Source organism: Butyrivibrio sp. MB2005 (genome assembly GCF_000424285.1).
Classification (GTDB): Bacteria; Bacillota; Clostridia; order Lachnospirales; family Lachnospiraceae; genus Butyrivibrio.
Genome location: NZ_KE384158.1, coordinates 132,650 through 243,652, shown reverse-complemented (window position 1 = coordinate 243,652; position 111,003 = coordinate 132,650). Strand labels below are relative to the sequence as shown.

80 protein-coding genes, 1 tRNA gene, 1 rRNA gene and 1 other RNA gene (1 of these 83 running past the window's edge) are annotated in these 111,003 nt (G+C 41.3%); 69 read left to right on the top strand and 14 right to left on the bottom strand.

The window, feature by feature from the left end:
• From G610_RS0117610 to G610_RS0117570, 9 genes are all read left to right on the top strand, one after another.
• A 23S ribosomal RNA gene (locus tag G610_RS0117610) occupies positions 1-347 on the top strand; the annotation flags it as partial.
• A gap of 151 nt (positions 348-498) precedes the next feature.
• Positions 499-1,548 carry an SGNH/GDSL hydrolase family protein gene (locus G610_RS0117605; protein WP_026525828.1) on the top strand — a complete coding sequence of 350 codons (1,050 nt, stop codon included), beginning with the start codon at positions 499-501 and terminating at the stop codon, positions 1,546-1,548.
• 226 nt (positions 1,549-1,774) lie between these two features.
• Complete coding sequence (locus G610_RS0117600; RefSeq protein ID WP_026525827.1) at positions 1,775-2,683, top strand: chemotaxis protein; 909 nt, start codon at positions 1,775-1,777, stop codon at positions 2,681-2,683.
• Between the two features lie 97 nt (positions 2,684-2,780).
• Positions 2,781-7,049, top strand: coding sequence for a hypothetical protein (locus tag G610_RS22475; RefSeq protein WP_155831061.1), 4,269 nt, complete (start codon positions 2,781-2,783; stop codon positions 7,047-7,049).
• Between the two features lie 32 nt (positions 7,050-7,081).
• Positions 7,082-7,687 carry an imidazole glycerol phosphate synthase subunit HisH gene (gene hisH / locus G610_RS0117590; RefSeq protein ID WP_026525826.1) on the top strand — a complete coding sequence of 202 codons (606 nt, stop codon included), beginning with the start codon at positions 7,082-7,084 and terminating at the stop codon, positions 7,685-7,687.
• Between the two features lie 17 nt (positions 7,688-7,704).
• Positions 7,705-8,463 (top strand): imidazole glycerol phosphate synthase subunit HisF, encoded by a 759-nt coding sequence (hisF, locus tag G610_RS0117585; protein WP_026525825.1) that lies wholly within the window; start codon positions 7,705-7,707, stop codon positions 8,461-8,463.
• 89 nt (positions 8,464-8,552) lie between these two features.
• On the top strand, positions 8,553-9,227 hold the full coding sequence (locus G610_RS0117580) for a uracil-DNA glycosylase (RefSeq protein WP_026525824.1): 675 nt from the start codon (positions 8,553-8,555) through the stop codon (positions 9,225-9,227).
• A gap of 78 nt (positions 9,228-9,305) precedes the next feature.
• Complete coding sequence (locus tag G610_RS0117575) at positions 9,306-10,598, top strand: diaminopimelate decarboxylase (protein ID WP_026525823.1); 1,293 nt, start codon at positions 9,306-9,308, stop codon at positions 10,596-10,598.
• A gap of 3 nt (positions 10,599-10,601) precedes the next feature.
• On the top strand, positions 10,602-11,474 hold the full coding sequence (locus G610_RS0117570; RefSeq protein ID WP_026525822.1) for a tyrosine-type recombinase/integrase: 873 nt from the start codon (positions 10,602-10,604) through the stop codon (positions 11,472-11,474).
• A gap of 142 nt (positions 11,475-11,616) precedes the next feature.
• Here G610_RS0117570 and G610_RS0117565 read toward each other — a convergent pair whose 3' ends face one another.
• Positions 11,617-12,645, bottom strand: coding sequence for a 3-deoxy-7-phosphoheptulonate synthase (locus tag G610_RS0117565; RefSeq protein WP_026525821.1), 1,029 nt, complete (start codon positions 12,643-12,645; stop codon positions 11,617-11,619).
• Between the two features lie 260 nt (positions 12,646-12,905).
• Here G610_RS0117565 and G610_RS0117560 point away from each other — a divergent pair, with 260 nt between their 5' ends.
• The 4 genes from G610_RS0117560 to G610_RS0117545 all read left to right on the top strand — a co-directional run bounded on the left by G610_RS0117560 (position 12,906) and on the right by G610_RS0117545 (position 18,800).
• Positions 12,906-14,972: a methyl-accepting chemotaxis protein gene (locus tag G610_RS0117560; protein WP_026525820.1), complete on the top strand. Its 2,067-nt coding sequence runs from the start codon at positions 12,906-12,908 to the stop codon at positions 14,970-14,972.
• 153 nt (positions 14,973-15,125) lie between these two features.
• Positions 15,126-16,970 (top strand): C1 family peptidase, encoded by a 1,845-nt coding sequence (locus G610_RS0117555; protein WP_026525819.1) that lies wholly within the window; start codon positions 15,126-15,128, stop codon positions 16,968-16,970.
• Between the two features lie 328 nt (positions 16,971-17,298).
• Positions 17,299-18,408: a serpin family protein gene (locus tag G610_RS0117550; protein WP_026525818.1), complete on the top strand. Its 1,110-nt coding sequence runs from the start codon at positions 17,299-17,301 to the stop codon at positions 18,406-18,408.
• Positions 18,409-18,500: 92 nt separating this feature from the next.
• Positions 18,501-18,800, top strand: coding sequence for a hypothetical protein (locus tag G610_RS0117545; protein ID WP_026525817.1), 300 nt, complete (start codon positions 18,501-18,503; stop codon positions 18,798-18,800).
• Positions 18,801-18,866: 66 nt separating this feature from the next.
• On the opposite strand, the gene G610_RS0117540 is transcribed toward G610_RS0117545, so the two are convergent.
• Positions 18,867-19,541, bottom strand: a complete 675-nt coding sequence (locus tag G610_RS0117540) for a PilZ domain-containing protein (protein ID WP_026525816.1) — start codon at positions 19,539-19,541, stop codon at positions 18,867-18,869.
• A gap of 99 nt (positions 19,542-19,640) precedes the next feature.
• On the opposite strand from G610_RS0117540, the gene G610_RS0117535 reads away from it, so the two are divergent.
• From G610_RS0117535 to G610_RS0117515, 5 genes are all read left to right on the top strand, one after another.
• Positions 19,641-20,366, top strand: coding sequence for a hypothetical protein (locus G610_RS0117535; RefSeq protein ID WP_026525815.1), 726 nt, complete (start codon positions 19,641-19,643; stop codon positions 20,364-20,366).
• A 36-nt stretch (positions 20,367-20,402) separates the two neighbouring features.
• Positions 20,403-22,256, top strand: a complete 1,854-nt coding sequence (locus tag G610_RS21520; protein WP_035797897.1) for a heparinase II/III domain-containing protein — start codon at positions 20,403-20,405, stop codon at positions 22,254-22,256.
• Positions 22,257-22,316: 60 nt separating this feature from the next.
• The gene (locus G610_RS0117525; protein WP_026525814.1) at positions 22,317-24,137 is read left to right on the top strand and encodes an ABC transporter ATP-binding protein; all 1,821 of its coding nucleotides are present in this window, start codon (positions 22,317-22,319) and stop codon (positions 24,135-24,137) included.
• Positions 24,130-25,956, top strand: coding sequence for an ABC transporter ATP-binding protein (locus G610_RS0117520; RefSeq protein WP_330368189.1), 1,827 nt, complete (start codon positions 24,130-24,132; stop codon positions 25,954-25,956). The genes G610_RS0117525 and G610_RS0117520 overlap by 8 nt, the downstream gene beginning before the upstream one ends.
• 230 nt (positions 25,957-26,186) lie before the next feature.
• Positions 26,187-26,849, top strand: a complete 663-nt coding sequence (locus G610_RS0117515) for a flagellin (RefSeq protein WP_026525812.1) — start codon at positions 26,187-26,189, stop codon at positions 26,847-26,849.
• A 194-nt stretch (positions 26,850-27,043) separates the two neighbouring features.
• Here G610_RS0117515 and G610_RS0117510 read toward each other — a convergent pair whose 3' ends face one another.
• On the bottom strand, positions 27,044-27,841 hold the full coding sequence (locus G610_RS0117510) for a hypothetical protein (protein ID WP_026525811.1): 798 nt from the start codon (positions 27,839-27,841) through the stop codon (positions 27,044-27,046).
• Between the two features lie 197 nt (positions 27,842-28,038).
• Between G610_RS0117510 and thrC the strand changes: the two genes are divergently transcribed.
• From thrC to mnmA, 12 genes are all read left to right on the top strand, one after another.
• A complete protein-coding gene (gene thrC, locus G610_RS0117505; protein ID WP_026525810.1) occupies positions 28,039-29,523 on the top strand; it encodes a threonine synthase in 1,485 nt (494 codons plus the stop codon).
• Between the two features lie 41 nt (positions 29,524-29,564).
• Positions 29,565-30,941, top strand: coding sequence for a citrate/2-methylcitrate synthase (locus G610_RS0117500; RefSeq protein WP_035792863.1), 1,377 nt, complete (start codon positions 29,565-29,567; stop codon positions 30,939-30,941).
• A gap of 42 nt (positions 30,942-30,983) precedes the next feature.
• The gene (locus G610_RS0117495) at positions 30,984-32,801 is read left to right on the top strand and encodes an aminopeptidase P family protein (RefSeq protein WP_026525808.1); all 1,818 of its coding nucleotides are present in this window, start codon (positions 30,984-30,986) and stop codon (positions 32,799-32,801) included.
• Between the two features lie 156 nt (positions 32,802-32,957).
• Positions 32,958-33,165: non-coding RNA, 6S RNA (gene ssrS / locus G610_RS22830), on the top strand.
• A gap of 85 nt (positions 33,166-33,250) precedes the next feature.
• Positions 33,251-34,480, top strand: coding sequence for an EAL and HDOD domain-containing protein (locus G610_RS0117490; RefSeq protein ID WP_026525807.1), 1,230 nt, complete (start codon positions 33,251-33,253; stop codon positions 34,478-34,480).
• A 174-nt stretch (positions 34,481-34,654) separates the two neighbouring features.
• Positions 34,655-35,986, top strand: coding sequence for an aminotransferase (locus tag G610_RS0117485; protein WP_051198099.1), 1,332 nt, complete (start codon positions 34,655-34,657; stop codon positions 35,984-35,986).
• Positions 35,987-35,989: 3 nt separating this feature from the next.
• Entirely contained in the window at positions 35,990-37,948 is a 1,959-nt protein-coding gene (locus tag G610_RS0117480; protein ID WP_026525805.1) for a YgiQ family radical SAM protein, read from the top strand.
• A gap of 392 nt (positions 37,949-38,340) precedes the next feature.
• Positions 38,341-39,345, top strand: a complete 1,005-nt coding sequence (locus tag G610_RS0117470) for an energy-coupling factor ABC transporter permease (RefSeq protein ID WP_026525804.1) — start codon at positions 38,341-38,343, stop codon at positions 39,343-39,345.
• A 36-nt stretch (positions 39,346-39,381) separates the two neighbouring features.
• Positions 39,382-40,158 (top strand): cobalt ECF transporter T component CbiQ, encoded by a 777-nt coding sequence (cbiQ, locus tag G610_RS0117465; RefSeq protein ID WP_026525803.1) that lies wholly within the window; start codon positions 39,382-39,384, stop codon positions 40,156-40,158.
• Between the two features lie 65 nt (positions 40,159-40,223).
• The gene (locus tag G610_RS0117460) at positions 40,224-40,970 is read left to right on the top strand and encodes an energy-coupling factor ABC transporter ATP-binding protein (protein WP_035797895.1); all 747 of its coding nucleotides are present in this window, start codon (positions 40,224-40,226) and stop codon (positions 40,968-40,970) included.
• A 21-nt stretch (positions 40,971-40,991) separates the two neighbouring features.
• Positions 40,992-41,402: a metal-sensing transcriptional repressor gene (locus tag G610_RS22825; RefSeq protein WP_026525801.1), complete on the top strand. Its 411-nt coding sequence runs from the start codon at positions 40,992-40,994 to the stop codon at positions 41,400-41,402.
• A gap of 75 nt (positions 41,403-41,477) precedes the next feature.
• Positions 41,478-42,569, top strand: coding sequence for a tRNA 2-thiouridine(34) synthase MnmA (gene mnmA / locus G610_RS0117450; protein ID WP_026525800.1), 1,092 nt, complete (start codon positions 41,478-41,480; stop codon positions 42,567-42,569).
• 86 nt (positions 42,570-42,655) lie between these two features.
• Here mnmA and G610_RS0117445 read toward each other — a convergent pair whose 3' ends face one another.
• Positions 42,656-43,336 (bottom strand): NUDIX hydrolase, encoded by a 681-nt coding sequence (locus G610_RS0117445; RefSeq protein ID WP_026525799.1) that lies wholly within the window; start codon positions 43,334-43,336, stop codon positions 42,656-42,658.
• A 369-nt stretch (positions 43,337-43,705) separates the two neighbouring features.
• Between G610_RS0117445 and G610_RS0117440 the strand changes: the two genes are divergently transcribed.
• The 9 genes from G610_RS0117440 to G610_RS0117400 all read left to right on the top strand — a co-directional run bounded on the left by G610_RS0117440 (position 43,706) and on the right by G610_RS0117400 (position 58,478).
• Positions 43,706-44,842, top strand: a complete 1,137-nt coding sequence (locus G610_RS0117440; RefSeq protein ID WP_242829676.1) for a cation diffusion facilitator family transporter — start codon at positions 43,706-43,708, stop codon at positions 44,840-44,842.
• A gap of 76 nt (positions 44,843-44,918) precedes the next feature.
• Positions 44,919-46,280: a sodium-dependent transporter gene (locus tag G610_RS0117435; protein WP_026525797.1), complete on the top strand. Its 1,362-nt coding sequence runs from the start codon at positions 44,919-44,921 to the stop codon at positions 46,278-46,280.
• Between the two features lie 209 nt (positions 46,281-46,489).
• Positions 46,490-48,391: an EAL domain-containing protein gene (locus G610_RS0117430; protein WP_026525796.1), complete on the top strand. Its 1,902-nt coding sequence runs from the start codon at positions 46,490-46,492 to the stop codon at positions 48,389-48,391.
• Positions 48,392-48,537: 146 nt separating this feature from the next.
• A complete protein-coding gene (locus G610_RS0117425; protein WP_026525795.1) occupies positions 48,538-49,134 on the top strand; it encodes a manganese efflux pump MntP in 597 nt (198 codons plus the stop codon).
• 34 nt (positions 49,135-49,168) lie between these two features.
• Positions 49,169-49,777 carry an NUDIX hydrolase gene (locus G610_RS0117420; protein ID WP_026525794.1) on the top strand — a complete coding sequence of 203 codons (609 nt, stop codon included), beginning with the start codon at positions 49,169-49,171 and terminating at the stop codon, positions 49,775-49,777.
• A 12-nt stretch (positions 49,778-49,789) separates the two neighbouring features.
• The gene (locus G610_RS0117415; protein ID WP_026525793.1) at positions 49,790-50,485 is read left to right on the top strand and encodes a YggS family pyridoxal phosphate-dependent enzyme; all 696 of its coding nucleotides are present in this window, start codon (positions 49,790-49,792) and stop codon (positions 50,483-50,485) included.
• Positions 50,486-50,715: 230 nt separating this feature from the next.
• Positions 50,716-50,988, top strand: coding sequence for a hypothetical protein (locus G610_RS0117410; protein WP_026525792.1), 273 nt, complete (start codon positions 50,716-50,718; stop codon positions 50,986-50,988).
• A gap of 91 nt (positions 50,989-51,079) precedes the next feature.
• On the top strand, positions 51,080-52,420 hold the full coding sequence (locus tag G610_RS0117405) for an MATE family efflux transporter (RefSeq protein WP_026525791.1): 1,341 nt from the start codon (positions 51,080-51,082) through the stop codon (positions 52,418-52,420).
• Between the two features lies 1 nt (position 52,421).
• Positions 52,422-58,478 (top strand): non-ribosomal peptide synthetase, encoded by a 6,057-nt coding sequence (locus G610_RS0117400; RefSeq protein ID WP_026525790.1) that lies wholly within the window; start codon positions 52,422-52,424, stop codon positions 58,476-58,478.
• Between the two features lie 52 nt (positions 58,479-58,530).
• Here the strand turns inward: G610_RS0117400 and G610_RS0117395 are convergent, their stop codons facing one another.
• Together G610_RS0117395 and G610_RS22465 are read right to left on the bottom strand one after the other, a co-directional pair.
• Positions 58,531-59,520 carry a fibronectin type III domain-containing protein gene (locus G610_RS0117395; protein WP_026525789.1) on the bottom strand — a complete coding sequence of 330 codons (990 nt, stop codon included), beginning with the start codon at positions 59,518-59,520 and terminating at the stop codon, positions 58,531-58,533.
• 128 nt (positions 59,521-59,648) lie between these two features.
• Positions 59,649-60,797 (bottom strand): GGDEF domain-containing protein, encoded by a 1,149-nt coding sequence (locus G610_RS22465; RefSeq protein WP_051198098.1) that lies wholly within the window; start codon positions 60,795-60,797, stop codon positions 59,649-59,651.
• A 292-nt stretch (positions 60,798-61,089) separates the two neighbouring features.
• Between G610_RS22465 and G610_RS21510 the strand changes: the two genes are divergently transcribed.
• A complete protein-coding gene (locus G610_RS21510) occupies positions 61,090-64,377 on the top strand; it encodes an alpha-L-rhamnosidase (protein WP_035797890.1) in 3,288 nt (1,095 codons plus the stop codon).
• 18 nt (positions 64,378-64,395) lie between these two features.
• Positions 64,396-67,050, top strand: coding sequence for a hypothetical protein (locus tag G610_RS0117380; protein ID WP_026525788.1), 2,655 nt, complete (start codon positions 64,396-64,398; stop codon positions 67,048-67,050).
• On the opposite strand, the gene G610_RS0117375 is transcribed toward G610_RS0117380, so the two are convergent.
• Positions 67,026-68,591 carry a response regulator transcription factor gene (locus tag G610_RS0117375; RefSeq protein ID WP_026525787.1) on the bottom strand — a complete coding sequence of 522 codons (1,566 nt, stop codon included), beginning with the start codon at positions 68,589-68,591 and terminating at the stop codon, positions 67,026-67,028. The two genes, G610_RS0117380 and G610_RS0117375, sit on opposite strands and share 25 nt — an antisense overlap.
• 18 nt (positions 68,592-68,609) lie before the next feature.
• A complete protein-coding gene (locus G610_RS0117370) occupies positions 68,610-70,424 on the bottom strand; it encodes a sensor histidine kinase (RefSeq protein WP_026525786.1) in 1,815 nt (604 codons plus the stop codon).
• A 167-nt stretch (positions 70,425-70,591) separates the two neighbouring features.
• Here G610_RS0117370 and G610_RS0117365 point away from each other — a divergent pair, with 167 nt between their 5' ends.
• The 7 genes from G610_RS0117365 to G610_RS0117335 all read left to right on the top strand — a co-directional run bounded on the left by G610_RS0117365 (position 70,592) and on the right by G610_RS0117335 (position 82,005).
• Positions 70,592-72,226 carry an ABC transporter substrate-binding protein gene (locus G610_RS0117365; protein WP_081667584.1) on the top strand — a complete coding sequence of 545 codons (1,635 nt, stop codon included), beginning with the start codon at positions 70,592-70,594 and terminating at the stop codon, positions 72,224-72,226.
• A 111-nt stretch (positions 72,227-72,337) separates the two neighbouring features.
• Positions 72,338-73,288 carry an ABC transporter permease gene (locus tag G610_RS0117360; RefSeq protein ID WP_051198097.1) on the top strand — a complete coding sequence of 317 codons (951 nt, stop codon included), beginning with the start codon at positions 72,338-72,340 and terminating at the stop codon, positions 73,286-73,288.
• A gap of 17 nt (positions 73,289-73,305) precedes the next feature.
• The gene (locus tag G610_RS0117355) at positions 73,306-74,196 is read left to right on the top strand and encodes a carbohydrate ABC transporter permease (protein ID WP_026525784.1); all 891 of its coding nucleotides are present in this window, start codon (positions 73,306-73,308) and stop codon (positions 74,194-74,196) included.
• Positions 74,197-74,604: 408 nt separating this feature from the next.
• Positions 74,605-76,461, top strand: coding sequence for a beta-glucuronidase (uidA, locus tag G610_RS0117350; RefSeq protein ID WP_026525783.1), 1,857 nt, complete (start codon positions 74,605-74,607; stop codon positions 76,459-76,461).
• A gap of 64 nt (positions 76,462-76,525) precedes the next feature.
• On the top strand, positions 76,526-79,120 hold the full coding sequence (locus tag G610_RS0117345; protein ID WP_026525782.1) for a glycoside hydrolase family 3 protein: 2,595 nt from the start codon (positions 76,526-76,528) through the stop codon (positions 79,118-79,120).
• Between the two features lie 65 nt (positions 79,121-79,185).
• Positions 79,186-80,673, top strand: coding sequence for a DUF1593 domain-containing protein (locus G610_RS21505; RefSeq protein ID WP_051198096.1), 1,488 nt, complete (start codon positions 79,186-79,188; stop codon positions 80,671-80,673).
• Between the two features lie 36 nt (positions 80,674-80,709).
• Positions 80,710-82,005, top strand: a complete 1,296-nt coding sequence (locus G610_RS0117335; RefSeq protein ID WP_026525781.1) for a leucine-rich repeat protein — start codon at positions 80,710-80,712, stop codon at positions 82,003-82,005.
• Positions 82,006-82,130: 125 nt separating this feature from the next.
• On the opposite strand, the gene G610_RS0117330 is transcribed toward G610_RS0117335, so the two are convergent.
• Complete coding sequence (locus G610_RS0117330; RefSeq protein ID WP_026525780.1) at positions 82,131-83,135, bottom strand: LacI family DNA-binding transcriptional regulator; 1,005 nt, start codon at positions 83,133-83,135, stop codon at positions 82,131-82,133.
• Between the two features lie 781 nt (positions 83,136-83,916).
• Between G610_RS0117330 and G610_RS0117325 the strand changes: the two genes are divergently transcribed.
• Genes G610_RS0117325 through G610_RS0117300 form a run of 6 tightly spaced genes read left to right on the top strand, consistent with a single transcriptional unit; the run spans position 83,917 to position 90,464 of the window.
• Positions 83,917-85,203: a prolyl oligopeptidase family serine peptidase gene (locus G610_RS0117325; RefSeq protein WP_026525779.1), complete on the top strand. Its 1,287-nt coding sequence runs from the start codon at positions 83,917-83,919 to the stop codon at positions 85,201-85,203.
• A gap of 22 nt (positions 85,204-85,225) precedes the next feature.
• A complete protein-coding gene (locus tag G610_RS0117320) occupies positions 85,226-86,656 on the top strand; it encodes an L-fucose/L-arabinose isomerase family protein (protein ID WP_026494824.1) in 1,431 nt (476 codons plus the stop codon).
• Positions 86,657-86,670: 14 nt separating this feature from the next.
• Positions 86,671-87,495, top strand: coding sequence for a transketolase (locus G610_RS0117315; RefSeq protein ID WP_026525778.1), 825 nt, complete (start codon positions 86,671-86,673; stop codon positions 87,493-87,495).
• 60 nt (positions 87,496-87,555) lie between these two features.
• Positions 87,556-88,488: a transketolase family protein gene (locus tag G610_RS0117310; RefSeq protein ID WP_026525777.1), complete on the top strand. Its 933-nt coding sequence runs from the start codon at positions 87,556-87,558 to the stop codon at positions 88,486-88,488.
• Positions 88,485-89,963 (top strand): glycerol kinase GlpK, encoded by a 1,479-nt coding sequence (gene glpK, locus G610_RS0117305; protein WP_026525776.1) that lies wholly within the window; start codon positions 88,485-88,487, stop codon positions 89,961-89,963. Before G610_RS0117310 ends, glpK begins: the two co-directional genes overlap by 4 nt.
• Before the next feature lie 27 nt (positions 89,964-89,990).
• The gene (locus G610_RS0117300; RefSeq protein ID WP_026525775.1) at positions 89,991-90,464 is read left to right on the top strand and encodes a GNAT family N-acetyltransferase; all 474 of its coding nucleotides are present in this window, start codon (positions 89,991-89,993) and stop codon (positions 90,462-90,464) included.
• 184 nt (positions 90,465-90,648) lie between these two features.
• On the opposite strand, the gene G610_RS0117295 is transcribed toward G610_RS0117300, so the two are convergent.
• The gene (locus G610_RS0117295; protein ID WP_242829675.1) at positions 90,649-91,215 is read right to left on the bottom strand and encodes a hypothetical protein; all 567 of its coding nucleotides are present in this window, start codon (positions 91,213-91,215) and stop codon (positions 90,649-90,651) included.
• A gap of 183 nt (positions 91,216-91,398) precedes the next feature.
• On the opposite strand from G610_RS0117295, the gene G610_RS21500 reads away from it, so the two are divergent.
• The 13 genes from G610_RS21500 (at position 91,399) to G610_RS0117225 (ending at position 105,946) form a co-directional block, all read left to right on the top strand.
• On the top strand, positions 91,399-91,869 hold the full coding sequence (locus tag G610_RS21500; RefSeq protein WP_242829674.1) for a DNA/RNA non-specific endonuclease: 471 nt from the start codon (positions 91,399-91,401) through the stop codon (positions 91,867-91,869).
• A gap of 14 nt (positions 91,870-91,883) precedes the next feature.
• Positions 91,884-92,846, top strand: a complete 963-nt coding sequence (locus G610_RS0117285) for a hypothetical protein (RefSeq protein WP_026525773.1) — start codon at positions 91,884-91,886, stop codon at positions 92,844-92,846.
• Between the two features lie 224 nt (positions 92,847-93,070).
• Positions 93,071-93,862 carry a response regulator gene (locus G610_RS0117280; RefSeq protein WP_026525772.1) on the top strand — a complete coding sequence of 264 codons (792 nt, stop codon included), beginning with the start codon at positions 93,071-93,073 and terminating at the stop codon, positions 93,860-93,862.
• A 216-nt stretch (positions 93,863-94,078) separates the two neighbouring features.
• On the top strand, positions 94,079-94,891 hold the full coding sequence (locus G610_RS0117275) for a response regulator (protein ID WP_026525771.1): 813 nt from the start codon (positions 94,079-94,081) through the stop codon (positions 94,889-94,891).
• A gap of 102 nt (positions 94,892-94,993) precedes the next feature.
• Positions 94,994-97,591, top strand: a complete 2,598-nt coding sequence (locus G610_RS21495) for a right-handed parallel beta-helix repeat-containing protein (RefSeq protein ID WP_081667591.1) — start codon at positions 94,994-94,996, stop codon at positions 97,589-97,591.
• A gap of 25 nt (positions 97,592-97,616) precedes the next feature.
• On the top strand, positions 97,617-98,921 hold the full coding sequence (locus tag G610_RS0117265) for a hypothetical protein (RefSeq protein WP_026525770.1): 1,305 nt from the start codon (positions 97,617-97,619) through the stop codon (positions 98,919-98,921).
• A complete protein-coding gene (locus G610_RS0117260) occupies positions 98,921-99,637 on the top strand; it encodes a DUF6320 domain-containing protein (protein ID WP_026525769.1) in 717 nt (238 codons plus the stop codon). The genes G610_RS0117265 and G610_RS0117260 overlap by 1 nt, the downstream gene beginning before the upstream one ends.
• Positions 99,638-99,687: 50 nt before the next feature.
• Complete coding sequence (locus G610_RS0117255; RefSeq protein ID WP_035797887.1) at positions 99,688-100,866, top strand: pectin acetylesterase-family hydrolase; 1,179 nt, start codon at positions 99,688-99,690, stop codon at positions 100,864-100,866.
• 68 nt (positions 100,867-100,934) lie between these two features.
• Positions 100,935-101,729, top strand: a complete 795-nt coding sequence (locus G610_RS21490; RefSeq protein WP_051198094.1) for a class B sortase — start codon at positions 100,935-100,937, stop codon at positions 101,727-101,729.
• Between the two features lie 18 nt (positions 101,730-101,747).
• Positions 101,748-102,245, top strand: coding sequence for a hypothetical protein (locus G610_RS0117245; protein WP_026525767.1), 498 nt, complete (start codon positions 101,748-101,750; stop codon positions 102,243-102,245).
• 423 nt (positions 102,246-102,668) lie between these two features.
• On the top strand, positions 102,669-103,241 hold the full coding sequence (locus G610_RS21485) for a hypothetical protein (RefSeq protein ID WP_051198093.1): 573 nt from the start codon (positions 102,669-102,671) through the stop codon (positions 103,239-103,241).
• Positions 103,242-103,275: 34 nt separating this feature from the next.
• Positions 103,276-105,015, top strand: coding sequence for a carbon starvation CstA family protein (locus tag G610_RS0117230; RefSeq protein WP_026525766.1), 1,740 nt, complete (start codon positions 103,276-103,278; stop codon positions 105,013-105,015).
• Positions 105,016-105,160: 145 nt separating this feature from the next.
• A complete protein-coding gene (locus tag G610_RS0117225; protein ID WP_026525765.1) occupies positions 105,161-105,946 on the top strand; it encodes a hypothetical protein in 786 nt (261 codons plus the stop codon).
• A 288-nt stretch (positions 105,947-106,234) separates the two neighbouring features.
• On the opposite strand, the gene G610_RS0117220 is transcribed toward G610_RS0117225, so the two are convergent.
• Complete coding sequence (locus tag G610_RS0117220) at positions 106,235-107,680, bottom strand: integrase core domain-containing protein (protein ID WP_026525764.1); 1,446 nt, start codon at positions 107,678-107,680, stop codon at positions 106,235-106,237.
• 161 nt (positions 107,681-107,841) lie between these two features.
• Here G610_RS0117220 and G610_RS0117215 point away from each other — a divergent pair, with 161 nt between their 5' ends.
• Positions 107,842-108,654, top strand: a complete 813-nt coding sequence (locus G610_RS0117215; protein ID WP_026525763.1) for a hypothetical protein — start codon at positions 107,842-107,844, stop codon at positions 108,652-108,654.
• A gap of 1,111 nt (positions 108,655-109,765) precedes the next feature.
• On the opposite strand, the gene G610_RS0117205 is transcribed toward G610_RS0117215, so the two are convergent.
• Positions 109,766-109,836: transfer RNA gene (locus G610_RS0117205), tRNA-Gly, on the bottom strand.
• 130 nt (positions 109,837-109,966) lie between these two features.
• On the opposite strand from G610_RS0117205, the gene mscL reads away from it, so the two are divergent.
• Positions 109,967-110,452, top strand: coding sequence for a large conductance mechanosensitive channel protein MscL (gene mscL, locus G610_RS0117200; RefSeq protein WP_051198092.1), 486 nt, complete (start codon positions 109,967-109,969; stop codon positions 110,450-110,452).
• 94 nt (positions 110,453-110,546) lie between these two features.
• On the opposite strand, the gene G610_RS23360 is transcribed toward mscL, so the two are convergent.
• Together G610_RS23360 and G610_RS0117190 are read right to left on the bottom strand one after the other, a co-directional pair.
• Complete coding sequence (locus tag G610_RS23360) at positions 110,547-110,723, bottom strand: DUF6472 family protein (protein WP_196808061.1); 177 nt, start codon at positions 110,721-110,723, stop codon at positions 110,547-110,549.
• A gap of 56 nt (positions 110,724-110,779) precedes the next feature.
• A protein-coding gene (locus G610_RS0117190) for a Crp/Fnr family transcriptional regulator (protein ID WP_026525762.1) crosses the window boundary here: on the bottom strand, positions 110,780-111,003 show its end. 1,888 nt of this gene lie beyond the right edge of the window; 224 of the gene's 2,112 nt are visible here — the last part of the coding sequence; its start codon lies beyond the right edge, outside the window — the gene reads right to left on this strand; the stop codon is at positions 110,780-110,782.

The window sequence follows — 111,003 nt, the reverse complement described above, 5'->3', positions numbered from 1 at the left end:
GTTCGCCCATTAAAGCGGTACGCGAGCTGGGTTCAGAACGTCGTGAGACAGTTCGGTCCCTATCCGGCGCGGGCGTAGGATATCTGAGAGGAGCTGTCCTTAGTACGAGAGGACCGGGATGGACGGACCGCTGGTGTATCAGCTGCATCGCCAGATGCATAAGGCTGGGTAGCCAAGTCCGGAAGGGATAAACGCTGAAGGCATCTAAGCGTGAAGCCCCCCTCAAGATGAGATATCCCTCCTTTGTGGAGTAAGACCCCTTAGAGACTATGAGGTAGATAGGCACAAGGTGTAAGCATGGTAACATGTTCAGCTGATGTGTACTAATAGGTCGAGGGCTTGTCCTAATAGGATATAGAACATAAGATTTGGAATAAGATGGAATAATTCAGTGTTCGGTTTTGAAGGTACAAACCGATTTTAAACACTTAAGCTTATTGCTTAGGTGTTTTTTTGTTATAATAATTCAAGCTATTGAATTACAAGTGGAGGATAATTATGAAATATAGTTTAAAAGATATCGAAAATAAAAAGATTTGGGGAAGATGTTCATTTGAAAATGATGATTTTGTAATGTTTTGGACTGGAAGCGGAGTTGAGCTCAATGTAAAAGCAAGCTATATGTTTGCCGAGATTGAAGCATCTTATGAAGCATTAGAACTCTGGTTGGATGTTTTTGTTGATGATGAGAGAATAATGAGATTTCCTCTTCAGAAGGGAAAGAATAAATATCAGATCTTAAGAGGTTTTGATCCGGGACATCAGACAAGAGTAAGGATTTCAAGAAATACTCAGTCCATGCCTGATGATAAAGTTTCATTAATCAAGGTATGTTCTATTGATACAGATGCTGAGTTTTTACCTGTGCCGAATAGAAAGTATAAGATTGAGTTTATAGGTGACAGTATTACTTCTGGAGAAGGAAGTGCTGCGCTCACAAGAGAGGAATGGATCCCGACTGTTTTTGATCCTTCAATTGGATACGCTTTTGAGACAGCGAAATTGCTGGATGCTGAGTACAATATGATAAGTCAGAGTGGTTGGGGACTTTATGCAGCATGGGATGGTAATCTTGAAGGTGCAATTCCTCCTATTTATAAATATGTATGTGGATCTCAAAAGACAGAGTTTGCACTGGCTGCAGGAGCAGGAGAAGAATGGGATTTTGAATCCAATAAGAAAGACGCTATTATAATAAATCTTGGAACAAATGATAGCGGAGCTTGTAAACTTGATAAGTTTGATTACGATCAGTTCATGAAGGATTTTACAGAAAGTGGAGTGAATTTCTTAAAGGATGTCAGAGCAAAAAATCCTGATTCTGTTATAATCTGGTGCTATGGAATGCTTGGCTCGGATATGCAAAATGGTATAGAAAATATCGTAAAAACGTACAATAATAATTTCTCAGATAATGTTAGATTCGTGCTTTTACCTGATTGCTCTGACGGATTGGTTGGAGCCAGAATGCATCCCAATCCTGAGGGACACAAACTTGCAGCAGCAGAATTATTCAGCTGTTTAAAGGAGGAATTAATAAACGAATAATCAACGATTCTAATAACAAAATAATAAATGGTAGACAACTTCTTAAATTTATAAAATACTTATAAACAGTTTCTTAAAAGACAGTCAATTCGGCTGTCTTTTTTATTTTTTCTATTTATTTTCAAAATGTATATGCTATACTAAATTAGAATATTAAATAGATATTCAATCGGTTTTTAGTTTGTTTTGAAGCAAAAGAATTTTTAATAAAGCGCGAGGTAAAAATATGGAATCTAAGATCTTGCTTGAAAACGGTACTAACGAGCTCGAGGTCCTTGAGTTCAAAATTGATGATCATTGCTACGGCATCAATGTAGCGAAGATCAAAGAAATCATCGTCTATGAGCCGGTGACGCCTGTTCCTAATGCACATCCTAGTATTGAAGGTATATTTATGCCTCGTGATACTATGATTACTGCAATTGATCTTAGGAATTGCTTGCAGAGAGGTGCGTCTAAAGCAGGTGGTCTCTTTATTATCACCAATTTCAATAAATTGGATATTGCTTTCCATGTTGATGCGGTTGTAGGTATTCACAGAGTATCCTGGGCTGACATTATTAAACCGAACGCGACTATTTCTAAGGCAGAAGAGAGTATCTCTACAGGTATTATCAAATTAGATTCCAGACTTATTATAATACTTGATTTTGAGAAGATTGTATCAGATATCAATCCTAATACAGGTCTTAACGTTTCACAGCTCACTGAAATCGGACCTAGAACAAGGAACGAGATTCCGATTGTTCTTGCCGAGGATTCACAGCTTCTTAATAAGCTTATTGTTGACTCTCTTAAGAAGGCTGGTTATGACAACGTTAGACACTTTGAGAATGGTAAGCTTGCCTATGACTACATCAAGGGTTGTAAGGACAGAGGCCAGCTCGATAAGGTTAAATGTATCATAACAGATATTGAGATGCCTATTATGGATGGTCACCGTCTTACAAAGCTTGTTAAGGAAGATGACGAGACTAAGCAGATCCCGCTCATCATTTTCTCTTCACTTGTTAACGAAGAGATGAGAAGAAAGGGCGAGTCGCTGGGTGCTGACAGACAGTTATCTAAGCCTGAGATTGGAAATTTGGTTTCTGTAATTGATGAACTTGTTCATGCTGATGGCGATGCCAAATAAAGAAAAGATGTAAAGAGAACTCCCTTTATTGCTTCAGTTATGAAGAATGACTGCTACAATGAAGGGAGTTTTATCATTTTTATGGGGAGCAGGCAACATGAAGTCTAAAAATGAAGAGTATTTGGATAGTCTTTTAAATTCATTAAAAAAAGATGCCAATTCCGGGATTGCAAAGACGACATCCGATCCGGAGTACACTTCTGATCTAAATGATGTTATAGGCAATTCCTCAGGTAGTAATGACCTGAGTGAAATCGGAGAAATGCTTGGAAAAGTAGATAGTGGACAATTACTTGATGAAGGAATGACAAAGGTCCTTGATTCTATTGTTGCGCCTGCTGTTAGTGATGCTCCGACATACACTGTTGGGGATGATGTATCTGACTCTTATGAAAAAGATGATGATGAACGTGCACTTGATGAAGAAATAGCACGTGCTGAAGCTGCAATTGAGGAGGCGGCAGAGATTCAGCCTGATGACACTGACGCTTTATTAGAAGTGGCACCTGAAATTCCTATCGATGATTTGGCTCAGAATGATGAGGCAGAACAGAATAGTACTGATGCAGCAATTGACGATATGATGAGAGCAACTCCGGAAGAAGTTCTTGGAGTTGATTTTGGTGCGTCCACAACACCAAGCGATGAAATGTTAAATATCGACGAAATGCTTGATGCAGGTACTGGAGAAGGAGAAGAAGTCGGTCTCAATGATACTTTGAGTCTCGATGGACTGGAAGATCTCGGCGGGGAAGCTATGCCCCAGGAAGATTTGTCAGTCCTTCTTGATAGTGGAGATGAGACTTCAGCTATTACCGATGAAGCTCTTTCTGTAGATGGATTATTTGATGCTGAGCCTTCAGCTGAAGCAGTTGCAGAAGAAGTTGCAGCAGAGCCTTCGGTAGATGCTGGATTTGATGATATCAATATAGATGAGATGATGGCTGCAGAGCCTGCTACAGAAGGCGCAGTAGTTGAAGCAACAGCGGAGCCTATGGTAGATGCTGGACTTGGCGATATTAACATAGATGAGATGATGGCGGCAGAGCCTGCAATAGAAGGTGAAGAAGGTGAAGTAACGGCAGAGCCTTCACTTGGAGATATCAATATTGACGAAATGATGGCAGCCGAACCTACAGCTGAGGGTGCAGTAGGTGATGTATCAGCAGAGCCTTCATTGGGTGATATCAACATCGATGAAATGATGGCGGCAGAGCCTGCTACAGAAGGCACATTAGTTGAAGCAACAGCGGAGCCTATGGTAGATGCTGGACTTGGCGATATTAACATAGATGAGATGATGGCGGCAGAGCCTGCAATAGAAGGTGAAGAAGGTGAAGTAACGGCAGAGTCTTCACTTGGAGATATCAACATCGATGAGATGATGGCTACGGAGCTTTCAACTGAGGGTGCAGTAGGTGATGTATCAGCAGAGCCTTCATTGGGTGATATCAATATTGACGAGATGATGGCAACGGAGCCGTCATTTGGTGATATTAATATAGATGAAATGATGGCGGCAGAAGTTGCAACAGAAGGCGCAGTAGCTGATGTATCGGCTGAGCCTTCAATTGAAGGTGCAGTAGGTGATGTATCAGCAGAGCCGTCACTTGGTGATATTAATATAGATGAAATGATGGCTGCAGAGCCTGCAACAGAAGGTGAAGTTGCAGCAGAACCTTCAATAGATGCAGGACTTGGTGATATCAATATCGATGAAATGATGGCTGCAGAACCTGCTACAGAAGGCGCAGTAGCCGATGTTTCAGCGGAGCCTTCAATTGAAGGTTCAGTAAGTGACGTATCAGCAGAGCCGTCACTTGGAGATATTAACATCGATGAGATGATGGCCGCAGAACCTGCAATAGAAGGTGCAATGGGTGAAGTAACGGCAGAGCCTTCACTTGGAGATATCAACATCGATGAGATGATGGCTACGGAGCCTTCAACTGAGGGTGCGGTAGGTGATGTATCAGCAGAGCCTTCATTGGGTGATATTAATATAGATGAAATGATGGCGGCAGAGCCTCCTACAGAAGGCGCAGTAGTTGAAGCAACAGCGGAGCCTACGGTAGATGCTGGACTTGGCGATATTAACATAGATGAGATGATGGCTACGGAGCCTTCAACTGAGGGTGCGGTAGGTGATGTATCAGCAGAGCCTTCATTGGGTGATATTAATATAGATGAAATGATGGCGGCAGAGCCTCCTACAGAAGGCGCAGTAGTTGAAGCAACAGCGGAGCCTACGGTAGATGCTGAACTTGGAGATATTAACATCGATGAGATGATGGCTGCGGAAGCTGCAGCAGAAGATGCAGTAGATGAAGCATCAGCAGAGCCTGTAGCTGAAGAGGCTGTAGGAGATATCAATATCGATGAAATGATGGCAGATGCTGTTACGGAAGTTATGCCGGATGAGATATCATTGGATGATATGCTGCTTGAGGAGAACGGTGTAGAGGATTCTTCTATAGAAGAAGTTATGGGTATGGACGCATCCGCAGAGGCAGGAGCAGGTGCAGAAATGCCTTCCGCAGAGGCAGAAGTTGATGCTGAGATACCTGCTGCAGAGCCTATTGAAGGAATGGCTGCTGAAGAAGCAGTAGCAGAAGATGAGCTGTCTATTGATGGATTGACAGAAGAAGTGGCAACTGAAGAACCCGTTATTGAAGAAGCAGCCGAAGAAATGTCGGCGGCTGATGCATTGGAGGGCGAAGTGGCAGTTGAAGAAATGATATTGGATGAAGAAGTATCAGGTGAAACTCCTGTAGAAGATGCTCCGGCAGAAGATTCAGCTTCTGCTGAAACTGCTTCTGATGGGGAAATTTCAGACGAAATGCTTGAACTAGATCAGTCGCAGATAGACAGGATGCTTTCAGGTGATGACTTAGATGAAGCTGCACCTGAAGCGGCTGATGGAGGCGGCGATGAGCTTAGCCTTGATGATCTTTCTTTGGATGGTCTTGATCTTTCCCTGGATAGTCCTGAGGGAGTATCAGAAGAAGCAGGAGATGACGTAAGTTTTGAATCTGTGAGCGCTGAGCTTGATGATCTGCTGAGTGATGTGGGCGAAGGCGGAGCAGAGGAGTCTCTTGATGGCGAATCTATGGGCTCTGAATCTGAGCTTGACAGTATGCTGGCAGATCTTGGAGGTGAAGGCGGAGAAGGTGGCAGCGAACCTGCGGATGTAGATATGCCTGACCTTGATGCCATAATGAACAGCCTTGCCAGTGATGATGTTGAAGATCTGGAAAACACAGCACACATCGATGAAAAGGAAGGCGCAAACGCCGGTGAAATCAGCCTCGATGATATTGGCGTAGATGCAGGAGAAGGCAGCGAGGAAGTCAATCCTGAAGATATTATGGAAGCTCTTGAAGGTGACGGACTTGATGAGATAGGTCTTTCTGATGATATTCCGGATCCCGATGAAGTTGAGGATAATGGCGGAGATTATGATGAAATCTCCTTATTTGACGGTTCCGGTGAGCCTGCTGAGGGCGAAGAGGGAGGCAAAAAGAAAAAGAAGAAGCGTCCTAATCTTCTTTTCCTTATAATAGCAGCGCTTTTCAAAGTGCTTACACAGACTGACGAGGATCTTAATCCGAAATCAGAAGAGGACGGACTTGCAAGTCTTACTGATGAAAACCAGCAGGTTCTCGATGAGCTGGCGGCAGAGGATGGCAAGAAAGCCAAGAAGGAAAAGAAAAAGAAAGAGAAGAAGGAAAAACCTAAGAAAGAACCTAAGCCCAAGAAGGAAAAGAAGCCGAAGCCACCGAAGGAACCTAAGCCCAAGAAGGAAAAGAAAAAGAAGGTTGATGATGGCGCTCCCGAGAAAGCTTTAGCTCCAAAGAAGGTTGCTATATCAATGATTTTTGCAGTAAGCCTTGGTTTACTGTGCTGCATACCTTCATTTGTTTTACCGGGTAGAATCATATTTGGTCGTGCTCAGACGGCATTTGAGCATGGTGATTACAAGGAAGCTTATAAGCTTTTGTATGGAAAACAGCTAAATGAAGAACAGGCTCTTTTGTATAACCAGGCCAGAGTTCTTGCTAACGCAAACCACTATATGGATTCCTACAACAACTATATTGCTATGAATATGAAGGATGAAGCTGTTGATAGTCTCCTTATTGGAATGCGTACCAAGAATGATGTAATTGCGCAGGCAGAGGAGTTTCAGGTTGCAGGTGAGGTCGAAAGCGTGTATTCTAATATCGAATCGATACTTACCGGTGAATATGGACTTACTCTGGCAGAAATTGACGAGATAAATAAGCTTACCGAGAAGGCAGCTTATACCAAACGAGTCATGGAAATAGCAGGAACGCTGGAGGACTTTATACATCCTAACGGTTAAGCATCGATAATCTTTTTACGGGGATGTGGATTATGCTAGCGATTATTGATTACGATGCCGGAAACATAAAAAGCGTTGAGAATGCGTTTCAATTTCTTGGACAGGATGTTTGTCTGACCAGAAACCCTGAAGAGATTTACAGGGCTGACCGAGTGGTGTTACCGGGAGTTGGTGCTTTTGGCGATGCCATGAGGAAACTAAATGAATATGGTTTGACGGATGTCATCAAAACTGTATGTGACAGTGGGACTCCGTTTATAGGTATATGCCTGGGCCAGCAGCTTCTTTTTGATTCAAGTGATGAGTCAGAGGGAGTTGCAGGTCTGGGCATTTTGCATGGAAAAATTAAGAAGATTCCGGAAAAGGAAGGCTTAAAGATTCCTCAGATTGGATGGAACAATTTGAAATTTCCCAATAAAGGAAAACTTTTTGAGGGAATCCCGGAAGATTCATATGTATATTTTGTCCATTCTTATTATCTGGATGCTGATGATAAGAGTATTGTCACAGCTACTACAGAGTATGGTGTTACTGTGGAAGCTTCCGTTGAACAGGGCAATGTTTTTGCATGCCAGTTCCATCCTGAAAAGAGTGCGGATGTTGGAATGGAGATACTGAAGAATTTCCTTAGAGTATAAAGAAAAGGACATAGATTATGCTGACTAAAAGAATTATTCCATGCCTTGATGTGCATGGCGGAAGAGTTGTTAAAGGTATAAATTTTGTACAGCTTCGTGATGCCGGTGATCCCGTGGAAGTAGGAAAAGCCTACTCACAGGCAGGAGCCGATGAGCTTGTTTTTCTTGATATTACTGCGACTTCTGATGCGAGAGAGACTGTGGTTGATCTTGTAAGAAAAGTGGCTGAGCAGATTTTTATTCCATTCACTGTTGGAGGAGGGATAAGAAGCGTCGATGATATGAGAGCTGTTTTAAGGGAAGGTGCTGATAAGGTTGCCGTCAATTCCGCGGCTATTAACAGACCTGAACTCATTTCGGAATCAGCCGATAAATTCGGCTCCCAGTGTGTGGTTGTTGCTATTGATGCAAAAAGAAGACCGGACGGAGGTTTTAACGTATTTAAGAACGGCGGAAGAATTGACACAGGTCTTGATGCCATAGAGTGGGCAAAAGAAGCTGAAAAGAGAGGCGCCGGAGAGATACTACTAACAAGTATGGACGGAGATGGGACTAAGAACGGATATGATATCGAGCTTACCAGGGCAGTGTCTGATCTAGTGAACATTCCCGTTATTGCTTCAGGCGGCGCAGGAAACTGCGAGCATTTCTATGAAGCAGTTACCAAGGGCGGCGCGGATGCAGCGCTTGCTGCTTCACTTTTCCACTACAAGGAATTGGAAATACGCGAAGTTAAGGAATACCTAAGAGACAAGAATGTGCCTGTAAGACTTTGAGATAATTTCTCAAAAACGTGAAGCAGCACAGGATAGATTTTCGCTACGAGAATTTATAAATACTAATTGAAATATAAGGAGGCGCCTTCATGGCGGCAATAGATAATGACTGGCTTGAATACCTTGGAGAGGAGTTTTCAAAGCCATACTACAGAAAATTATACGAATTCATAGTTAATGAATATAAGACCACAACTGTTTATCCGAAAAAGGATGATCTTCTTAATGCTTTTAATTACACACCTCTTTCTAATGTGAAGGTGGTAATTCTTGGACAGGATCCTTATCATGAACCTGGGCAGGCTCACGGGCTTTCTTTCTCGGTGCTTCCGGGAGAGCCGGCACCGCCATCTCTGGTAAATATATATGGCGAGCTGAAAGAGGATCTTGGCTGCTATGTTCCCAATAATGGATATCTGAAAAAGTGGGCAGATCAGGGCGTTCTGCTTCTGAACACAGTGCTTACGGTTCGGGCTCACAATGCCAATTCCCATAAGGGAAGAGGCTGGGAGCAGTTTACTGATGCAGCCATAAGGGCTGTGAACAAGCAGGACAGACCTGTGGTTTATATGCTTTGGGGAAGACCTGCGCAGATGAAGGCAGATATGATCGATAATCCCAAGCACCTTGTTCTTAAGGCGCCTCATCCAAGCCCGTTATCAGCTTACAGAGGTTTCTTTGGATGCAAGCATTTTTCCAGGTGCAATAAGTTCCTTGAGGAAAACGGATTAAGTCCAATCGATTGGCAGATAGAGAATTTGTAAGTTTTAAGAAAAAACTGTACATAGACTCTTTTTCATGATAACGTAGTAAAGTGTAAAATTTTTGGACATAGAGGTGATATTATGAAAAAGGCTTTCGTTACGAAACAGCAGGTAGAAGAGATTGTAAAGAAATATCCCACACCTTTTCATATTTATGATGAGAAAGGGATTATAGAAAATGCCAGAGCGGTTAAGAAGGCATTTGCGTGGAATAGAGGCTTTCGTGAATATTTTGCAGTAAAAGCTACGCCCAATCCGGTTATTCTGGATATCCTTAAGAAGGAGGGCTGCGGTTTTGACTGTTCATCACTTACAGAGCTTATGCTCAGTAAGGCCATAGGTGCCTCAGGCGACCTTATTATGTTTTCATCAAACGATACACCTGCAGAGGAGTTCGTATATACTGATAAGCTCGGCGGAATCATTAATTTTGACGATATTACGCTTATCGAATATGCAAAGGAAGCCCTTGGCGGAAGAATGCCTGAGACTGTAAGCTGCAGATATAATCCAGGCGGAGTGTTCCAGATGAGTAACGGAATCATGGATAACCCCGGTGATTCAAAATACGGCATGACTAAGGAACAGCTCTTTGAGAGCTTTAGAATGCTGAAGGATATGGGCGTTAAGAACTTTGGTATTCATGCTTTTCTTGCTAGTAATACAGTTACAAATGAGTATTATCCTACTCTTGCGGGACAGCTTTTTGAACTGGCAGTTGAGCTTGAGAAGGAGACAGGTGCTGACATTAAGTTCATTAACCTTTCAGGAGGTGTCGGAATTCCGTACACTCCGGATCAGAAGGGCAATGATATCGCTGAGATCGGCGTTGGTGTAAAAGAGCAGTATGAGAAGATTCTTACACCAAACGGCATGGGCGATGTTGCTATCTATACTGAAATGGGAAGATTTATGCTTGGACCATACGGAGCCCTTGTTACCCAGGCTATTCACGAGAAGCATATCTATAAGGAATACATTGGTGTTGATGCCTGTGCAGTTAATCTTATGAGACCTGCCATGTATGGCTCTTATCATCACATCACTGTTCTCGGAAAAGAGGATGCTCCCTGTGATCACGTATATGATGTTACAGGTTCGCTTTGCGAGAATAACGACAAATTTGCAATTGACAGAGAACTTCCTAAGATTGACATGGGAGATTATCTGTTCATCCATGATACCGGTGCTCACGGTTTCTCAATGGGATATAACTACAATGGAAAACTGTGGAGCTCCGAACTTCTTCTCAAGGAGGATGGAAGCGTCGAAATGATTAGACGTGCTGAGACTCCCAGAGACTATTTTGCTACATTTGATAATTTACCTGTTTATGCCGAGCTTGATTCTATCATGAAGGAATTTGAATAACCGATGGATGAAATTAGTCATTTCATAACCGAATTAAAGTTAGAAGGGCGAATGAGTGAAAATACCGTTCGCTCTTATCAGACTGACCTTAAAAAGTTTGAGTGGTATCTTCAGGATAACGATCTTGTGGATGTTCTTTTGATAAATGAAAAGCAGCTGAAGGAATATGTTGATTCGATAAGTAAACAGGGGTATTCTGCTGCAACTCTGGCAAGGAACATAGTATCTCTGAAGGCCTTTTTTAAGACCCAGGCAAAACAGGGAAGGATGCCCTATGACATTTCTGAAAATCTGACTGCTCCCAAGGTGGAACTGCCTAAAACGGTTATACTTACAAGGAAGCAGATTGAACTTTTGCTATCTATTCCGGATTCCAAGAGCCCGAAGGGGCAGAGGGATTCAGCGATGCTTGAGCTTATGTATGCCACAGGTATCAAGGTATCTGAGCTGATTAAGGCTAAGGTATCCGACCTGGATATGCAGGTTGGATCAATAGAGTGTAAATCAGACAAAAAGGACAGGATCATTCCTTTTGATAAAAGAACCAGGAAGGCGCTTGTAAGATACCTTCAGGATGGAAGGCGCCATCTTATTAAGAGTAATCTTGAAGAGCTTTTGTTTGTGAATTATCAGGGAGAGCCCATGAGCAGGCAGGGGGTATGGAAGATAGTCAAAAGATACGCTGACTATGCGGAAATCGACGCCCAGATAACTCCGGAATCCTTAAGGCACAGCTTTGCGGCTCATTTGGTTGAGAGAGGCGCTGATGTAGACGCAGTTCAGGAAATGCTTGGACATGTGACAGCAGCTTCGACCAACAGATATGTAAAAGAGAATAAGAATTATATAAGAGACGTTTATAATCAGACACATTAAGCTTTATACATCGAAATATATGTAAAATAAAACGCTATATATCCGGCTTATGCCGAATATATAGCGTATTTCTTTTTATTGGTGGCTTTACCTGATATTGCAGAACTGAGTAAAGCTTTTTTTAATTCTAAAAGCAGAAATATTAAACAAGATCTGCGATATCGAGAAGAAGTCTCTCCGTATCAGCCCATCCAAGGCAGGGATCTGTGATGGATTTACCGTAAATACCGTCACCGATCTTCTGGCAGCCTTCCTCAATGTAGCTTTCGATCATTACACCCTTAACAAGCTCGCCGATATTGGCATTGTGGCTTCTGGAGTGAAGAACTTCCTTTACTATACGAACCTGCTCTTTATACTTCTTGCCTGAGTTGTTGTGGTTGGCATCGATGATAGCAGCGGGGTTCTGAATATCTCTCTGAGCATAAAGATCGGAGAGAAGACTTAAATCCTCATAGTGGTAATTGGGCTGTGACTGACCGTGCTTGTTGCTGGAACCACGAAGAACGCAGTGCGCAAGAGGATTACCACCAGTTTTTACTTCATAGCCTCTGTATACGAAAGAGTGAGGAAGCTGTGATGCATAAACGGAATTGAGCATTACGCTTAAGGTACCGCTGGTGGGATTTTTCATACCTGCAGGTACATCAAAGCCGCTGGCAACCATTCTGTGCTCCTGATCCTCAACTGAGCGGGCACCGATTGCTACATAAGAGAGGATGTCTTCGATATATCCCCAGTTCTCTGGATAAAGCATCTCGTCAGCTGCGGTAAGACCGGATTCCTCGATGGCACGAATCTGCATGTGTCTCATGGCTATAAGGCCTGCGCGGAAATCAGTTTTTCCTTCGGGATCGGGCTGAGATGTTATACCCTTGTAGCCTTCACCTGTTGTACGAGGCTTATTGGTGTAGATTCTGGGTACAAGAATAAGCTTGTCCTTTACTTTATCATTAACACCTGCAAGTCTTGAAACGTAGTCACAAACAGCATCTTCATTATCTGCTGAACAGGGACCAACAATTACAAGAAATTTATCACTTTTTCCTGTTAAGACATCAGCAATTTCCTTATCGCGAACCTTCTTAAGCTCTGCCAGCTTCTTGGATAAAGGGAACTCCTCGCGAATCTCCTGTGGTGAAGGAAGCTGCTGTATATATTGGAAAGACATTTGTATAACCTCCGAAGCATAATTTGCAGGACTTTTGTCCCACATCGTCCACTGTACCACATTAAAGCCTGAAAGTAAACGCAAATGAATATAAATATTAAAAAACTATAAAAAAAACGGGCTTTTTCTACACTTTGGTTTCCAAAAATTTAATAATATATAATCGAATTTTTGATAATATAAAAAGGCATTTATGCTAAAATTAAATATAGATATATCTTTAAAAATACTCTTTTGAGAATCAAAAAGGGGGACCGATCATGTGGAAAAAAATGTCTATTATGGCTAAGATGCTGGTAGGAATCATCCCAATTGTTGCGATTGCAATGATTTTGATGACCTATATCAGTGTATCTCAGAGTAGGACACTTATTCAGGAGCAGACTACCGAAAGAAACGAAGCTATTACCGAGAGTAATATCAACAAAATGAATGGCTATCTTGCTGAGATAAGGGCTACTGCTATTGGTTTAGCAGAAACCGTAGGCGGAACCTATCAGAGTGCAACCATGGAAAACTATAAGGATGTTTTCTCTAATGTACAGAAGGATAGTGATATGATATCCGGATGTGGCATATGGTTCGAACCCTATGCTTATAGTGCTGAAGAACAGTATCAGGGACCATATTGGTATAAGGATGGATCAAGTATTGTCGAGACCTGGGATTACAGCAATGCTGAGTATGATTACTTTAATCAGGAGTATTATACAAATGCTAAGGCTCTTTCAAAGGGTACAGCCCAGATTACAGATCCTTATTACGATCCTACATCAGGAACAATTATGTCTACCTGTTCTTCACCCATTTACAATGCTTCAGGTGAGTACATCGGATGCGTAACAGTAGATATCGTACTTGATACTATTTCTAATATCGCAGAGAGTATTAAAGTAGGAAAAACAGGAAGTGCAATTCTCTTAACATCTTCAGGTGTATATCTTTATACAGATGATGCTTCAAAGGTATCAGATAGTGCCAATATTTTAGATGATGAGAATGCATCTCTTGTTGCTATAGCTCCCGATATACTTGCAAATGAGACAGGCGGAGCAAGATTTGAGGATGATGGAAAGTATGTCATCACTTCATACGGAACAGTTCCGGAAGTTAACTGGAAGCTGATAATCAGAATGGATCAGGATGAGCTTGAAGAGAAGGTTAATTCCCTTACATATACAATGATCGGCATTCTCATTGCTGCTCTTTTAATCAGTTCATTAGTAGTAGTACTTCTTGTCAGATCAATTGCTGTTAACCTTGCAAATGTTAAGAAGTTTGCAGGATCCCTGGCAAGCGGAGACTTTACAGTATCCAAGCTATTCTCTAAGTCAGGTGATGAGCTTGGCCAGATGAGTGCTTCACTTAACAACATGTATGAATCCAACAGAAGTGTTATCAGTCAGATTTCTGATGAATCTGAAAATATCAGTTCTGCAAGTACTTCTCTTTCTTCCATGGCTTCAGAGCTTACAAGCCAGTTTGAGAAGATTCAGAGTAATATGTCCGGCGTTAACGACGCAATGATGTCTTCCGGTGCAGCTACTGAGGAAGTTAGTGCATCTGTTGAGGAAGTAAATACCTCTGTTCAGAGCCTTGCAGATGTCAGTGAAGAGAGCCTTGCAGCTACTAAGGAAATCATGCAGAGAGCTCAGGAAATCGAGCAGAGCAGCCAGAAGGCTTATGATAACGCTATCAATATAGCTCAGGAAAGAAGCAGAGAGCTTAGCGAAGCTTCCGAAAAGGCTAAGATCGTTGAAGAAATCAGTAATATGGCACAGTCTATCGCTGAGATTGCAGATCAGATCAACCTCCTTTCACTCAATGCATCAATTGAGGCTGCAAGAGCAGGAGAGCATGGTAAAGGATTTGCGGTTGTTGCTTCTGAGATTAACAAGCTGGCAAGTGATACAGCTGAAGCAGTTCAGCAGATTCAGATCACAATCGACGGCGTACAGGATGCGTTCAAGACTCTTACAGACAGTTCACAAGAGCTTCTTGATTTCGTTAATAATACAGCAGCTCCTGACTATGAGAACTTCGTACATGTAGCTCGTCAGTATGGCGATGATGCTCAGCAGTTCGGTTCACAGTCCGATCAGATTTCTCAGATGGTTGAGAATATCAGGAACTCTATGGAAGAGGTTAACAACGCTATCCAGAATATTGCAGAATCTACACAGGAGACTGCATCCCACAGCTCAGATATCACAGATTCCATCAACACAGCAGCAGATGTTGTTGAGAATGTAAGTGATATGTCCAGCAAGCAGGAGGACATCGCAGTAACCCTTGATGGAATTGTAAAGAACTTCAAGCTTAAATAAGAAATGATTCTTTTGATCCCCTCAGGCAGATTGTTCGATTTGTCTGAGGGGATTTTTTGGTATATTATGGTGTTACGTCATTGAAATTTGGAAACGCTATATTTGTTTGTGTGCAATTAAATGCGATAAAATGTGTAATAGGGAGAAACTATTGTGAAAATCAAAGAGGCGGCAATAATTATATTATTGTCTGCCGTTCTGTGCTCATGCTCAGATGAAAAGGAGCCTGATGTCTCCGCTGAGCAGGATATACAAGAGAATAGTGATTACAGCAGCCTCTTTGAGCCAATAGAGGAACCGGGGGATAAATCTGGGGGAATTGATGAAAACGCCGGAGAAAGCGATTTAAAGGACTCTCAGGGGACTGGCAGTAGCGATGATGAGAGTGCTGGAAGTGATGGTGAAAATTCGGAGGAACCTGAACCTATAGAGGTGATTCCTGTTAATATAAAGGAACTTGTAGTTAAAGAAGCGATTGTTATTGATGACACTGAAGCGGATTTGCTTGGGAAGCTTGACGGGACGGAATCAGATGCTGAACTGTCTGCAGAAAATGTTGAGATTCCTGTATTTTACAGCTCTGATGCTACCGGTAACAATGATTATGTAACGCCTGTTCGCAATCAGGGATATACAGCCCTTTGTTGGGATTATGCAGCACTGGGGGCAGTTGAGAGCGATCTTTTGATAAAGCACAGGGAACTTGCATCTGACAGCCTTAATTTATCAGAGAAGCACAGTGCATACTACAATATGCATAAGGCAATTGGTTCCTTTGATTCCGGAATTGACGATGACTACAGGGAGTTTGTCTTTGAGGAAAATGATAACTTCCTTAAAAAATACGACACCAGTTATATATCAGTGGGTGGTGTTACAGACTATTGTCTATCTATTCTGACGTCCTGGAAGGGGCCTGTAGTGGACGAAGACAGTGATTCTCTTCATGCGATTAAGGGACAGTCGGATATTTATACACAGAACGCCGATGAGCCTTCAGATGCTTATGCAAAGCCTTTTTGCCATGTTCAGGATGTGCTTGAGGTTCCTGCGACCAAAAAGAACAGAGACATTATTAAGCGCATGATAATGGAGCATGGAAGCGTAACGGCAAGTATCTGTGCCGATGATGCATATTGGACGGGCAAAAAAGTAGCTCTTTATGACTATAAGAAATACGGGGATGGGAATTATGCCGATCACGAGGTTTTGATTGTGGGCTGGAATGATGAATATCCCGCTAAGAACTTTATTACAAAACCATCAGAAGACGGAGCATTTATATGTAAGAACAGCTGGGGTACGAAGTCAGGGGCTTCAGGATATTTTTATCTGTCCTATGAGGATGCCATTCTTATCAATAACAATGTTGCTGCCTATAGCTGCGCCATGGAGGGAGATAATGGATGGTATGATAAGAATTATCAGTACGCAGGTTTCATAACTCATATAATGGATCCAATCGTGGATCAGAGCAATGTTGTTTATATGTATGATAATAATGACATTCGTTATGGGATTTGTTTCTCACCGGAGAGTGATGAGAGATTATCAGCTGTTGGATATTTTTCCATGACCACAGATACAAACGATAAAGTGAGCGTATATGAACTGGATAAAGATAATGCTCCTTTAGAAAACACTGATGATGGCCTTGAATTTTACGATTTTAATAAACTTGGTGAACCAATAATAACGATGGATTGCAAAAGCTTAACCGGAGGATATCATACGTTCTCACTTGAGCAACCGGTTGATATTAAGGCTGATAACAGCTATCTGGTGGTAATTACTCCCGGTCAGGAAACTAAGCTTATCTACGAGAAGGCAATGGATTTCACCACGGATCCGCACAAGGATGAATGGCAGCATGACCTGGGTGCAATTCATACACTAAATACCGCCAGTGGTCACAGCTTCATGGCTGACAGTTCAGGAGATGCTTTTGTAAAGCAGACAGACAAGGATTTCTTTGTGAAGGCATATACCATAGAGTGATAAAAGATAGGATTTCGACCTCGGAATCCTATCGTGCGTTATAGGCATAAATAAAGACCTCTTTTTCAGAGGTCTGGATTTTTGGGAGGTGGTCATGCGATGGGGAGTCGCATGACCATGTTGTATGAAAAAAGTTTTTTGGGGTTCAAGAGATGTTCTTCATCTCTGATAGGTTTATGTTAAGATAAATTTGTTTCTAAAATATGGCTGTTTTATAAAAGAAAGATTCAATATTTATTAATTAAATGTGGGCACTTTGTGAACAATAAATAAATATTATCGAATTTACGGATAGAGATTTTACGAAAACAAGGAGACAGGCGCATCTATGAGAATATCAAAAAATGAATTTCCTATAAAATGCATGGATTTTGCTCTTAACATTTTGAAAAATAATGAAAAAGATAATGCTCTTGTATCACCTGTATCTGTGATAATGGCCCTTGGACTTGCTGCGGGCGGCGCAAAGGGAGATACAAAGAATGAGCTTCTTAGGGCTGTTTCAATGGATGAAGATGCCCTTAATGAGGGTATAAGAAGGCTTCTTGACAGTTCTGATACCGGGAGCGATCAGATAAAATATGCAAACGGAATTTGGGTAAACGGCGACGATAGGATAGTCAAAGCCTACAAGAAGAAAATGAAGGAAGAATTCAGAGCAAAGGTTCGCTCTGATGCGTTTTCTCAAAAGACTGCAGATAAGATCAACAAATTCGTTAATGAAAATACCGATGGGATGATAGAGAAGCTTGTGGATACGCTTTCGCCGGCTGCTTCCATGATCCTCATAAATGCACTTTCGTTTTCGGGAAAATGGGATAACCCCTTTGAGGATTATCAGGTTGATGATGAGGCCATATTTACAACTGCTTCCGGTAAAAAGAAGAGAGTATCAATGCTTTGCGGAAGCTCGAAGCAGTATTTTGAACTGAAAAACGCAAAGGGCTTTTTGTATCCCTATGAAAACAAGAAATATACCTTTGCTGCCATACTTCCGGATAAAGGAAAAAGCGTAAGTGATATTTTGAAAGCATCAAGGGGCGAAGATCTTTTGAAAGCTTTGGCGAATCCGCTGCATATTAAAGCCGAAATAGGAATTCCTGAGTATACCCTGGATTTTGAAGCGGAGTTATCTGATACCTTAAAAAGTCTTGGAGTAAATAGTGCTTTTGCTCCGGGAAAAGCTGATTTTTCAGGAATGCTTAATGGTAATTCGAATGATTTCATAAGTCAGATTCTGCATAAGACGCATATTGAACTGGATAGAGAGGGAACAAGGGCTGCAGCAATAACAGGCGTTTTGACTCTTGGTGCGGCGCCGCCTCTTCCGGGATCAAATATAGAGGTTATACTGGATAGACCTTTTATCTATTTTATCCTTGATAATGCCGATAAAACGCCAGTTTTTGTGGGAAGAGCAGATAACATCGGGCATTGATCCGACTTGCAAAATCCAACCGTCTGTGCTATATTTTGTGGTAGGTAAACATGTAAACACAAATACTGCTAATTTAGTATAGGAGGTTTGTAGTGGGGAGAGAAGATAAAACACCTGCAGAGATTCGTACCACAGATAAGCTTAAGATTCAGAAGATCTTAGCAGAAGCCGGATACTTCGTTGAGATGGGTAATGGAAGTGTCCCTACAGTTGTCTGCAAAAAGCGTGAGGATATGAGCAAGGATCTTGCCGCTATCCGTAAGATTCTTAAGGAACAGCGTTATGAAGGTAGTTTCGGTGTTCGCGCACCTCGCAGGACTGACGAGATTCAGGTAACTGAAAATGAAGAATCATCTGAGATGATGGACGATATGGTAGCTGCAGCAGGTTGATGAGATATTAAAAGAGACAAAGTTTTCGCTTTGTCTCTTTTTTCATCAATTAAATGATGCATATTTTTATTCGTCTTTACTTTCGTCATGGATAAGAACTCTTGACTGGGATTCTGCCCTTTTGGTCTCGTCCTTTTTTCTTTTGACGTCTATTATGTATCCCATAAGACCACTGTCTATTCCGCGCATCTTACATCCAACAGCGTCATATGTACCAACCTTGAAGTTGCGGATTACTGTAAGAGTAATCTCAAAATCTTTGTTGTAGCCCGGTGGTCTGAAGGTGAGTCTGATAATATCCCCGGGTTTAGCTGTGGCCATTTTTCCCAAAAGGAGAGAAAGTCCCTTTATGGAAATGTCGTAAATGATGGCACTTACAGTAGTGTTATGGTTGATAACTGCTTTTCCAAGCAGATTTATAACATATCGTTCAGCCTTTCGCTGATTCTCAAGCTCTGTAACAATTTCATGTCCCTTAAGAAGATAATAGATGTCGCTCCAGTTCTCGTAAGGAACGACGCTTTCAAGGCTGAAGCTGTGGTGGTCTCCCATGGGCATAAGTGTAGCCTCGGCAGTTGCCTGTGTCGAAGCGGGAATCGGGACACCATGGTATTTAAGCGGCTCCACCAAAAGTGCGCCGTCTATTACAGAAATGGCTTTTGTTTTGATAGCTACAGGCATATTATCCACAAGAACATGAACTGTCAGAGGTGTGCCTGCAACGACTTCAGTAATATTCATAAAATTCTCTTTCTTATTCGTTATATAACTACTAATTTATCTAAGAATAATGTTAAACTGTTATTAAGATTTTTACAATACTTTGGGGCTTTACTGACTATGAAAAAAGTGGCTTTTATTTACAAATTAATTCCTAAATATATTCCAAACAGGGTAGTGCTTTCTTTTTTTGGGATTCTTTCTGTTTTTACAGGAAAGGTCAGGAAAAGAATAGTCGCTTTAAATCGTGAAGAAAACGAGAAAATACTTGATGATAAGGGCAACGGCATCTTTGACGGACAGGGCTTTATTGAGAATCAAAACAGATGGGAGAAAGTGTGTTTTGGATCCCATAAAAAGTCCAATATGTCCTATTCAGGCTGTGAGATTATAGCCACTTGGAATGCACTTATGTCCCTTCATGGGGACATGCCCAAAATGCCTGAGCTTATCAGCTATTTTGAAAGGCATGGGGCTACTTTACGTGGCGGCTTTGGAATTGCCCCCTCAGCTCCTGCGAAATACATGAAAAAAAGGGGCTATGGTATAAAACGTCTCACATCCAGGAATAAGGACGTAATTATGACCTTTGGTGAGCGTTACGACAGCTTTCTGGTGACCTTTTACTGGGACCATGAAAATATACTGAAACAGCTTCATACAGTGAATATTTCAAAAAACGGTGACGGATATTTTGTCCATAACATTTACAGGAGTCAGGGCGGAAGGTTTGTACAGAGCGGACCATTTAAAGATCTGTCTGAAGCTATATATAGAATTGCTGATAAGGCAGCGCCCCTTGTTATATACGGAATTGAGGCATTCCCTCAGGATAGAGATAAATAAAAGTATCGGATGATATTTATGGAGGATAGGTTTCACATGCTTAAAGAGTACTTAGAATCAGTCAGCGGTAATTTAGATAAAAGAGTTAACATTCCTCAGATAACGAACAGAGAGTTTTGGGATGGACTTTCTGAGGATTTGAAAAAAGCCATAGTAAAAGAAGGCGAAAATAAGAAAAAAGAAGAATGGTCTGTGATTTTGCTGTCGGATTATCGGGATTTTTACGAGACGGGAAACAGGGTGTTTTTCGAAGATAAGTCTTTTTCAAGAAGAATTAAGCTATCCGCCATGGTTATGGCTGAGTGTGTAGAGAATAAAGGCACATATATAAAGGATATTCTTGATGGAATGTATCTTCTCATGGAGGAGAGCAGCTGGTGCCATCCTGCACATAATTCCCATATAAGGGACGCAAAGCAGGATAATATGCCGGATACGGAGAAGCCTGTTATAGATCTTTTTGCGGCTGAAACCGGGGCTGTTCTTGGAGTGGCAGAGTACATGCTAAGACCGGTTTTGGATGAGATAAACCCTATGATCACGCAGCATGTGGACAGCGAGATAAGGGAGAGATTGATTATTCCATATCTTTCAGAGCATTTCTGGTGGATGGGTGATGATGAAAACAAGGCCATAAACTGGACTGTTTGGATTACGCAGAATGTGCTTCTGGCTGCTTTTACAAGGCCTTGCCATTCCATGAATAAGGACACTGCCGCAAAGATAATAGAGCAGGCTGTAATTTCAACGGATTATTTTATAAGTGCTTATGGAGAAGATGGCTGCTGCGATGAAGGAGCTCAGTATTATTCTCATGCGGGGCTGTGCCTCTATGGAATACTGAACATATTGAATGATATTACGGGTGATGCATTTGCTGACGCATATAAAGTAAACAAAATACGCAATATCGCTAATTATATTAGAAAAGTTTATGTTGATAACGGCTATTACATCAACTATGCGGACTGCGCTGCGAGGCCCGGTAACCGCAGCGCCAGGGAATTCCTTTTTGGAAAAGCCTGCGCGGACGAGCCTTTGTGTGCCATGGCTTCAGATGATTATCGCACTGAAGACTGGAATGAAAGGCTTCTCACAGAAGAGCATAACCTTTGGTACAGGGTTTTACAGGCATCAGCTCATAAGAATATGATGCAGTACAGACATGGGAATGATAAGGGTGAAAAGGATGTTTTCTTTGAGAGCGTCGGCATGATGATAGCAAGAAACAATAGCTTTGTTCTCGCAGCAAAAGCCGGAAATAACGGCGACTCTCATAATCATAATGATGTGGGAAGCATTACTCTTTACAAGGAGGGAGAGCCATTCCTTATCGATCTTGGTGCACCTACATATACAGCCAAAACATTTTCTGACAGGCGCTATGAAATATGGACCATGCAGTCTGTGTATCATAATCTGCCTACTTTTTATGACGGACATGAGACCATAATGGAGCTTCCTGGTGAAAAATACGGAGCTAAGGATGTTGTATTTGATGAGGAAAGCCATAGATTATCCATGGATATAGCGCAGGCTTTTGGGAATAGTAAGGTTCGAAGCTATAAAAGGAGCGTTAGCCTTAAGGAAGATAAGGTACTACTTGTAGATGAATATGATGGAGATCTGGACGCAGTTCTCAGCTTTATTACCTATGAGGAGCCAACGGTTGTAAAAGAGGTGAAAAATGCCGACGGATTCAGTGATAATGCGGCTATCACTGTTGGAAAAACAGGTGATATTAACATGGCTTCTTATAATAGTGCAGGCGCCATAACAATAGAGAGATGTGAGATAAATGATGAGCGTTTGAAATTGAGCTGGAGGCACGACTGTTATCGAATCAGAATTCCTGTTAAAAAGGGCAAAATAGTAGTGGAAATTTCTTGATTTAATGTAGTATGATAACAATTACGTATCTAAAAAATTACTAGAAATGGGGAGTTTACAATGAATAATAAGAATAAGTTTCCGACACGGTCGGGGCTTGTATTTTTCTTTCTTAAGGGGAGTATAGGTCTGTTTGCTTCAGGCATTGTTTTTTCAATGCTTGTGGCTTTCTTAGACATGGTCAATCCCAAAATTATCCAATATACAGTGGATTATCTTATCGGTGATTCAGAATCGACCATGCCTTTCTATATGCAGCTTCTTATCGGTATATCCGGTGGAAAAGCCTATTTGAAGACCCATTTGTTTGTTATCGCATGTATAGTGATAACGATTGCTATTGTTTGCGGAATATGCAGATATCTCAATAAGGTCCTGAATTCCATGGCTGCGGAGAAGCTGATCAAGAGGATGAGAGATATTTTGTTTGATCATATTTCTCACCTTCCTTTTGCATGGCATGGAGAAAATCATACCGGAGATATAATTCAGAGATGTACATCCGACGTAGAGACCATCAAGGTGTTCCTGTCAGAGCAGCTGACTTCACTTTTCAGAATAGTGATAATGATTACCTTTGGACTCATTTTCATGTTCCAGATTCACGTGAAGCTGGCTCTTATTTCTCTTGCCTTTATTCCGGTACTGGTGCTTTACTCGCTGTTTTTCCATAACCGTATAGGAAATGCCTTCAGAGAAGCAGATGAGGAAGAGGGAAGACTGTCTGCAATTGCCCAGGAGAACCTGACCGGTGTCAGAGTTGTAAGAGCTTTTGGACGTGAGACCTACGAACGTCATCGCTTTGAGAAAAAGAATGATGCGTACACCAAGCTGTGGATAAAACTTATGATGCTGCTTTCAGCATTCTGGACTTCCAATGATCTGATTGCCGGAGTGCAGTGCATGGTAGTGCTTGTAATGGGCTGTGTATTTGCAGTAAGAGGTGAGATCACGGTAGGTGAGATGATTGCCTTCTATTCCTACAACGCAATGGTTTCATGGCCTGTACGTATGCTTGGACGAGTTATCTCAGAGATGAGTAAAGCCGGTGTATCCGTAGACCGTCTAAGAGAGATCATGAATGCAGAGATTGAAACTGACAGAGAAGGCGCAACAGAGCCGTCTCTGGATAAGGATATTGAATTTAATAACGTAAGCTTTTCTTATGATAACGGATCTTCCGAAATCTTGAAAAATGTAAGCTTTAAGGTTAAGGCCGGCGAAACAATTGGAGTTCTTGGAGGTACTGGTTCCGGTAAGTCCACCCTTATGTACCTTCTTGACAGACTGTATGAGCTTCCTGAGGATCAGGGTACCATTTCAATTGGCGGCGTGGATATCAGAAATATCAAGATGCATTATCTTAGAAGAAATATCGGACTTGTTTTGCAGGAGCCTTTCCTGTTCTCGAGAACACTTAAGGAAAATATAGCAATTACAAGGAAAACTCCTGAACTTAAGGATGTCACCAGAGCTGCCAAGCTTGCATCTCTTGATGAGACCATCAGGAATTTCGATGCTGGCTATGACACCTTTGTAGGAGAGAGGGGAGTTACCCTTTCAGGTGGACAGAAGCAGAGGACTGCTATTGCCCAGATGCTTATTACAGAGCCGCCGATTATGATATTTGATGATTCGCTTTCAGCTGTAGATACGGAGACCGATGCCAAGATCAGAGCTGCGCTTGATAAGCATGCAAGCGGTGCCACAACCATTCTGATCTCACATAGGATAACTACGCTTATGCATGCTGATCATATTATTGTTCTGAGTCATGGAGAGCTTATTGAAGAGGGTACCCACGATGAACTGGTAGAAAAGGGCGGCCTTTATCGTAAAATCTATGACATTCAGATGCAGGGAGGTGAGGAACGTGCCTGAGTCCAAAGAAAACAAAGAAATAGTCAAGCTCCCCTGGATGGGGATTCCGAGACTTTTACCATATTTAAAGCCCTACAGATACAGGATGATGATCATGATCTTCCTTGGGGCGATGGTAAGTCTTGTAGACAGTATTGTTCCACTTTTTAACAGATATGCAATCAACAATTATGTTGTAAAAGGAACGTTGGAAGGAATTAGCAGATTTGCGCTTTTATATGCACTTGTACTGGTGGTAAAGCTTTGTATGGATTTTACAAGTGCTTACATGTGCGGACAGATAGAGATGTCTGTTGACAGAGATCTCAGAAATGCAGCATTTAACCATTTGCAGGAGCTTTCTTTCTCATATTTCAATCAAAATAACGTTGGTTATATTCATGCAAGAGTAATGAGTGATACCGGAAAAATCGGTATGCTCGTGGCTTGGAGAATGATGGACATCATATGGAACGGAAGTTATATCCTGTTCGTTTTGATAGTAATGCTGTCCATAAATGTGCGCCTGGCCCTTTATATACTTGCGCTGGTTCCTATAGCTGTTGTGCTGGTTATTTATTTTCAAAAACATCTTATTGTGCTTAACAGACACATAAGAGAGCTTAATTCTACCATCACGAGTAACTTCAATGAAGGAATTACCGGTGCCAAGGCAATAAAAACGCTTGTTGTTGAAAAGAAGATCCAGGATGATTTTACCAGAGATACAGAGAGCTATCGCAAAAATGCAGTCCATGCAACCCATTACTCTGCGCTGTTTACCGCATCTGTAACCATGCTTTCATCATGTGCTCTGGCACTGGCTCTTTGGAGAGGCGGAAAGATAACCATGGAGGGAGTTATGGAAATTGGAACACTTTCAGTTTTCCTGTCCTACGCCCTTGGTATACTTGAGCCTATTCAGAATATCATCGTTACAATATCTGATCTTATTGCAGTGCAGGTAAACGTTGAACGACTTACCAGGCTTCTCAACACTGAGTCAGACGTGGCTGATTCTAAGGAAGTTATTGAGAAGTACGGCGATACCTTTAATCCCAAAAAGGAGAATTGGGAAGAGCTTTACGGTGATGTGGAATTCAAGGATGTGTCTTTCCATTATCCTGACGGAACAGAGTATGTTCTTGAGAACTTTGATCTTAAGGTTCCGCAGGGTACCAACGTTGCTATTGTTGGTGAGACAGGTGCAGGTAAATCCACACTTGTTAACCTTGTATGCAGATTTTTTGAGCCTACAAAGGGACAGGTGCTGATTGATGGAAGAGATGCCAGAGAAAGGTCACAGCTGTGGCTTCACAGCAATATCGGATATGTGCTTCAGACACCTCATCTTTTCTCAGGAAGCGTAAGAGAGAACCTGAAATATGGTAATCCCGACGCAACGGATGAAGAGATTTGGAATGCTCTTAAGCTGGTATCTGCTGAAGAGATCGTAAAGCGCATGGATAAAGGCCTTGACAGTGATGTTGGTGAAGGTGGAGATATGCTTTCAACAGGTGAAAAGCAGTTGTTATCATTTGCAAGAGCGATACTGGCAGATCCTAAGATTCTGGTACTTGATGAGGCTACATCATCAATTGATACCGTTACGGAAAAAGCTATTCAGGATGCGATCTCTGTTGTAATAAAGGGTAGAACATCATTTATGATTGCCCACAGATTATCAACTGTTGTTGATGCTGATGTAATCCTTGTTGTTAAGGATGGTAAGATCATAGAACGCGGAAAACACAAGGAACTCATGAAGAATAAGCAGGGATATTACTACAGCCTCTTCTCAAGACAGTATGAGGAAATGTCAATAAAAGCGATAGGATAATTTTGTTAATAATCACAAAAATGAAATTCTTTACAAATTGACGTAAAAATGTTATTGTATTAATTAACTATAGGTTATTCTGTCTTCATGACAGATGTTTGGAAGGATCCTAAGATAGATTTTCAGGGACGGAGAATCTATCCCAGTGACTACATCAAGTGGGGACTTATAGGAGTCACAGGCGCAGAACGGATTTATCCTTATTCACGGAGGAAGAAAGGAGGCGCTATATGATAGGAGGCATTAGTAACAACAGCTATAGTAACTATTCATCCTATGGCAAGATTGCTAGCGGTAACAAGTTACAGTCCGCAGCAGATGGTGCCGCCGAGCTTGCCATCTCTCAGAAGATGGAGGCAGCTCAGAGAACTCACAACGTTAATGCAAGGAATTCAAGAGATAATGTATCTCAGCTGAACATTCGTGACGGAGTTCTTGATGGTGTTACGAGTTATCTGCAGGATATTCGCGCTAACGCCGTTTATTCACAGAATGGTACCCTTACAGCAAGTGACAGAAGCGATATCGCAGGTGTCAATGCGCAGCTTATGCAGGGTATCGGTCAGCAGCTTGATTCTTCACAGATGAAGGCACTTGGACTCGATAATCTCGATGTTAATGATATCGATTCCATAGACGCTGCAATTCAGAGTGTGAGTGATGCCAGAAGCACGGTAGGAGCTACTACAAATGGTTACGAGCACAACATAAGCTACAATTCTATCGCAAGAGAGAATGTACTTAGTGCAGAGAGCAGGATTACTGATACTGATATTGCACAGGAGATCACAGAGCTCCGCAAGAATCAGACTCTTGAAGCTTATCGCAATCAGATGCAGAAAAAGCAGCTGGAAGACGAAGAGCAGAAAAGTAATATGAATCTTATGCTTTAAGAAATTGATTGGCCGCCATCACATATATCAAAACACATACTCGTTAAGCTTCGCTTATAATCGTCTGTGTTCTGATATATGTGGTGGCGGCCTTATTTTGCTTGAATGTATTTTTTAAATATGGTAAATCAGACCTTATTTGTTTAAATATATTTATTTAGGTATGGTAAATCAACATATTCAGGTATGGCAGGTCAGGCCATGTTCAGTTTCATTATCTTTGGAGATATCTTTACTGTAGTGTAGATATCCGCATATTGTGAAGCTGAAAGATCCTCTATGTAGTTTTGCATATAGTTTTTCTCGATGCCGTTTCTTTTTAGAATATCAACTGCTTTGTTATATGCAATGGCAGCTTCATTCTCGGTGTTATATTTTCCAACAACAAAATCACCCCGGACATGGATTACGGTCTTATACTTCAGATAACCCCTGTGGTTGTACTGGCGGACGCCGTGGTATCTGTTAAGTATCTCGATATTTTCATAGCGAAGATCGCTGGAGTTCCCGTTTGCAAATTTATAATCTCTTCCTTCTACAGCGTAGCTTCTTATGCCGTAGCGACTCAGTATGCTTATCTGTGAGCCGTAGTCAGCCACGAAAAGATGTGAGCCTCTCTGCATGATCTTATGTGATGAATAATAGAACAGGTCATCTATATCAAAAATAAGAGTTTGCTGCGGTGAGAGATAGTATAAAAAGAACTTCTTTTCAAGATATATAGGATTTGGAATGTAGAGACCTTTATCCCTATAGTTGATCAGAACAACACACTTTTCAAAGGGCAGTGGCTGTCCCTGCTTATAAGAATCAAGTGTCCATGAAGTGTCCTCGAGAATGCTTTGAGCCTGAGTGTAAGCCCGTCCTGCCAGGCGAGCATTACTAAAAGAACCAAGAGCTATGTGTTTGCCCTTGTAGGTGATTGATGCACGATAAGATTTAGTCCCATCCTTGAGACATGTTTCGTATACCCCCGTTACTTTGTTTGCCATTTTGGTTTACCCCCATAAACTAAAATTGACTAGTAATTGGTTATGTAAAAATATGCATTTTTGTGTTATACTTTTTACTCAAAGTATATGTTCATAAGAAAATCGTAAACGACTCATGAATGTATAGTCATTTATCTATCTTATTGTATCACAGTGTTTTATTTGCTAACAACATGAAAACGGAGGAGTGTCATATTATGGAAGTTATGTACAGGAGTACCAGAGGAGACAAAAATCAGGTTACAGCTTCACAGGCAATACTCAGAGGTCTTGCCGCTGATGGAGGACTGTTTGTACCGGATCATATACCTCATCTTGATAAGACTTTTTCAGAGCTTAAGGAGATGGATTACCGTGAGACCGCTTACCAGGTTATGAAGCTGATGCTTACGGATTATACCGAGGAAGAGCTGCGTTATTGTATAGATCATGCATACGATTCCAAGTTTGACACAGAAGAGATGGCTCCTATGACAGAGGCAGGCGGCGCTTTCTATCTTGAGCTTTATCATGGAAAGACAATAGCCTTCAAGGATATGGCCCTTTCAATACTTCCTTATCTCATGACAACAGCTGCTAAGAAAAACAATTTAAAGAATGAGATAGTTATTCTTACAGCTACAAGCGGTGACACAGGAAAGGCAGCTCTTGCAGGCTTTGCCGATGTTCCCGGAACCAGAATCGTTGTATTTTATCCCAAGGACGGTGTTTCTCCCATACAGGAGAGACAGATGGTTACTCAGGAAGGCGCGAATACTTGCGTTGTAGCAATTGAGGGTAACTTCGATGATGCTCAGACAGGCGTTAAGAAGATCTTCACAGATCCTGATTTTGCAAAAGAGCTTGACGAGAAGGGCTTCCAGTTCTCAAGTGCAAACTCCATCAATATCGGAAGACTTATGCCGCAGGTCGTTTATTATGTTTATGCATACACAAGACTTCTCAAAGAGGGAAGAATTGCTGAGGGAGACCAGATAAATGTTGTAGTTCCCACAGGTAACTTCGGTAATATCCTGGCTGCATATTATGCAGGAAAAATGGGATTACCCATCAAGACATTTATTTGTGCATCCAACTCAAACAAGGTACTTTATGACTTCTTCAAGACAGGAGAGTATGACAGGAACAGAGAATTTGTACTTACAAGCTCACCTTCAATGGATATCCTCATCTCATCCAATCTTGAGAGACTCATTTATCATATTGCCGGTGATGATGCTGTTGCAGATGCAAACTACATGAAGCAGCTATCCTCAGAAGGTAAATATGAGATAACAGACGCTATGAAAGAGAAGCTTGGCTGCTTCTACGGCGGATATGCAACAGAGGAAGAGACAGCTAAGACAATCAGTTCACTCTTTGGTGATACAGGTTATCTTATCGATACACACACAGCAGTTGCTTCCTGCGTATATGACAAATATGTGCGTGAAACAGGTGACAAAACCGTTACGGTTATCGCATCTACAGCAAGCCCTTACAAGTTCACAAGAAGCGTTATGACTGCACTTGGTAAAAACGATGACAGTCTTGATGACTTCCAGCTTGCCGATAAGCTCTCTGAGGTTTCAGGCGTAGAGATTCCTGAGGCTGTTACATCAATAAGAGATGCAAAAGTACTGCATAACAAGGTAGTTTCCAAGGATGGCCTTGCTGATGCGGTAAGAAGCTTTTTACAGTAATCGGATATACTAAAATAAAAAATAGGAAACGGGGGATATCAATGGGTAACAACAACGAGATAAACATTTATTCTGACAACACACCTGAATTAGAGGATCTTGCCAGACTGGTGGAGACAGCAGATGTCATTGATACCGATCTCTACACTAAGTACGATGTAAAAAGAGGTCTTCGTGATTTAAATGGTAAGGGTGTCCTAACCGGCCTTACTAACATTTCTACCATCAATGCTACGCAGCATATTAATGGTGAGACAATCCCCGCAGATGGTGAGCTTTTCTACAGGGGAATCAATGTTAAGGACATCGTTCACGGAACGGCATCCCATAGTAATTGTGGTTTTGAAGAGACAGCGTATTTGCTTCTTTTTGGAAAGCTCCCCACAAAGAGTGAATTGCAGGGCTTCTGTGAGCTCCTTGGCTTTTACAGATCACTGCCTACGGGTTTTGTAAGAGATATCATCATGAAGGCACCCAGCCGTGATATGATGAATACTCTTTCAAGAAGTGTGCTGACATTGTATTCCTACGATGACAGTGCAGATGATGTTTCTATGCCTAATGTACTAAGGCAGAGCCTGCAGATGATAAGTCTCTTCCCGCTCCTTGCTATTTACGGATATCAGGCATATAACCATTATCACGAGGGTAAGAGTCTTTTCATTCACCCTCCGAAGGCAGAGTTGTCAACAGCAGAGCATATACTGTATCTGCTTCGTCCTGACAGTAAATACACAGAGCTTGAAGCAAGACTTCTTGATATCTGCCTTATCCTTCACATGGAGCATGGTGGTGGTAATAACTCATCATTTACAACTCACGTTGTAAGCTCATCCATGACAGATACTTATTCTGTTATAGCTGCAGCTATCGGTTCTCTTAAGGGACCAAGACACGGTGGTGCCAACATCAAGGTTATTCACATGTTTGACCAGATGGAGAAGGAGCTTAAGGACTGGGCTGATGAGGAAGAGGTAAAGGAATACTTAAAGAAACTCCTTCATAAAGAAGCTTTTGATAAAGCAGGTCTAATCTATGGTGTAGGACATGCTATTTACTCAAAATCAGACCCGAGAGCAGTACTTCTTAAGGAGTACACAATTAAGCTCGCTAAGGAAAAAGGCATGGACAAAGAGCTTGCTCTCTATGAGATGGTGGAGAGACTTGCGCCTGAAGTGATCAGCGCTGAGCGTAAGATGTACAAGGGCGTTAGTATTAACGTGGACTTCTATTCCGGATTTGTTTACAAGATGCTTGAGCTTCCGGAGGAGCTTTTCACACCTATGTTTGCAATTGCCCGTATAGTTGGCTGGAGTGCTCACAGAATGGAAGAGCTTGCCAACAACAGTAAGATCATTCGTCCTGCATATAAGGCAGTAAGTGATGAATATCCTTATGTGCCCATGGAGGAAAGATAATATAAAAGGCCCGTAATAGGGGACTTTTGGAGGTTTTAGGAATTGGAGAATAAAGTAATTAAAGAAAGACTTTCTGCTCTCAGAGCAAAGATGGAGGAGAACGGCATTGATTATTATCTTATGCCCACATCCGATTATCATAATTCTGAGTATGCGGCAGATTTTTTCAAGGTGAGGGAGTTTTTCTGCGGCTTCACAGGATCAAACGGTACCTTGGTTGTATCTAAGAAGTGGGCCGGAATGTGGACTGATGGAAGATATTTCATCCAGGCTGAGAGAGAGATGAAGGGAACAGGAGTTACTCTTTACCGCATGGGCGAAGAGGGCGTTCCCACAATCAAAGAATATCTTAAAGACAATATGAAGGCAGGAGAGGTCCTTGGTTTTGACGGAAAGGTAGTTCCTGCTGTTGAGGGTCTTTCTTATGAAAAGGCTCTTAAGAAGATTCAGGCGAAGGTAAAATATGACAGAGATCTTGCAATGGAGGTATGGACAGACAGACCCAAGCTCCCCTGCAATCCCATCTATATCCTTCCCGATGAACTTTGCGGTAAGAGCTTTAAAGAAAAGCTTGAAGAAGTTCGTGCCACAATGACAGAGAACAAGGCAAAGGCATATCTTCTTTGCAAGTTGGATGACATCTGCTGGCTTACAAACCTTAGAGGTAATGACGTAGAGTGTAATCCTGTAATTTTGAGCTATCTTTTCATCACAGAGAAAAAGACAGTTCTTTTCGTACAGTTTGATGAGCTTAGCGATGAAGTTCGCGCTTACTGTGAGAAGAATGAAATTGAGCTTGCACCCTATAGCAAGATCATCGGATGGCTTGATGAATATGAATACGAAGGCATCACACTTTATGATGAGAGAAATGTAAGCTATCAGGTTTACAGAACTATCAGCGATAATTCTGAGAGCAGAAATGCTAAGATTAAGAACATCTTTGATCCTACAGAGATGATGAAGGCATGTAAGAATGATACGGAGCTTAAGAATATTCGCGAGGTTTACATCCGCGACAGTGCTGCTCTTACAAAATTCATCTATTGGGTAAAAAAGGAAGCTCCCAAGGGAGAACTCAACGAATATACAGCTGCCATGCATCTTGATGAGATGAGAGCTCAGCTTCCCGGATTTATCGAGCTGTCATTCCCTACAATCAGTGCTTACAAGGATAATGCTGCAATGATGCATTATGAAGCAACTGAGGATGATAATGCTGCTCTTAAGGGCGAGGGATTCCTTCTTGTTGATTCAGGCGGAACCTACATGGGTGGTACAACAGATGTTACCAGAACCATTGTCCTTGGCAAGATTTCAGCAGAAGAGAAGAAGCACTACACTCTTACAGCTGTAGGTATGCTTCAGCTGGCAAATGCAAAGTTTCTTGAGGGATGTAACGGAAGAAATCTTGATATCCTTGCAAGAGGACCCCTTTGGAATATCGGAATCGATTATAAGTGCGGAACAGGACACGGTATCGGATATATCCTCAACGTACACGAGGGACCTCACAGCATCCGCTGGAAGTCACGTTCTGTAGAGGATGAAGCACCTCTTAAGCCGGGAATGATCATGTCTGATGAGCCCGGAGTTTATATTGAGGGTAAGCATGGTATCCGTATTGAGAACATCTTAGAGGTTGTTAAGGATGTAAAGAACAGCGACGGACAGTTCCTTAGCTTTAAGCACCTTACCTACGTGCCTCTTGATCGTGATGCAATCGATAAGAAATATCTCCAGCCGAGAGAGATTGATGCCATAAATGAGTATCAGAAGATGGTATATGATACCATTGAACCGCTTATTGAAGAGAAGGAAATCAAGGATTGGCTTAAGAATGCTACAAAGCCGCTTTGATGTAACGTTTTTTCATGAGAAAACGCTCGGAATGAAGATTTTATGCGGTTTTTTCATTATTTCTTAAGAATTTTTAAGGATTATTCTATTGATTTGGGGCTCGTGTGATTTATAATATAATTAAAGAACTGCAGAAGCAGTTTATACGAGCCTCGAGCTCGCCTGGGATGCTCGACACTTCCGGTGTAATTTGAACCTACAGTTACTTTAAACGGGACACCTAGATTGCTGGATTGATGTCACGCCTCCGGCCCTGCACATGTGCAGACAAGCTATGGGAGAGGAAGACAGATATCGCTGCTGCGGTAACCCACCTGGCGTTTGCTAGGAGTCAAATAACCGGAACCGGCATTTCGGGTCTTAAAAGAACAGTAAATCTGTTCTTTTTTTTTGCAAAATGGTATAATAAATTATCAGAATTCAGAAAACAATCGAAAGGAGAAAGTTCCATGCTTGCTTCGCTTATTCCGCTGTTTGATGATGAGATGAAAGTCTGCGCATACTCTGTATTTGCACAGAGAGAGAACTACCTTATGAACCCGCAGCTTATGGGTACGGGTTATCTTGATAATGTAGTTGATATCGTTGGACTTGACATCGTAGATAGTATCGGTACCAATGTACTGTCCGGTAACAAGGAGGTCTTTGTTGAGATCAACAATATCTCTTTATTTGCCAACATCGAAGAGCAGTGCAGCGCGCCGAAGCAGAGGATAGTTCTTCTTTTAGACAATACGGTTCTTCCCCAGGAGCCTTATCTTGCAAGGCTTTGGGATCTGAGAGGACAGGGCTACAAGATTGCTGTGAGGAAGCTTGCAGGCAACATGTTCGAGACCTTCAGACCTCTGCTCGAGATGTGTGATTATGTGCTTCTTGACCATCGCAAGGTCAATATCAGAAGTGCAAAGATCTATTTCCAGAAGGCTTTTCCCAAGATTAAATTATGTGCTGTAAATGTAGACAGCAAGGATGATTATGAGAGACTATCTTCAGACGGATCCTACGATCTCTATGAGGGAAGCTTCTTCCGAGTACCTGTAGAGGATTCTGAGATTTCTGTTGCACCTCTTAAGGTTACATATATTGAACTTTTAAATGTTGTCAATGATCCTGACTTTGATCTTCAGAAGGCAGCTGATGTAATTGGGAAAGATGCAGCTCTAGTTATTTCTATGCTTGAGATGGTTAATCATATGGCCATCAATTCCGAGATTACTTCCGTAAGGCATGCGGCTGCAATGCTTGGACAGAAGGAGCTTAAGAGATGGATCAACACCGCAGTAACCAAAGAGCTTTGCGCTGATAAGCCCAGTGAGATTACAAGAATCTCAATGATTCGTGCTAAATTCGCTGAGAATCTTGCAAGTGTATTTGATATGGCAGGACTTTCTTCAGAGCTTTTCCTGGCAGGTCTTTTCTCACTTCTTGATATAATGCTTGATCAGACCATGGAGGAATCCCTTAAGCTTGTTCATGTATCAAAGAAAATAGAAGATGCACTTTTAGGCAATACAGGAGAGCTGTGGCCTGTGCTTAATCTTATTTATCAGTATGAGGATGCTTCCTGGCAGGAGGTTTCAAGACTTATGATTCTTGATAATCTTGAGATGGATAAGATTTACGAGGCCTATACAGATGCACTTAAGTGGTACAGAGATCTTATTGATCCGGTAAATTAACTTGAGTTTATGATTTGGCGGAGCGGCGAAATGCTGCTCCGTTTTTTATCTCATGGGAAATTCTTCCGAATTTTCTGTTTCATTCTGTGGATTCTTTATCACATTAAAGTATCGCATTATTAATAAGTTGTGATATAATACATTCTAGTCAATTTTGGGATAAGGAGTTTTATTATGAAAAACAATAAGCCGGATCTGAAAAACGTTGACCTTAAGGTCAAGACCTATAAGGAAATGAACAAAGAGGAGCTTCAGCGCGAAGTTGCTAACCTGAAGGCAGAGTACAAGAGATATCAGGATATGGATCTTACTCTGAATATGGCCAGAGGAAAGCCCTGCCATGAGCAGCTTGATCTTTCCATGGGACTTATGGATGCACTTAATTCTGAAGCTGATCTGTCCTGCGAAGATGGAACAGATTGCCGTAACTACGGTGTCCTCGATGGTATCCAGGAAGCAAAAGAGCTGATCGGTGCCATGATGGAGAACAGTCCGGACAACATTATCATATATGGTAACTCATCACTTAATGTTATGTATGACACAGTTTCTCGTGCTTATACACATGGTATCATGGGCAATACACCCTGGTGTAAACTTGATAAGGTTAAATTCCTTTGCCCGGTACCAGGTTATGACAGACATTTTGCCATCACTCAGTATTTTGGTATCGAGATGATTCCTGTACCCATGACTCCTACAGGTCCTGATATGGATATAGTTGAGAAGCTTGTATCTGAGGATGAATCAATAAAGGGAATATGGTGTGTGCCTAAGTATTCCAATCCGCAAGGGTACTCATATTCAGATGATACAGTAAGACGTTTTGCAAGACTTCGCCCCGCTGCAAGAGATTTCAGAATTTTCTGGGATAATGCATACGGCATTCATCATCTTTATGATGATGACCAGGATTATCTGATCGAGATCCTTGCTGAGTGTAAGAAGGCAGGAAGTCCCGATATGGTTTATAAGTTTTCATCCACTTCCAAGATCACATTCCCCGGAAGCGGAATTGCAGCTATAGCTACATCTCTTAACAATCTTGAAGAGATCAAGGCTCAGCTTACTAACCAGACTATCGGTCATGACAAGGTTAACCAGCTTCGTCACGTGCGTTTCTTTGGCGATATCAATGGTATGAAGGAACATATGAAGAAACACGCAGCTATCATCAGACCGAAGTTTGAGGCTGTTCTTGAGATCCTTGACAGAGACCTTGCTCCTTACGGGATCGGCGATTGGACAAGACCCAAGGGAGGTTACTTTATCAGCTTTGATGCTCCCGAGGGCTGCGCAAAGGCTATAGTAGACAGAGCAAAGAAAGCCGGTGTTACCATGACAGGCGCAGGTGCTACATATCCTTATAAGAAGGATCCTCATGATAGTAATATCAGAATTGCACCTACATATCCTTCGCTTGGTGATCTTCGTACAGCGATGGAGATTTTCACTGTCTGCGTAAGACTTGTTTATGCAAATAAACTTCTTAGTGAAATGGAATAAGATATGGCATTAGGATTTCCACCTATCAGCAAAAAAGATATGGAAGAAATGGGACTTTCACAGGTTGATTTTGTCTATGTGTGCGGCGATGCATATGTTGATCATTCAAGCTTTGGAAGTGCTATCATTACAAGAACATTGGAGGCTCACGGTTATAGCGTGGGCCTTATTTGTCAGCCTGATTTTAGGGATGAAAACAGCATTACGGTACTTGGTGAACCCCGTCTTGGATTTCTGGTATCAGCCGGAAACATGGACTCAATGGTTAATCATTACACTGTGGCCAAGAAAAGAAGGCAGACAGATGCATACAGTCCCGGTGGTGAGATGGGTAAGCGCCCTGACTATGCTACAATCGTATACTGTAACCTGATCCGTAAGGTATATAAGAAAAATCCCATAATCGTTGGAGGAATAGAAGCCAGCTTAAGGCGTCTTGGCCACTATGATTACTGGTCCAATAAGGTAAGACGTTCAATTCTTCTTGATTCAGGCGCAGATATCATATCCTATGGAATGGGAGAGATAAGCATAGTTGAGATCGCTGATGCTCTTGCATCCGGCATGGATGTTGCGGATATCACATTTATAAACGGAACAGTTTATAAGACAAGAGATGAGGAAAACATCTACGATGCCATAAAGCTTCCTGAGTTCGAAGAGATTAAGGAAGATAAGAAAAAGTATGCCGAAAGCTTTGGTATACAGTATAAAAACACTGATCCCTTTAACGGAAAACGTCTCTATGAGACCTATGATAAGAGTCTTTTTGTTGTACAGAATCCTCCTTCGAGGCCGCTTACTCAGCAGGAGTTTGACGATGTATACGAGAGGCCTTATATGAGGGCATGGCATCCTGTTTATGACAAAATGGGAGGCATTCCTGCTTTTAGTGAGATCAAGTTCTCCATATCATCTAACAGAGGTTGTTTTGGTGAGTGTAATTTCTGTGCGCTGACCTTCCATCAGGGCAGAATTGTTCAGGCCAGAAGCCATGAATCAATATTAAAAGAAGCAAAGATTTTCTTATCAGAGAAGGATTTTAAGGGTTACATCCATGATGTAGGCGGACCTACAGCTCAGTTCAGAAAGCCTGCATGTAAGAAGCAGCTTGTAAACGGCGCCTGTATGAATAAAAAGTGCCTGTATCCAAAGCCCTGTCCCAATATGGAAGTGGACCACAAGGATTATCTTAAACTCCTAAAGGAATTAAGAGAACTTAAAGGTGTTAAAAAGGTTTTTGTAAGAAGTGGAATAAGATTCGATTACCTCTTAGCAGATAAGGATGACTCATTCCTTAGGCAGCTTTGTAAGTATCATATAAGCGGACAGCTCCGTGTGGCCCCTGAGCACATTTCAGATAATGTTCTTTCCAAGATGGGAAAGCCTTCTGTCAGCGTATATGATAAGTTTATCGAGAAATTCGATAAGGTAAATAAAGACCTTGGACTTCAGCAGTATGCGGTACCTTACCTGATGTCATCACATCCGGGAAGTACCATTAAGGACGCCATAGCCCTTGCAGAGTATCTTTGTAAGCATAGACTTAATCCTGATCAGGTTCAGGACTTTTATCCTACGCCGGGAACGGTTTCTACATGCATGTATTACACAGGCATAGATCCACTCACCATGGAGAAAGTCTATGTAGCAAGAGATCCTCATGAAAAGGCTATGCAGAGAGCTCTTATTCAGTACAGGAGACCGGAGAACTACGAGCTTGTTAAGGAAGCTCTGCTTCGTGAGCACAGAGAAGATCTGATAGGCTTTGGTAAGGAATGCCTTATTCCGCCAAGAAAGGTTACAAATGATAAAGCCGCAGGAAGGTTTGGAAAATCAGGTAAGCTCGCCAATGGAAAAACCGGTAGCAGTAAAACGGGTAAAGGAAAAAGAGCATCCGGCAACAGAAATAACAGTTCTTCAAATAAGACTAAAGCTTCGGGAAAAAGGAAGAGAAAATAAAAAAAGCCCTATTAATGGAGGAGGAGCTGTAAGGTGGGGAACCTTACAGCCCTGGTATGAAAAAAGTTTTGTTGGGGGAGTCAGAAGTCTTCGCTTCTGATATGTTTATAATACATTTTAAATTTGACAAAAGTATGTACGAACCCTAAAAGAACAATAAGAAGTATTAGTAAAGGCTAAAGAAAATATTATAAAATCATAAACTATATTTTACATGCAAAATAGCGTTAAAATATGATTGTGAAAGGACTTAATTCAAATTTTTACGTAAATATCTGCAATTTACATCCCCCCAGGGGGCTTGTAAGTGAGTTGTATGCAATATTATACTCTTTTAGAAACGTGCTTATGACGATTTCGTTTCTATACATACACATGGAGGAGAAATAATTATGCATATGGCTGATGCACTGGTAACTCCCGCAGTTGCAGGAACAATGTACGTTCTTTCAACAGGAGCTGCCGCTTATTCAATCAAGAAAGTAAGACTTGAGGACGATCCGAAGAAAATCCCTGTAATGGGTGTAATGGGTGCTTTTGTATTCGCTACTCAGATGCTTAACTTCACAATTCCCGGAACAGGATCTTCAGGACATCTTTGCGGAGGTATGATGCTTTCAGCACTTCTTGGACCTTACGCAGGATTCCTTACTATGATAGGAGTACTTCTGATACAATGTCTGATGTTTGCAGACGGTGGTCTTTTGGCCCTTGGATGTAACGTCTGGAATATGGCCTTTTACGGGTGCTTTATTGGAGCGCTTCTCATTTGGAAGCCTATCATGAAAAAAGGAGTTACAAGAGGTAAGATAGTTCTTGCATCTATACTTGGTTGCGTGCTTACACTTCAGCTTGGCGCATTATCAGTTACACTTGAGACACTTGCTTCAGGAGTTACAGAGCTTCCTTTCTCTGTATTCCTTGCAACAATGCAGCCTATTCACCTTGCAATCGGTGCTGTAGAGGGACTTATTACAGCTGCTGTGCTTACTTTTGTAAATGAAGCAAGACCTGAGCTCTTATGGGGCGTAGGCGAGAACAAGAGCGAGAGCAAGCTTTCATTCAAGAAGACTATCATCGTTCTTGCTGTAGCTGCTGCACTTTGCGGCGGCGTTGTATCACTTTTTGCATCTGCTTTCCCGGATGGCCTTGAGTGGTCCATGGAGAAGGTAGCAGGCACATCAGAGCTTGAAGCTGATGGAAGCGTATATGAAACTGCTGAGAACATCCAGACTACAACTTCACTTTTACCGGACTACGCATTTAAGGACAGCGAAGCAGCTGTAGGAACAAGCTTCTCCGGAATCGTGGGTTCGCTCATGGTTGTTATCATACTTACACTGGTATGCTATGCATTTAAATTCTTTAAAAATGGTAAGAGTGTTCAGGAAAACTAATAACTCATAGCCATTTTTAAGAAATGGTTAGTTTTAATGGATTCAATTGAAAAGAAGTTAAACGAATTTAAAAGCATTGAAGAATTATGGCAGCGTTCTCATTGGATGAATGACCTTCATCCTTTGGGGAAGCTGCTTATTAGCGTTATATACATTTTTACTGTGGTGTCCATAAATAAATATGCTGTGACACCGCTGATTCTTATGTCTGTTTATATCATTTTCGGTTTTGTCATCGGAGAACTTTCATTTAAAACAGGAATTTACAGGATGAGGCTGATACTTCCACTGGTGATTTTTGTGGGAGTGCTTAATCCTTTTTTTGATAAAGAGGTACTGTTGCAGGTAGGAGATGTTGGGATCTCGAGAGGCGTTATCTCGATGTTTACCCTGATGTTAAAAGGGTTCTATGCTGTGCTTGCAACCTATATTCTTATAGCTACAACATCCATTGAAAAAATATGCTATGCGCTAAGCGTGCTGCATGTTCCTAAGATAATCGTAATAGTTGTGCTCCTGATAGGAAGATATTTTTATATAATGGGCGAAGAAGCTGACAGAATAGCTACGGCCTATAAACTAAGGGCTCCCCATCAAAATGGAGTTCATTACAGCGCATGGGGTACGCTTGTTGGTATGTGGCTCATTCGAAGTATGGACAGAGCTACAATCGTATACGAGAGCATGCTGCTTAGGGGCTTTAAGGGAGATTTTTCTTCTGAAAAAATAAAAGTAAGAGCGATAGATGTAATATATCCCATAGTCTGGATAACTATTTTTATACTTATAAGACACAGTTATTTGTTTTTATGAAGGATGTTTTGGAACGTGATTAAAACGACACGTGTAAGGCGCAGATAATAAAAAGGAAGTAAGGAATGCATACCGGAATACATGGTGAACTCTTAACAATTGAACATTTGAATTTTTCCTATGAAAAAAATCAGCAGGTTTTGTTTGATTTAAATTTACATGCCCATGATGGTGAGAGTATAGGACTTCTTGGGGCAAACGGCATAGGTAAGTCCACTTTATTAAAACTGCTTGTGGGGCTTTATCTTGACTATGACGGACGCCTTGAAATAGTAGGGCACGCAGTTAATAAGAAAAATCTAAACCATGTGAGAGAGCATATAGGCTATGTTTTCCAGGACTCTGACAGTCAGCTTTTCATGTCAACCGTAGAGCAGGACGTGTCTTTTGGCCCCAGGAATTACGGGCTTTCTGAGGATGAGGTAAAAAGAAGAACAGATGAAGCTCTTGCAAAGGTGCACATAGAGTATCTTAGAAACAAGCAGATCTACAAGCTATCCGGAGGTGAGAAAAAGCTAGCTGCCATCGCGACAATTTTATCCATGGAGCCTGATATAATACTTATGGATGAGCCCTCAATTGCCCTTGATCCAAGGAACAGAAGGAATCTTATCAATATATTAAATGAGCTTAAATGCCTTAAAATAGTTGCATCCCACGATCTTGATTTTATAATGGATACATGTGAAAGGGTTGTTCTTTTGCATGATGGTACTATAATAGCTGATGATAAAGCAGAGGTTATCCTGAGAGATAAGGAACTTTTAGAGAGTCACGGACTTGAGCTTCCCCTTAGATTTCAGAATTATTGATTAGATATAAAGGAAACAGAAATGAAGAAAAAACAGACACACACCCATGAGCATACCCATGAAGGTCACGAGCACGAACACAGCCATGGTGAACATGATCACGTTCATGAGCATAGTCATGAGGGACATGCACATGAGGAACACGAGCATGTTCATGATCACGGACATTTCCATTCTCCCGAGGAGAAGAAAAAACAGATAAACAGACTTAGCAGAGCCATAGGACATCTCAACCATGTAAAGCTTATGATAGAAAATGATGATGACTGCGCGGATGTTCTTATGCAGCTGTCCGCAGTGAACTCGGCTCTTAAGAATCTTGGTAAGGAAATAATTAATGAGCATATGACTCACTGCATCATACATGCCATCGAGGATGGTGATACAAGAGCTGTTGAGGAATTCCAGAAGGCAGTTCAGAAATTTATTTAATTTGCAATTCTGTTGCAGGGTGGATAAGACAGGTTATCTGTCATTGTTACCGGAATTATTTACAGATGAGGTGTTATGGATAATAAGAAAAAAACAGCACTTATAGCCATGAGCGGAGGCGTTGACAGCAGTGTGGCCGCAGAGCTTATGGCAAAGAGGGGCTTTTCCTGCATTGGTTGTACCATGCGATTATATGAAAATGACATGATAGGTGAGGACCTCTTTGGGACCTGCTGCAGCCTTAAGGATACCCAGGATGCAAGGGCTGTTACAGAGAAAATCGGAATTCCCTATTATATATATCATTATGAAAATGAGTTCAGGGAGATGGTAATCGAGCCCTTTGTTTGCAGCTATGAAAGGTGTGAGACTCCCAATCCCTGCATCAGATGTAATAAATATCTTAAATTCGACATCCTTTATAAAAAGGCAATGGAGCTTGGCTGCGAGTATATCGTGACAGGACACTATGCCAGAATAGAAGAGAAGGATGGCCATTTTTATCTTAAAAAAGCAGTGGATTTATCCAAGGATCAGAGCTATGTTCTCTACGACCTTACGGAAGAGCAGCTCTCCCACACGGTATTTCCTTTGGGCGATTTTCATAAGACTGATGCCAGAAAGATAGCCGAGGAGAATGAATTTGTCACATCACACAAGAGCGATTCCCAGGATATATGCTTTGTTCCTGACGGAGACTATGCAGCAATGATCAAGCGCTACAGAAATAAGGATTATCCAGGTGGCGACATAGTCGATAAGGATGGCAATGTCATTGGTCATCATAATGGACTGATCAACTACACTATCGGCCAAAGAAGAGGCCTTGGGGTAGCATCAGAGAAAAGGCTCTATGTGACCAAACTTGATATAGAGAAAAATCAGGTTGTTCTATCTGATAATGAGGATCTTTTCAAGACGGATCTTACTGTTCGCGATTTTCACTGGATCACGGGAGAACTTCCCAAGGGAGATATCAGATGCAGCGTGAAGATCAGATATAAACATAAGGAACAGCCTGCCACAGTTACCCTTCCTGAAAAAGAGGGCGGCGAAGCACACATTTCTTTCGATGAGCCGCAAAGAGCCATAACTGCCGGACAGTCAGCCGTATTATATGACGGGGATATTGTTCTGGGCGGCGGAATCATTGATCACGCTGATTAAATTCTAAAAAAGTAATTTGAAAAAAGGCCTGAATATGAATCGCCTACAAAAGTTAGCCTATATCAAACTTTTGTAGGCGGTGCATATCAGGTCTTTATTATTTCAATAAATGCGTGAAGAAGCCGTCCTGTAAATCCCCAGATTACCGGAGACGTATCCTTATAGATCCACATATCATACTTTTGTCCATGCCAGTTGTAGGTACTTTTGCCGCCTGTCACTAATTCTATTGGAAAGTCATCAGGCGGTATTACTTTGCGCTCCATTGGGTAGCATGATGGTTCATTCTCTATAAAATATGAGATTGGATAAGTAATTATTCTTTCCACCTCATCCGATGAAAAACCACCATTAAACTTCTTAACCAGGCAAACAAAAGGATAAACATATGCTCCCGTCGGTCCCGGCAGAGGCGACAACTGGCAGAGAATATCAAGATATTCATTGAAGCCTTTGATGGTATCTGATGTAGCGCCTAAACCAGCGCTTTCAGTGGCAGAGTCAGAAGAGATAGCAACAAGCACCTCCGGATACAACTCTTCCATAAACTCCCTTATGGCAGCATCCCTTGGACTTTCACCTTCCTCAATCTTACCTCCCGGGAAACATACCTCACCCGGTTGAAAACTAAGCTTGTGTGATCTCTCTTCAAATATCACATGCAGCTCACCATCAATTTCCACAAGCGGTATCATCACAGCATACTTACCATCAAACGATTCTTTAAAAGTTTTTAATGTATTAAGAATGTCTTCTTTACTCTTCATAATTTCCCTTTATTTATCATACTATTTCTGATTGTTATAATAGTTAATAGTACCAGATTCATGGTATAAATCACCTTTTACAATAGTTTATAAATCCACATATTATTAAATAATATAATCGTTTTATCACTTTACCTTGCTATACTAAAATGATAGCATATTAACATAATTTAATAAAAGAATAGCTGTGTGTGAATCGCATTTCATCTCCAAACAAATGCTTTAACATGCATGTTCCATGAAGCGGCTTTTGAACACGTCGGTACTTAGCATATGTCCTTTACAGGCTTAGTACCGCTACGTGTGAAACAGAGCGAAAGCGTCGGCTGAATGGAATATACATGTTAATAAGCACTGTTTGGAGATGAAATGCCCAAAAACACAGCCGTAGGGGAAGAAATGGACAGAAAAAGTATTATCATAAGGACTAGTATTATTGGAATCATCACCAATTGCCTTTTAGCAGGCTTTAAGGCAGCGGTCGGAATTTTGTCGGGATCGATTGCTATTGTACTTGATGCAGTAAATAACTTAAGTGATGCACTGTCATCCATAATTACAATTGTTGGAACAAAACTTGCGGGCAAAGCCCCTGACAGGAAACATCCCCTGGGATATGGACGAATTGAGTATATTAGTGCAGCCATAATATCCGTAATCGTACTTTATGCCGGCATTACTTCTTTTGTTGAATCTGTTAAAAAGATCATACATCCCGAGCTTCCAAGCTATGGCGTGCCTTCACTTATCATCGTGGCAGTTGCCATAGTGGTCAAGATAGTTCTTGGAACTTATGTTAAAAAGACAGGAGAAAAGGTTAATTCCGACTCCCTCATAGCATCAGGTGAGGATGCTAAGCTTGATTCTGTTATCTCAGCATCAACACTTATTGCAGCCATCATTTTTATTTTCAGCGGAATATCCCTTGAAGCATGGCTTGGTGCGATTATCTCAATCGTAATCATAAAGGCCGGTTCAGAGATGCTAAGAGATACTCTTTCTCAGATTCTTGGAGAGAGAATGAGCCCTGAATTTACTCAGGAGATAAAAAGAACAATCGCATCCTTCAAGGAAGTTAACGGTGCATATGATCTGCTTCTTCATAATTACGGTCCTGATAAGATCGTTGGCTCTGTACACATCGAGGTCCCGGAAGATATTACAATCAAGAGACTTGATTCACTTCAGCGAGAGATTGTAATGAAGGTTTATGAAGAGCATGGCGTTGCCATAGAGGCTGTCGGAATCTATTCTCAGAACAGTGATAATTCCGTTGCCGGCAAACTCCACAATGATGTTGTCAGAGTTGTGAAAAGGCATGAACATATAAAACAAATCCACGGCTTTTATCTTGATGAAGTCCGTGAGAGAGTATCCTTTGATATGGTTGTAACCTTCGATGAGAAGGATGTGGAGAAGCTTCGCAGAGACGTTTATGATGAGCTTAGAAAAGAATTCCCTGAATATGACTATATAATCAATATTGACAGGGATATTAGTGATTAAAATACTTGCAAAGCGCAGGGAATATGGTTTACAGTTTTATCTGTTGAAAAATTAAAACAAAGGAATGGTATGAAAAATGAGTAATGAGAGGGGAAGCTTTGGTTCAAGACTTGGTTTTATTTTGGTAAGTGCGGGATGTGCCATAGGTATTGGTAACGTATGGAAATTCCCGTATATCACAGGTGCAAACGGCGGCGCAATATTTGTTCTGTTTTATCTGTTATTTCTTGTGATCATGGGTGTGCCTGTTCTCACTATGGAGCTGGCTGTTGGAAGAGCAAGTGGTAAGACCATAGTAAGAGGATATGAGGCATTGGAAAAGCCCGGATCCAAGTGGCATATTCACGGCTGGGTCTGTGCACTTGGCTGCTATCTTCTTATGATGTATTACACCAATGTGTCAGGATGGATGCTTAATTATTTCTATAAGTTTGCCACTGGTAAATTCGATAGTGTTGCCACAGAAGCTGTTGGAGATGTCTTTGGAAATATGCTTGCAGATCCGTATGAGATGGGACTTTTCATGACACTCACAGTTGTTTTTGGATTTGGAGTTCTGCTTCTTGGAGTTGAGAATGGTCTTGAGAAGGTTACGAAGGTGATGATGATAGGACTTCTTGTTCTTATCATGGTTTTGGCAATTCACTCCATATCTCTTAAAGGCGCAGGAGAAGGTATTAAATTTTACCTGCTTCCCAGCATTGAAAGAGCAAAAGCGGTTGGTTTTGGCAAAGTTATTACAGCAGCCATGAATCAGGCTTTCTTTACGCTAAGTCTTGGTATCGGTGCAATTGAGATTTTCGGTAGCTACATGTCTAAAGATCATGCTCTTACAGGTGAATCCATCAGAATATGTGCGCTTGATACCTTTGTAGCTATTATCTCAGGACTTATTATTTTCCCTGCATGCTTTAGCTATGACGTTCAGCCTGATCAGGGACCTGCACTTATTTTCATAACTCTGCCCAAGGTATTTATCAATATGCCCATGGGAAGAGTATGGGGCACAATGTTCTTTATGTTTATGACATTTGCCAGCTTTTCAACAGTTACAGCTGTATTTGAGAATCTGATAGCGATAATTACAGATACTTTTGGAATCAGCAGGAAAAAGTCAATTTTTATCAACTGTATAGTGGTATTTATAACAAGTATCCCTTGTGTGCTTGGATATAACCTTTGGAGTAATCTCCACTTAATCGGAGGAAGGGACGTCCTTGATTCTGAGGACTTTATTGTAAGTAATATCCTTCTCCCTGTAGGTGCTCTTATTTTCCTTTTGTTCTGTGTAAGCAAGCGAGGATGGGGCTTTGACAACTATCTCGAAGAGACTAATACAGGCGAAGGAATGAAGATGTCAAAGGGATTCAAAACCTACTACAAATATATACTTCCGATTCTGATCCTGGTTATTATCATTCAGGGACTGGTTCAGTAATCTGATTGAGATAATAAAGCTCTGAATATCCAATAATTGAACAGCGACTAAAATAATGCAGTGAAACCATACATGAATTAATGGTTTCACTGTTTTTGTTTACTGAGGTTTTTCTTGTTTTTTTATAATTTATTACCAATTATTTAATTTAAGTGTTGGCAAGGTTCATATAGAATAAAGGTAGTTATTGAAAATGCGGGGTACCATGTATGGTTAATTGGAATTTCGATTATGTTATTCCAAGCCTGTTGATGCTAGTTGTAATCATGGGCTTCTATTTTGCGCTTCCCAGATTGCCAATAAGAATGAATAAGCTGTTTCTGGCGATTCTGGTAAATGAAGCTGTAGTAATCCTTTCTGATATCATATCAAGCTGGGCAGATAATAATTATCAGAATATATCTTCGCCTATATTGGTACTATTAAACGCGGTCTTCTTTATTTCATTCGCTGCAAGAATGTATTTGTATTATTGTTTTACTGCAGCGCTTCTTAGGGTCGACACCTATGCTAAAAGAATTCACACAGTAATCATAGCCCTTCCTATTCTTTTTCTTCAGCTTTTAGTTCTTATAGGCTTTGTTCATGGCACAATCTTTTATATTGATGATACAGGATATCACAGAGGACCTTTCCATGTTCTTATCTATGTGGTTTCGTTTTTCTATGTCATCTATTCGTTTTTTATCATGCTCAAATTAAGGGACAGGATCAGAAGAAAAAGAGAGAGATATGGAATTTTCTTCTTTAATATCATCATATTTGTCGGGCTTATCTTTAGATATGCTTTGCCTAAAGTGCTACTGTTTGATACCTTCTGCATGATGTCGGACATGGTAATTTATCTGGTATTTGCCAACCCCGAAGGATTTCTTGAAAGACGAAGCTACACCTTTAATTCCAAGGCCCTTAGGAGCTATGTCGAAGAAAATCTTGGAAAGGGCGGCTTTAAAATGCTGGCCTTCATTCTGAATGACTATCATGATATGCGTGAAATTTACGGCGGTGTTCAGATGGATCAGGGTATTTCCCTCATTTCTGCGCACCTCATCAAATGCTATCCTAAGTGTCTCAATTTTTATTACAACAACGGAAGGTTTATTATTCTTGGAGATAACAGGACAGAATTCGAGGTTATTCATGAGGAGCTGAGAAACAGATTTAAACTCCCATGGCGTGCTTTTAATGCCGAGCTGTATTTGGATGCCTGCTATGCACTTCTTGATTGCAACAAGAATTATAAAAGTGTAGATGAAGTTTTCAATACACTGAATCTTCTTTTAGAAAAAACAGAAAGTATAGGTGATGACTACAACATAGTCTCAGACGAGGGAACGCTGCAGGATTATGAAGACAGACTTGAAGTAAAAAAAGCACTGGAGTATGCCGTTGATAATGACAAAGTGGAAGTTTTCCTGCAGCCCTTTATGGATTCAAAGACCAGAAAAGTTATAGGAGCAGAAGCACTTTCAAGAATAAGGGACAGTGCCGGAAAAATAATACCACCCGGCGAATTTATACCGATTGCTGAGATGAACGGCCGAATAAATCAGCTTGGAGAGCAGGTATTTGAAAAGGTATGCAGGTTCATATCTGAAAATGACATAGAGACTATGGGTCTTGAATTTATCAATGTAAACCTGTCACCTATCCAGTTTATGCGCGCAGACCTTGTAGACCGCTTCACATCAATTATCAATAAATATGATGTAAATCCGGAGTTAATTCATCTGGAGATTACAGAGGTATTTATGATCGATGAATTGCAGATGGAAAGGCAGATCAACATATTGCAGAGTTCCGGCTTCAAATTCGTCCTTGATGATTATGGTAAAGGCTACTCGAACCTTTCACGAATGAAGAGGAGTCCGTTTGTAAATATCAAGCTGGATATGGAGGTTGTTTGGGATTATTGCAATGAACCCGATGTTTTCATCCCTATGATGGTAAAGGCCTTTAAGGAGATGAATCTTGGAATTACCGCGGAGGGTATCGAGACAGAGCAAATGGCTGATGCTATGACAGATATCGGAGTTGATTATCTTCAGGGAATGTTGTTTTCACCTCCGATTCCTGAAGATGAATTTGTAAAAAAATACTCATCGAAATAAGTTATTTGCATAGTGTGAACACGAAGAGTTAATTTATCAAATTCTTTTAATCGGCAGCTTTAAGGAGCTGTCGATTTTTGTAGTGGAAAGGTGTATTATAGAACGGTCGGGCAAGCGACAAATTTTCGAGTTTTTAAGGTAGAGATATGACTAAGTTAATATTATTTATTTTTAATTCTGTTTTATTGGGCGTAGGTCTTGCTATGGATGCTTTTTCCGTATCTATAGCCAATGCCATGGCAGAGCCGGGTATGAAGCAGAAAAAGAAAATTCTGATAGCAGGTACCTTTGCGGGCTTTCAGTTTTTGATGCCGATGATCGGATGGCTTTGCGTACATACAGCAGCTGAGTATTTTAATGCTTTTCAGAAGTTTATTCCCTGGATTGCACTTATACTTCTGTGCTATATAGGCGGCAAGATGCTGATAGAAGGCATTCAGGAGCAGAAGGGTGATGAACCTTCAGAAGTTGCCGCTGTAAGAAAAAGAGAGCTTTTGGTGCAGGGCGTTGCAACTTCCATCGATGCGCTCTCTGTAGGCTTTACAATAGCGGATTATTCAGCTCTTATGGCTTTTGCTGCATCCGTTATCATTGCAGTGGTTACTTTTGCAATCTGCATTATCGGACTTAAGATCGGAAGGAAATTCGGCCTTAAGCTTGCAGGAAGAGCAACGATATTCGGTGGAATTATTCTCATCGGAATAGGCATAGAGATATTTGCTAAAGGATTTTTCGGATTATAATATTTTATAAAGAATCAGAAGCGGGGAATAAAAAATGGCCAAGATTACCAGGTTGGAACAGCTTACAACAAACAAATTCCTGAACCTTTTTCATGCAAAGGGTGTGAATGATAAGGGATATGAGAGTAACTACTTTATAGCATCCAGGAATAAAGATAAGTCAGGTCTTATGATCACTACCCATGAGAATGAGGCAGACGGAGTCGGAATATATGCTCTTTATGGTGAGAAGCACGATAAGGTTGTAATGGTGAAGCAGTATAGATATCCCATAGACGGTTACATTTATGAATTTCCCGCAGGACTTTGCGAGAAGGGAGAGGATTACAGGGAAGCTGCTGTAAGAGAACTTCACGAGGAGACAGGTCTTGTTTTTCATCCTATAGATGCCAAAAAGATGTACGAAGCTCCGCGTTTTTCATCTGTTGGAATGACGGACGAATCTGTGGCCATGGTATATGGATATGCAGATGGTGAAATCACGGATAAGTACCAGGAGGCAGCAGAGGAGATTCAGGTAGTGATTGCAGACAAAGATGAAGTCAGAAGGATTCTTAAGGAAGAGCATGTAGCAATGCCCGCCGCTATGCAATTATATCATTTCCTTGCAGATGAAGATCCTTTTGCATTCCTTAATATTTGAGAGGACTACGCCATGTCAATCAGAGAGAATCTTGAAACAGTAGAAAAAAACATACAGGCAGCCTGTGACAGAGCAGGCAGAGACAGGAGTGAGGTTACTCTTATTGCCGTAAGCAAGACCAAGCCCGTATCTGACATCAGAGAAGCCATGGACTGCGGAATTACTGTTTTTGGTGAAAACAAAGTCCAGGAGATCAGGGATAAGACAGAAGAGATCAAAGAGCCTCTTAACTGGCATATGATAGGTCATCTTCAGACCAATAAGGTTAAGTATCTTCCGGGAAAAGTGTGCATGATCCATTCCGTGGACAAGATGAGCCTTGCAGAAGAAATTGAGAAGCAGGCAGCAAAGCATGATCTTGTTATGGATGTCCTTTGCGAGGTTAACATGGCAGGAGAGGATTCCAAGTTTGGTCTTTCTCCGGAGAAAGCACCTGATTTTGTAAAAAGTATTGCAGCTTTCCCGCACATAAGAGTAAGAGGCCTTATGACCATCGCACCCTATACAGATGATCCTGAGACCAACAGACCCTACTTCAAGGCCCTTAAGAAGATGCTGGACGACATCAATTCTGAAAACATCGAAGGCCTCCACCTGGACACTCTTTCCATGGGCATGACAGGCGACTACGAAGTGGCCATCGAAGAGGGCGCCACCTTTGTCCGCGTTGGCACAGGCATCTTCGGCGAACGTAACTATAATATTTAAAAATATGAATACTGATATATATCCAACCCCGCCCATCTGTGGTGATTATATCCTCGACCAAATATTATCAAAGACTATATTTTAATATCGAGGATAACGAATCCACAGATGGGCGGGGTTGGATAATAAAGCAGTACACGATTTTATGTAAAATTCATATTTATTTTATTGATGATATCTTGTTCGACCTTTAGAATAAATTTATAAGTTATTAAACTAAGGGGAATCAGATGCTTAGGACGATGCCATTAACGAAAAACCTCACATTGGAGCAGATCAATCATCTGATAGATACCGGTCATGCCTTTATTTCTCCCTTTGGCCTTAACAGGACTGCTTATATTGTCATCAATCACAAACCCTTTATGGTTGTTGTGACTGATATTTCCATCAATGCAATACAGCTGTCCGGGTCCTGGTACAATTGGGATGAACTTGAGAAAATGGGCGGTGTTTTTGAGTCTGAATTTGAAGCCCTGAAAGCCGTGGCCGGCGGGGCATAAATTAAATTAAATGAAATAGTTTAAGGGAAGTACAGGCATTATAACCTGTACTTTTTTAACAAAAGAAATAAACACAAAATGGTAAAGTATTATGGAAAAAATCTCTATTTCTGATCATTTCACAGTAAAAAAAATCCTTCTGTTTGCACTTCCCTGTATTGGGATGCAGCTTGTGGATAATACTTATCAGGTTGTTGATGGATATTTCATCTCCAATTTTCTTGGAGAAGATGTATTTGCTGCGGAAAACATGATATTTCCTCCTCTGGCGCTACTTATGTCTATAGGGCTTGTAGTGGGAGCAGGCGGAAGTGCCATAATAGCATCCTATCTTGGTGAAGGAATGGAAGACAAAGCAAGGCAGACACTGTCCATGCTAAGTACTATCCTGCTTATAGTCGGCAGTATCATTTCTGCTGTTTCTTTTGTTTTCATGCACGGAATAGCCGTGATTGCAGGTGCCACAGAAGACCTGGTGGATTATTGCGCTGTATATGGTCGCATACTTGCAGTCTTTATGCCTGTCCAGATGATGAATTATGCATTCCAGGAGTATCTTGTGGCGGCGGATAATGGGAAACTGGGTTTCTTTGTATCTGTAGTTAATGCCGTGACGAATATTATTCTGGATTTTCTGTTTGTGGGATTTTTTGGATGGGGGCTTTGGGGTGCAGCTCTGGCTACGGGCATTGCCTGGTGTGTCAGCTGCATGGTAGCCATTAAGTATTTTGCGGACAGAAATCATAAACTACATTTTGCTGGATTTCATGTTAATTATAAAGATGTCTTTCAAGCCCTTGGAAATGGTTCATCAGAGATGGTGGATGCTGTTTCCTATGTAATTGTGGCAATTATTTTTAACAGACGTCTGGTAACACTTCTCGCCGCAAGGGGCGTAGCTGCTTATGCTGTCACTGAATATGTGACCGGCGTTTTTGCAGCTATTTTTATGGGACTTGGTATTGCGATGATACCGGTTATAGGATACCGTTACGGCGAGAAAAATTTCGAGGAACTAAAAGGACTTAGAAGAGAAGGTCTTAGGCTTTCCCTTATATTTGGCATCTCCATGATGCTGATAGCACTCCTGCTTAGTGGTATCATTGCAGATATTTTCGTGGGCTATGATCCGCAGCTAAAGGATATGGCAGTTTATGCCTTGAGAATATGTGCTTTAGCATATGCTCTTAGCGGGATCAATATGTTTTCCTCATCTTTTTTTACAGGTATATCTGATGGGCTAGCCTCAGCACTTATTGCAGCTTCCAGGAGCTTTGTGATGCCCATTATATTAATTTTTGTTCTGCCCCTTATGTTTGGGCATGACGGAATATGGTATACGACTCTTGTAGCTGAAGTGATCACCACAATAGTTGTCTTTACACTTTTCGAGTTAAGATTTAGCAAAGGAATAAAATGGGGGAGAGAGTAATATGTTTATAAAAGCTTTTCTTGAACAAACTAAAAAGAATCCTTCCAATATGGCTGTATGCGATATCTGCGGCGGATATTCATATAAGACGTTAAATGAACGCTCTTCTCATATTGCAAAGGTGCTTTTGGAATCCATTCCGGAAGATGCAAAGCACAGGAGAGTTGCTGTTTATCTGTCAAGAAGCAGGGATTATATAGCCTCGCTTATTGCTATTTTAAGGGCCGGATGCTGTATTGTCCCTATTGACGGTGAATATCCCATAGAGAGAGCGGCAACCACTATAGATAGTTCAGAATGTAGTGTAGTACTGACTGATAACAACTCTGCCCTGGATATTAGTGGGACTAAGATCATTTCTATGGACACTCTTTTTGATGATGAAGATTTTTCCTTCAATGGGGAGCTGGATCTGTCAGGACCTGATTTAGAGGGAATGATATTGTTTACATCAGGTTCAACCGGGAAACCCAAAGGTGTCATACACAGACAGGAAGTGTTTGATTTTCCTGTGAATATAGTAAAAGAGGTTGCTGGTGTAGATGAGTCGCTTCATACCATGTGCATTGCAGGCTTTAATTTCATAGCCAGCTTTCTTGATATTACACCGCCCCTTTCCTGTGGCGGAAGTGTATATATTGCCAATGAGGTTGAACGTAAGAATTTTGATATGCTTCATGCACTTATAGATAAGCGGGGGATTACCGGAATGTTTATTTCACCGCAGATGTATGGAGTTATGACCAGAATATATGGTGAATTAAACCTGGACTATGTGCTTCTGGCAGGGGAAAAGGTTGAACCCTCATATCTTACGGGCAAAAATGAGTGGGAGCTGTATGGATCCACAGAGGTTCCGGGAGTACTTATGCACAGAGCAGGGGATGGTATGCCGGGATCACTGGGCGGTAGCTGTGACAGAACAAATGCATTTCTCTATGATGACGAGGGAAATGCGATAGCTGATACAGATATAATTGGGGAGCTGCGGGTATCAGGCTCATATGTGGCACTTGGATACTGCGGCCTTGAAGAAGAAACGAAAAAAAGGTTTTTAAGAGATCCTGAGAATAAAGAGCATGCGCTGTTCTGCACAGGAGACTACATGGCATATGGCGAAGATGGCAGCTTTATATTCCATGGCAGGAAGGACCGCATGGTGAAGATCCGTGGATACCGTGTAGAGCTTGGAGAAGTGGAACAGGTACTTAGAAACTATGATGGGATGGAAGAGATCGCCTGCGTTGATGTAAGGGTTAACGGCAATGATAATGTTTGCTGTTATTATACCGGGGCAGAGGCATCCCCGGAGGCTGTTAAGAATTATGCAGCCAAAACTCTTCCTGAATACATGATACCGGAGTTTATTGTGCATCTGGATGAGATGCCAAGAAATGAAAGAAACAAAATAGATTATCCTGCCCTTAAGAATCGGGAAATAATTACCGCTGAGGCTGAATACGAACCGCCATGTACAGAACTTGAAGAAATAATCTGTGATGCCTTTGCGTCTGTTCTTGAGATGGACAGAGTCAGTGTCCTTGCGGATTTCTTTGAATTTGGCGGAACATCCTTAAGCGCTGCCCTTCTTATCAGTAAGCTGGGTGAAAAGGGTTATGCTCCTTCATTTCAGGATATATTGGCGAATCCCACACCGAGAGATCTTGGCACTTTTCTGGATTCACACAGGTCAGCCTACAGACCATCCATGGACAGAGAGTATTATCCTCTTACAAAGACTCAGCTTGGAATCTATCTTGAAAGTCTGACAGGTGGTAGTAAGGAGACCTATTCTTCTTCATATCTTGCAAGGGCTGCTGAGGGAGTTGAAGCTGGAGCACTGATAAATGCAGTTCGCAGGGTTATAGAGGCACACCCCTGCGTAAAATATATTATTAAGAATGATAAAGATGGTATGCCCCATATGGTGCTGGTACCTGATGCGCAGATAGACATACCTGTTATAGAAGGCAGGGATGAGGACAGGCTGGATTTTATGAAGAATTTTATACCTGTTGTCCCCATGATGAATGAGCTTTTATTCCATTTTGCGGTATACAGGACAGAGAGCAGATGCTATCTGGCGATAAAGTCCCACCTTATTTTCTTTGACGGAACAGCTATCAGCCTCTTTATTGCGGAGATGAACAGAGTCCTGTCAGGAGGTGAGCCCATAGGTGAGGATTTCTCCATACAGCAGGTTGGTATGTATGAAGAAAGGCTCCTTGCTGATGGTTCCCACGATAAGGCAAGGCAATACTACCTGGATCTTTTCAAGGATTTTGAAGATGTTCCTGCTCTTATGGGTGACCTTAATGGTCAGCTTACCCCCGGCGTTAGTGAAAATCTAAGGTTTGAGCCGGGAGACCTTAAGGCCGCAGAAGTGAAGGCATTCTGTGACAGGCTTCATATATCTGAGAGCAGCTTCTTCCAGGGGGCTATGGCAATTTTGCTTGGCAAATATCTAAACAGTAAATATGTGTCATTTTCCACCGTATATAATGGCAGAGGTCTCTCTGAGATGAATAACACCATGGGTACGCTTATTAAACGTATTCCTGTATGCGGTGATCTAAGTAAGGACATTTCCGTAGACGAATTCCTTAAGAAGATCAGTAAGCAGCTGTTTTCATCCATGTCAAATGACATATATTCTTTTGATGAAGTATTAAAGAACTGCCCTGTGAATGAGGATGTGGAATTCATATATCAGGGTGATCTTTTTACGGATAAGATGGGTACAGCTGCAGGAAAAAGCCTTCTTGAAGGCGACAAGTGGTTTATGGAGCATTACCATACAGGAATGGTAACAGGCTGCATGTCTATCCAGTTTTTCTCTACAGACGGGCTCTATAACATGACCCTGGAATATAGGAATGAAAGGTTCTCTGCTGATTATGTGAGACGATTTGCAAAAGATCTCTTTGCAGTTGCCAGGGGGCTTATGAAGGCTCACTCTATAGGTGAAATATCTATTTTATCTGATGAGGATAAAGGGAAACTTGCATCCTTTAATGACACGGCCGTTGATATCGGCTTTAAGCCTGTGCATATACAGATTCATGAGCATGCTGTAAATAAGCCTGATAAGATTGCCGTTATAGCAGATGGTAAAAAGCTATCATTCCGTGAACTTGATCTTATAACTAACAGGTTATCTCAGATTCTGCGAAAAGAGAAGGTTCAGGCTGACAGTCTTGTGGGAGTTCTTTTTGACAGGCAGATATGGGCATATGTGGCTGAAATTGCAATACTTAAGGCAGGCGGAGCCTTTGTGCCCTTTATTACGGATTATCCGGATGACAGAATCCTTTTCTGTATGGATGATGCAGACAGTAATATACTGCTGACCACAAAAGCTGCCGTGAAGGATCGTGACCTTGATAATAAGGGTTTTAAGCTTCTGACTCTTGAAGCGCTGCTTGGATCTGAACTGGAAGAGATCGCTTGTGATGATAGCTATGATAATGTAGAACTGGCAGATTCAGATAAAACAGATCTTGCATACTGTATCTATACCTCCGGTTCCACAGGTCGTCCTAAAGGTGTAATGATAGAACACCAAAATATAGCTAACTACGTGCACCGGAATGAGAAATCTCTTGAGATCATGTATTATGCAGAGCCTGAACGGGTGAATCTGGCTATAGCAGCATTTTCCTTTGATGTCTCCGTTGTGGAGGAGTTTGTTCCCCTTTGTAACGGCAATACGGTTGTTATCGCTACAGAGACGGAGATCCATAATCCGGGCGACTTTGCAAAACTTGTCAGAGAAACAGGGGCAAATGGTATAACCTGTACCCCGACTTATCTTCTAAGTCTCCTGGAGATTCCGGAAAGCAGAGAGGCTATAGGTCAGTTTACATTTTTGGATATAGGAGCTGAGGCTTTCCCTATACAGCTATACAGTAAGCTCAGGGAACTTAGAGATGACAGTGTAATACTAAATGTCTATGGTCCGACGGAATGTACTATGGGCTGCGCTGCTGTAGTGATGGATGGAAGCGAAGTGGTAACGGTTGGACCACCTATAGCCAATACATATTTTTATGTATCAGATACCTTTGGAAATGAGCTTCCTGTGGGAATGAAGGGTGAGCTCATAATATGCGGCGATCAGGTTGGAAGGGGATATGTAAAACTTCCGGATAAGACGGCAGCAGCCTTCTTTACCCATGACGGGATGAGGGCGTATCACAGCGGAGATCTGGCTGCATGGACTGAAGACGGCGAAGTAAGGATATTTGGAAGACTTGATAATCAGATAAAACTAAGAGGCTTCAGAATCGAACTGGATGAGATAGAGAAGGTTATGTCTGAGTATCCCGGAGTTGCGACAGGTGCTGCGGTAGTTAAAAAGAATGGAAGCCTGGAGTATCTGGCAGGCTACTATACTGCTTCTGCGTCAGTTTCTGAAGCAGAGTTAAAAAAGCATATGATGGATAAGCTTCCGGAGTATATGGTTCCGTCAGTTATCATACAGCTTGATAAGATGCCTCAGACCAGTAATGGCAAGGTGGACAGGAAGGCTTTGCCTGATCCTGATATTCAGGAAATGAAAGCTGAATATGTTGCGCCGAATACGCCTGAGGAAAAGGCCTTGTGCGCTGCATTTGCAAAAGCGCTTTCGCTGGAGAATGGCAGCGTTGGCATACTGGATGATTTCTTTGATCTTGGCGGCGATTCACTTAAAGCTATGGTAGCTCTGGCGGAGAGTCACCTTGATGGACTTACTGCAGCAGATATCTTTCAGCTTAGGACTCCTTCAAACATTGCCAGGGAACTGGAAAACAGATCTGCAATGGAAAATCTTGATGACAGGGATACCAGAGCCAGGGGAGAATCTCATATGCTGACTCCCATGCAGGTGGAAATGGTTGATCTGCAGTTGTTTAGCCCTGATTCTACCATGTGGAGCAATACTCATTTCCTTGTGAGGTTCGATGAAAGGATTGATGCAGACAGACTTTGCGATGCAGTAAACAGAGCAATTGATAATCATCCCGGATTGTCCGTTAAGTTTTATTTTGATGAAAACAGCGAACTGAGGCAAAAATATGAGCCAGGGCTTGTACCTAAGGTGGTGGTTAAAGATATCATGCCATCTACAGAAGAAAGTCTGTCCCAGGTACTTGTGCTGCCCTTTAGAAAAATACTGGATTCATGCCTTTGCAAGGTTAATGTATTTAAGGGGCAGAAGGGAACCTACCTGTTTATGGATGTGCATCATCTTCTTATGGATGGAGGATCCCTTGGAGTCATACTGGGAGATATAGTTAATGCTTACTTTGGAAGAGAACTAAAAAGAGATTACTATTTTGCTCTGATTGAACAGGAAGAAGAGCGCATAAAGTCCGGAAAATATGAAGAGGACAGGAAATATTATACGGAGCGGTACGGACAGGATAAGTGGTGCAGGAGTCTTGATACAGATGATGGCACCAGGGATATCAGTTTAGAAAACAGAATGAAGAGACTTTCTTTTGATGCTGATAAAGTCCAAGCTGCCGAGAAGAGGAGCGGTGCCACCATATCAGTCATGGCAATAGCAGCAGCTTTAAAAGCACTTTCTAAAGCCACAGGTAAAAATAATGTTATGACAAACTGGATATTTAATAACAGACTTTCGCCGGAATCAGAGAGCAGCGTCGGAATGCTTATTAAAAATCTTCCGGTGGCTGTGAGGATGGATGAAATAGAATCTGACAGGGAACTTCTATTGACGGTTAAGGAGCAGGTTGCATCGGGAATTGCCCATAATTCATACGATTACCTTGCAAGTGATCTTCAGCCCTTTAAGAATGAATGGATGGAGGTTAACCTTCAGCTTGGTATTAATGGTTCTGAGCTGGATGAACTTGATCCGGAGCTGATAGAACTGGAGGATGAATTCTCTGTAGCGGCAGGATGCCTGGAACTTGAGCTTCTTGAAAATGAGTATGGAGATGGAGGATATGATTCAGAGATGGAATATGCAGGACAAATGCATGACAGGGCTGTTATGGAGAGGTTCCACGATCTGTATGTAGAGATTCTTGAAAACATGGTTAATGGTTGATTCACAGAAAAAGTGCCGATGTTGGATGCATCGGCACTTTTGATATTATGGTTTATTTTACAGTACCATTTTTCCTGATTGTCTGATAGGTTTCGCCCTTATCATAAAAGATTACATAAGAAGCACTGGTTCTATTGCGCTTTCCGTTTTCATCTCTGTAAGCAGTAACAGCAATCCAGTATTTTCCTTTGGGATTGAATTTCTTCTTATTGTATTTAGCGATGGTTGCCTTTTCAGTGTTCCTGTTTTTTATGGTCTTAACTTTGGTGTACTTGCCGTTCTTCTTGGTTGCAACCCAGATTTCATAGCCGTTTGCATATTTTTCTTTCCACCACTGAACTATCAGCTTCTTTTTCTTGATAGTAACAGCATAGCCATCCTCAGTTTCTTTAACTGTGGGCTGTGCAAATGACTTATAGGAATCTGAATATGCACTGTAGTACTTTGTGCCGTCATATTCAACAATAGAACGAACCTTCACATTTATATATGAGACGTCCTCTGTGTCAAACTCCATCTTCTTTTCTGTTGTATCCTTGGTATAGCCGTCATCTTCGGAATCCTTGACAGCTACTTCAAATCTGTCATATTTATCTGCGCAGTCCCATTCGATTATAAGCTTGTCAGTTCCAAGAGACCAGAATGTAGAATGAACGTTAGTAGGTGTTGGCGGGATAGTAACAGCGGTTGCATTCTTGTACTTGTCATCTAATAATGTTTCCAGAGCATCTTTTTTCGCATATTTTAAAACTATGAAGTATTTATTACCGGGCTTTAAATTTGTAAAAGTATAGGAAGTTGTGGTTACTTCAATTGCTTTACCTACAGCGCAATTAGTAGTAGCTTCGTCCTGAGTTGTGCCGTACCCAATAAAATATTTAGCTGCAGTTTGCTCTGCAGGCCAGGAAGCTGTAATGGAATCAGTGGTCGTTGCTGTGATTGTGATAGGTGTTGTGCCTTCTGCTCTGACCTGCATGTGCGGAATCAGCAAAAGAGCAAACATCAGGACCGGTAAAATCAGATACTTTAGTGCTTTCTTCATAAACTATTCTCCTTTTTTGCATGGGCAGTTTATCTGCCCTCCCTCAATAAGTAACACTTTAATTTTATGCTATTAATTTAAAGGAAAAAAGAAAATAAAGATAAACTTTTTATAACTTTATAATGCATTTATGTTCTTGCATGTTTCATGTGATAGAGATCCGAATCAGCTCTTGCAATAAGTGAAGGGATAGGAACAGGATTAGTATAATCGTATTCAGCTATTCCCACACATACGGAGAGGTTATAGGGAACATCGGCTTTATCGTTATAGAGCTTAACATTTGAGCGGATTTTTTCTGATAACCAGTTTACTTCGCCTTTGTACTCGGTCTCGGCAATTACTATGAATTCATCGCCGCCAAATCTTGAAACGAAGAATCTGTTGCGGTGCGCCTGACATGCATCCTTCATGGCATTAGCTACTCGTACGAGAGCCTTATCACCTTCAATATGACCATAGGTATCATTGATCTCCTTGAAATGATCGATATCGATGATCATCAGATACAGCGATAAGTTCGGAGATGGATTCTTCATTTTTCGAATAAGATATTTATGCATCTGATTTCTGTTATTGACCTGTGTCAGTGAATCCATGGAAATCAGATTCTCAAGCGTCGCCAGATAGATCAGCATAATGGAAAAGGTGGCACCGTAACACATAAAAGGAATATAGATAAATATTACCTGTAAGACGCCTGTTATAATAGGAATAAAAGGGAACACACCAATTGTGAGATATACGATGTGATCCATGTAGCGTCCCTGAGTAAATGCTCTGTAGAAACCCTTAATGGAAGCATACGCCATGTATCCGAGAGGAACCAGCACAAGTATTCCGTAAAGAGGTCCGTTTTTAATGTGATTGTTCTCATCAAAGTAGAAGACTATTCCTGTAAAAGATGCGGATATAATAAGTATTACGGTAATAAGAATCGGAATTGAAGAAATTAACGCACCCTTTCTTGTCAGAATAAGCTTGTCCTGCTGGAGTATCTCACAATACACAAACCAGAAATATGAACTGCATACTATAAGGACAAATGGAATGATCGAAACAACAATCATTACAGGATGAGGTATATTTACAACACCGCTGTCTAAGAATATCCATATACTGTCTGAGAAAAAATAAGTCATCAGAACGATAATAAGTCTTCTGAGAATGACAGTAGAAGTTTGCCTGTCGATTCCATGATTTATCTTATAGAGAATAAGTCCTAAAATTAAAAAGCATGCAAGATTTGCCTGAATGTAATAAAAAACTTCTGTCACAAGAATTCTCCCAAATAACGTTTAATTATTTAGAAAATATTTTAGCACGATTGGTATTTGTTTTTTAGATGACCACAAAATAATTTATACAATTTTTATGATTATTTCAGGAAAATGAAAAGATATGTAAATTTACGAAATGAAAAGATATGTGAATTAACGAAATTAAGTTTCGTAACTAACGAAAATTTTCGCAGACAAAAAGAAAAAATTTACGAAAAGACTTTTTCCATTGTACAATAATAGATACTTGAAAAAAATAGGGAGAAATTTTTTAGAAAAGAGGGTATTTATGGGACTTAAAATTGTTGAATGTAAGACGGAGTACAGGTCAAATCCGCTTGGAATTGACACTTCTTCGCCTCGTTTTTCATGGAAACTTGAAAGCGATGAGAACGATACCTTGCAAAAATCTGCGAAAGTTATCGTAAAAAATGAAAATGGAGAGATTGTATGGGATTCAGGTGAAATAGAAGATGGTAATCTTTCAGAAGTGTGCTACGAGGGAGATAGCCTTAAAGCCAAAACCTGTTACAGCTTTGATGTGACTGTTACGGATAATCATGGAAGAAGCTCAGAGAGTAAAGGAAACTTTTTTGAGACTGGCTTCATGATGGATCATGAGGATACATTTGAAGGAGCAAAGTGGATTGGACCAACAAAGTGTTCACTCAGCTCAGATGTATATGGCATATTTGGGCTTACAGCCAGATTCAGGATCCACGAGGGATCATCTGTTTTTGCTGTGGTACTCGGCAGAAACGATAAGAGAATTAAGGACAGGGAAAACTACTTTAAGTTTGAACTTGACGTAAAAGAGATTCCTGCATTGCTCAGAATTTACAGAGTTGGAATACTTCCTGAAGATACTGCGGATAAGCCTATTGTGGAGGTACCTGTTAAGGACTGCGACGATCCTGAGAAAAAGGACGTTTTGACAGAAGCTAACAGATATAAAGAGCATGAGCTTTTTCTTGATGTGAGAGGAAATGGTGCATACACAGTTCTTGACGGAAAGCGTATCGACGTATCCAAGGACAGATCATTCTTTGGAGAGATTGAGGCTCCAAGAGCACTTAATCCCATAGGAACAAATGATGTTAATACGTTCCCGAGACTTAATGAGATAGGTGTATTTGTGCCAAAGGGACAGGGAGCTGATCTCTATAGTCTTGAGGTTAAGAACCTCAGAAAGCCCTACAGCGTGGTATACAGTGATACGAACACTTATGTTTTTGATGAGAACAGAAGTGATAGGGATGAAGATTCACATATCTACGGAACAGCATCTGATGATCTTATGCTTACCAAGGATCCAAGCCACACTTCAATTCCTATGTTAAGAAAAGAGTTTGATGTAACGGATAAGAAGATTAAGAAGGCAAGACTCTATGCCACAGCAAGAGGTATTTACGAGTGCAGGATAAATGGAAGTAAAGTTACTGATACCTGGTTTAATCCCGGTGCAACTCAGTACGACAGACATCTTTACTATCAGACCTATGATATTACAGAGCAGATAAAAGAAGGAAAAAATGCCATCGGCGTAATTCTTGCATCAGGCTGGTGGAGTGATGCTCAGACCTTCGTCCTTGGTAACTATAATTACTATGGCGATAAAGAGTCCTTCCTTGGACTTATCGAGGTTACATACGAGGATGGAAGCGTAGTAAGCATTCCAACAGAAACTGATACCTGGAAATACTATGGCGAAGGTCCATACACATACGCAGGATTTTTCCATGGTGAGCATTATGATGCCACAAGAGATGAAAAGGTTAAGGGCTTCTCTGAAGCAGGTTTTGCAGATGGCGATTGGGAAAAGCCTGCCGAGATAGAGCCTACACCCATTTATCATGAAGAAACCATGTCATCAGGACCTGTAGTATGGCCCGAAGTTAATATAGATAAGACTTCCCTTATAGGACAGGTGGGAGATGGGGTTAAGGTATCCTACGAGCTTACAGCACTTTCAGTAAGCGAGGTTTCAGAGGGCGTCTATATCTATGATATGGGTGTAAACGTAGCAGGTGTTCCAAAGCTGCGACTCTATGGAGAAAAGGGAGCTACAGCTACCCTGAGATATGCAGAGCTTCTGTATCCCGATATCCCTGAGTTTACAGGTAAAGCCGGAACCATGATGGTTGAGAACCTGCGTGATGCTGATTGTACAGATCTTTATACCTTTAAGGGAGATGATAACGGCGAAGAGTATACACCGGCATTTACCTTTAGAGGTTATAGATATATAGAGATATCGGGAGTCTCAAAAAAGCCGGAGCTTTCTGATGTGAAGATGCTTGTTCTATCATCTGCTTTTGATATGACATCATCTCTTGAGACCTCAGATGAGCTTACTAACAAATTCATACAGAACGTAAGAAGATCGCAGCAGTCCAACTTTATCAGCATTCCTACAGATTGCCCTCAGAGAAATGAGAGAATGGGATGGGACGGCGATACTTCCATATTTGCAAGAACAGCAATGTTCCATGCTGACACCAGACTTTTCTATGAAAACTGGCTCATGTGTATGAGAGACCTTCAGGACAAAAACGGAAAATTCCCTGATATTGCTCCTGTTGGAGGCGGTTTTGGCGGCTATACCTATGAGAGCTCAGCTATTCATGTGACATGGGAGCTGTTCCAGCAGTACGGCGATGTGAAGGTGATTCGCGATAACTATGATGCATTAAAGCTTTACATGGACTATTCAGCAGGCTTGTGGGAGCAGGGAGACCTTGGGGGAGGCTTTACTCTTGGAGACTGGCTGGCTCCTGATGAGACGGATATTTTCCTTATCTGCCATGCATTCTATGGATATAATGCCTACACAATGGCCCGTATGGCAAAGGTTATAGAAAAAGATGCTGATGCGAAAGCATATCAGGCCCTTTACGAGCAGCTGAAGGTTTCCTTTAATGAGAAATATTTTGATAAGGAAACAGGAAAAACAAAGGATGATACCCAGTGTTCCTACGCGCTTCCTCTGTCATTTAAGATGGTTACAGATGAGATGAAGAAGCTTGTGGGCGACAGATTATCAGATGCCACAAAGAAGACAGGATATCTTGTAAAAACAGGATTCTTTGGAACAGCACCGCTTAATCCCATGCTCACTGAGACAGGTCATAGCGATGACGCATATAAGCTCATGTCTCAGAAAGGATGTCCTTCATGGCTTTATCCCGTTACCCAGGGGGCTACAAGTATTTGGGAGAGATGGGATTCCTTCACAATAGAGAATGGTTTTGGCGGTCACAACAGCATGAATTCCTTCAATCACTATTCACTTGGTGCGGTTATTGAGTGGTTCTACATGTACGCTCTTGGAATAATGAGAGATGAGGATGCACCGGGCTACAGACATTTCACGGTTAAGCCCTATATGGATAAGACATATTCTTATGTGAAGGGACACTTCACCACGCCTTACGGTGCTATCTGTGCAGGCTGGGAGCTGTCAGAAGACGGAAGCTATGTATACAGACTTACAGTTCCTGTAGGCAGCAGCGCAACAGTTATTATGCCCGGAAAAGAGCCTGTAGAAGCAGGAAGCGGTACACACGAATTTAGATAAGATGGGAGTTATTTCGAAATGAGTTCAGCAGTACTTGAATGTATAAAAGGGGAGAATGGCAACTATGTGTTGCCGTTTTTCTGGCAGCATGGCGAAGATGAGGCTGTGCTTAGAAAATATGTAAATGTAATACATGATGCCAACATTAAGGAGATGTGCCTTGAAGCAAGGCCCCATCCTGATTATGCAGGAGATGGCTGGTTCCATGATGTTGATATCATTATGGATGAAGCTAAAAAGCTTGATATGAAGCTGTGGATTTTGGATGATGCTCATTTTCCCAGCGGACAGGCAGCAGGAAAAATGGCAGATGCCGATCCGGAGCTTTGTAAACAGTTCCTTGAATATGCCTGCGTTGATGCGGCAGGACCAAAGAAGCAGGTTACGATTGATATTGCAACGGCTGCTCGTCACTACGACAGTCCATTTGCACCTGCAAGCCCCTTTGGCGGCGGTGAGAAAAGAAAGTTCGATGATGATGAACTTTTTGCTGTGATCGCATCAAGGGTTGATGGCAAAGAGGATGACATTTATCACTTAGATGACAGCCTTATCGATCTTACCGATGAAGTAAAGGATGGCATGCTTAGTTTTGATGTGCCTGCAGGTGTATGGCGTATTTTTATAATCTATGCCACAAGAAACGGCGGCGGAAGAGGGGGCTATGTTAATTTCCTCAGCAAAAAGTCCTGCCGGATTCAGATCGATGCCTGTTATGAGCCTCATTATGCTCACTATAAGGATGAGTTTGGCAAAACTATTCTTGGCTTTTTCTCAGATGAGCCTGAAATCGGTAATGTGGCAGGTTATAACGGAAGTGACGCTGCAATAGGTAACATGAATATGCCTCTTCCCTGGAGTGAGGAGATGCCCGGGGAGATGACAGAGAGGTTTGGAGCTGATTACAGAAAGCTTATCCCCGCGCTTTGGATGCCTGTTGGAAGTGATGAATTCACTGCAGATATCCGTACAGGCTTTATGGATATAGTTACAAAGCTGTGCAGCCGGAATTTTGGCGGGCAGATAGGACAGTGGTGCAGAGAGCATGGAGTTAAGTATATCGGTCACATAGTTGAAGATAACGATAACAGCACTAAGCTCGGTTCATCACAGGGACACTATTTCCGTTCACTTTGGGGACAGGACTTTGCTGGTATTGATGATATCGGAGGTCAGGTTACTGAAGGTGGTGCGGATATAAGCCATAAGGGACTTATGGGCCTTGGCGCTGACGGAGAGTTCTATCATCACGTTCTTGGAAGACTTGGAACATCCTTAGCTGATCTTGATGAGAAAAAGCATGGTGATACCATGTGCGAGATATTCGGAGCTTACGGCTGGGAAGAAGGAACAAGACTCATGAAATATGAGCTTGACCATTTCCTTGTAAGAGGTGTGAACCACTTTGTACCTCATGCATTCAGCCCCAAGGATTTCCCTGATTTTGACTGTCCGCCGCATTTTTATGCCCATGGCAAGAATCCTTTATATAAGCCCTTTGGAGAGCTTATGCTTTACCTTAACAGGGTGGCTCACCTTATTTCAGGTGGAAAGCATCTTACTGAAACAGCGGTTTTATATCATGCTGAGGCTGAATGGTCCGGAATGAAATACATGGACTGCGCAAAAGTGGCTAGAAAGCTTGATGAAGCTCAGATCGATTTTGACATTATTCCCGTGGATGCCCTTGTTTTTGGCGGAGAGTATAAGCCGGAGTTTAAAAAGGAAGGCCTTTTAATAAACGGACATCTGTTTAAGACACTGATAATTCCGGGAATGGAATTTGTTCCTGAAGATCTTTTGGCATTTGTCAAAAAGGCAAAAGATACTGACCTTGATGTAGTATTCGCAGGCTTTGGACCAGAAGGCGAAAAAGTATGCGATCTCACAGAAGTTGCTGCTATAGCAGCTAAAAATCTTACAGAAAATGCAGCTGTTACATCTGATCCTTTCAAGGATCTTAGAATATATAACTACGAAAAGAACGGCGATAAGATTTATCTTATTTCCAATGAGAATATCTGTGAGACCTTTGATGGAAAGGTTAAGCTTCCTGTATCAGGAACACCTTATCAGTATGATGCATTTAAGAACAGGATACTAACCACAAGTCACAACAAGGGAGAAGTAAATCTTACACTGCATCCCTACGAGATGGCGATAATAGTGGTTCCTGAGGATAATGCGGAGTTTGAGGCAAAAACCATAACTCTTCCTGAAGTTAACGAAAATGGAATTAAGATAGAGGGACCTTTCAAAGTGTCCTTTACAACCAACGAGGATTATCCTGACTTTAAGGATGAGATTACTGCATCAGAGCTTAGGAATGTTCTTGAAATACATCCTGATTTTTCGGGAATAGTAAGATATGAGACAAGCTTTGAAGGCAAAAAAGAAGCAGCATATCTGCACCTTGAAGATGCATTTGAAGCTGCTGAAGTCTGGGTGAACGATGAATTTGCAGGATCTGCACTCTGTCCGCCCTATGTATATGAGATTGGCGGTCTTGTTAATGACGGTACAAATACCCTCAGAATAGAAGTAAGAACTACTCTTGAGCGAATGGTACATAAAATGACAGGCGGAAGAGGATTCTTTGGCCCTGATATCAAGGCTGTTTCTCCCAGCGGTATCGTGGGAGACATCACTTATTTCTTGTGCTCTGACCGATAAGCATTGGGAGTAAGCCCTGTTGTTTTCTTAAACTGCTTACTAAAATATGATACGTTTGAAAAGCCGGTCTTGTCGGCTATTTCCTGTGAAGAAGCTGCTGTGTTTAACAGTAGCTTCTTTGCTATTGCGATTCTCTCACCATTTATGTAAGAGGATAATACTTCACCTGATTCCTTATGGAAAACATAGGAGAGGTAGTCAGGAGAAATATGAACAGCTTCAGCTATGGTGGTTCTTGAAAGATCGGTATCGTCGATATGATCTTTTATGAAAAGCTTAACCTGTTCTACAACATTCTCCTCAGGACTTTGACTCGTTAGAAGGTCAGAGGCGCTGCGAAGAAGAGAGTTGGCCCACTGAAGAAGTCCCTCGGCAGAGGTGGTGATGGTGCGGGGGTCAGTGGCGTGAGTCATCTGTGATGATACATTCATAGGGGAGCAGTTTTTCTGGACAAGCACGGTAAAGACTGCTGACATAAGACCGTAGTAAATTGACCTTAGGAGTCCTGCAGAAAAGGTTGAGTCTGTTTTCATAAGAAGACCCCTGATGTCCAGAAGTATGTCATCAGCTCTGTTCATGGAGAGAAGCTCTTCCCATTTTGCAATGTCAATCTGCTCTGAGTCCGATGCGGTTTTGGCAGATATGGAATCCATTGGCACATTTGCAATGGAGATTACCTTGTTCTCTGATGTAAGTATGTTTTTGGAGTAGTGCTCAAGGAGCTCAAAGGCATAGGGCGCTGCTGAAAGCGGTGCTCCGGAGAACAGATAGAATACGAATCTGAAACTGTTATTCTCCCTTTGCAGCTTGTCCATTGTATTTGTAAAGCAGGTATATATTTTCTTTTCAATCTCGCTGTCAACATCCGCGTAGTCACTTAAGCTTATATTTATCATGAAGCGATTTTTATCAACGGCTGTAACATAGATGCAGGAGTTAAACTGATCCTCCAGGGCGGACAGAACAGCATTGGCACTGAAAACTTCATCAATAGATTCAGCGCGAAGGTAAGCGTAGTAATAGAATATCTCTGCCATTTCTTCAGGGATGGAGTTCATTGCCATGAAGTTTGAAATGGAATCCTGATCGGCGGGAATCGTTCCGTTATATAGACATCTCCATAATTCCTGCTTTGCAGTCTGCAAGCGTTCAGTTTTTTGTTGCTGGTTTTCTTTTACCTTATTAACAGCTCTTTTCATAACTTCACGAAGGCTGTTTTCCTCAACAGGCTTGAGGATATAATCAAGAATCTGAAGAGAGATTCCTTCTCTTGCGTAGTTAAAATTGGCATGACCTGTCAGAAGAATGTTAATGGATTCATAGCCGTTATCTTTTACCCACTTAATCAGTGAGAGACCGTTTTCTCTTGGCATCTCTACATCTGAAAGCAGTATGTCCACGGTATGTTCTTCATAAACAGCTCTTGCCTGATCTGCGCTGTAGGCTGTATATATCTCGTCTATTCCAAGTGCTTCGAAATCGATGGCGTTTTTTACACCCTGCACTAAGTAAAATTCATCATCAACTATAAGTAATGTCATTTAGTCCTCCGGTAATAATCAGGATATAATTCCTTTCATTGTAGTCTTTTCATCTTTTTGCTTCTGATATTCCACATAAGGAATGTCCAGGTCAATGCGGGCACCCATGCCCGGTTCATTTGAGAGCTTCATCACAGCAGACTCATCATAATAGAGTCTGAGTCTTGATACAACATTTTTTATACCTACATGATTTCCATCTTTGTCAGCAATAAGTATGTATTGGTCATTGTTGAACTGCTCTAAGAACTCCTCAGAGAAGCCTTCTCCTGAGTCTATATGGGATATGTGAAGTCTTTTTTCATCATTTTTAAGGTAGACATTTGCACTTACTTTTACGATAAGTTCTTCTCCCATAATAAGATTGAATTTGAAGGTATTCTCCATGAACATAATGAGAATTAAAGGGAAAACTTCAGCGCTTGGTGCCATTTCGTCGATATCCTTTTCATAGGTTATACAACCCGGAAAGCGTATCTTGGTAAGCTCCACATAATTATCAAGATATTCAAGCTCTTTAGAGAGAGGTACATGCTCTGATGTGCTGAGGGTGTATCGCAGATGTTTGGAAAGAGTCTCGATCATCCTGCGGAGAATAGCTGTATTTTCCTTAGTGCCGTCTGCCAGATAAGTGATCATATTGAGGCAGTTTATAAGGAAGTGAGGAGCAACTTGCGATTTGAGGAAAAACAGCTGGAAGTTTTTCTTATGAATTCGTTCTTCATAAACATCGAGCTTAAGCTTTTGTATATGGTCCACCATACTGTTGTAGGTAGTTGCAACCTCAAGGACCTCATCACATCTTTCATCCGTTACATCTATTCTGTGATCCATATCCCCTGACATAATAGCGTTGTTCATGGATGTAAGCATTTTCATGGTTCCGCCTACAAGCTTATTAAAGAAATAGACCACTATTCCAAACACGATAAGAATGAGGATCATGAACAAAAGAGCATAGCGCCAGAAGGTGTTTACGGACTGGGATATTATCTTCATGGGTATCATGGCTGTTATGTAGTAGTCGCAGTAATCAAGCTCCTGTGTGGTCACCATATATCTTTTGGAGTCTACAGTTATCTCAGAAGATCCATTCAGAGATTTTTTTAATGGAAGCCTTAGCTGGTCCTTTTGTTCTGCAAGATTAGCTGCCATATCCTTCGCAACAGAGGAAGGACTTTCGATACTTATAACGTTACCTTCCTTGTCTGTAAAAATAATGACTGCTTCCATATCATCAAGAGATGTAAGCGATGAGGAGAGGGCGTTTAGGTCAGTCCATGCTCCAATCATACTGTTATCATACATGAAGGTTTTAACAAGGTAGGTCTTATTTTCATAATTATATGGAATCCATTTAAGACCATTGGCATCTTCGATATATCCAAGTATTTCTTCATTCTGAAACTGATTTTTTAAAAATGGCTGAAAGGTCTTTTGAGATTCAGCGGTATTACTGTACCCGACCCAGGTGTTGCTCTTTGGGAAATATGCGTACATACCCTTAATACTGGGAAAGGACCGCAGATTAAATTCAAACATCTGAGAGATGCGAAGGATGCTGCTATAATGACCATCAATGCTTTCGAGTGTTGCGGTGGTGGCAACTTCTGTGCTGTAGTTTTTAAGCTCCATAAGATAATAGTCAACACTCTTAAGGTCCTTGGAAGTTTCTTCATTATATAGGGAAAGAAGCTGGCGTACATCCTTATAGGTACGCTGCTGCATGGAGTAACTGAAAAAGGCTGAATAACCGATCAGTCCTGCCAGTGTTACCCCGAAAAGAAGGTAGAGAATCCTATATAGTCTTTTTCTAAAAGAATAGTTTTTCAAATTGTTTTTTTCTTTTTTCATAATCTAAGAAATTTACATAAACAGCTAATAAAAGTACAACATTGTAGTAACCATTATATTCTATAATTTGCATTAGGTTAAGGCAAGTTGTGTAGAAGGATGGCTTGCACTATAAGATTTAGGAATTGAAAGGGAGGTAACTATTAATGAAAAGACGGTTAATGGCTTTACTTTTAACTGGCGTAATGACTTGTGGAATGCTCGCAGGTTGTGGCGGTGGAGCCGCAGAGAGTACCGGTGCTGATGAGGCTGTAGAAGAGACAGCTGATGAAGCAGGAGAGGCTACTGAGTCCGATGGCGCTGCTGAAGCAGCTGACAGTGCTGAAGCAGATGCAGCTATTCAGGAGAGAAAGGATTCAGGCGAGACACCCACAGTTGTAATCGCATACATGAACTTCGCAGGATCACCTGCAGGTATCGACAGAGTAGCATCAAAGCTTTCTGAGATCACAGAGGAGAAGCTCGGTGTTAAGGTTGAGCTTCAGATTATGGATGCAGCTTCATATTCACAGAACATGAACCTTATGCTTGCATCCGGTGAGCAGGTTGACCTGTTCAATGCAGTTTCAGTTGGATTTATGCCTTGTGTAAACAAGGGTTACACACTTGATCTTGAGGAAGATGACCTTATCCAGAAATATGGTCAGGGAATCCTCAGCGCATTCAGAGAGGATGAGATCAACGGATGCCGTGTAAGCGGAACATTATATGGAACACCTGTAAAGAAGGATGATGCAGCCGGTAAATTTGGCATTTCAATCCCTAAAGCTCTTCTTGATGAGATCGGTTTCGATTACGCATCTCTTTACAAGGATGGCGAGGAATGTATCTATACTGATTTCGATACAATTGAGGATATCTTAGGTAAGCTTCACGAGGCTCATCCCGAGAAGACAACATTCTACATGGATACCTCTTCAGTTGTGAGCCAGTGTCTTGCAATCGATATCCCTTCAGATGTATTCGGTGTACTTCTTGATCCTGTAAACAGCCTTGAGGTTGGTGATCTTTTCACAAGCGATCAGTACAAAGAGCTCTGCTCAAGAATGTATGACTGGAACCAGAGAGGATGGATCTCACCTGACGCTATCACAGAGACAACAGCTACAACAGTTCAGGTTAAGTCCGGAAGCCTTATGGCTTACAAGACAGCTACAAAGCCCGGCATCAAGCAGCAGGAGTCAAACCTTTGCGGCGAAGAGATGATCATCTTCCAGCTTGGTCCTGATTTCAAGGGCTCTAGTGCATACAACACAATGCCTTGGTGCATCAACCAGAACACAGATGATCCGGTTGCTGCAATGCAGGTTCTCAATCTCCTTTACTCAGATCCCGAAGCTTCAACAATCATCTGCTGGGGTGAAGAAGGAAAAGAGTGGAAAGAGACAGACGATGGACACATCACATATGCTGATGGTATCGATGCAAACAGTTCAGAGTACTTCAACAACGTTAACTGGGAAATGCCCAACCAGTTCATCGCTAAGATCTGGGAAGGTAATGAGCTTACAATCTGGGATAGAATGCAGGACTTCAACGACAACGCTACAGCAAGTAAGGCTATGGGCTTCACCTATGATAACAGCGATTACTCAGCAGAGTACACAGCTCTTGCAAACGTTTACTCAGAATATCAGTCACAGCTTGAGCTTGGATTCCTTGATCCTGAAGTAGGTATTCCTGAACTTGAGAGCAGACTTAAGGAAGCAGGTCTTGATGATTATATTGCAGCTAAGCAGGCAGCTCTTGATGAGTGGGCAGCAGCAAATGGTGTTCAGTAATAAGTAATAAATTTGAGAAGGTAATTTAGTATATAAAACGCCATCTCGGATTAAAGAATATTCTGAGATCCGGGATGGCGATTTTCATGGAAAAAAAGAGGAGAAGGGGCTATGGCAGAGCAGAAAAAGTACAAACAGAAATTGTCACCCGCAAAACGCAAGTCACTTTTAAAGCGTTCTATACCGATCTATATCATGGCACTCCCGGGCCTTATTTATATGTTTATCAACAACTATATGCCGATGCCGGGAATTATATTGGCATTTAAAAATTACAAAGCTAAAAACGGAATTTACGGCTCCAAATGGGCGGGCCTTAAGAATTTTAAATATTTGTTTTCAACACAGGATGCATTTATCATTACCAGAAATACTATTTGTTACAATCTTGTGTTCATAATAGTCAATACAGTGTTTGCAATTTTGATCGCGATAATTCTTTCAGAGCTTACGCATAAGATCAAGAAGGTATATCAGTCAGTGATCCTTCTTCCTTATCTGCTTTCAGCGGTTATTATCAGCTACCTGGTATTTGCTTTCCTTTCAGCAGAGAACGGATTTATAAATAACTCAATCTTTAGACTTCTCGGTAAAGATCCAATCAGCTGGTATCAGGAAAAGCAATATTGGCCTTTCATCCTGGTATTTGTAAATCTCTGGAAGGGTATCGGATACAACTGTATCATTTATCTTTCAACAATCATTGGATTTGACAGAAGCTATTATGAGGCAGCAGCTATTGACGGTGCAACCAAGTGGCAGCAGATAAAGAGCATTACACTTCCTTTGCTTAGACCTACGATCATAATGCTCACACTTATGGCTATCGGTAGAATTTTCTATTCAGATTTCGGTCTTTTCTACCAGGTACCTCAGAACTCAGGTGCCCTGTTACAGGTAACAAACACAATCGATACCTATGTATACAGAGGACTTATCGAGCTTGGTGACATCACAATGTCAGCAGCAGCCGGTGTTTATCAGTCAATTGTCGGATTCATTCTTGTTATGGCAGCTAACCTTGCTGTTCGTAAGCTTGATCCCGATAGTGCATTATTCTAAGAAAGGAGGAAATAGTTATGGGACAGGAAAAAAGATTTCAGATCTTTGGTCATATAATAATGACAATCGTTACTCTTTGTGCAGTAATACCGCTTATCCTTCTGGTTATTTCTTCTTTTACAGATAATGCGGTGCTTGTCAGAAACGGATATTCATTCTTCCCTGAAAAATGGAGTTTGGAAGCATATAAGTATATTTTCACCAGCGGTGATTCAGTACCTCATGCATATCTGATTTCAATAGTGCTTACAATTGTTGGAACAACTCTTGGACTTTCTATAACAACACTTATGGGATATGCTCTTTCAAAGACATTCCTTCCCGGAAGAGGAGTACTTACTTTTATCGTATTCTTCACAATGTTGTTTAATGGTGGTCTTGTTCCTACATACATTAACTATACGAATGTTTTCGGACTTAAGAACACATTCTTCGCACTTCTTGTACCCGGACTTCTTATGAATGCATTCAACGTAATGATGATGAAGTCTTACTTCGTAACAGGTGTGCCGGAAGAGATTCTTGAAGCAGCATACATCGATGGCGCCACAGAGTTCCAGGCATTCTTCCGTATAGCTCTTCCTCTTGCAAAGCCTATTGTTGCAACAATTGGTCTTTTCATAGGAATCGCTTATTGGAACGACTGGATGAATGGTTACATTTATCTGACAAAGAGAACAGATCTGTATTCAATTCAGAATCTGCTTAACAGAATGATTCAGAACATTCAGTTCCTGACACAGAACAGTTCAGTATCTAGTAATGCAAGTACAGCGCTTGCATCAATACCGAGTGTAGCTGTTCGTATGTCAATGGCAGTAGTTGGTGTTTTGCCCATCATCATCGTGTACCCCTTCATCCAAAACAATTTCGTTAAGGGCATTACCCTCGGCGGTGTTAAGGGTTAATACGAAAGATACGGCTCTGTATATATATATTAGTGCTCTGCGGACGCCTCTCGGCTCCGTGAAAAACGTAGCGGTACTAAGATGGCAAAAAACGCCATCTAAGTGCCGACGTTTTTCAAGGCCGCTTCGTCCTAATATATATATCCAGAGCCTATTTTTGAATCAGTCCTTAAACCATGTAAGGGCGATGCCTTATACCATGTGAGAGGTATGGCTTATAGCATGTGAGGTGATGCCTTGTAGCGCATGAGAGGTGCGGAAGTAGCTGAAAACTACGTGTGAAATCTGGAAAAGCTATAACATACACGTAAGTACGTATATAGAGTAGGTAAAAACTACGTGTGTAATAAGAATAAGTCGTAGATTCCACGTAAAGTAATGGAAAAATTAAGAAAGTGAGTGAAGAGTATGAAGAGTTTACTTTATCCGGTTAGGAATAGGTTTAGAGATGAGAGGAAGCTGGACGGACTTTGGAGGTTCAGCTTTGATAGAGAAGAAAAAGGTGAAGGTGATGGCTGGACTAAGGGGCTTCCTAAGAGTGCAATAAATATGCCTGTACCGGCTTCGTTTAATGACTTTTTTACTGATAAGGAGTCAAGGGATTATTGCGGAACCTTCTGGTATGAGTGCGATTTTTATGCTCCGGCTAAGCAGGAAGGTAAGAAGACTTATATCAGATTTGGAAGTGTTACACACAGGGCAACAGTTTATGTAAATGGCGTAGAGGTTGGAAGTCATGAAGGTGGTTTCCTTCCGTTTGTTCTTGATGTGTCAGATGCGGTTAATTTTGAGGAAAATAATAAACTTGTTGTAAAGGCTAATAATGAGCTGGATGAGACTACGCTTCCTTGCGGAAATGTAAGCACTCTTAAGAATGGTAAAAAGCTGGTAAAGCCCTATTTCGATTTCTTTAATTATGCCGGAATCCATCGTTCAGTATGGGTTATGAGCGTGGGTGAAGAGTGCATTACTGATTATGATGTGATAACTGAAACAGTAGGTGATAAAGCAGTTGTTAAGGTAAGACTTGAAGCCGTATCAGCTAGCGGAAAATCGCTTAAAGGAAGCGCTTATCTTACAGACAGATCGGGATGTCAGATTTGTGATGCTGTTTTTGAAATGAAGCATGATGAAGAAAAAGATGTTTATTCTGGTGAAGCATGCTTTGAAGTAGATGAGCCGAACCTTTGGGATACGAAGAATCCCTATCTGTATGGAATAGAATTTGATTTATTGTCGGATGGACAGGAGATTGATTCCTACGAAGATAAAATCGGTATTAGAACCATAGAGGTAAAGGGCACAGATATCCTTCTTAACGGAAAGCCCATTTACTTGAAGGGCTTTGGTAAACATGAGGACTTCGATATTATCGGAAGAGGTTTTAATTACGGCATAGCAAAGCGTGACTTTGAGTGCATGAAATGGATAGGTGCCAACTGCTTCAGAACAAGTCATTATCCATATGCGGAGGAGTGGTACAGATTTGCTGATGAGGAGGGCTTCCTTATTATCGATGAGGTTCCCGCCGTTGGCATGATGCGTTCCTTCTTTAATTTCATGGATGCAGGAAAAGGTGGTAAGTACACATATTTCTTTGAAACTGACACGGTACCGAAGCTTAAGGAAAATCATTTAAATGCAGTAAGGGAAATGATAACAAGAGATAAAAATCATCCTTCGGTTATTTCATTTAGCCTTTTCAATGAGCCTGAGACCATAAGCACTTTTGCGCATGATTATTTTAAGGATATTTTTGAATATGCAAGAGAACTTGATCCTCAAAAGCGCCCTCTTACAGGAGCTCTTGAGAAAACATCTTCTCCGGATAAATGTCAGTGTTATCCTTTCTGCGATTTTATTAGCCTTAACAGATATTATGGCTGGTATATCAGCGGAGGCTCCGAGCTTTCGGATGCAAGAGAGCTTTTCATAGAGGAGATGGATAAGTGGAAGGCACTTAATCTGAATAAGCCCTTTGTGTTCACAGAGTTTGGTGCAGATACCCTTGCTACGGAGCACAAGCTTCCGTCAGTTATGTGGACTCAGGAGTATCAGAACGAGTACTACGACATGAACTTTGAGATTTTCGATAAGTACGATTTTGTTAAGGGTGAGCTTACCTGGAACTTTGCAGATTTCCAGACTTCTGAGGGAACTTTCCGTGTTGCAGGTAACAAGAAGGGAGTGTTCTCACGTAACAGGCAGCCCAAGGATATCGCATTTAAACTGAAAGACAGATGGGAAAACACAAATAATCTTTAATAAACTTAATTCTATTTAAGATGAATATTTCATTCGACTGAAATACTAGAGAGGGTTTAACAAAATGAAATATAGGGATGAAAATGTAAGGTTACGATTAGCGAGAGAAATAGCAACAGAAGCCATGGTTCTTCTTAAGAATGAAGAATCATTACTGCCCCTTGAAGCAGGTAAGAAGATTGCCTTAATTGGCAGAACTCAGAACGCAACCATTATCGGTGGTGGCGGATCAGGGGCTTCTCACAGTGATAATACGCTTCAGATTAGGGATGAGCTTGTAAATGCAGGACTGAAGCTGGACAAAGGTTTTGATAAGTATTATCAAAATGTCCATGAAAAGGAAGTGGAAGAACTTAAGAATAAAGGCGCCGATTTTGCAGCAATGGATTTAGAGGGACTTGTTGCCAGCGGAATTATTTATGAGCTTTTTGGAAAATATCAGGCTGTTACACCTGAACCTGTGCCGGAAAATGAGCTTTTTGAAAATGCGGCAAAAGATACAGATACAGCCATCATTGTAATAGGCAGACAGACCGGTGGTGAAGAGTGCGACAGAAGAATAGAGGATGATTATCTTTTAACTGATGTGGAAAAATCACTTGTTGATGCTACCTGCAATAGTTTTGAAAAAGTGATCGTTGTTCTTAATGTAAACGGAATGATAGATACCAGCTGGATTAAGAGTAACGACAAAATCAAGGCTGCAATTTTCATGGGAACATCCGGTGAACAGGCGGCAGGAGCCCTTGCTGATCTTATTTCCGGGAAGGTATATTTTAGCGGAAAACTCTCTCAGACAGCAGCTTTATTCTATGAGGATTATCCTACAGCTGAGCATTTTTCATTTAACAAGGATGAAGATAGAAACATCAAGACCTATGAAGACTACGGACTTTCAGCAGCTGATAACGGAAGCACTGGGAAGGATGTAAGCCCTGTCACCGTCTATGCAGAAGATATGTATGTGGGATACAGATATTTTGACAGCTTTGAGAAGAAGGTTGCGTATCCCTTCGGATTTGGACTTACATACGCTGAGTTTGACACTGAAGTTGTGAACTTTGTTAATGTAGGCGGAAGAGCGCTGGTTTCTTGCAATGTTACAAATAAGTCAGATCGTTTTGCAGGAAAAGAAACGATTCAGCTCTACGTTCATAAGCCCTTTGGAAAAGAGAAAAATCCATATAAGGAGCTTGTAGATTTTGAGAAGACTTTTGAACTGGCACCCGGCGCATCAGAAAACATTGCACTTTCTTTTGACTTAGGCGAACTGGCCGTTTTTGTAGAAGATGAAAAGGGCGGCAACTATGTAATAGAAAAGGGAGAGTATATTCTTTTCCTTGGAAACAGCTCTGATAGTGCTAAAGCTATTGCGAAAATTGTTGTCGCAGAAGAGATTGTAACAAAAGAACTTTCTGCTGACATAGGCATGAAGGCCTGCAACAAAGATAAGATTAAGCTTATCTGTCCTGAAAAGGAAATGACTGTAGAAGATACAGGAAATCTTAAAGAAATCACCATCTCCAAGGATGATGTGATTATTGAAAAGTGTGAGAAAAAGGAATACAGTTTTGAGAATGATTCTCAGGACGCTTCAGGAAAAACAGCAGAAAACGGTAATGTAATACACGCTAATGAGGATAGCACTGATCCAAAGAGCTTCATAACACTTGCAGATGTAATTGCAGGTAGAGCATCTATGGAAGCCCTTGTTAGTCAGATGAGTGTTAAGGAGCTGGCAGTTTTATGTAACGGCTTTGGTCCCGGACTTCCCTTTGGAGGAATTGGTCAGAAGGCTCCTGTTACCATTCAATATGATGACGGAACCGATATAGGCAGAAATTCTCATCCCGAAGCAATGCCCGGATACATAAATCCTGCCATTGATAAGTACGGAATCTTTTCCTGCTATTATAAGGACGGTCCCGCCAGCGTTGGTAAAACTGCGTGGCCTACAGGGATGATGATCGCCTGCACTTTTAATAAAGGACTTGCTTATGAATTTGGAAGTGCATGCGGTAGAGAAGCAGAGGAACTTAAGGTTAGTGCATGGCTTGCTCCCGGACTTAACATAATCCGCAATCCAATTGAAGGAAGAGCATTTGAGTATTTTTCAGAGGATCCTTTTGTCTGTGGAACAATGGGTGTTCAGATCTGCAAAGGCGCCATAGAAAATAATCAGGTGACAACCTGTCCCAAGCATTTTGCATTGAACGAGCAGGAGACTTACAGAAGAGGCAGTCTTAAGAAAAATATCGATGCAGTTGACAGCATCGTTTCAGCCAGGGCCGCAAGAGAGATTTATTTAAAGCCTTTTGAAATGGTAATAAAGAACTCTGATCCTGTAACTATAATGAGTTCTTTCAACAAAATAAACGGAACATTTGCAGGTGGAAGTCATGCTCTGTGTAAGGAAATTTTGCGTGGCGAGTGGGGCTTTGAAGGCGTGGTTGTAACTGACTGGGGCGATATGGATTTTGTAGTAGACGGTGCAGATGCCGTGGCTGCAGGAAATGACGTTGTTATGCCCGGTGGACCGCCTGTAATTGAACAGGTTCTTAAGGGCTACGATGAAGGTAGAGTAACCCTGGATGAACTTAGAATTGCTGTCATCCATCTTCTTAACTATGTTAAAATGATGAAGGACTACTCAAAATAGAGTAGGTATAGGGATTTATTTTATTGAAGGTATAAGGCAAAAATTTTTTACAGGAGGAGTTACAGATGAAAATTCGTACTATTATTACTCAGGACGCTGAAGTAGATGATCAGAATTCCTTAAGACATTTTCTTTACTATGCAAATGAAGTTGAGCTTCAGGGTATAGTTCAGACATCTTCAAAATTCCACTGGGTTGGAATCCCCGGTGCTGTTAAGCCTGACAAAAAATCTGATGATGATTTTAGCGGTGAATTTGCTAAAGTTTCAGGACCTTTTGATCAGCCATACAGATGGCCCGGAACAGACTGGATGATGGAAGAGATCGATGATTACGAGAAGGATTATCCCAATCTTTGCAAGCATGCGGAAGGATACCCTACACCGGATTATCTAAGGTCTATTACCAAGATCGGAAACATCGGCTATGAAGGTGAGATGGAAAAAGCTACAGAAGGTTCTGATCTTATCAAAGAGCGTATCCTGGATGATGATGAGAGAACTCTTTACATTCAGGTTTGGGGTGGAACGAATACAGTAGCAAGAGCACTTAAGGACATTCAGGAAGAGTATGAGAATATGCCTGAGTGGTCAGAGCTTCATTCAAAGATTACCAAGAAGGTTGTAATTACAGCCTGCGGCGAACAGGATCCTGCATACAAGGAATATGTTGCTGAGAACTGGCCGGGCATTCAGTTCATAAAGACTCTTCAGATGCAGAGCTATGCTTATCCCTGGTTTGTAATGCCTGAGGGTGAGAGCAAGGATACTCTCAAGGCAGACTTTATGGAAAAAGAAATTCTGTCAAAAGACAGCGCACTGATAAAGGGTTACTGCACATGGCTTGATGGTCATGAATATGAAGGCGAAGGTCCGGAAGGTCAGTTTGGAGCAAATCCTAATATCGTAAATGAATGGTTTGGAGCAAGATTCATGAAAGTAGTTCCTCAGAAATATGACTTTTTATCTGAGGGTGATTCTCCTACATTTTTCATACTGCTTCCCTTTGGAACAAGAACTCTTGAGGATGTGACCTACGGCGGAGTTGCAGGAAGATATCACAAGGTTGATTACAAGAATTCCAAAGGTGAAGACTGCAATCTATGGGATGTTTCCAAGGATATCTATACAGATAAGGATGGAAATGAGTCTGAACAGGAATCCATGTGGCTTTATGTTGCAGACATTCAGAGAGATTTTGCTGCAAGAGTTGCCTGGGCTGCAGATGGAAGCTATGAAAAGGGCGAACATTCTCCAAAACTTTCAATTGAGCAGGGCGTTGATATATCCGCATCAAAAGGTGATGTGGTTACCCTCACTGCAAGTGCCGAGAATCCGGATAATCTGGATACAGATATCAGCTTCAGAGTTTATAAGGATGCCAGTGCAGACTGCGCAGCAGAGGTTACCCTTGAAACTACAGATAATACAGCTAAAATAACCATTCCTGAATCAGCAAAGAGCGGAGATCTGATTCATATCATGGTTAAAGCAGAATCAAAAGGACATTACAGACTATTTGACTATAAACAGGTTATCATTAAAATAGACTGAGGGGGATTACTGTTTATAGGGAGGTTTTATAATAGTATGAAAAAGGAACGGGTATTTGTGCGGATTTTTTTTGCATTTTTGGCAGTCATGTTTTTAGTCATGTCAGTGCCCGGAATGTCAATGTCAGCAAGAGCTGCTGATAACGATTTAGGTGAACTTGTCATTGATATGACAGATGGTTATGCGATGGTTGTTGGTGATTCAGCTATAGGTTTCTCAGCTACTAAATGGTATCTGGGTTTGGAGGGACAGATAAAATACAAATATACCAACAATGGAGATAACATTGATTTGGATGTTGATGGCAATCCGGATATCAGGGTAAAAGAAGGTGAATTATGCTATTTTACTGTGCTTCAGGGGAAAAATATAAGTGGCAGATATTCATTGCAAGTTAAGAATCCAAGAAAAAATCAGGGTGAGTACTATTCGAAAGTTACATTTATATTACCTGAATCTGATATTCTCCAATGTGACAGGGGAGTAAAAATTGTTGATCTCAGTAAGGGCAGACAAAACTATTATAAAGATGAAATGCTCATATTGCTGGATACGATTTTTGATGGGATGGATTATTTGGACGAAGTAGTTACAGAATCGGATAAAAATCAGATAGATTTCTATAGGTATAGTGGCAAATTTGATTTTGATAAAACTGCTCCCCCTGAGATTTCTGTTACATATGATATATATGATTTATCATCAAGTATCATTCCTCTGGAAACAAGATCCTTTAATGGTACCTATAAGTATGTGATGAGCGAAAAGGCTAAGAAGTTCCTGGTAGAGGAAGCAGTAGTATTCTATAATACTGTATATTTTGTTTTCACAGCTGAAGGTATGGATCAAGTAGAAAAAGAGACTCAGACAGGGAAATATGCACTTCGTCAGATTGGTGAGACTATTATATATGAAGGTGCGTATTACGAGATCACATCTGTAGCAGAGTCAAACAGAACGGTTAAATACTTAAGACCTGAGTCAAAGAATATTAAGAACGGTATTGTTCCTGATGAAATTCCTATTGGTGCGTATAAGTATAAAGTAACCGAGATAGCTGAAAAAGCCTTCAAAAATCACAAGCAGATGACAAAGGCCACCATAGGTAAGAATGTCAAAAAGATTGGAACTAATGCCTATAACGGATGTAAGAAGCTTAAAAAGCTTACAGTAAAGACCACGCTTCTGAAAAAGAAGAATGTGGGAAAGAATGCCTTCAAGGGACTTCATTCAAAAGCAAAGGCAAAGGTTAAAAAGAATGTTGTTAAAAGCTATACAAAGATCTTCAGTGCAAAAGGATTTAACGGAAAGAATCAGAAAGTAACAAAGTAAAATAAAGACTTCTTGTGGGATAAGAAAATGTCCTCAAGAAGTCTTTTTACGTGTATTTAAAATAGGAATTCTGATTGTTGTGATATGGCTAAAAAAGGTATGTTATTCTGTTTTTTAATTTTAAATCATACCGAGTATCTGTCCACCAGACTTGAGGTAATCTGAATTCTGGTGTAGGCAAGCTTTGGATCCTGAATCCTCATAATTAGTCTTTTAACAGCTTCACCGCCAAGGGCTGCTTTGGGGACATTGATTGTTGAAAGTGAGGGTTCAATAATCTGGCTTATTGGAAGATTATCAAAACCTACAACAGCGATGTCATCCGGTATGCGGTAGCCGAATTCTTTAAAAGCCCTGATGGCTCCGGCAGCGATAAGGTCATTATCAGCAAAATAGCATCTGGCAAGATAGTCTTTGTTTTTTAAAATGTCGCACATATCAAGATAGGCGCCTTCGATAGAGGGAGAGAGTTCGTGGATGATACTTTGAGAACGGGACATGCCATTTTCGTGGACTGCTTTTCTAAAGCCTTCCTGGCGCTCTTTAAAATTTTGTATGCGATAGCTGCCCATAAGATAACCGGGCTGAGACTTTACTTTTCGTATTAAATATTGAGTGGCCCTGTAGGCTCCCTGCACATTGTTGATGGTGACAAAATCCCTGTCTATGGTCTCGTAGTAGCTGTCCAGTATTACCACAGGAACAGGCAGTGTGAGAAATGGTTTTAGATCAGAAGGTGTCAGCTCTGTTGCAAGAATTATTACGCCTATACAATCAGAGTATTGTATAGCTTCAAGGTCTGCCGTTGTAAAATCGGATTCATAATAGTATTGGACTTTAAGCTTATAACCCTGAGCTTTACATTCATTGGAGATACCTTCAGAGAGCTCAGCATAAAAAGGCGTATCAGCAACAACTACGCCGTTCTTTTTGTAAATCACAAAATATATGCTTCCGTTCTTGATGGCGGAAGCTTTTATTTTACTGAAATCATATCCGTATTTTTCAGCTTCATGCTTGATCTTCTTCCTTGTAGCTGCACTTACTCCCGGCTTATCATTAAGCGCCATACTTACCGCAGCAGCACTTATCCCCATTTTCTTTGCCAGTTCTTTTGCAGTAATTCCCATAATCGTTCCTCGATAGTGTTTATTTGCTACATTATAAGGTGCTTTGCGTTTTGTATTTATCCTATGTGTCGTTGATATTTCAGTTTTTGACGTAATTTTCAGGTGATTTTCATTTTGCGTGTCGGCTGCAAAATAAGATACTAAAATATGTGACGCATATTTTTATTGTGCGCAAAAATGCGTGTTCTGTAATAAGCTATCAGACACGCATTTTGCAAATAATCATAAAAGGCGTGCAAGATAATAGAGATTTATACACGCATATTTCTTAAATGTATAAAAAACGTGTCAAGTCATTGAAAACGTTACACGCATAAAGAACAAATGAACTGAAATGCGTGTCTGCTTCTGGAAATATAGGCACGCAGAATGCATATATAGTAAAAAATGCGTGCTGATATATGGATTTGGTAGTACTAATCCTTGGACGATGACACGCGAGTATTACAAAAATGTCTAAATACGTGTTTTTAATTAAAATCATACTCTACTAAGTGCTATTTAATTCACTTAATTCAATAATAATGGCAAATGTAGAAAATATCAATGTTTACATGATGAATTAAGTAAATAATTAAGTTAATAACACTTAATTATTTACTGAAATTAAGTTGACTGTATTTTATATTTATCTAAGTAAAAGAAATAAAATCAGAAAGCGATAAGAAAGAAAAAGGAAGCAACAAGAAAAGCAAGAAGTAGTTGCGTGTGAAACAGAGCGAGAGCGTCAGCCGAGAGAACCATATATGTTATAAACAGCCGGTGAACATAGGAGGTAGAAATGAACGGGATTTATTATCAGTTGATTGATGTGACCGATTTTGGTCCGTATGTAACTAAACTTATTTTGGGGATGCCCAGAGAGATTGGAACTGAAGAACTTGAAAAAGATGCATTCAGCGTCTTCGTAACTATCAGAGATAAAAAGGGCGACGTGGTGGAGATGCCAAAGTCCTTCATCGAACGCGACCAGTTCGTTCCAAGCATGGGCTACAGAGTTATAAAGGATGCTTATGCCAGCGATATGAAAGGCAACAAGGTTTCCGGAAAAAGCAGATATGCTGCCCTTGAACTTGAATTCGGTCCTGCATATAAGTGCAGCTCAGCAATTGCTGCAGACTGGAAAAACATTAACGGACACGAGAGATATACAGTTAATGATTACAGAATTGAGCAGTTAAAAGAAATCGGCGATGGCGATGATAAGATAATCGGTCTTACTTTTGATACCTGCGCAGGAGTATTTAATCCAGACAAGGAGAGATTCCAGGAGTTTGATTCAGATGATGAGACCAAGGTTCTCAGATACGGATACTTTACTCCTAATCTCAAAGGCGGCAAAAAGCCCCTTATCGTATGGCTTCACGGCGCAGGAGAAGGCGGAGATGAGACATCAATCTCATACAGCGGCAACAATGTTCCTGCTCTTACAGAAGACTGGGTTCAGGAAAAATTCGATGGAGTATTCGTCCTTTCACCTCAATGCCCCACAATGTGGCTTGATGATGGAAGCGGAGAGTACGGCGACAGCGGAAATTCCAAATATGTAGAAGTATTAAAGGCGACGATAGATCACTTCATAGACAGATTCGTTGATGCAATTGATACTGACAGAATCTACGTGGGCGGAGATTCAAACGGCGGATTTATGACAATGCGAATGATCATGGATTATCCTGATTTCTTCGCTGCAGCATTCCCGATCTGCGAGGCAATGATAGACAGCCAGATCACAGATGCCCACATCGATAAGATGAAGGATCTGCCCATTTGGTTCACCCACGCTAAGAACGATCCCGTGGTAGTTCCCGATAAGTACGTATCACCTACCTACGACCGTCTCATGAAGGCAGGCGCAAAGAACGTTCACTTCACCTTCTGGGACAAGATAGTAGATATGCACATGGGATTTAAAGACGAGAATGGTAATCCCTTCGAATACCTTGGACACTTCGCATGGATTCCCATGCTTAACGACGACTGTAAAGTAGACTTCGACGGTAAACCGGTGGTAGTAGACGGCAAAGAAGTAACCCTACTTGATTGGCTTGCACTGCAGAAAAAGTAATTCAAAAAAGGAGATTATGACTATGGAAAAAGCAAAGATCAGAATTGGCCTGGCACCTACAAGAAGAAGCATTTTCAGTGCTCCCGATGCAATTAAGTTCGCGAACCTCACAAGAGATAAGCTTGATGAGCTTGGCGTAGAGTATGTAGATATTAAGGATATTAACGAGGAAGGCCTCCTCTATGATGATGAAGACAGAATCAAGATCGCTGAGAAGTTTAAGAGAGAAAAGGTTGACGGACTTTTCCTTCCTCATGGCAATTTTGGTACAGAATATGAGTGCGCAAGACTTGCTAAAGAGTTGAACGTTCCGGTACTTCTCTGGGGACCTCGTGATGAGAGACCTGAGCCGGACGGAATGAGACTTCGTGATTCACAGTGCGGACTTTTTGCAACAGGTAAAGTCCTCAGAAGATTCGGCGTTCCCTTCACATACATGACAAACTGCAGACTTGATGATCCTGAATTTGCAAGAGGCGTAAAGGATTTCCTTGCTGTTTGTAACGTTGTTAAGAAGTTCAGAAACATCAGAATTCTTCAGATCGGTCCCAGACCCTTCGATTTCTGGAGCACCATGTGCAATGAAGGTGAGCTTCTTGAAAAGTTCAACATTCAGCTTGCACCTATTCCGATTCCTGAGCTCACAGCTGAGATTAAGACAGTAAAAGAAAAGACTCCCGATCAGGTTGCAGAGGTAGTAGCATACTGCCATGAAAACATGACCTGCGATATTTCAGAGGATCTTCTTACAAACGTAGCTGCTCTCAAGATCGCTATGAAGAACCTTGCAACAAAATATGGCGCAAGTGCAATCGCTATCCAGTGCTGGAATGCACTTCAGGGCGAGATAGGAATCATGCCCTGCGCAGCAAACTCACTACTTAATGAAGAAGGCATTCCTGTTGTATGCGAAACAGATATTCACGGTGCCATCACACAGATTCTTGTTGAGGCTGCAGGCATGAATGAAAAGAGAGGCCTCTTTGCAGACTGGACAGTTCGTCATCCTGACAATGAAAACGGCGAGCTTTTGCAGCACTGCGGACCCTGGCCCATCTCTGTTGCCAAGGAAAAGCCCACAATCTGCGTACCTGTTGCTTTCGAGCATAACGGAGCAGTATCAGCTGAAGCTAAGCATGGACTTCTTACACTGGCTCGTTTTGATGGTGACAATGGTGAGTATTCAATCCTTCTTGGACACGCTAAGGGTGTTGAGGGACCTTTCACAAAGGGAACCTATCTCTGGGTTGAAGTTGCAAACTTAAAGCGCCTTGAAGCAAAGGTAGTTGAGGGACCCTACATCCATCACTGCGTAGGTATCCACGAGGATATCGTGCCCGTAATCTACGAGGCATGCAAATACATCGGAGTTAAGCCCGATCTCTATGATCCCATCGAGGATAAGGTTAAGGCTTATCTTCACGGTGAAGACGTAGTTTTTGATGAAGTATGATCAGGAGGCAATACGTGAGTAATCTTAAAGCATTAGCATACAAATTAAGAAAAGATACAGTAGACATAATCATGGAAGGCGGCGGTGGTCACATCGGCGGAGACATGAGTGTTATGGAGGTTCTTGTATCACTCTATCTTGATAGAATGAACATCTCTCCGGAAAATCAGGATGATCCTGACAGAGACTTTTTCATCATGAGTAAGGGACACTCTGTTGAGGCTTACTATGCTGTTCTTTGTGAAAAAGGCTTCCTTGATTTTGATGAAGTAAAAAGTAAGTTTTCCAAATTCGGATCACAGTACATCGGACATCCCAACAACAAGCTTCCCGGCATGGAGATGAATTCCGGATCCCTTGGACACGGACTTCCTGTAAGCGTAGGCATTTCTCTTGGAAATAAGATGAATGGCAGAAAGAACCGCACATATGTGGTTATGGGTGACGGTGAACTGGCAGAGGGCTCCGTTTGGGAAGGCTTCATGTCAGGCAGCATGTATAAGCTTGATAATCTCTGTGCAATCATTGACAGAAACAGGCTTCAGATTTCAGGCAGCACCGAGGACGTAATGGCCCATGAGGATCTTTTCCAGAGAGTAAAAAGCTTTGGCTGGCATGTAATAAGTGTTGATGGTAACGACCTTGACGCACTTAAAGCTGCTTTTGATGAAGCTGAGGCTACTAAGGAAAAGCCTACCTGCATAATCGCCAACACCACTAAGGGCAAGGGCTCAGCAGTTATGGAAAACAAGGCATCCTGGCACCATCACGTGCCTACTGCCGAGGAGTATGAGCAGATAATGAAAGACCTTGATGAGCACATTAAGGCACTTAGCTAAAATCTGGAAGTATATGGCCAATGCCAATAACAGGCGGCGGTTTGATTTGGAGGTCATTTAATGAATAACATACCCAATAGAAAAGTAATCTGTGATGTGCTCATGGAACATGCAAAGGATGATAAGGATATCGTGGTTCTTTGCAGTGATTCCAGAGGTTCAGCATCACTTGCACCATTTTTTGAAAATTTCCCTGAGCAGTCAGTGGAGGTCGGAATAGCAGAGCAGGATCTTGTAAGTATCGCAGCAGGTCTTGCAAAAACAGGTAAAAAGCCCTTTGCAGCGTCTCCTGCAAGCTTTGTTTCAACAAGAAGCTATGAGCAGGCAAAGGTAGACTGCGCATACTCCAACATGAACGTTAAGCTCATCGGAATAAGCGGCGGCGTAAGCTACGGCGCACTTGGAATGAGTCACCACAGTGCACAGGATATAGCTGCTATGGCAGCAATCCCCAACATGAGAGTATATCTGCCTTCAGACAGACATCAAACAAAGTATCTTGTGGAAGCTCTTTTAAAGGATGAAAAGCCTGCATATATCAGAACCGGCAGAAATCCTGTAGAGGATACCTATACAGAGGATAACTGTCCCTTTGAGATGGATAAGGCAACCATTGTAAATGAAGGAAGCGATGTTACAATTATCGCTTGCGGTGAGATGGTTAAGCCTGCAGCAGATGCAGCACAACTCCTTGAAAAAGAAGGCATCAGTGCTGAAGTTATCGATATGTACTGCGTAAAGCCTCTTGATACTGAAACAATCATCAAGTCAGTTCAGAAGACAAAAGCAGTTGTAACAGTAGAAGAGCATGCACCCTTTGGCGGCCTTGGATCAATGGTTGCACAGGTTGTTTCTGCAAACTGCCCTAAGAAAGTTCTTGAGATCGCACTTCCCGATGCACCTGTTATCACAGGTACATCCAAAGAAGTATTCGATTACTACGGAATGAATGCTGAGGGCATAGCTAAAAAAGCAAAGGAAGCACTGGCATGAGCAAATATATTTTAGGCATCGATCAAAGTACCCAGGGCACAAAGGCTATTATTTTTGATGAGAAGGGAGCTTTGGTTGCGAGAAAAGATCTTCCCCACAAACAGATAATTAACGATAAGGGCTGGGTTGAGCATGATCCTGAAGAAATTTACAAGAATACAATAGGTGTCGTGAAGGAAGCGGTTACTTCCTCCGGCATCGATAAATCTGAAATAGCAGGTGTTGGAATCAGCAATCAGAGAGAGACTTCCATAGCCTGGAAAAAGGATGGCACACCTGTATACAATGCTATTGTATGGCAGTGTGCAAGAGCAGAGAGTATCTGTGATGAGATAATGCAGCAGGGTCATGCAAACCTTATAAGAGAGGCCACAGGAATAAATCTCTCACCCTATTTTCCTGCAGGCAAAATTGCGTGGATCCTAAGAAATGTTCCGGAAGCCAAAAAGCTTTCAGAAGAAAATGCGCTCCGCTGTGGAACAGTAGATGCATACCTTGTTTACAGACTGACCGGTGGAAAGGTATTTAAAACCGATTATTCAAATGCATCAAGAACTCAGCTTTTCAATATAGGAAAGCTTTGCTGGGATGAGGAAATCTGCAAGATTTTTGACATACCTGTAACCGGACTCCCGGAAGTTACTGATTCTGACGGAGATTATGGCGAAACGGATTTTGAGGGATTTCTTGATAAGCCTGTACCGATCAGAGGTGTTCTTGGTGATTCCCATGGAGCATTATTCGGTCAGGGATGCCATGAAAAGGGAATGGTCAAAGCCACTTATGGCACAGGTTCATCTGTGATGATGAATATCGGAAAAGATAAAGTTTTAAGTGACCACGGTCTTGTGACATCTCTTGCATGGAGCATGGGCGGCGAGCCTATGTATGTTCTTGAGGGAAATATCAATTATTCCGGAGCTGTCATCACCTGGCTCAAGGATGACCTCGAGCTTATAAGCTCAGCATCTGAGACAGAAGAGCTTGCAAGAAAAGCATCTGAGGATGATCATTCATATCTTGTTCCTGCTTTTTCAGGACTTGGAGCACCTTATTGGGATGGCAAGGCAGAAGCTGTTATCTGCGGCATGACCAGAACCACCAGAAAAGCGGAGATAGTTCGTGATGCCCTTAACTGCATTGCCTATCAGATAACAGATATAGTTAAGGCCATGAATGATGATGCCGGCGTTCCCATCACAGAACTTAGGGCTGATGGAGGTGCTACTAAGAATGGTTATCTTATGCAGTTCCAGTCAGATATCGTGGGCGTTCCCGTAATGGTTCCCCCGGCTGAGGAACTGTCAGCCATGGGCGCAGCTTATGCCGCAGGGCTTTCACTAGGAATATATAACAAGGCAGAGCTTTTTGACGGAATAGAGAGAAAAGCATTTACGCCTTCTATGGATAAGAGTGAAGTAGATAAAAAATACAATGGCTGGAAGGCCGCAGTAAGAAAGGTACTTCAGCCATAGTTCGATGTTTTGTGCTATGAAGAGGGGATGAAAATGATACTTCGTGAAATCAGAGAAAATGAATATGACATTTTGAAGAATTTTTTGTACGAAGCCATTTTCATTCCTGAAGGCGCAAAGCCACCTGCGAGAGACATAATAGAGCGGCCTGAACTGAAGCTGTACTATGAGAATTTCGGAAAAGGTGAGGCAGATCACTGTATTGTGGCAGAGGATGATGGCAGAGTCATCGGCGCTGTCTGGACCCGAATCATGAACGATTACGGACATGTGGATGATGATACTCCGTCAATGGTAATTTCTCTTTATAAGGAATATCGAGGTAAAGGCATCGGAACAAGACTAATGGAAAACATGCTTAATCTGCTAAAGGAAAAAGGATTTAAGCAGGCTTCTTTATCTGTTCAAAAAGCAAACTATGCTGTTAGGATGTATGAAAAAGTCGGCTTTAAAACAGTGGCTGAAAACAGCGAAGAATACATTATGGTTTGTATTCTGTGAGGTGATGTTTATATGAGGAAGAAGTTTTGCTGATTGAACATACAACGAGAAAGAAGAGGCTTATATGCTTAATTGAGAAAAGCGTATAAGCCTTTTTCTATATGGATTATTACTTGACATATGAGTATTCCAAATGTAATATATTATCAAGAAATGTGGTTGGCATTTATGCCGAGCCGTACAGCTATTGCTCAAGCGGGGTGCTACGTTTCTTTTTTATTGTCACAATGTCATATAAGTATAACTTATTTTCGGAATCACACCTTATTACCATTCTTCCACGGAATGTATTCGTTCCTATAACCTCTCCTTTGTCATTTGTTACAGATAAACAGAAATGAACTGTTCCTCTCAACCAACCATTGGGTGAGTCTGATTTATGCTTGTCATCTAGATTTGAAAAATACTTTATTTCAGACAAAGTTTGGATTAACTCGGGAATAGCTTGAGCAGCGTTTGCTTTTGCTTTCCCTATAGTGCCATGACTTTTAGTAGAATCCTTACTGTTAGCATATTCATCAGGGAAATCAGAAGCTATATTAACAGTTTTACCATTTTCTTCGACAATAAATTTTTTACCGATATACTTTTTTAAGTATTGCTCAACCCCATCCCAGTCAATTTTTCGTTTTCCACTGATTCGGATATTCTGTATTTCAACAATCTTTTTACCATCATCAGAAATAATAATTTTGGCATCGGGATTGTTCTCCTCCATGTGGGTAAGAATTGTGCGATTTTCGGATATCATTAGTGTATATATTCCTCCAAAATGTTTCTTTTTTGTTCCTCGAATATGCTTATACCAAGGACATAATTAATTTTCTCATAGAAGATGTCCGATAAGATGTACTCTAATGAAGATACGAAGAGATAAGAAGAGGTAAGAAGGTGCAATAGTGGCATTGGCACAAGATACATGAATGTAGAGGGTATGCTACCCTATGAAAATATGGTGGCTTCATACATTAAAGGTAGCGGAAATCATGTAATGTATCGAGTGACTCCGGTTTTTAATGACAGTAATCTGTTGTGCAATGGAGTTATTATTGAAGCACTTTCTGTAGAAGATAAAGGGAAAGGGATTAGTTTTAATGTCTTTTGTTTCAATGTACAGCCAGGAGTTATAATTGACTACAAGGATGGTAGTAATCAAGCGGATCCCAATTATCTGGCAGATACTTCAGAAAAAGATAATGAGTTTAATGAACAAACTCCGGAACAACCTTTGGATTCAAATGTTATCACAGGAAGTTATGTAGCAAATAAAAATACTAAAAAGTTTCATTATTCTTGGTGCAGTAGTGTTGAAGCTATGAAAGAAAAGAATAAGCTTTATCATAATGGACCAAGAGATGAACTTATCAATAATGGTTATGTGCCTTGTAAAAACTGTAATCCATAGAAAGGAAGATTTTCATGATAAAAAAGATATTGTTGTGTGGAATAACGTGCTTTATTTCGTTGATGGCGCTTGTAGGATTTGCCACAAAAGGTGGCATAATTAGTGGAGTTCTATTTCTCCTTTTAGCTGTAGTTGTTTCACCATTGCGTGAAAAGGTATTGCAGTTTATACCTGAACAATTTAGAAAAAAATGGATTACTGTAATCGTGAGTATAGTGTTATTTATTGTTGGAACTATGTCATTTCCTACATCAGATAATACAAAGGCGGTAGATGATAAGCAGATTGAAGCAGAAGTTTTAAGAATTATACCGGAGAAGACATTAGAAGATAATAAGAAAGATGATTCAGGCAGTGATAAGTTGAAGGACAGTGATTTAGTAAAAGTATCTGATGAGAAATGCGTGAACGAAAATAAGAAAGATTCAGCTGGTGTATTAAATACCTCCCAAAAATCCGATGAGAAGAAAACAACTGAAGCCAAAGACGATAAACCCTTGGATGAGGATAAAAACAATATAGTGACAACTGAGATTTCGCCAGATCAGGCTGCTAAGGAAGAGAACAAAGCCAAAACAGATATCGACGAAAAAACAGATGCTTTACCTAAAGATGAACAGTCTAATGAAGTAGTTCAACAAGAACAAGAAAATAAAGTCTCTGAAGAGGCAGAAGGAATTGCGAGTGAACCCGCTGCTTCAACTGAAGTTGTATCAGATACTTCAAATGTGGAAAATGTTCAGGAGGAAACAAGTCAGGGCGGTGGAGGAAATGGCGATAACTTTAATACATATGACATTCCTGAACAACAAAATACAGAAGAGACATATGTATTAAATACTAATACAATGAAATTTCATTATCCGTCTTGCAAATCTGTGAAAAAGATAAAACCAGAGAATTATGCTACTTCATCTGCTAGTCGTGATGAACTGATTTCACAAGGATATGATCCGTGTGGTAATTGCCATCCATGATAAACAGTTGTTTATCAATATTCGAGTATTCGACAACAGGTTTTTATTCTCGACAACATTATTCAACAGAAAATATTAGATTATAATAAGAGTCATTAAAAGTTCTGGCAGAAATGTCGGGACTTTTTATTTGAGCAATTTTTAGTACTTATTATTCAGCACAGTATATGCTATTATAAAATTAATAAAATTTTAATAATTTCTTTCTGTGAGGGATGACAAGAATGAATGCGATATGCGTCGATGACGACGACCTTATACTGGATCTTACGATTTCCTTTATGGATGAATCGGGTTTCTTCGATGAAGTGATCGGATTCACGTCGGCAAAAGAAGCTATTGAATACGTTGAAGATAACAATGTAGGCGTGGCACTTCTTGATGTTGATATGCCTGAGATGGACGGCGTTACACTGGCGGCTAAGCTCAGGGAGAAAGATCATAAAATTTCTATTGTGTTTTTAACCGGATATGCACAGTATGCCCTTGATGCGTTTTCGGTACACGCAGACGGCTATCTGCTTAAGCCCATTGAAAAAGAAAAGTTGTTCAAAGAGCTGAAGTATATAGTCGAGAATAAGGAAGAAGAGACACCTTACCTTATTAAGGCAATGACCTTTGGGAACTTTGATGTTTTCAAAGATGGAGAGACAATAGTATTTAAAAGATCCAAATCAAAAGAACTGCTTGCTTATCTGATTGATCAGCGAGGCGGAACAGTGACAAGACCTGAAGCTTTTGCGGCATTGTGGGAGGATGGATTTTACGATCGCTCAATGCAGAAGCAGATGGATGTTATAGTGCGAAGTCTGAAGGAGACACTGGCCAAATATGAGATAAGTGACATTCTGGAAATAAAAAGTGGATCAATGCGAATAAAACCTGAATTAATAGATTGCGATATGTACAGGTATTTGGACGGAGATAAGGATGCGATATCAGCATTCAGAGGAGTCTATATGAATTCCTATTACTGGGCCAGCCTGACAGAAGCAGAGCTTCTGGATGATTTTTAATGAAAAAAAATGAACCCGGATGCAGGAGAGAGTGCATCCCGGTTCACTTTATCGCAGCACCTATATTCAATACAGATACTTTATTTCACTTTAAATCTCCCCCTCAAGAAATCTAAATGAATTTACGATACGTCTTCAGTATAAGTACCTATGTCCAACATATGTCCAACAAAGGATTGGTATTTATAAAAATATTTTTTTAATGGGAGATTTATTATGATTTTACCTGTATCTGACGCTTCGAAAGCAAAGATAATGGTCGTGGATGATGACCAGTTTAATTTGCAGTTTGTCAGGAAATTACTTGAAGGAGTAGATGTCCAGCTAAGGATGGTCACAGGTGGGGAGCAGTGTCTTAAACGCCTTGATGACACTTTTGATATGGTGCTTCTTGACCGAATGATGCCCGGAATGGATGGAATAGAGACCCTTAAGGAAATCAGGAAGCTCTATGCCGACATGCCGGTACTTGCTGTAACTGCAAGCGCTGAGGAGGATGGCAAGGAATTCTACACAGACCTTGGCTTTACGGATTTACTTCAAAAGCCCATAGAGGGCGATAAGCTTAAGGATGCTTTGCAAAACTATCTGCCTTCTCAGAAGAATCCATATTCTGAGAAAGCTTCTGCTGAAGTTAAGGAAACTACAGATGATGAAGACCAGGAGCTTTTGCAGGAGATATCAAAAATAGAAGGTATCTCTGTTGAGGATGGTCTTAAGTTCTGCGGAAGTGCCAAATCTTTAAAGAAATTCCTGAACAATTTTGCAACGGCCATAGATGGCAAATCCCTTGAAATTGAGGATGCTTACGACAGAGGAGATAACCTGTTTTTTACAACCAAGGTTCATGCTCTTAAGAGTACATCCAGAATTATCGGTGCTACCGAGCTTGCGCAGCTTGCTGAGGCAGTTGAAAAAGCAGGCAAGGAAGAAGATTTTAATTTCATAAATGAAAACAAGGATAAACTCTTGACTCTTTATCGCAGCTATAAAGAAAAGTTAAGGGTTATTTGTGATATAATGAAATAAGTGTCAGATTGCTAAAAGACGAAAGTCATGGAGCAATTCGTATTTCATTTATTTGTTAAAAATAATATGCCTGCAGGGGGACCTGCGGAAAGGGGAGTTGTCATGCAGATTTATGTTTCGGAAAACGTAGTTCGAAGTGGCGACGGAACGAGAAATCACCCGTTCCGCTTTATTCAGGAGGCTGCAGATATCGCAAAGCCCGGTGATGTTGTAATAGTTGCACCCGGTATCTACAGAGAGTATGTTCATCCGGTCAATTCCGGAACAGAAGATAAACCAATTGTTTATACCTCAGTGGAACCTCTCGGAGCAGTAATTACAGGCGCTGAGAGAGTTACCGACTGGGTTCATTTTAACGGCGACGTATGGAAGGTCAATGTGCCGAATAACATTTTCGGCAGCTACAATCCCTTTACTGTTCCTGTAAAGGGCGACTGGTTCTTTTCACCCAAGGAGGTTCATACTGGTGATGTCTACCTTAATGGCAGATCCATGTATGAAGTTTCTTCTATTAGTGAGTGCGAGAATCCTCTTGTTTTCAAAGCTTCCTGGGAGCCGGATTTTTCTGTATTCACATGGTTTTCAGCGCAGGAGTCCGGAGATACGGTTATCTTCGCCAATTTCCACGGTCTCGATCCCAATGAAGAAAATGTAGAAATAAGTGTCAGAAGAAACTGCTTCATGCCTTTGGAAAACGGCATAAACTACATTACTGTTTCAGGCTTTTCACTTAGGCAGGCTGCTACACAGTGGGCTCCGCCTACGGCATATCAGGATGGTCTTATCGGACCTCATTGGGCAAAGGGCTGGATCATTGAGGACTGCGAGATTTCAGAGTCCAAGTGCAGCGGTATTTCTCTTGGAAAATATTTACAGCCCGGTAATGATAACAAGTGGACTACGACTTTTCATAAGGATGGCACACAGACAGAGAGGGATGCAATCTGTCAGGCTGTAAATGAAGGCTGGAATAAGGAAAATATCGGGTCTCACATTATCAGACGCTGTGATATTCACGACTGTGGTCAGACCGGTATTGTAGGTCACCTTGGCGGTGTTTTCAGTACAATAGAAGATAACCATATTTACAGGATAAATAATAAGCAGAATCTTGCAGGTGCAGAGATCGGCGGCATTAAGATGCATGCTGCAATTGATGTTGTGATCAGAAGAAACCACATCCATAACTGTACAAGAGGTCTGTGGCTTGACTGGCAGGCGCAGGGTACAAGGGTTACTCAGAATTTCTTCCATGATAATACTCCGCCCCAGGGCTGCGAGATTTCAAATCCCCTTAGTCTTGGCGAGGATATCTTTGTTGAAGTGTCTCATGGCCCGACGCTTATAGACCACAATCTGATGCTTTCAGATATTTCCATGAGACTAAGCACTCAGGGAATTGCCCTGGTGCATAATCTTATAAACGGATCATTTTCCTATGTGGGAAGCGGTACTGACAATGGCGGTCTTAAGTTCCAGAGCTGCAGATATACTCCGTACCATGTACCGCATTCGACGGCAATTGCAGGATTCATGACGATCCTTCACGGAGATGCCAGATTCTACAACAATATCTTTGTTCAAAAAGAGATACGCCAGGATTTAAGAGACTATGTGAACAGCATGGATATGGGAACCATGGAGGAGTGCAATCTTATCTGTGGAACTGTGCCCTATAACGGTTATCCCACTGCAGCGAAATATTTTGAGTCCCTTAAGCCTGATTTTACTAAAAAATTCGGCCCCGGCTACAATGACAAATACTATGATCATCTGCCTGTTTGGGCTTACGGCAACGCGTATTTCAATGGCGCTAAGCCCTGCGATAGCGAGATAAATCCTCACATCGAAAATAACCATACAGTTAAGATTATGGTTTCAGAAGAGGAAGGGAATTTCAGACTTCACACCAATCTCTATGAGTATCTGCCCAGGGCTATGACAAGGATGATTTCCACGGAGATCTTGGGCGAAGCCTTTGAGCCTGAGCAGCGATTTGAGAACAGAGACGGTACTCCGATTTTATTCGATACCGATTACTTTGGAAGAAAAAGAGGAATACACCCTCTCTGCGGACCCTTTGAAGAGGGTGCAGGGGACAGATTCACCGTATTTTTCAGCAGCAATGATGACAGGTCGATCTCTTTTCATCAGAAAGATCGTCTTGAAGGCAGACCAAGGAAAAGAATCGTTCAAAAAGAAGAGCCTGAGGCTGTAGAGATACAGTCCAATATAACCATGACTAATTGCGAAAATGTCTCATTCCCTTATAATGGATCACTTTTCCAGGTGCAGGACATTTTTGTAAAAGGAAATACAGCGTGGCTTCGCGACCTGAAAACGCAGAAGCTTATTGAAGTTGACTGTGAATATGGCATATACTCTGAAAAGACGAAATGGAAAGTTAATTCACTTCAGTCAATTGATGCTTCCATGGATATGAATATGGGCGGACTTGTTCAGACAGTTGGAACTTTATTGTGTATACTAAGTAAGAGCATGACACATGATCCCGTTGATGCCTGCAAGACTATCAGCGACAGAGTGAACAAGGAATTAGAGCCCAGGATCACCATGAGGCTTACACCAAAATATTTAAAATTTATACAGGAGAAGAAGTTTATTTCGCTTGAAGATGTAATCTACAGAGTCAAAACATCACCTATTGAACCGGTGACAGAAACTGTAGAGAATCTTTGATGCTTTTTGCGAAATATAGTAAGAAATGGAAAAAAGAACTAATTGGTACAAACTTGATAATGCGGCAAAAATCATACCATCTACGGTAAGAGGCGCAAATACCAGGGTTTTCAGAATCTGCTGCGAGCTCTTTGAGGATGTTGATGGTGAGATTTTGCAGAGAGCTCTTGATGAGACCATAGATGAATATCCATTTTTCAATTGCATTTTGAGAAGAGGGCTGTTCTGGTATTATCTGGAGGATTCCAATCTGAAATGCGTGGTGGAAGAGGAGCATCTGCCTGTTTGCAGTGCACTGTATCTTCCCGGGAAAAAGAGCCTTCTTTACAGGGTTATCTACTATAAAAAGAGGATAAGCATGGAGATGTTCCACGTACTGGCAGACGGTACCGGAGCCTTCAGCCTTTTTAGAAGAATTGTCACAAGATATCTGGAGATCGCCCATGATTTCCACGTTGACGGAGATTTCTTCGGAGCAGAGATCGCATCACTTCAGGAGATGAATAATGATGCCTTCAAACATTTCTATCAGAATGTTAAAGGATTAAAGCAGCTTAAGAGCCTTTCATCCAATCACGCATATCAGCTTCACGGCGAGACAGATGCCAATAATGAATCTCACGTTGTTGAGGCGACGGTTTCAGCTAAGGCATTCAAAAAGCTGGCAGAGCGTTATGGCTGTACGGTAGGTGTTCTTAGTACTTCTATTTATATAGCTGCAATCATTGATACAATGTCTACGGCTCAGAAAAAGAAGCCCATCATTGTCAGCGTGCCGGTTAACTTAAGACAGTATTTTAAGTCAAACACCGCAAGAAATTTCTTTGGTGTAATCAGTATCAGATTTGAGCCTTTGGATTTCGACAATACACTGGACAGCATAATCAAGGTGGTAAGCGAATCCTTTAAGAAGCAGCTTGAGCCGGAGAGAGTAAATAACACCATGAATTCATATGCGGCTCTTGAACACAATCTTGCTATCAAGGTTGTTCCGCTTTTTATAAAAGACTATGCCATCGGCAGATTCGATGCAGCTGCCAAGAGCGGCGTTACCACATCCATTTCCAATATGGGTGTTATAAAAATGCCTGCGGAGGTTACTCCTTTCATCGAGAGATTCAGCGCTTTCATGACCGCCTCCAAGGAACAGATTACAATCTGCAGCTTCAGAGACAAGATGGTATTTGGTGAGTGCTCCGCATTTACTACGCACCCCACAATGCTGAATCTTTGCAGAAGAATTACTGCAGAGGGAATAGGTGTTGAACTTGCAACCAATGATTTTGACATTGTTCCCGAAAAACATAGTTCTCACGAGGTGAATAAGTAATGTTATATTGTCCGAAATGTAAAATTGCCATAAGAGGCAAAAAGCAGTGCTGCCCACTTTGCGAAGGCAAGATCCTTGATAAGGATGGCATGAAAAGAGCAGCCATAGATGAAGATATTTATGATATAGATGATTTTGAAGATGATGACGAAGCATTTCCCATTCTCAATGAGAGGAAAATCACAGGCGTTACCTTCATGAGAATCTGCACCTTTATACTTGCTATTGTTATAGTTGTCTGCATCACTCTCAGATACCTTTTTGGTGAGATGATGTCCTGGACAGGAGCTACCATTCTTGGAAGTATTGTGGTGTGGCTTGATATAATCGCCATAATGAAATACCGCTACAATATTCTTAAGGTACTGGCAGTGGAAGTAATGGTGGCCATAATCGTTGATTACTACATAGATAAGATGACGGGCTTCTATGGCTGGAGCGTTGTATGGATGATTCCGTTCTGCCTTATCGGTCATACCATTGTGACCTATATTATTGCTAAAGCGATGAAGCTCAGATTTGAAGAATACATTTCTTATATTGCTTTTGACGCAGTACTTTCCTTTGCTCAGATATTCTTTATCTGGAGAGGTGAAAATCATCTTCCTTATGCTGCTGTTTTCACCATGGCAGGCTTTGCCATCGTAATGGTTGCAGCCATAATCTTCAGGTTTAGAGAGCTTAGAAGCGCTGCGGGAAGAATGTTTAACGTATAAAATGATGATCTGCTTTTCATAAAAAATTGCTTTTGAGGGGGGATACCTTTATGGGTATTCGTGAAAAAAGACAGATTCGAAAACAGATGTTGGAGCTTCATCTAGGGGATTTTGTAGAGAACTCCATCGGAAAAAGAATTGTTGAAAAGGATATGCTGGCGCCTGAGCTACCGGAAGAACCTGAGAAAAAGGTCTGGTACAGGGTGCCTGTGCCAATGGGGATATCAGGGGATGGCTCCGAATACTATATCTATGTCAAAATAGCTGATCCCAAAAAGCTGTGTATATTTTTCTCTGGTGGGGGCGTAGCCTGGAATGAATATACGGCTGCAAGACCCGTTTCAGGCGGCAAGGTGGCAGCTGCACTTCCCAATTATTATTGGAATAATCTAAGACCTTTCACACAGATAATGAATATTGATATGGGAATAATGAACATGAAGGATACCGGCAATCCCTTCAGGGACTACAGTATCATCGATATTCCCTATGCCACAGGCGATTTTCATGTGGGTAACAATGAATTTCCATATAAAGGTGAGGACGGGGATAACCATGTCCTTTATTTTCATGGATATTTGAACTTCATGGAAGGTATGGCAAGAGCAAGGAATCTTTTTGGAAGTCCCAAGAAGCTCCTTATAGCCGGCAACAGCGCAGGCGCTTTTGCGGTACCTGCACTTACGGATGAGATTTTAAGCGTGTGGTATCAGGGTGTAAGCGATGTAACAGTCCTTTCAGACAGCGCGCTACTTTTATATAAAAAGTGGGTTTCTACAGCAAGGGAGGTCTGGAAGGCGCCGCAACCGATTTGTGAAGCAATAGATTCAGATAATATAACTCTTAGCTGGTATAAAGCTCTTTATAAAAAGTATGGAGAGAAGATCAGGTATCTGTACTCCAGCTCCACGAGAGATTATGTTTTAAGTGCCTATTATAATGATGTTACCTATAAAAAATACGCCACTGATGAGGATGTACAAAAGGCATATTTTGAGCAGCTAAAGGAAATGGTGGCTGAACTTAAAAAGATAACTCCCAATTTCCACATGTTTATAAATAACTGGGAAATACCGCTTATAACCAAGGGAGGAACGGTACACACGGCTGTCAGGGAGCCTTATTTTACGAGGTTTACTCAGGATGATGTGACAATGGCCAGATGGCTTTATGATGCGGTGAACGGGAATTTATATGATGTAGGCATGGAACTTCTTGAGTCAGACTAAATTTTATCGTATTTTATGCCGAAATATCATTTGTAAAATGGTAATGAAAATACTATGGGGAACTGCTTATGCGAAGGGGGACTATAGCAAAAACAATTAGAAGAACCATTCTTGCATTGTCCTGTATCACTTTTATAGCCGGTACAGGTGTTTTTGCTGTTCAGATGTATTCTGAGCAAAAGAGCAGTGCCAATATGAAAAAGGTCCAGGCCATGGCGTCCGTATCTGTTCAAAGGACAGGGACAGTAAGCGCAGCCACAGAGGATCCCGCAGAAGAAAATACCAACCTGGTTACCCTTAAAATGGAGTATCTCACAAAAAAGAATTCCGATATGAAGGGATGGCTCAGAATCCAGGGAACGAATATCGATTATCCCATTATGTTCAAGGAGGATGATAACGACTACTATCTTGAACATGATTTTTTCAAAAACTCAGACAGGAACGGGCTTCTTGTTCTTGATAAGAGATGTAACAGTGATATGAACGACAATCACCTCCTTATTCATGGTCACAACATGAAGTCGGGGGCAATCTTTGGAACGCTTAAGTATTTCAAGGATGAGCAGTATATGAGAAAGCATCAGGCATTCGAGCTTGATACTGCCACAGAGCAGAGGTTTTATGAAGTTATTGCTGTTCTTGATACGTCAGCCAACGGAGAAAACGGCTTTAAGTATTCCGATTACATTAACCTGGATGATAAAGAAACTTTTGATACATACGTTGCCAATCTTAAACACAGGTCACTTCACAAGATTGCTGCAACAGCCACTTACGGTGATGAACTTTTGACATTATCGACCTGTGACTACACTATGAAAAATGGAAGACTTCTTGTGGTTGCAAAAAGAGTCTGCTAGAGAAAAGGGGAGTTTACTATGAAGAAAATCAGGATTTTACTGGCAATTCAGGTATTTGTGCTGATGCTTATGGCACCTGCCATGGGTCAGAAGGCTCTGGCTGTAAAAGTTGATATCAAGGACAACTATGATGCGGGACTTCTTGATGATGAGAAGGACACCGATAAAGAGAAAGCTGAGGAAGCAGCTGCAGCAGAAATCGCGAGCTCAGGTACATCAGCAAGTAAGGCATCAAATAACGCATCAAGCAAAGCCAGCACAACAACCAATAACAATAATAATGCTACGAGTACATCGGCATCCTCGGCGTCATCAGCAGCTTCAACTCCGACTACTTCAGTAAGCGCAGCATCATCTGAATCTACTTCAGTTGCGGCAACTGTGGCGACCACCACCAACGATCTGCCAAAGACAGGAGATGACAACAGGATTGCCATTACCTTTATAGTGATGCTGGCAAGCCTTTCTGTATTCCTTACAACTCTGCTTGCTGGGCGTTTTGGCAAAAATGTTTAAGATTTAATTGAAAAATACTTATAAATTGGCTATAAACTTTCCATAAATTATCCGATATAATGACAGTAAGTGAAACCGAATATGAGGGGAGTTAGATTTATGGTTCATGTTTTAGCAGCGATCTTCTTTTTGATCGCAGTAGCTGTTATCTGGTTCGTTCCCAGAACAGCTCCGGAAGAATAACTATTGGACGAATGACCGCAGCTTTGGCTGCGGTTTTTGTCTGTCTAAAAATAATTTCAAGAATATACTTCAAAATAAAAATCCTAAAATACATTACAAAATTAATGTCAAAAGAGATTAATTTTGCCATCTTGCAATAACGCGTCAAAGTGATAAAGTTTTTCTAAGTTGTTTTTATAAAACATCAAGAAACTTGATTAAGTTTAATTGATTTAGAAATCGGGTTTCGGGGAGAGAGAAATGTTATCAAAAGGGGAATATCTGAAAGATCTTCTTTACCGTTATCAGGTAAATTTCGATATAAGTGAAAATTACAAATTGGAAAATGTGACTTATCCTGCTTATGCATATTTTCATTCATTCAGTGAGAAATATGTACTTAGGAAGGAAGCTCAGCTTTGGGCGGTAAATGCATTTGAGCATGTATTTTTCATAACAGAGGATGAGTTATCAAAAGCTACTCTTGATCTTGTAAGAGAGCACATTACGGAAAGCATAGAGCCGCAGCTTGTAAGAAAGGGCGGCAAATATCCGCAGAAGGATCACATGTGCAGTTATATCACCTTTGTGCTTCTTACAGATGGCGAACTTTCTGATGAAGTGAAAAAAGAAGTTAAGAAATTCAGATTCGACAAAGGCTACATGTTCAACTTCAGAGGTCACAGCGAAGCCAGAATAGCAGCAATTTCCATGAAGACAGAAGAGATTGTTACCAATTCCAATGCAAGGGATATGAGGAAGCTTTTGCAGGATGTTTTTGATAAACAGGGGAGAAAGGAAATAAGCCCATCTTCAGGTGAAATAGCCTGTTGATATACATAATGGGGAATAAGGAGGAGAGAAGTAAATGAATGCAGCAGTACTTTTGATCGCAAGTTTAGCCATTCTTGCCGTAGGTTACGTGGTATATGGCGGATATCTTGCAAAACAGTGGGGAATTGATCCTAAGAGGAAGACACCGGCTCACGAGCTTGAGGACGGAATGGATTATGTTCCTGCAAAGACCCCGGTGGTTATGGGACATCATTTTTCATCAATAGCAGGTGCAGGCCCTATTAACGGACCTATTCAGGCAGCGGTTTTCGGCTGGGTACCTGTTTTACTTTGGGTTCTTATCGGTGGAATTTTCTTTGGTGGTGTGCATGATTTCGGTGCACTCGTAGCGTCCCTTCGTCACAAGGGACAGTCAATCGGTGAGATCATCGACGATTCAATGGGAAGAAAAGCTAAGAGACTTTTCCTTACATTCGGTTATCTGACACTGCTTCTTGTTGTTGCAGCTTTCAGCTCAATCGTTGCAAGCACATTCGGCAGCACAACATCAGCAGGCGCAGCAGTTGAAGGAGCAGCTCTTGCAGCAAATGAGTCAACAGCAATGATTTCTATTCTGTTCATTGCACTGGCTATGGCTTTTGGATACTTTGTTTACAGAAAAAATACTAACATCGTTGTAGCATCAGTTCTTGGCGTAGCCGGAATTGCAGCAATCGTGGCAATCGGTCTTAATTTCCATCCGATTTCACTTACATACAATTCATGGATGTGGATTGTTGGCGCATACATCCTTGTTGCCAGCGTAACTCCTGTATGGATTCTGCTTCAGCCCAGAGATTACCTCAGCTCATTCCTGCTTTACTTCATGATCGCAGCAGGTGTGATCGCAGTTATCGGCGGTGTAGTAAGCGGAAACGGAAGCTTTTCAGTTCCTGCTTTCGGCGATGCAGCACTTAAGGGAACAGGCGTATTTACAACAGGTACAGCTTTCCCTGCACTTTTCGTAACAATTGCATGTGGAGCTATTTCAGGTTTCCACTCACTTGTATCTTCAGGAACAACAGCTAAGCAGCTCGACAACGAGAAGCATGCACAGCCTGTAGCTTATGGTTCAATGCTTATCGAGTGCGCAGTTGCAGTTATTTCACTTTGCGCTATCGGCTTCGTATGGAGCGCAGCAGCAGAAGGCGCTTACGCAAGCCCTACTCAGGTATTTGCAGGCGGCTTATCAGCGATGATCGGATCCTTCGCACCCAGTCTCCAAAACATCATGTATCAGATGCTGATCCTTGCAGTTTCAGTTTTCTGCCTTACATCGCTTGATACAGCTACACGCCTTGCAAGATATATGTTCCAGGAATTCTTCGTGGATCAGGATGTAGACAAGAAGGATCTTGCAGGCTACAAGAAGGTTCTCGCTAATCCTTACGTAGCAACAGCTATCACAGTTGTACTTGGTGTAAGCCTTGGTATGACAGGTTATACCAAGATCTGGCCTCTCTTTGGTGCAGCTAATCAGCTTCTTGCAGCAATCGGACTTCTTGCAGTATGCACATGGCTTGGTCAGGTTGGAAAGAACAACAAGATGTTCTATGTTCCCATGGTATTCATGCTTGCAGTAACTATCTGCTCACTTGTTCAGACAATTATGGCTAAGATGACAGCATACCTTAGCGGAGCAGCTGATGTTTGGGCCCTCATCCAGTCAGCTATCGCAGTTCTTCTGATCGCTCTTTCACTGGTGCTTGCAGGAATTGCAGCAAAGACGCTTTATGGTCAGTATGTTGAAAAGAATGCAAAGAAGGCAGCATAAGTAATTTCATAATTTGAAAAATGTAGAAAAGGTGCATGAACCTTATGGAACATGCGCCTTTTTTATTGCGTATATTCAGACGGAATGCTAAAATTTATTCTGTTGTGTTCTGCAACATTCAATATTTTTGTTGGGAGAAAAATCTATGAAAAAAATCAATTATTTTTTAGCAAGGCTCGTATTTGCAGCTGCTTTTTTGTTATGCATTTTTAATGCATGGAATATGAGCGCAAGGGCAGCTGTTAAGTGCGATGATACTGTTGAGGTTATTTATTACAAGGGTGGTTACTACGCTACAGGTAATGATTACCTTTTTGATTTGGAAACAGACGCAAGAGGTGACGACATCATTAACCTCAAGACCAGCAGCAAGCATCTGAAGGTTTTTCGGGTTAGCTATGAAGAATATACAGAAAGTACCAAGATGGGAATTGGTATATGGACCGATAAGAAGGGCAAATATACTTTTGAGTTTGATGTTATTACAAAAAATGGTGTGATAAAGGATCACAAGGTAATTACCGTAAAAGTAAAAAAGCCCAAAACGCTTGAACAGCAGGAGCCCTGCAAGAAGGTTATGTATGCGAAAAAAAATCTTCTAAGCGACAATTTCTACAGTCTTTTACGCATCCCCAAAAAGGGAAAACTTAAGATTACCATGAAAAAAGGTTATAAGCTTCTTGAGGTATGGTATGGAGAGACAAATCTTGAGGACTCTAATAAAGCTGACTGGCACCGGATTAAAAACAATACGGTCATAAAGTTAAGTAATCGTCACTATCAATATCACTCTTCAAATGGTAAATTCAGAAACGATCTTGACAGAATGGAGGCTGATACCTTTATCTGGATAAAGTATCAGAATAAGAAAACAAAGGAAATATCAAGTACTTACTATACCATCAGCAGATTGGTGAATTTCGCAAAATAAGATATTACAAACAGATAGTGTCAAATGATCTATGAAAAAAATGAGTCAAAAAAATAGGCTCAGATGAACCTTGAAAATCGCAGATATTTACATTGAGGTAGCCGAACGCCACCCTTGACAGCACAATAAATAACTGCCGACGGTTAATCACCGACGGCGAAGAACTCAAGAGCAATCAGGTTTTCTCCGTCGATTTCAGCAGTTTAGCAGTTATTTATTGTGCTATCAAGGGCAATGCCGCTAACGCGGTGGCTGGGTTATTACCTCAGGCTCAGAATCTAAGAGCAATCAGCTGGCTGACTGAAGTTCCAGGATTTTCTTCTGCCCGAAGTAGATCATCGTTTGCCATCGTGCTGGCATGTTTTCAGCATTTGACAGTATCTCGTCTACAACTGGAGGTTTATATCCATTGTGCTTGTGAGGTCTCAGGAAGTTGTAATAGGCAACCCAGAGAGTCAGATCATAGTTGGCACCATCGTAATTATCGAAGCCGTTTGTAATGCGATATGAGGCTTTGTAGGTACGGTTCAGACGCTCTATCATCTGCTTGAAGGGACGGAACTCTGTGGATACTTCATCATCATTCTGCAAGCCTATTACCTGGGTGATTTCAAACTTGAACTTATCTCCAAACTGCCTGAAGAATTGCTGGGCAGCCAGAGGATACGCACTGTATCCATCAGCGATAAACTTGAAGTTCTTCGGAAGTTCAGTGATACCCTTAAAAGCCATTCTCATTGCAAGAATGCATGGACCAACACCACGGTTGTCGGATACCTGATAACCGATGATTGCGCGGGTAGCTGCATTTAAGATGAACCAGATATAGCCTTTTATACCACGGACTTTGATATATGTTTCGTCGGCGGTAAAAACAGATCCCTTCTCATAGGGATAGTCATCAACGAAAGGTTTGACGCATATGGCTGCTGTTTTGCAGTAGTTGGCGATCTGCTGATGGGATATGGATATACCGTACAGATCAGATAATGCCTGCCGTGTTTTACGGAGAGATAAGCCCAGGTTTACGTGAAAGGTCAGACACAGAGACATGATATAAGCGTTATGTTTGCTGAACTTAAGAGATGATGCATTCTTCGGAAGAGAGTTTAAGTCCATCTTAAAAAAGTCTATCGTGAACTCACGGTAGATGTAGTGAAGCTTATATTTGTTCTTGCCATAATCTTCGGCAAGGTCTTCTTTATCAACCTTTTTGAGATTGTGGAGATAGTAAGGACATTTAGGATTTACACATTTATGGATGACAAAGTGTTTTCGGTCTTTCTTGCGAACAAGGGTATGCTGGCAATGCGGACACTTGAGGGACAACTGGTTATCAAATCTGTTATCACCGGGAGTGAATGCAGTCTGGCAGATCTTACACAGTATCTGACCTGCCTTGCCGTTATTTTTGTAGAGATAAGGCTGAGGAGCATGACATGATGGGCAGGTGCAATCCTCCGGGATGTCGCACTCAGAACGTCTCTTGATAGGCTTAACCGGTTTTCCGTAGCGCTGGGTGTAGTAGTTGTTGAGATCTTTCCAGTCCCAGTCCTGATGATAATAGACAATCTTAGGAAGTTCATCCACTTTGAACTTTTGATATTTGGGAGAATGTGAGTCATCGAAAGCCCACTGTTTGAGCGGTATATATCTGCAGATGAAGTTAATAAGCCAGCAATTCTGTTGATAGAGTTGGTGGATGATTTCAAGTAAATAAAGTATAATGTTCATGAGCATTGAGTCCTTTTCGGAGATGTTGATTTGGTCGTTGACATTATACCAAAAAGGGAGGTCAATGCTCTTTTTATTTTGAACTCCCGATAAATCAAGGTTTTAGAACTAAAAATGGGTAGTTAATTTGACACTACCTACAAACAACGAGAGGATTAAAAATGAAAACCAGGAATAAATGGACAGGATTATTAGCCTTATTATTTGCAGCGATATTACTCGTAACCGGGAACCATGCCATTACTGCTAAAGCAGTTCAGTTTTCGGTGAGAGATACCTTTCCGCCCCGTAACTATACACCTAAAAGAATAAGGATCAGAGTAGATTCTGCTTTCAATCACGCTATGGAGGCAGAATATGATGGAGCAGTACATGTAGAGAACATAAAAACTTATAGTAAGAAGTTTAAGGCTTTCAATACTCAAACATTAACCGCCTACAGAAATAACGAGCTGATCACTGAAATTGATATGGGATTTTACGCTTTAAAGGCAGGAAAATACAAGGTCACCTTTGATATTGTAAAAGAGGATGGAAGTCGTGAGAAAAAGAAAATCATGGTCTATGCTTACGACGATTACCCCATTAAGAAGATAACCTTTGGAGGTAAACAGATTCCGTATCCTGCACTTGATGAGTTTCCAAGAATGAACTATCCTGCAAAAGGAAAGTTTAAAGTTACCATGACTCCGGGATACAAACTTGTGCGAATAGAAAAGATATCCTATAAGCATGCGACAAAGGAAAATGGCGAAATAGAAACCGTAAAAGATATTAAAAAGGTAAAAAACGGATCATCGGTAGCTTTGTCAAATGTGGCATATAAAGTCGCATTTAAGTTCTATGGTTATGAAGTTTCAAGCCATGAAATGAATGCGCAGACCAAATTCCGTATCTATTACAAGGACAAGTATTCAAAGACTCTTGAATACAGAGACTTTGTCTTATATAAGCTTGTGAACTATGAGAAGTAAGATTGATAGAATCCCCCATCTGATGGGGGATTTTTGCTATGGCGATGAAGGCGTTTTGCCGATTGATTCGCTCCGTATGTAGTCTCTTTGACTCTCGTTATCTTCGTGAGATTATTCTAATGCCCATGTGCATAATAATAATCATCACTCAGATATAGAGACTCAAAACGACTGCATGAGGGGCTTTCTCTATCGTCCCAAAACGCTCTTCAAGATTTTTAGTGGGAAATGATGGAAAATCAGTGTACAGAGAAGCTTGAGAATGGTGCTGAAAATGCCAGAAAGCTGCTCTGCGCACTGATTTAGCGGTAAATAAGGTGTAATCAGTGCTCAGAGAAGCTTGGGAAAGGTTTTGAGAATGGTAGAAAGCTGCAGTGCGCACTGATTTAGCAGTGAATGAGGTGTAATCAGTGCTCAGAGAAGCTGGAAGGTGGATTTGAGAAAGGTAAAAAGCCAGTCTGCGCACTGATTTAGCGGGGAATGAGGTGTAATTAGTACTCTGAGAAGCTTGAAGATGGATTTGAAAATAGAAAAAAAGCCAGCCTGCGCACTGATTTAACGGGAAATGAGTGGTAATCAGTGCTCAGAGAAGCCGGAAGATGATTTGAGAATAGAAAAAAGAAAGCGTGCGCACTGATTTAGCGGTAAATGAGGTGTAATCAGCGCTCAGAAGAGCAGGAAGTTGATTTTGAGAAAGATAAAGACAGGCTGCGCAGAGAAAATGTCCATTTCGTCTCAAATAGAGGCGCAGCAAAATTATGGAAAGTATGCCGAAGCCTTTCTGCGCAGAGGAAAATGCGAATATCGCTAAAATAGAGGCGCGAAAATGTTCTTGAATAGCTTGAAGAGGGACTCTCACGCAGAGGAAAAGGAGATATCATTAGAAATAGAGGCGTAGAATTTTTCTGAAGGGCTATTTACATGGATTTTGCGCAGAGAAATTTGCAAAAACACTTAAAATAGAGGCGTAGAGCCCAATCGAACATGATTCCGAGGGAGTACCGCGCAGAGAAAATGGCCAAATCGATAAAAATAGAGGCGCGACCCTACTATTGAAACTTATAATAAAATAAAATCCCCAAAACCGCATAACCATGCGACTTTGAGGCTAAGCAGAACACGGGAGTCGAACCCGCCTCTTCAGCTTGGGAAGCTGACATACTACCGATGTACTAGTCCTGCAAATATCAGTGCCAATAACTACTTTTAATTCAAGTAATTGTTCAAACAACTATTTAATAATAGCCAAATTGTGCTATAATTTCAAGTGGTATGAACAAGTAAAATTTTAAAATTGTTGGGAGGTAGTGTTATGGCAGTAGATAAGGCAAAAGCAGTAGAAAAAGGTAAGGGATTCGCTAACGAGTTCCGTGAGTTCATTATGCGTGGCAATGTCATGGATCTGGCAGTCGGTGTTATCATCGGTGGAGCATTCCAGGGAATCATTAATTCTCTTGTAAATGATATTATTATGCCGATCATCAGTATGCTGACAGGTGGCATTGATTTCTCGAACTGGTTTGTTTCTCTTGATGGATCAAGCTACAGCACACTTGCAGCAGCTCAGGAAGCAGGAGCAGCAACACTTAATTATGGTGTATTCATCACAGCTATCATCAATTTCCTGTTAATGGCTCTGGTTATCTTCTGTATCGTTAAGTCACTGAATAAGCTCAGTGATCGCGTTAAGAAGGAAGAAGAGGAAGCAGCACCTACAACCAAGATTTGCCCTCACTGCAAGAGTGAGATCAATATCGAAGCAACCAAGTGCCCTTGCTGCACATCTGATCTTAAGTAAAAAATAAGAGCCCCGGAATTTCCGGGGCTCATTTAGCGTCTTGACTATGGTAAGCAGCAAATGCTTTATGCGCTTACTATAGATGTATAGATTATTACATTTGATGCTTTACTACTTCATACTCATTATTATTTCTATAGTATGGACATTCGCTTCTTGAATTGTTCATCAGCTTGGCGTAATCGTCCTCATCCATGTTGACACCGCAGTAGTAGGTTTCATCATCTTCGTCGTATTCGTAATAGGTGCAGTCATCACAGTGCATTTGCATAAATTTGTTCCTCTCTGATTCTGTTTGCGCTATTAGCAAAATGCAGCGCAATCCGGTTATTTCTTAAAGAATTCGTATTGTGTCTTCATTTCCTCAGGAATCTCAATGCCTTCATTCTGGAGCCTCTTCATAATGTTGGTAAGAGGCCTTGCAAGGCCGGCATTGTGTGCAGTAAACTTCTTTATCAGTTCGCCGTATTGAGGATTGTCGGACATCTTTTCACGAAGCTCTCTGGAGAAGGGGCAGAAGGTGAAGAGAATCTCTCTGGCAATCTTGTTAA

What these genes read in the sequence shown, in the direction of transcription:
- G610_RS0117605 (WP_026525828.1), top strand. Translation starts at nt 499, where the DNA reads ATGAAATATAGTTTAAAAGATATCGAAAATAAAAAGATTTGGGGAAGA.
- G610_RS0117600 (WP_026525827.1), top strand. Translation starts at nt 1,775, where the DNA reads ATGGAATCTAAGATCTTGCTTGAAAACGGTACTAACGAGCTCGAGGTC.
- G610_RS22475 (WP_155831061.1), top strand. Translation starts at nt 2,781, where the DNA reads ATGAAGTCTAAAAATGAAGAGTATTTGGATAGTCTTTTAAATTCATTA.
- hisH (WP_026525826.1), top strand. Translation starts at nt 7,082, where the DNA reads ATGCTAGCGATTATTGATTACGATGCCGGAAACATAAAAAGCGTTGAG.
- hisF (WP_026525825.1), top strand. Translation starts at nt 7,705, where the DNA reads ATGCTGACTAAAAGAATTATTCCATGCCTTGATGTGCATGGCGGAAGA.
- G610_RS0117580 (WP_026525824.1), top strand. Translation starts at nt 8,553, where the DNA reads ATGGCGGCAATAGATAATGACTGGCTTGAATACCTTGGAGAGGAGTTT.
- G610_RS0117570 (WP_026525822.1), top strand. Translation starts at nt 10,602, where the DNA reads ATGGATGAAATTAGTCATTTCATAACCGAATTAAAGTTAGAAGGGCGA.
- G610_RS0117565 (WP_026525821.1), bottom strand. Translation starts at nt 12,645, where the DNA reads ATGTCTTTCCAATATATACAGCAGCTTCCTTCACCACAGGAGATTCGC.
- G610_RS0117560 (WP_026525820.1), top strand. Translation starts at nt 12,906, where the DNA reads ATGTGGAAAAAAATGTCTATTATGGCTAAGATGCTGGTAGGAATCATC.
- G610_RS0117550 (WP_026525818.1), top strand. Translation starts at nt 17,299, where the DNA reads ATGAGAATATCAAAAAATGAATTTCCTATAAAATGCATGGATTTTGCT.
- G610_RS0117540 (WP_026525816.1), bottom strand. Translation starts at nt 19,541, where the DNA reads ATGAATATTACTGAAGTCGTTGCAGGCACACCTCTGACAGTTCATGTT.
- G610_RS0117535 (WP_026525815.1), top strand. Translation starts at nt 19,641, where the DNA reads ATGAAAAAAGTGGCTTTTATTTACAAATTAATTCCTAAATATATTCCA.
- G610_RS21520 (WP_035797897.1), top strand. Translation starts at nt 20,403, where the DNA reads ATGCTTAAAGAGTACTTAGAATCAGTCAGCGGTAATTTAGATAAAAGA.
- G610_RS0117525 (WP_026525814.1), top strand. Translation starts at nt 22,317, where the DNA reads ATGAATAATAAGAATAAGTTTCCGACACGGTCGGGGCTTGTATTTTTC.
- G610_RS0117515 (WP_026525812.1), top strand. Translation starts at nt 26,187, where the DNA reads ATGATAGGAGGCATTAGTAACAACAGCTATAGTAACTATTCATCCTAT.
- G610_RS0117510 (WP_026525811.1), bottom strand. Translation starts at nt 27,841, where the DNA reads ATGGCAAACAAAGTAACGGGGGTATACGAAACATGTCTCAAGGATGGG.
- thrC (WP_026525810.1), top strand. Translation starts at nt 28,039, where the DNA reads ATGGAAGTTATGTACAGGAGTACCAGAGGAGACAAAAATCAGGTTACA.
- G610_RS0117500 (WP_035792863.1), top strand. Translation starts at nt 29,565, where the DNA reads ATGGGTAACAACAACGAGATAAACATTTATTCTGACAACACACCTGAA.
- G610_RS0117490 (WP_026525807.1), top strand. Translation starts at nt 33,251, where the DNA reads ATGCTTGCTTCGCTTATTCCGCTGTTTGATGATGAGATGAAAGTCTGC.
- G610_RS0117485 (WP_051198099.1), top strand. Translation starts at nt 34,655, where the DNA reads ATGAAAAACAATAAGCCGGATCTGAAAAACGTTGACCTTAAGGTCAAG.
- G610_RS0117480 (WP_026525805.1), top strand. Translation starts at nt 35,990, where the DNA reads ATGGCATTAGGATTTCCACCTATCAGCAAAAAAGATATGGAAGAAATG.
- G610_RS0117470 (WP_026525804.1), top strand. Translation starts at nt 38,341, where the DNA reads ATGCATATGGCTGATGCACTGGTAACTCCCGCAGTTGCAGGAACAATG.
- cbiQ (WP_026525803.1), top strand. Translation starts at nt 39,382, where the DNA reads ATGGATTCAATTGAAAAGAAGTTAAACGAATTTAAAAGCATTGAAGAA.
- G610_RS0117460 (WP_035797895.1), top strand. Translation starts at nt 40,224, where the DNA reads ATGCATACCGGAATACATGGTGAACTCTTAACAATTGAACATTTGAAT.
- G610_RS22825 (WP_026525801.1), top strand. Translation starts at nt 40,992, where the DNA reads ATGAAGAAAAAACAGACACACACCCATGAGCATACCCATGAAGGTCAC.
- mnmA (WP_026525800.1), top strand. Translation starts at nt 41,478, where the DNA reads ATGGATAATAAGAAAAAAACAGCACTTATAGCCATGAGCGGAGGCGTT.
- G610_RS0117445 (WP_026525799.1), bottom strand. Translation starts at nt 43,336, where the DNA reads ATGAAGAGTAAAGAAGACATTCTTAATACATTAAAAACTTTTAAAGAA.
- G610_RS0117440 (WP_242829676.1), top strand. Translation starts at nt 43,706, where the DNA reads ATGCCCAAAAACACAGCCGTAGGGGAAGAAATGGACAGAAAAAGTATT.
- G610_RS0117435 (WP_026525797.1), top strand. Translation starts at nt 44,919, where the DNA reads ATGAGTAATGAGAGGGGAAGCTTTGGTTCAAGACTTGGTTTTATTTTG.
- G610_RS0117430 (WP_026525796.1), top strand. Translation starts at nt 46,490, where the DNA reads ATGGTTAATTGGAATTTCGATTATGTTATTCCAAGCCTGTTGATGCTA.
- G610_RS0117425 (WP_026525795.1), top strand. Translation starts at nt 48,538, where the DNA reads ATGACTAAGTTAATATTATTTATTTTTAATTCTGTTTTATTGGGCGTA.
- G610_RS0117420 (WP_026525794.1), top strand. Translation starts at nt 49,169, where the DNA reads ATGGCCAAGATTACCAGGTTGGAACAGCTTACAACAAACAAATTCCTG.
- G610_RS0117415 (WP_026525793.1), top strand. Translation starts at nt 49,790, where the DNA reads ATGTCAATCAGAGAGAATCTTGAAACAGTAGAAAAAAACATACAGGCA.
- G610_RS0117410 (WP_026525792.1), top strand. Translation starts at nt 50,716, where the DNA reads ATGCTTAGGACGATGCCATTAACGAAAAACCTCACATTGGAGCAGATC.
- G610_RS0117405 (WP_026525791.1), top strand. Translation starts at nt 51,080, where the DNA reads ATGGAAAAAATCTCTATTTCTGATCATTTCACAGTAAAAAAAATCCTT.
- G610_RS0117400 (WP_026525790.1), top strand. Translation starts at nt 52,422, where the DNA reads ATGTTTATAAAAGCTTTTCTTGAACAAACTAAAAAGAATCCTTCCAAT.
- G610_RS0117395 (WP_026525789.1), bottom strand. Translation starts at nt 59,520, where the DNA reads ATGAAGAAAGCACTAAAGTATCTGATTTTACCGGTCCTGATGTTTGCT.
- G610_RS21510 (WP_035797890.1), top strand. Translation starts at nt 61,090, where the DNA reads ATGGGACTTAAAATTGTTGAATGTAAGACGGAGTACAGGTCAAATCCG.
- G610_RS0117380 (WP_026525788.1), top strand. Translation starts at nt 64,396, where the DNA reads ATGAGTTCAGCAGTACTTGAATGTATAAAAGGGGAGAATGGCAACTAT.
- G610_RS0117375 (WP_026525787.1), bottom strand. Translation starts at nt 68,591, where the DNA reads ATGACATTACTTATAGTTGATGATGAATTTTACTTAGTGCAGGGTGTA.
- G610_RS0117365 (WP_081667584.1), top strand. Translation starts at nt 70,592, where the DNA reads ATGAAAAGACGGTTAATGGCTTTACTTTTAACTGGCGTAATGACTTGT.
- G610_RS0117360 (WP_051198097.1), top strand. Translation starts at nt 72,338, where the DNA reads ATGGCAGAGCAGAAAAAGTACAAACAGAAATTGTCACCCGCAAAACGC.
- G610_RS0117355 (WP_026525784.1), top strand. Translation starts at nt 73,306, where the DNA reads ATGGGACAGGAAAAAAGATTTCAGATCTTTGGTCATATAATAATGACA.
- uidA (WP_026525783.1), top strand. Translation starts at nt 74,605, where the DNA reads ATGAAGAGTTTACTTTATCCGGTTAGGAATAGGTTTAGAGATGAGAGG.
- G610_RS0117345 (WP_026525782.1), top strand. Translation starts at nt 76,526, where the DNA reads ATGAAATATAGGGATGAAAATGTAAGGTTACGATTAGCGAGAGAAATA.
- G610_RS21505 (WP_051198096.1), top strand. Translation starts at nt 79,186, where the DNA reads ATGAAAATTCGTACTATTATTACTCAGGACGCTGAAGTAGATGATCAG.
- G610_RS0117335 (WP_026525781.1), top strand. Translation starts at nt 80,710, where the DNA reads ATGAAAAAGGAACGGGTATTTGTGCGGATTTTTTTTGCATTTTTGGCA.
- G610_RS0117330 (WP_026525780.1), bottom strand. Translation starts at nt 83,135, where the DNA reads ATGGGAATTACTGCAAAAGAACTGGCAAAGAAAATGGGGATAAGTGCT.
- G610_RS0117325 (WP_026525779.1), top strand. Translation starts at nt 83,917, where the DNA reads ATGAACGGGATTTATTATCAGTTGATTGATGTGACCGATTTTGGTCCG.
- G610_RS0117320 (WP_026494824.1), top strand. Translation starts at nt 85,226, where the DNA reads ATGGAAAAAGCAAAGATCAGAATTGGCCTGGCACCTACAAGAAGAAGC.
- G610_RS0117310 (WP_026525777.1), top strand. Translation starts at nt 87,556, where the DNA reads ATGAATAACATACCCAATAGAAAAGTAATCTGTGATGTGCTCATGGAA.
- glpK (WP_026525776.1), top strand. Translation starts at nt 88,485, where the DNA reads ATGAGCAAATATATTTTAGGCATCGATCAAAGTACCCAGGGCACAAAG.
- G610_RS0117300 (WP_026525775.1), top strand. Translation starts at nt 89,991, where the DNA reads ATGAAAATGATACTTCGTGAAATCAGAGAAAATGAATATGACATTTTG.
- G610_RS0117295 (WP_242829675.1), bottom strand. Translation starts at nt 91,215, where the DNA reads ATGATATCCGAAAATCGCACAATTCTTACCCACATGGAGGAGAACAAT.
- G610_RS21500 (WP_242829674.1), top strand. Translation starts at nt 91,399, where the DNA reads ATGCTACCCTATGAAAATATGGTGGCTTCATACATTAAAGGTAGCGGA.
- G610_RS0117285 (WP_026525773.1), top strand. Translation starts at nt 91,884, where the DNA reads ATGATAAAAAAGATATTGTTGTGTGGAATAACGTGCTTTATTTCGTTG.
- G610_RS0117280 (WP_026525772.1), top strand. Translation starts at nt 93,071, where the DNA reads ATGAATGCGATATGCGTCGATGACGACGACCTTATACTGGATCTTACG.
- G610_RS0117275 (WP_026525771.1), top strand. Translation starts at nt 94,079, where the DNA reads ATGATTTTACCTGTATCTGACGCTTCGAAAGCAAAGATAATGGTCGTG.
- G610_RS21495 (WP_081667591.1), top strand. Translation starts at nt 94,994, where the DNA reads ATGCAGATTTATGTTTCGGAAAACGTAGTTCGAAGTGGCGACGGAACG.
- G610_RS0117265 (WP_026525770.1), top strand. Translation starts at nt 97,617, where the DNA reads ATGGAAAAAAGAACTAATTGGTACAAACTTGATAATGCGGCAAAAATC.
- G610_RS0117260 (WP_026525769.1), top strand. Translation starts at nt 98,921, where the DNA reads ATGTTATATTGTCCGAAATGTAAAATTGCCATAAGAGGCAAAAAGCAG.
- G610_RS0117255 (WP_035797887.1), top strand. Translation starts at nt 99,688, where the DNA reads ATGGGTATTCGTGAAAAAAGACAGATTCGAAAACAGATGTTGGAGCTT.
- G610_RS21490 (WP_051198094.1), top strand. Translation starts at nt 100,935, where the DNA reads ATGCGAAGGGGGACTATAGCAAAAACAATTAGAAGAACCATTCTTGCA.
- G610_RS0117245 (WP_026525767.1), top strand. Translation starts at nt 101,748, where the DNA reads ATGAAGAAAATCAGGATTTTACTGGCAATTCAGGTATTTGTGCTGATG.
- G610_RS21485 (WP_051198093.1), top strand. Translation starts at nt 102,669, where the DNA reads ATGTTATCAAAAGGGGAATATCTGAAAGATCTTCTTTACCGTTATCAG.
- G610_RS0117230 (WP_026525766.1), top strand. Translation starts at nt 103,276, where the DNA reads ATGAATGCAGCAGTACTTTTGATCGCAAGTTTAGCCATTCTTGCCGTA.
- G610_RS0117225 (WP_026525765.1), top strand. Translation starts at nt 105,161, where the DNA reads ATGAAAAAAATCAATTATTTTTTAGCAAGGCTCGTATTTGCAGCTGCT.
- G610_RS0117220 (WP_026525764.1), bottom strand. Translation starts at nt 107,680, where the DNA reads ATGAACATTATACTTTATTTACTTGAAATCATCCACCAACTCTATCAA.
- G610_RS0117215 (WP_026525763.1), top strand. Translation starts at nt 107,842, where the DNA reads ATGAAAACCAGGAATAAATGGACAGGATTATTAGCCTTATTATTTGCA.
- mscL (WP_051198092.1), top strand. Translation starts at nt 109,967, where the DNA reads ATGGCAGTAGATAAGGCAAAAGCAGTAGAAAAAGGTAAGGGATTCGCT.
- G610_RS23360 (WP_196808061.1), bottom strand. Translation starts at nt 110,723, where the DNA reads ATGCAAATGCACTGTGATGACTGCACCTATTACGAATACGACGAAGAT.